The 115,343-nt window shown below is 51.9% G+C and carries 109 protein-coding genes and 1 tRNA gene (1 of these 110 cut by a window edge); 107 read left to right on the top strand and 3 right to left on the bottom strand.

Annotated elements, in window-relative coordinates; genetic code table 11:
• Positions 1-13 precede the first annotated feature (13 nt).
• The 97 genes from fliE to MYS68_RS13215 all read left to right on the top strand — a co-directional run bounded on the left by fliE (position 14) and on the right by MYS68_RS13215 (position 107,783).
• The gene (gene fliE, locus MYS68_RS13695; protein ID WP_420852219.1) at positions 14-295 is read left to right on the top strand and encodes a flagellar hook-basal body complex protein FliE; all 282 of its coding nucleotides are present in this window, start codon (positions 14-16) and stop codon (positions 293-295) included.
• 46 nt (positions 296-341) lie between these two features.
• Positions 342-1,943, top strand: a complete 1,602-nt coding sequence (gene fliF, locus MYS68_RS13690; RefSeq protein WP_248926377.1) for a flagellar basal-body MS-ring/collar protein FliF — start codon at positions 342-344, stop codon at positions 1,941-1,943.
• An 11-nt stretch (positions 1,944-1,954) separates the two neighbouring features.
• Positions 1,955-2,971, top strand: a complete 1,017-nt coding sequence (fliG, locus tag MYS68_RS13685; protein WP_248926376.1) for a flagellar motor switch protein FliG — start codon at positions 1,955-1,957, stop codon at positions 2,969-2,971.
• Entirely contained in the window at positions 2,964-3,782 is an 819-nt protein-coding gene (locus MYS68_RS13680; RefSeq protein WP_248926375.1) for a FliH/SctL family protein, read from the top strand. Before fliG ends, MYS68_RS13680 begins: the two co-directional genes overlap by 8 nt.
• Positions 3,783-3,785: 3 nt before the next feature.
• Positions 3,786-5,108: a flagellar protein export ATPase FliI gene (gene fliI / locus MYS68_RS13675; protein WP_248926374.1), complete on the top strand. Its 1,323-nt coding sequence runs from the start codon at positions 3,786-3,788 to the stop codon at positions 5,106-5,108.
• Positions 5,109-5,117: 9 nt separating this feature from the next.
• Positions 5,118-5,558: a flagellar export protein FliJ gene (gene fliJ / locus MYS68_RS13670; RefSeq protein ID WP_248926373.1), complete on the top strand. Its 441-nt coding sequence runs from the start codon at positions 5,118-5,120 to the stop codon at positions 5,556-5,558.
• Between the two features lie 33 nt (positions 5,559-5,591).
• The gene (locus MYS68_RS13665) at positions 5,592-6,509 is read left to right on the top strand and encodes a MotE family protein (RefSeq protein ID WP_248926372.1); all 918 of its coding nucleotides are present in this window, start codon (positions 5,592-5,594) and stop codon (positions 6,507-6,509) included.
• 30 nt (positions 6,510-6,539) lie between these two features.
• Positions 6,540-8,186 carry a flagellar hook-length control protein FliK gene (locus MYS68_RS13660; RefSeq protein WP_248926371.1) on the top strand — a complete coding sequence of 549 codons (1,647 nt, stop codon included), beginning with the start codon at positions 6,540-6,542 and terminating at the stop codon, positions 8,184-8,186.
• A gap of 30 nt (positions 8,187-8,216) precedes the next feature.
• Positions 8,217-8,678: a flagellar hook capping FlgD N-terminal domain-containing protein gene (locus MYS68_RS13655; RefSeq protein ID WP_420852119.1), complete on the top strand. Its 462-nt coding sequence runs from the start codon at positions 8,217-8,219 to the stop codon at positions 8,676-8,678.
• Positions 8,675-9,058 carry a TIGR02530 family flagellar biosynthesis protein gene (locus MYS68_RS13650; protein ID WP_248926369.1) on the top strand — a complete coding sequence of 128 codons (384 nt, stop codon included), beginning with the start codon at positions 8,675-8,677 and terminating at the stop codon, positions 9,056-9,058. Before MYS68_RS13655 ends, MYS68_RS13650 begins: the two co-directional genes overlap by 4 nt.
• 112 nt (positions 9,059-9,170) lie before the next feature.
• On the top strand, positions 9,171-10,019 hold the full coding sequence (locus MYS68_RS13645) for a flagellar hook-basal body complex protein (RefSeq protein ID WP_248926368.1): 849 nt from the start codon (positions 9,171-9,173) through the stop codon (positions 10,017-10,019).
• 56 nt (positions 10,020-10,075) lie between these two features.
• Positions 10,076-10,297 (top strand): flagellar FlbD family protein, encoded by a 222-nt coding sequence (locus MYS68_RS13640; protein ID WP_248926367.1) that lies wholly within the window; start codon positions 10,076-10,078, stop codon positions 10,295-10,297.
• Complete coding sequence (locus MYS68_RS13635; RefSeq protein ID WP_248926366.1) at positions 10,298-10,774, top strand: flagellar basal body-associated FliL family protein; 477 nt, start codon at positions 10,298-10,300, stop codon at positions 10,772-10,774.
• Between the two features lie 43 nt (positions 10,775-10,817).
• Positions 10,818-11,816: a flagellar motor switch protein FliM gene (gene fliM, locus MYS68_RS13630; RefSeq protein ID WP_248926365.1), complete on the top strand. Its 999-nt coding sequence runs from the start codon at positions 10,818-10,820 to the stop codon at positions 11,814-11,816.
• The gene (gene fliY, locus MYS68_RS13625) at positions 11,806-13,083 is read left to right on the top strand and encodes a flagellar motor switch phosphatase FliY (RefSeq protein ID WP_248926364.1); all 1,278 of its coding nucleotides are present in this window, start codon (positions 11,806-11,808) and stop codon (positions 13,081-13,083) included. Before fliM ends, fliY begins: the two co-directional genes overlap by 11 nt.
• A gap of 40 nt (positions 13,084-13,123) precedes the next feature.
• Positions 13,124-13,486, top strand: a complete 363-nt coding sequence (locus MYS68_RS13620) for a response regulator (RefSeq protein ID WP_248926363.1) — start codon at positions 13,124-13,126, stop codon at positions 13,484-13,486.
• A gap of 50 nt (positions 13,487-13,536) precedes the next feature.
• Complete coding sequence (locus tag MYS68_RS13615; RefSeq protein ID WP_248926362.1) at positions 13,537-14,175, top strand: flagellar biosynthetic protein FliO; 639 nt, start codon at positions 13,537-13,539, stop codon at positions 14,173-14,175.
• A gap of 5 nt (positions 14,176-14,180) precedes the next feature.
• Complete coding sequence (gene fliP, locus MYS68_RS13610) at positions 14,181-14,936, top strand: flagellar type III secretion system pore protein FliP (protein WP_420852218.1); 756 nt, start codon at positions 14,181-14,183, stop codon at positions 14,934-14,936.
• Positions 14,937-14,959: 23 nt separating this feature from the next.
• The gene (gene fliQ, locus MYS68_RS13605) at positions 14,960-15,229 is read left to right on the top strand and encodes a flagellar biosynthesis protein FliQ (protein ID WP_248926360.1); all 270 of its coding nucleotides are present in this window, start codon (positions 14,960-14,962) and stop codon (positions 15,227-15,229) included.
• A 4-nt stretch (positions 15,230-15,233) separates the two neighbouring features.
• Positions 15,234-16,031 (top strand): flagellar biosynthetic protein FliR, encoded by a 798-nt coding sequence (gene fliR, locus MYS68_RS13600; protein ID WP_248926359.1) that lies wholly within the window; start codon positions 15,234-15,236, stop codon positions 16,029-16,031.
• A gap of 21 nt (positions 16,032-16,052) precedes the next feature.
• Positions 16,053-17,144, top strand: a complete 1,092-nt coding sequence (flhB, locus tag MYS68_RS13595; RefSeq protein WP_248926358.1) for a flagellar biosynthesis protein FlhB — start codon at positions 16,053-16,055, stop codon at positions 17,142-17,144.
• A 35-nt stretch (positions 17,145-17,179) separates the two neighbouring features.
• Positions 17,180-19,213: a flagellar biosynthesis protein FlhA gene (flhA, locus tag MYS68_RS13590; protein ID WP_248926357.1), complete on the top strand. Its 2,034-nt coding sequence runs from the start codon at positions 17,180-17,182 to the stop codon at positions 19,211-19,213.
• Complete coding sequence (gene flhF / locus MYS68_RS13585) at positions 19,210-20,556, top strand: flagellar biosynthesis GTPase FlhF (RefSeq protein ID WP_248926356.1); 1,347 nt, start codon at positions 19,210-19,212, stop codon at positions 20,554-20,556. Before flhA ends, flhF begins: the two co-directional genes overlap by 4 nt.
• Positions 20,549-21,421, top strand: coding sequence for a MinD/ParA family protein (locus MYS68_RS13580; RefSeq protein ID WP_248926355.1), 873 nt, complete (start codon positions 20,549-20,551; stop codon positions 21,419-21,421). The genes flhF and MYS68_RS13580 overlap by 8 nt, the downstream gene beginning before the upstream one ends.
• A 74-nt stretch (positions 21,422-21,495) precedes the next feature.
• Positions 21,496-22,563: a protein-glutamate methylesterase/protein-glutamine glutaminase gene (locus MYS68_RS13575; protein WP_248926354.1), complete on the top strand. Its 1,068-nt coding sequence runs from the start codon at positions 21,496-21,498 to the stop codon at positions 22,561-22,563.
• Between the two features lie 67 nt (positions 22,564-22,630).
• Complete coding sequence (locus MYS68_RS13570; protein WP_248926353.1) at positions 22,631-24,688, top strand: chemotaxis protein CheA; 2,058 nt, start codon at positions 22,631-22,633, stop codon at positions 24,686-24,688.
• A gap of 53 nt (positions 24,689-24,741) precedes the next feature.
• The gene (locus tag MYS68_RS13565) at positions 24,742-25,203 is read left to right on the top strand and encodes a chemotaxis protein CheW (protein WP_248926352.1); all 462 of its coding nucleotides are present in this window, start codon (positions 24,742-24,744) and stop codon (positions 25,201-25,203) included.
• A gap of 37 nt (positions 25,204-25,240) precedes the next feature.
• The gene (locus tag MYS68_RS13560) at positions 25,241-25,828 is read left to right on the top strand and encodes a chemotaxis protein CheC (RefSeq protein WP_275983855.1); all 588 of its coding nucleotides are present in this window, start codon (positions 25,241-25,243) and stop codon (positions 25,826-25,828) included.
• Entirely contained in the window at positions 25,825-26,319 is a 495-nt protein-coding gene (locus MYS68_RS13555; protein WP_248926350.1) for a chemotaxis protein CheD, read from the top strand. The genes MYS68_RS13560 and MYS68_RS13555 overlap by 4 nt, the downstream gene beginning before the upstream one ends.
• A 3-nt stretch (positions 26,320-26,322) precedes the next feature.
• Positions 26,323-26,754, top strand: coding sequence for a hypothetical protein (locus tag MYS68_RS13550; protein WP_248926349.1), 432 nt, complete (start codon positions 26,323-26,325; stop codon positions 26,752-26,754).
• Between the two features lie 17 nt (positions 26,755-26,771).
• The gene (locus tag MYS68_RS13545) at positions 26,772-27,557 is read left to right on the top strand and encodes a FliA/WhiG family RNA polymerase sigma factor (RefSeq protein ID WP_248926348.1); all 786 of its coding nucleotides are present in this window, start codon (positions 26,772-26,774) and stop codon (positions 27,555-27,557) included.
• Positions 27,558-27,581: 24 nt separating this feature from the next.
• The gene (locus tag MYS68_RS13540; protein ID WP_248926347.1) at positions 27,582-28,991 is read left to right on the top strand and encodes a DUF342 domain-containing protein; all 1,410 of its coding nucleotides are present in this window, start codon (positions 27,582-27,584) and stop codon (positions 28,989-28,991) included.
• 35 nt (positions 28,992-29,026) lie between these two features.
• Entirely contained in the window at positions 29,027-29,350 is a 324-nt protein-coding gene (locus MYS68_RS13535; protein WP_248926346.1) for a hypothetical protein, read from the top strand.
• A gap of 28 nt (positions 29,351-29,378) precedes the next feature.
• On the top strand, positions 29,379-29,975 hold the full coding sequence (locus MYS68_RS13530; RefSeq protein WP_248926345.1) for a DUF6115 domain-containing protein: 597 nt from the start codon (positions 29,379-29,381) through the stop codon (positions 29,973-29,975).
• Positions 29,968-30,462, top strand: coding sequence for an MltG/YceG/YrrL family protein (locus tag MYS68_RS13525; protein WP_248926344.1), 495 nt, complete (start codon positions 29,968-29,970; stop codon positions 30,460-30,462). The genes MYS68_RS13530 and MYS68_RS13525 overlap by 8 nt, the downstream gene beginning before the upstream one ends.
• Before the next feature lie 228 nt (positions 30,463-30,690).
• Positions 30,691-31,389: a 30S ribosomal protein S2 gene (gene rpsB, locus MYS68_RS13520; protein ID WP_248926343.1), complete on the top strand. Its 699-nt coding sequence runs from the start codon at positions 30,691-30,693 to the stop codon at positions 31,387-31,389.
• 96 nt (positions 31,390-31,485) lie between these two features.
• Positions 31,486-32,136, top strand: coding sequence for a translation elongation factor Ts (tsf, locus tag MYS68_RS13515; protein WP_248926342.1), 651 nt, complete (start codon positions 31,486-31,488; stop codon positions 32,134-32,136).
• Positions 32,137-32,234: 98 nt separating this feature from the next.
• The gene (gene pyrH, locus MYS68_RS13510) at positions 32,235-32,954 is read left to right on the top strand and encodes a UMP kinase (RefSeq protein ID WP_248926341.1); all 720 of its coding nucleotides are present in this window, start codon (positions 32,235-32,237) and stop codon (positions 32,952-32,954) included.
• A 17-nt stretch (positions 32,955-32,971) separates the two neighbouring features.
• Entirely contained in the window at positions 32,972-33,526 is a 555-nt protein-coding gene (gene frr, locus MYS68_RS13505) for a ribosome recycling factor (protein ID WP_248926340.1), read from the top strand.
• A gap of 78 nt (positions 33,527-33,604) precedes the next feature.
• Positions 33,605-34,372 carry an isoprenyl transferase gene (locus tag MYS68_RS13500; protein ID WP_248926339.1) on the top strand — a complete coding sequence of 256 codons (768 nt, stop codon included), beginning with the start codon at positions 33,605-33,607 and terminating at the stop codon, positions 34,370-34,372.
• Between the two features lie 32 nt (positions 34,373-34,404).
• Positions 34,405-35,199 (top strand): phosphatidate cytidylyltransferase, encoded by a 795-nt coding sequence (locus MYS68_RS13495; protein WP_248926338.1) that lies wholly within the window; start codon positions 34,405-34,407, stop codon positions 35,197-35,199.
• Positions 35,200-35,218: 19 nt separating this feature from the next.
• A complete protein-coding gene (locus MYS68_RS13490; protein ID WP_248926337.1) occupies positions 35,219-36,367 on the top strand; it encodes a 1-deoxy-D-xylulose-5-phosphate reductoisomerase in 1,149 nt (382 codons plus the stop codon).
• A 133-nt stretch (positions 36,368-36,500) separates the two neighbouring features.
• Positions 36,501-37,754 (top strand): RIP metalloprotease RseP, encoded by a 1,254-nt coding sequence (gene rseP, locus MYS68_RS13485; RefSeq protein ID WP_248926336.1) that lies wholly within the window; start codon positions 36,501-36,503, stop codon positions 37,752-37,754.
• A gap of 6 nt (positions 37,755-37,760) precedes the next feature.
• A complete protein-coding gene (gene proS, locus MYS68_RS13480; protein WP_248926335.1) occupies positions 37,761-39,212 on the top strand; it encodes a proline--tRNA ligase in 1,452 nt (483 codons plus the stop codon).
• A 207-nt stretch (positions 39,213-39,419) separates the two neighbouring features.
• Positions 39,420-43,727: a PolC-type DNA polymerase III gene (locus MYS68_RS13475; protein ID WP_248926334.1), complete on the top strand. Its 4,308-nt coding sequence runs from the start codon at positions 39,420-39,422 to the stop codon at positions 43,725-43,727.
• A 473-nt stretch (positions 43,728-44,200) separates the two neighbouring features.
• Complete coding sequence (gene rimP / locus MYS68_RS13470) at positions 44,201-44,662, top strand: ribosome maturation factor RimP (RefSeq protein WP_248926333.1); 462 nt, start codon at positions 44,201-44,203, stop codon at positions 44,660-44,662.
• A 47-nt stretch (positions 44,663-44,709) separates the two neighbouring features.
• Positions 44,710-45,807, top strand: coding sequence for a transcription termination factor NusA (gene nusA / locus MYS68_RS13465; protein WP_248926332.1), 1,098 nt, complete (start codon positions 44,710-44,712; stop codon positions 45,805-45,807).
• 35 nt (positions 45,808-45,842) lie between these two features.
• Positions 45,843-46,154: an RNase P modulator RnpM gene (gene rnpM, locus MYS68_RS13460; protein WP_248926331.1), complete on the top strand. Its 312-nt coding sequence runs from the start codon at positions 45,843-45,845 to the stop codon at positions 46,152-46,154.
• Positions 46,144-46,464 (top strand): YlxQ family RNA-binding protein, encoded by a 321-nt coding sequence (locus tag MYS68_RS13455; RefSeq protein WP_248926330.1) that lies wholly within the window; start codon positions 46,144-46,146, stop codon positions 46,462-46,464. The genes rnpM and MYS68_RS13455 overlap by 11 nt, the downstream gene beginning before the upstream one ends.
• Before the next feature lie 50 nt (positions 46,465-46,514).
• Positions 46,515-49,199, top strand: a complete 2,685-nt coding sequence (gene infB / locus MYS68_RS13450; RefSeq protein WP_420852217.1) for a translation initiation factor IF-2 — start codon at positions 46,515-46,517, stop codon at positions 49,197-49,199.
• A gap of 6 nt (positions 49,200-49,205) precedes the next feature.
• Positions 49,206-49,562: a 30S ribosome-binding factor RbfA gene (gene rbfA, locus MYS68_RS13445; protein ID WP_248926328.1), complete on the top strand. Its 357-nt coding sequence runs from the start codon at positions 49,206-49,208 to the stop codon at positions 49,560-49,562.
• The gene (locus MYS68_RS13440; protein WP_248926327.1) at positions 49,559-50,548 is read left to right on the top strand and encodes a DHH family phosphoesterase; all 990 of its coding nucleotides are present in this window, start codon (positions 49,559-49,561) and stop codon (positions 50,546-50,548) included. The genes rbfA and MYS68_RS13440 overlap by 4 nt, the downstream gene beginning before the upstream one ends.
• Complete coding sequence (truB, locus tag MYS68_RS13435) at positions 50,545-51,462, top strand: tRNA pseudouridine(55) synthase TruB (protein WP_248926326.1); 918 nt, start codon at positions 50,545-50,547, stop codon at positions 51,460-51,462. The genes MYS68_RS13440 and truB overlap by 4 nt, the downstream gene beginning before the upstream one ends.
• A gap of 33 nt (positions 51,463-51,495) precedes the next feature.
• Positions 51,496-52,434 (top strand): bifunctional riboflavin kinase/FAD synthetase, encoded by a 939-nt coding sequence (locus MYS68_RS13430; RefSeq protein ID WP_248926325.1) that lies wholly within the window; start codon positions 51,496-51,498, stop codon positions 52,432-52,434.
• 158 nt (positions 52,435-52,592) lie between these two features.
• Positions 52,593-52,862, top strand: a complete 270-nt coding sequence (rpsO, locus tag MYS68_RS13425) for a 30S ribosomal protein S15 (RefSeq protein ID WP_248926324.1) — start codon at positions 52,593-52,595, stop codon at positions 52,860-52,862.
• 483 nt (positions 52,863-53,345) lie between these two features.
• On the top strand, positions 53,346-55,448 hold the full coding sequence (gene pnp, locus MYS68_RS13420) for a polyribonucleotide nucleotidyltransferase (RefSeq protein WP_248926323.1): 2,103 nt from the start codon (positions 53,346-53,348) through the stop codon (positions 55,446-55,448).
• Between the two features lie 132 nt (positions 55,449-55,580).
• On the top strand, positions 55,581-56,597 hold the full coding sequence (locus MYS68_RS13415) for a polysaccharide deacetylase family protein (protein ID WP_248926322.1): 1,017 nt from the start codon (positions 55,581-55,583) through the stop codon (positions 56,595-56,597).
• A gap of 183 nt (positions 56,598-56,780) precedes the next feature.
• Positions 56,781-58,034, top strand: coding sequence for a M16 family metallopeptidase (locus MYS68_RS13410; protein ID WP_248926321.1), 1,254 nt, complete (start codon positions 56,781-56,783; stop codon positions 58,032-58,034).
• Entirely contained in the window at positions 58,024-58,473 is a 450-nt protein-coding gene (gene dut, locus MYS68_RS13405) for a dUTP diphosphatase (RefSeq protein ID WP_248926320.1), read from the top strand. The genes MYS68_RS13410 and dut overlap by 11 nt, the downstream gene beginning before the upstream one ends.
• A gap of 563 nt (positions 58,474-59,036) precedes the next feature.
• Entirely contained in the window at positions 59,037-59,933 is an 897-nt protein-coding gene (dpsA, locus tag MYS68_RS13400) for a dipicolinate synthase subunit DpsA (protein WP_248926319.1), read from the top strand.
• Positions 59,934-60,527 carry a dipicolinate synthase subunit B gene (locus MYS68_RS13395; protein WP_248926318.1) on the top strand — a complete coding sequence of 198 codons (594 nt, stop codon included), beginning with the start codon at positions 59,934-59,936 and terminating at the stop codon, positions 60,525-60,527.
• Positions 60,528-60,571: 44 nt separating this feature from the next.
• Positions 60,572-61,612: an aspartate-semialdehyde dehydrogenase gene (locus tag MYS68_RS13390; RefSeq protein WP_248926317.1), complete on the top strand. Its 1,041-nt coding sequence runs from the start codon at positions 60,572-60,574 to the stop codon at positions 61,610-61,612.
• A gap of 123 nt (positions 61,613-61,735) precedes the next feature.
• Complete coding sequence (gene dapG / locus MYS68_RS13385) at positions 61,736-62,953, top strand: aspartate kinase (RefSeq protein ID WP_248926316.1); 1,218 nt, start codon at positions 61,736-61,738, stop codon at positions 62,951-62,953.
• 36 nt (positions 62,954-62,989) lie between these two features.
• Positions 62,990-63,853, top strand: a complete 864-nt coding sequence (gene dapA / locus MYS68_RS13380; RefSeq protein WP_248926315.1) for a 4-hydroxy-tetrahydrodipicolinate synthase — start codon at positions 62,990-62,992, stop codon at positions 63,851-63,853.
• A gap of 195 nt (positions 63,854-64,048) precedes the next feature.
• The gene (locus MYS68_RS13375; protein ID WP_248926314.1) at positions 64,049-65,725 is read left to right on the top strand and encodes a ribonuclease J; all 1,677 of its coding nucleotides are present in this window, start codon (positions 64,049-64,051) and stop codon (positions 65,723-65,725) included.
• Between the two features lie 366 nt (positions 65,726-66,091).
• The gene (locus MYS68_RS13370) at positions 66,092-66,796 is read left to right on the top strand and encodes a ClpP family protease (protein WP_420852216.1); all 705 of its coding nucleotides are present in this window, start codon (positions 66,092-66,094) and stop codon (positions 66,794-66,796) included.
• Positions 66,793-67,020 (top strand): YlzJ-like family protein, encoded by a 228-nt coding sequence (locus MYS68_RS13365; RefSeq protein WP_248926312.1) that lies wholly within the window; start codon positions 66,793-66,795, stop codon positions 67,018-67,020. The genes MYS68_RS13370 and MYS68_RS13365 overlap by 4 nt, the downstream gene beginning before the upstream one ends.
• A gap of 94 nt (positions 67,021-67,114) precedes the next feature.
• Positions 67,115-69,661 carry an FtsK/SpoIIIE family DNA translocase gene (locus MYS68_RS13360; RefSeq protein ID WP_248926311.1) on the top strand — a complete coding sequence of 849 codons (2,547 nt, stop codon included), beginning with the start codon at positions 67,115-67,117 and terminating at the stop codon, positions 69,659-69,661.
• A gap of 723 nt (positions 69,662-70,384) precedes the next feature.
• Positions 70,385-71,710: a group II intron reverse transcriptase/maturase gene (gene ltrA / locus MYS68_RS13355; RefSeq protein WP_248924450.1), complete on the top strand. Its 1,326-nt coding sequence runs from the start codon at positions 70,385-70,387 to the stop codon at positions 71,708-71,710.
• Positions 71,711-72,435: 725 nt separating this feature from the next.
• Positions 72,436-73,233: a spore cortex-lytic enzyme gene (gene sleB, locus MYS68_RS13350; protein ID WP_248926310.1), complete on the top strand. Its 798-nt coding sequence runs from the start codon at positions 72,436-72,438 to the stop codon at positions 73,231-73,233.
• A gap of 99 nt (positions 73,234-73,332) precedes the next feature.
• Positions 73,333-74,613: an EF-P 5-aminopentanol modification-associated protein YfmF gene (gene yfmF / locus MYS68_RS13345; protein ID WP_420852215.1), complete on the top strand. Its 1,281-nt coding sequence runs from the start codon at positions 73,333-73,335 to the stop codon at positions 74,611-74,613.
• 4 nt (positions 74,614-74,617) lie between these two features.
• The gene (gene yfmH / locus MYS68_RS13340; protein ID WP_248926308.1) at positions 74,618-75,910 is read left to right on the top strand and encodes an EF-P 5-aminopentanol modification-associated protein YfmH; all 1,293 of its coding nucleotides are present in this window, start codon (positions 74,618-74,620) and stop codon (positions 75,908-75,910) included.
• Positions 75,900-76,655, top strand: a complete 756-nt coding sequence (gene ymfI, locus MYS68_RS13335; RefSeq protein ID WP_248926307.1) for an elongation factor P 5-aminopentanone reductase — start codon at positions 75,900-75,902, stop codon at positions 76,653-76,655. The genes yfmH and ymfI overlap by 11 nt, the downstream gene beginning before the upstream one ends.
• Before the next feature lie 73 nt (positions 76,656-76,728).
• Positions 76,729-76,983 (top strand): DUF3243 domain-containing protein, encoded by a 255-nt coding sequence (locus MYS68_RS13330; protein WP_248926306.1) that lies wholly within the window; start codon positions 76,729-76,731, stop codon positions 76,981-76,983.
• A gap of 202 nt (positions 76,984-77,185) precedes the next feature.
• Positions 77,186-77,926 carry a hypothetical protein gene (locus tag MYS68_RS13325; protein ID WP_248926305.1) on the top strand — a complete coding sequence of 247 codons (741 nt, stop codon included), beginning with the start codon at positions 77,186-77,188 and terminating at the stop codon, positions 77,924-77,926.
• Between the two features lie 82 nt (positions 77,927-78,008).
• Complete coding sequence (locus MYS68_RS13320) at positions 78,009-78,773, top strand: DUF3388 domain-containing protein (protein ID WP_248926304.1); 765 nt, start codon at positions 78,009-78,011, stop codon at positions 78,771-78,773.
• Positions 78,774-78,818: 45 nt separating this feature from the next.
• Positions 78,819-79,679, top strand: a complete 861-nt coding sequence (locus tag MYS68_RS13315) for a helix-turn-helix domain-containing protein (protein WP_248926303.1) — start codon at positions 78,819-78,821, stop codon at positions 79,677-79,679.
• 148 nt (positions 79,680-79,827) lie between these two features.
• Entirely contained in the window at positions 79,828-80,319 is a 492-nt protein-coding gene (locus MYS68_RS13310) for a YajQ family cyclic di-GMP-binding protein (protein WP_248926302.1), read from the top strand.
• Between the two features lie 132 nt (positions 80,320-80,451).
• Entirely contained in the window at positions 80,452-81,780 is a 1,329-nt protein-coding gene (rimO, locus tag MYS68_RS13305) for a 30S ribosomal protein S12 methylthiotransferase RimO (protein WP_248926301.1), read from the top strand.
• Positions 81,777-82,364 (top strand): CDP-diacylglycerol--glycerol-3-phosphate 3-phosphatidyltransferase, encoded by a 588-nt coding sequence (gene pgsA, locus MYS68_RS13300; RefSeq protein WP_248926300.1) that lies wholly within the window; start codon positions 81,777-81,779, stop codon positions 82,362-82,364. The genes rimO and pgsA overlap by 4 nt, the downstream gene beginning before the upstream one ends.
• Before the next feature lie 14 nt (positions 82,365-82,378).
• Positions 82,379-83,626, top strand: a complete 1,248-nt coding sequence (locus MYS68_RS13295; protein ID WP_248926299.1) for a competence/damage-inducible protein A — start codon at positions 82,379-82,381, stop codon at positions 83,624-83,626.
• A gap of 180 nt (positions 83,627-83,806) precedes the next feature.
• A complete protein-coding gene (gene recA / locus MYS68_RS13290; protein WP_275983471.1) occupies positions 83,807-84,862 on the top strand; it encodes a recombinase RecA in 1,056 nt (351 codons plus the stop codon).
• A 79-nt stretch (positions 84,863-84,941) separates the two neighbouring features.
• Positions 84,942-85,643: a RecX family transcriptional regulator gene (locus MYS68_RS13285; RefSeq protein WP_248926297.1), complete on the top strand. Its 702-nt coding sequence runs from the start codon at positions 84,942-84,944 to the stop codon at positions 85,641-85,643.
• A 265-nt stretch (positions 85,644-85,908) separates the two neighbouring features.
• A complete protein-coding gene (gene rny / locus MYS68_RS13280) occupies positions 85,909-87,450 on the top strand; it encodes a ribonuclease Y (RefSeq protein WP_248926296.1) in 1,542 nt (513 codons plus the stop codon).
• Between the two features lie 160 nt (positions 87,451-87,610).
• On the top strand, positions 87,611-88,402 hold the full coding sequence (locus MYS68_RS13275; RefSeq protein ID WP_248930905.1) for a TIGR00282 family metallophosphoesterase: 792 nt from the start codon (positions 87,611-87,613) through the stop codon (positions 88,400-88,402).
• Positions 88,403-88,534: 132 nt separating this feature from the next.
• Complete coding sequence (locus MYS68_RS13270) at positions 88,535-88,795, top strand: stage V sporulation protein S (RefSeq protein ID WP_005550495.1); 261 nt, start codon at positions 88,535-88,537, stop codon at positions 88,793-88,795.
• A gap of 86 nt (positions 88,796-88,881) precedes the next feature.
• A complete protein-coding gene (locus MYS68_RS13265) occupies positions 88,882-89,823 on the top strand; it encodes a dipeptidase (protein ID WP_338043572.1) in 942 nt (313 codons plus the stop codon).
• A gap of 243 nt (positions 89,824-90,066) precedes the next feature.
• Complete coding sequence (locus MYS68_RS13260; protein ID WP_248926295.1) at positions 90,067-91,818, top strand: 2-oxoacid:acceptor oxidoreductase subunit alpha; 1,752 nt, start codon at positions 90,067-90,069, stop codon at positions 91,816-91,818.
• Positions 91,806-92,672 carry a 2-oxoacid:ferredoxin oxidoreductase subunit beta gene (locus MYS68_RS13255; RefSeq protein ID WP_248926294.1) on the top strand — a complete coding sequence of 289 codons (867 nt, stop codon included), beginning with the start codon at positions 91,806-91,808 and terminating at the stop codon, positions 92,670-92,672. The genes MYS68_RS13260 and MYS68_RS13255 overlap by 13 nt, the downstream gene beginning before the upstream one ends.
• 144 nt (positions 92,673-92,816) lie before the next feature.
• Positions 92,817-93,386 carry a phosphate propanoyltransferase gene (gene pduL / locus MYS68_RS13250; protein ID WP_248926293.1) on the top strand — a complete coding sequence of 190 codons (570 nt, stop codon included), beginning with the start codon at positions 92,817-92,819 and terminating at the stop codon, positions 93,384-93,386.
• 79 nt (positions 93,387-93,465) lie between these two features.
• The gene (gene miaB / locus MYS68_RS13245; protein WP_248926292.1) at positions 93,466-94,935 is read left to right on the top strand and encodes a tRNA (N6-isopentenyl adenosine(37)-C2)-methylthiotransferase MiaB; all 1,470 of its coding nucleotides are present in this window, start codon (positions 93,466-93,468) and stop codon (positions 94,933-94,935) included.
• 62 nt (positions 94,936-94,997) lie between these two features.
• Entirely contained in the window at positions 94,998-95,417 is a 420-nt protein-coding gene (locus tag MYS68_RS13240) for a YlbF/YmcA family competence regulator (protein ID WP_248930903.1), read from the top strand.
• A gap of 246 nt (positions 95,418-95,663) precedes the next feature.
• Positions 95,664-101,759, top strand: a complete 6,096-nt coding sequence (locus MYS68_RS13235) for a discoidin domain-containing protein (RefSeq protein WP_420852118.1) — start codon at positions 95,664-95,666, stop codon at positions 101,757-101,759.
• 145 nt (positions 101,760-101,904) lie between these two features.
• The gene (locus MYS68_RS13230) at positions 101,905-102,864 is read left to right on the top strand and encodes an ABC transporter permease (RefSeq protein ID WP_248926290.1); all 960 of its coding nucleotides are present in this window, start codon (positions 101,905-101,907) and stop codon (positions 102,862-102,864) included.
• A gap of 27 nt (positions 102,865-102,891) precedes the next feature.
• Positions 102,892-103,773 carry a carbohydrate ABC transporter permease gene (locus tag MYS68_RS13225; protein ID WP_248926289.1) on the top strand — a complete coding sequence of 294 codons (882 nt, stop codon included), beginning with the start codon at positions 102,892-102,894 and terminating at the stop codon, positions 103,771-103,773.
• A 54-nt stretch (positions 103,774-103,827) separates the two neighbouring features.
• Positions 103,828-105,339, top strand: coding sequence for an ABC transporter substrate-binding protein (locus MYS68_RS13220; RefSeq protein ID WP_248926288.1), 1,512 nt, complete (start codon positions 103,828-103,830; stop codon positions 105,337-105,339).
• A 185-nt stretch (positions 105,340-105,524) separates the two neighbouring features.
• The gene (locus tag MYS68_RS13215; protein WP_248926287.1) at positions 105,525-107,783 is read left to right on the top strand and encodes an AraC family transcriptional regulator; all 2,259 of its coding nucleotides are present in this window, start codon (positions 105,525-105,527) and stop codon (positions 107,781-107,783) included.
• A 46-nt stretch (positions 107,784-107,829) separates the two neighbouring features.
• On the opposite strand, the gene MYS68_RS13210 is transcribed toward MYS68_RS13215, so the two are convergent.
• Positions 107,830-108,693 carry a metallophosphoesterase gene (locus tag MYS68_RS13210; protein ID WP_248926286.1) on the bottom strand — a complete coding sequence of 288 codons (864 nt, stop codon included), beginning with the start codon at positions 108,691-108,693 and terminating at the stop codon, positions 107,830-107,832.
• A gap of 144 nt (positions 108,694-108,837) precedes the next feature.
• Here MYS68_RS13210 and MYS68_RS13205 point away from each other — a divergent pair, with 144 nt between their 5' ends.
• A complete protein-coding gene (locus MYS68_RS13205) occupies positions 108,838-109,329 on the top strand; it encodes a cysteine dioxygenase (protein ID WP_248926285.1) in 492 nt (163 codons plus the stop codon).
• A gap of 97 nt (positions 109,330-109,426) precedes the next feature.
• Here the strand turns inward: MYS68_RS13205 and gluQRS are convergent, their stop codons facing one another.
• Positions 109,427-110,389 (bottom strand): tRNA glutamyl-Q(34) synthetase GluQRS, encoded by a 963-nt coding sequence (gene gluQRS, locus MYS68_RS13200; RefSeq protein ID WP_248926284.1) that lies wholly within the window; start codon positions 110,387-110,389, stop codon positions 109,427-109,429.
• A gap of 225 nt (positions 110,390-110,614) precedes the next feature.
• Positions 110,615-110,691 (bottom strand) — tRNA-Asp (locus MYS68_RS13195).
• A gap of 172 nt (positions 110,692-110,863) precedes the next feature.
• On the opposite strand from MYS68_RS13195, the gene MYS68_RS13190 reads away from it, so the two are divergent.
• From MYS68_RS13190 to MYS68_RS13150, 9 genes are all read left to right on the top strand, one after another.
• Positions 110,864-111,082: a hypothetical protein gene (locus tag MYS68_RS13190; protein ID WP_248926283.1), complete on the top strand. Its 219-nt coding sequence runs from the start codon at positions 110,864-110,866 to the stop codon at positions 111,080-111,082.
• A gap of 263 nt (positions 111,083-111,345) precedes the next feature.
• A complete protein-coding gene (locus tag MYS68_RS13185) occupies positions 111,346-112,566 on the top strand; it encodes an MFS transporter (RefSeq protein WP_248926282.1) in 1,221 nt (406 codons plus the stop codon).
• A gap of 116 nt (positions 112,567-112,682) precedes the next feature.
• Positions 112,683-112,844 (top strand): hypothetical protein, encoded by a 162-nt coding sequence (locus MYS68_RS13180; protein WP_248926281.1) that lies wholly within the window; start codon positions 112,683-112,685, stop codon positions 112,842-112,844.
• A 92-nt stretch (positions 112,845-112,936) separates the two neighbouring features.
• Positions 112,937-114,103: an MFS transporter gene (locus MYS68_RS13175; protein WP_420852117.1), complete on the top strand. Its 1,167-nt coding sequence runs from the start codon at positions 112,937-112,939 to the stop codon at positions 114,101-114,103.
• 66 nt (positions 114,104-114,169) lie between these two features.
• Positions 114,170-114,364 (top strand): hypothetical protein, encoded by a 195-nt coding sequence (locus tag MYS68_RS13170; RefSeq protein WP_248926279.1) that lies wholly within the window; start codon positions 114,170-114,172, stop codon positions 114,362-114,364.
• A gap of 25 nt (positions 114,365-114,389) precedes the next feature.
• Positions 114,390-114,650, top strand: a complete 261-nt coding sequence (locus MYS68_RS13165; RefSeq protein ID WP_248930902.1) for a hypothetical protein — start codon at positions 114,390-114,392, stop codon at positions 114,648-114,650.
• A gap of 70 nt (positions 114,651-114,720) precedes the next feature.
• The gene (locus MYS68_RS13160; RefSeq protein ID WP_420852116.1) at positions 114,721-114,864 is read left to right on the top strand and encodes a DUF4023 domain-containing protein; all 144 of its coding nucleotides are present in this window, start codon (positions 114,721-114,723) and stop codon (positions 114,862-114,864) included.
• Positions 114,865-114,910: 46 nt separating this feature from the next.
• Positions 114,911-115,081: a hypothetical protein gene (locus MYS68_RS13155; RefSeq protein WP_248926278.1), complete on the top strand. Its 171-nt coding sequence runs from the start codon at positions 114,911-114,913 to the stop codon at positions 115,079-115,081.
• Positions 115,082-115,238: 157 nt separating this feature from the next.
• A protein-coding gene (locus tag MYS68_RS13150) for a Bax inhibitor-1/YccA family protein (protein ID WP_248926277.1) crosses the window boundary here: on the top strand, positions 115,239-115,343 show its 5' end (the start). 552 nt of this gene lie beyond the right edge of the window; 105 of the gene's 657 nt are visible here — the first part of the coding sequence; it begins with the start codon at positions 115,239-115,241; its stop codon lies off the right edge, out of view.

The raw sequence follows: 115,343 nt of genomic DNA, 5'->3' as shown, positions 1-115,343 counted from the left end.
TGCCGCTCTTCCCATGAAGACGGTTCCTGTTTCGGAAAGCAAGCCAAGCGAAGGGATCAGTGCCGCAGAGCTGTCGAACCGTTTCGGTCAATTTCTGAACGATGCGATTGCCAAGCTGAACGATGATCAAAGCACGGTAGATAAGCTGAATCAGCAATTCGTGAAAGGCGAGCTGTCCGATGTGCATCAGCTGATGATCGCCTCGGAAAAAGCTTCGCTCGGCCTCGAACTCACTGTCCAAGTTCGCAACAAGGCGGTAGAGGCTTACCAGGAAATCATGAGAATGCAGATTTAGCGATAGAGATGCGGCATAGCAACGGTCTTCCGGATGGGGTGAAAAAGTGAACGAGAATATTATCCAATATTGGAACAGAATTACCCAATATTGGAATCAGTTTAGCAGAACGCAAAAAATCACTTTTATTGCCACTGTAGTGTTGATTATCCTTACAGTCGGTATCATCAGTTATAATTTTTCGAAAACGGAATACGCACTGGCATACACGAATTTGCAGCCAAGCGATGCCGCCGCCATTAAAGGTTATCTGGACGGTGCCAAAATTCCATACCAACTCAGCGAAGACGGCAAAAGCATCGGCGTTCCGAGAAGCCAGGTGGCCAGCGTGAAGCTTGCCGTCGAATCGCAAGGTTTGAACAAAAACGGCAACGTCGGCTACGGGGCTTTTAACAGCAGCAGCACGTTCGGCACGACCGACAAGGAATTCAACGTCAAATATATCAACGCGGTTCAAGGAGAACTGCAGCAGTTGATCAACCAAAACAACGCGATTGCGAGCTCCAAGGTGCTTATCAATCTGCCGGAAGAATCGGTATTTCTGCCGAAAGGGAAAGAGAAGGAGAAAGCGTCCGCATCGGTCGTTCTGAACATTAAGCCGGGGTATACGCTCGATCAAAACAAGGTCGATACGATGTACAATCTGGTTTCGCACAGTGTGAAGGATTTGCCGATCGAAAACATCACGATTTCCAATCAGGACGGGGAGACGCTTCCGTACTCCAAAACCAGCAACCAATTGACGGCAAGCAATCTGGCGACGCAGCAATTTGAAATCAACAATCAATTCCGAAACGAGATTCAGCGCAACGTCCAGCAGATGCTGGGCGCCATTCTCGGCCGGGATAAAGTTATCGTCAACGTATTTTCAACCATGAATTTCGACCAGCGGAATACACGCGAGCAATTGGTAACCGCTCCGAATACGATAGATCAAAGAGGTTTGGAAATTTCCGTTCAGGAGATTCAGAAAAATTACAACAGCGATGGCGGAGCCAACAACGGTGGCGTGCCGGGAACGGGGGCAACGGACGTTCCGGGCTACCCGGGAAGCTCCAACACGGGCAATTCCAAATCGGAAGAGACGCAAAGAACCGTTAACTACGAAGTGAACCGGATTACGAACGAAATCGTCGCAACGCCATATGTCGTTAAAGATTTGACAATTAACGTCGGCATTGAACCGCCGGACCCGAATGACCCGAACTCGCTCACGCAAGAAACCAAGGATGCGGTACAAAAAATTCTTGTAAACGTCGTAAGAGCGGCTTTGGCCGATAATAAGCAGCAGTTAACTGAACAAGATCTGAACAACAAGGTAAGCGTGTTTGCCCATTCTTTTGCAAGGCCGAATACGGGCACCGGTTTAAGCTCGAACGCCATGCTGCTTTACGGCGGACTCGGCGGCATCGCTCTTGCGCTCATTGCAGCCGGCGTATATATCATGATTCGCAGAAGAAGAGCGGCGCAGCTTGCCGAAGAAGAAGAGCTTGCAGCAGCGGCGTCGCCGGCCAAAGTCGAGTTCCCGACGATCGACATTGATAATGTGAGTAACGAAAATCAGGTGCGCAAGCAGCTGGAACAGCTCGCCAAGAGAAAACCGGAAGATTTCGTCAATTTGCTTCGTACCTGGTTAGTAGATGAATAGGGGTGTACGTGTTGGCTAAAGGTCAGCAGCAGCTATTAAGCGGACGCCAAAAAGCGGCCATTTTATTGATCAGTTTAGGACCTGAAGTGTCGGCACAAATTTTCAAGCACCTTCGCGACGAAGAAATCGAGCAGCTTACTCTGGAAATTGCTAATGTCCGCAAAGTGGATAACGAAGAGAAAGAAGCTATTTTGATGGAGTTTCATCAAATTTGTTTAGCGCAGGAATTCATTTCGCAAGGCGGTATTTCTTACGCCAAGGAAATATTGGAAAAGGCGCTCGGATCGCAGAAAGCTTTCGACATCATCAATCGTTTGACGGCGACGCTGCAGGTCAGACCGTTTGATTTTGCCCGTAAGGCGGAGCCGGCCCAGATCCTGAACTTTATCCAAAACGAAAATTCTCAGACGATCGCGCTCGTGCTGGCCTACTTGCAGCCGGAGCAGGCTTCCATTATTTTATCGTCGCTGCCGCAGGATAAACAGGCGGATGTGGCCAAACGGATCGCCTTGATGGACAGCACTTCCCCGGAAGTGATCAGCCAGGTCGAAAGAGTGCTGGAACAAAAGCTATCCGCGACGGTCACTCAAGATTATACGAATGCCGGCGGCATTACCGCTATCGTACAAATTTTGAACGGCGTCGACCGCGGTACGGAACGTACGATCCTTGATTCTCTGGAGATTCAGGATCCTGAACTTGCCGAAGAGATCAAGAAGCGGATGTTCGTCTTTGAAGATATCGTTAATATCGACAACCGTTCCATCCAGAGAATCATACGCGATATCGAAAACGCCGACCTTCAGCTTGCTCTTAAAGTGGCCAGCGAGGAAGTCCGCGATGCGATCTTCAAAAATATGTCCAAGCGGATGGCCGAAACATTTAAAGAAGAAATGGAGTATATGGGTCCTGTCCGTTTGCGTGACGTGGAAGAGGCCCAGACCCGCATCGTCGCCACAATCCGCCGTCTGGAAGAAGCCGGCGAAATCATTATAGCCCGTGGCGGAGGGGATGATATTATTGTCTAATGTCATCAAATTTTTCCAGTATACTTCGTTGGATGACAAAAAGCTGGTCGAGAGCGGTCCTAAACCGTCTCTTTCCGCTTTAGAGTCGGAATCCGCCGGAGCGTCGCCGGACGAACATCCCGATGTTCTGCAGGCCCAGGCGATGAAAGAACAAATTTTGCAGGATGCCGAGGCGTTTGCCGAGCAGCAAATACGCACCGTCATGGAAGAAACGGCCGCAATGAGGGAGCAGGCGGAAGCCGAGATCCGGGCTTGGTGGGATCAACGCAGAAGCGAAGACCAGGAGCACATCGAGCTTGCCAAACAAATGGGCTTCGAACAAGGCTTCCAGCAAGGAACGCTCCAAGCGGAGCAGCAGGTGAGAGACCAGTTCCAAGAAATGATCGACCAGGCCAAAAGCGTGCTCGAGCAATCCTATCTATTAAAAGAACAATTGATCCAGGAATCCGAACCGTTTCTGATCGAGCTGAGCTGCGCTATCGCGGAAAAAATTATCGCACGGCAGCTTACGCTGGAGCAGGAATGGGTGATCGATCTGGTCCGCAGCATACTGGTTCGCCGGAAAGAACAGGGAATCATTACTTTGTGCGTGTCGCCGCAGCATTTTTCATATATCCAAGATGCCCGCGAAGAGCTTGTTTTGCACATCGACTCGCAGGCGGAGCTGCAAATTATACCCGATGCCAGCGTAGCCGACCACGGCTGTGTGGTCCGATCTTCCTTCGGCAGCATCGACGCCCGCATCGACACGCAGCTGCATGAAATCAAGAACGCGCTTCGCCAGCTGGCTATCCGAAACGAAGGGATGTAACGTATGGTTAGTGTTCCGCAAACCTCCAAGTATTTGGAACATTTACGCCAAGTCGACCCTATCCGCGTCAACGGCAAGGTCACGCAGGTCATCGGGTTAACTGTGGAATCGGAAGGGCCCGACGCGAGCGTTGGCGACGTTTGTTACATCTATCCGTTTAAGTCCCAGGAGCCGCTTAAAGCGGAAGTGGTCGGGTTCAAAAACAACAAGGTTATCTTGATGCCGCTTGGCGAGCTGCATTCGATCGGCCCCGGCTGCGACGTCGTCGGAACGGGGCGAACTTTAACGGTGCAAGTCGGACACGAGCTTCTCGGTAAAGTGCTCGACGGGCTTGGACAACCGCTGGACGGAACGTTCCTGCCGTCGCGTATGACTCATTATTCGACCAATAACACACCGAGCAATCCGCTGAAGCGCCCGCGGGTTCTGGAACCGATCAGCGTTGGCGTCCGCTGCATCGACGGGCTGCTTACGATCGGCAAAGGGCAGCGCGTCGGTATATTCGCCGGTTCCGGCGTGGGCAAAAGCACCCTGATGGGGATGATTGCCCGCAATACTTCCGCCGACGTCAACGTAATCGCGCTCATTGGCGAACGCGGGCGCGAGGTGCTTGATTTTATCGAGCGGGATCTAGGTCCCGAAGGGCTGGCTCGCTCGGTCGTCATCGTGGCGACCTCGGATCAGCCGGCGCTGATCCGCATCAAGGGGGCGCTGATCGCAACCAGCATCGCCGAATATTTTCGGGACCGCGGCCTCAATGTCATGCTGATGATGGACTCCGTCACCCGGTTTGCCATGGCGCAGCGCGAAGTCGGACTTGCCGTCGGCGAACCGCCGGCTACCCGAGGTTACACGCCTTCGGTGTTTGCGATGCTGCCGAAGCTGCTGGAGCGTTCGGGAACCGGGCCGAAAGGATCGATTACCGCGTTTTATACCGTGCTTGTGGACGGCGATGATATGAATGAACCTATAGCCGATGCCGTTCGCGGCATTTTGGACGGACACATCGTATTGAACCGCAATATCGCCCACAGAGGTCACTATCCGGCCATTGACGTACTCGCGAGCGTAAGCCGGGTGATGAAGGAGATCGTTCCTAAGGAGCAGCAGTTTGCTGCGGAAAATCTGAAGAGGCTGCTTTCCATTTACAAGGATTCGGAAGATCTCATTAATATAGGGGCGTACCAAAAAGGTTCGAATCCGGAGATCGACCTTTCTATGGAATATATCCAATCCATTTGGGATTACACCAAGCAGCGAGTAGACGAAAAGTTGACTTATACCGAAGCGGTCGAACGATTAATCGCAGAATTTTACAGGGGATGATGAAAGCCGATGCGTTTTCAGTATGCTTTTCAAAAAATCGTCGATTTGAAAAACAACGAAAGAACGCAAGCCGAATGGGTATTATCCCAAGCCATCGGCCAGCTCAATTCCGAAAAAGAATCTCTCGCGAGCCTGCATTCCGCCAAAGAGGAGATGCAGCAGGAGCTTTTTGCCGTAACTGCCGGAAAAACGACGATTTCCCAGCTTAAGCTGCTGCAGCATTACGTGGATCACATCGATCAACAAATCGTTTTGAAAAACGAGCACGTGGAGCAGGCGCAAAAGGTCGTTTTAACGAAGCAGGAGCATTTGACGGACAAAATGGTGGAAGAGAAAGTTTGGAACAAGGCGAAGGAAAAGGCTTTCCGAAATTTTACGGAGAAGCTGATGAAACAGGAACAGCAAGCCTTGGACGAAATGGCCACGAATCGATTTCAAAGGATGTTGTAGCATCACAATTGAAGTGCCCAAGAGGTGAAGAGAATGGCAAACGCGGATGTGGAAAATTCATCGTCATACAGTGCATTTGAACGTTTCTTGATATGGTTTCTCATTCCGTTTGTGTTTACGGCCGTACTGCTCGGGGTTTTGCTCACGATTTTCGGCTACGATATTAAAGGTGATGTGCTGAAGGCAGCAGAAAAAATTCCCGGACTTAGCAAAGTGCTTCCCGCACCCAAAACGAATGCCGACTCCAAGACGGCGGCAAACAGCCAGCAGCAGACGGAAGACAAGGCGCAGTCTCAGGATCAAATGTCGGCGCTGGTCAACCAGAAGCTTGCGGAGAAGGATGCGGAGCTGCAAAAGGCGGAAGAGGCGATTCGGCAGCGCGATCAAACGATCAAGGACCTGCAGGCGAAAAGTAGCTCGCTGGATGACAAAGTTAAGCAAAAGACGCAAAGCGACGATGAATATGCCACCCAAATCCAGCAGCTCGCATCCCTGTATGCGAAAATGAATCCGAGCAAATCGGCGCCGATAATTGAAAATTTGACGCCGCAGGAGCAGGTGCTTGTGCTCAGCATGATGAAACAGGACGATCGGGTGAAAATCCTCGAGAAGATGGACGCCAAAAAAGCGGCGGACGCTTCGATCATGCTGAAGGATCAGGTTTCCGTGAAGGATCGGGAAATCGCCGCATTGCAAGAGCGGTTGAAGCAGAACGAAGCGGCGAACAAATCGACGCAAAAGCTGTCCAAAGACGATCTTGGTTCCACTTTCGCGAACATGACACCGAAAAGCTCTGCAACGGTGCTGCTGGAAATGCAAAACAGCAACCCGGACAAAGTCATCTCGATTCTCAGTTCGATGGATAGTCAGGGACGTTCTAAAATCATCGCCGCCATGGCCGATATTTCCAAAGAAACCGCAGCGCTTATTTCGGCCAGACTGGCTCAATAACAACACTTGAAAGGAGGTGAACAATAAACGATGGATATTCAAATGCAAACATCAATGCCCGCAGCTCCGACAGCCGTAACCGGCGGGGGTTCCGCCGGCGGAGGCAAGCCGGCGGCGAGCGCAGCCGACATCATGAACAACGGACAAAATGGCGGTTTTTTAAGCGCACTGAACGCACTGATGGCGGGCAATGGAGATCCGCAAACGGCGCTAGGCAATTTATCGATGCCGGAACTGATTCAATTGGTCAGCGCGATTTTGCCTAATGTGAAGGATGTTTCAGCCGACCAGCAGGTAAGCATTCCGCAGATGGAAGCGGGGATAGCCAAGCTTCTGGAAGCACTCCAAGGCGATCAGGATCAGGCTGAGCAGCTTGTTTCGAGCGACGGCATGCAGCAGCTTCTTGCGCAAATTCAAATGTTTTTGCTGGTCCTGCCGCAAACTCCGTCCGCCGAGCTGCCTGACCAGGAGACGTTGAAAGATTCGGAAGATGCACCGACTTTGGTCGATCCGCTTCAAACGGGAGACTTGGCCGTGCTGCCGGAACCGCTCGACAGCGACCTGTTCGTACCTTTGCACCAGCAGCTTCCCGATGCGAAATCCGCCACGGACAAGACGATATCTGGGCAAGCGGCAGGCCAAAAGTTTCAAGTTCAGGATGCAAAAGAACTGCTGACGGTATTATCTGCGGTACTTCCCTTTACTGCCGATCGCGCAGAAGTGACGCAATTAAGCGCTGAACTACAGAAAGCAGTTGCGTCGATAAAGAATGCGGGTCAGGACGCGAAAATAACGGAGCCTTCCGGCGTTAACGGCAGCTCCGACAATGTCAAAATTTCCGCGGATCCGACGGTTTCAAGCGCAATTGCGCAAGCGAAGCCGGAAGTGGGCAAACCGGTCGTAACGGCAAGAGGACAAAGCAAGCATGCCGCACCGGTGGAGGCTCTTCTCAGCAACGATTCGGAGAATAGCGATGTGGTCGTTGAGAACGTCGTGACTGCGGCAGTCCCCAAATCGAAATTAGAGCTGCTTGCCGCTAAAGCACTTTTGTCCAACCCGATGATCAAGCATGTCATTGCTCAAGGAGATGACGAACCCCAATCTTCTTCGGCTAACGAAGAGACGGTTACTTCGACTCCTTCGGTTCAAGTGCACGATCTTTTGAAAACGTTGAATCCGAAGGATAACTCGGTTAAGCTGCCAGCTCAGCCGGTGCCCGTTCAGCGTTTCTCCGAAGAGATGACCCAGTTTGTCGTTAAAAACTTGCGGGTGACGTTGGCTAACGGTTTATCGGAAGCAAAAATTTCGCTGGCACCTGAGCATCTCGGTCATGTCGATGTGAAAATTACCGTACATAACGGGCAGGTGGTAGCCCAATTTATGGCCGATACCGTGGCAGGCAAGGAAATGCTCGAGAGCCAGCTCAGCCAGCTCAGAACGAACCTGCAAAGCCAAGGGATTGCGGTGGATAAGCTGGAAGTGAGCCAAAGCCCGAATCTGCAATCCGGCATGTTCCAGGATTCGCGCGGACAGCAATCGCAGCAGCAATCCGGTCGTCAATCCAAAGGCAATAAATCAGGCTCCGGATTTGAGGCGGCGGCTGATGAAGCTGTTCAAAGCGTGACCGGTTCCGTATCAGGGACATTGGATAACGGCACTATCGATGTAACGGCATAATAATGGTAGTAATGATTTAACCGGCAGGAGGTGAAACGATTGTCTGACGCGATCAGCACGAAAAACGTTTGGCCTTATTACTCCAAAACGAACGTCGCCAACGCAGGCACTTCAACGGAAAAAGACAAAAACTCGCTTGGTCAGGACGCTTTCTTGAAAATCCTGATTACACAGCTTAAAAATCAGGATCCGTCGCAGCCGCTCCAGGATAAGGAATTTATTGCCCAAATGGCTCAGTTCACATCCGTTGAGCAGTTGACCAATATGAGCAACGAAATGAAGCTGCTGCGTCAATCTTTAGGATTTGCCTCCAGTCTTATCGGCAAAGAGATTGCTTGGACATTAAAGGACAGCAACGGGCAGACGGTGACCAAAAGCGGTGTCGTGGAATCCATTTCGGTAAAAGACGGAGTCCAATCCGCGGAAGTGAAGGGGGAGAAAATTCCTCTGGAACAGATTACTAAAATCGCGAATGCAGGGGAAGGACAATGACCGAGCGCATATCTGTAGGACATTTATATCCCAATGCCAGACCGCCTGCTTCAACAAAACGGATTTCGGGTCAAGAAAACGCCGCGAACACGGGCAAGTCGTTCCAAAACTTACTCCAGGATTCGCTCGTCCGTTTCAGTCATCATGCCGAAGTGAGGCTGCAGCAAAGGGGAATACAGCTGAAGCCCGAGCAGCTGGCGAAAATTGAATCGGCGATCGATAAAGCTGCGGCCAAAGGCGCCAAAGATTCGCTTATGCTGCTTAATGATATGGCCCTTATCGTCAACATCAAGAACCGTACCGTCGTCACGGCGCTGGACGGTTCGTCCATGAAAGACAACGTGTTTACGCAAATCGATAGTGCGGTCATCATTTCGTAAATCGCATTATATAGGCTGGCCCGACCCGGAAAGCCTGTACCGAACTGCCGACCGACTGAAGCAGTTCATCATTTTCCATTCGTCAGCAACATTCCAAGGAGGAATTGTGTAGATGCTAAGATCCCTTTATTCGGGCGTATCCGGCATGAGAGGTTTTCAAACGAAATTGGACGTCATCGGCAATAATATCGCTAACGTCAACACGGTTGGTTTCAAAGCCGGCAGGGTTATGTTTAAAGATATTATGAGTCAGACGATTTCCGGTGTTTCAGCATCTGTTAATGGCGACAGAGGCGGAGTCAATGCGAAGCAAATCGGTCTGGGGGTTTCGGTTTCGGCGATCGATACCATTCATACTCCCGGCAGTGCGATGACCACTAACGTGCCGACGGACCTGCGCATCGACGGTGACGGATTTTTTGCAGTCAAAGGCGATGCAGCACAAACGGAGCCATATTTAACCCGCGCGGGCAATTTCATTGTCGACGCCAATAATCAGCTGGTTACCGCTGACGGCATGTTTGTATTAGACAGTGACGGCGGAACCATCGATTTGGATGATTTTGCTCCTGTCACCGCCTATTCGATCTCGAACTCCGGCGAAATCATTACGGTGGATGATCAAGGAAATTCGAATCCTACCGGGAGGTTCATTGCTGTAGTCAAAGTATCGAATCCGTCCGGTTTGGAGAAAATCGGCGGAAACCTGTATCGGACGACTCCAAACTCGATGAACAGCGATACTTTTGCAACCGTAGCTGATGGATGGGGTAACTGGACGGCTAATAACGCTACATTGGGTACAGGTGCCATCATCTCCGGCCAGCTGGAGATGTCGAACGTGGACCTGACCGCCGAATTCACTGAAATGATCGTCGCTCAGCGCGGCTTCCAGGCGAACTCGCGTATTATTACGACCTCCGACGAGGTATTGCAGGAAGTCGTTAATCTGAAGCGCTAATCCGATAGTGGGGGAGCCAGGCCTCCCCCTACTTTTTCGTAAAAGACGGAGGGTACATGATATCCGTAAGCCGCCTCAATGGCAAAAAAATCGTGATCAACGCCATATTGATAGAATCGATCGAAGAGACCCCGGATACGATGATTACGTTAACCAACGGAAAAAAAATAATTGTTCTCGAAAAGATGAGCGATGTGGTAAGCTTAGTGCACAACTACATGCAGTCGATCGGAGCCGTCAATGCAACGATCAAGAGCTTGGATTCGGAGGGGTTGTAGTTGCTTAAAAGTAAAGTATTTATTATGGTGATCGCCATATTGATTGCTATAACCTTGATTTTGACTGCTGCTTTTGTTTTATGGAACTACATGGAGAAATCTACGCAGAGCCCGCAGGAAGCGGCGCAAACTTCCGTAAAGGAAGTAAAGCCTGCCAAAAAGCTGACAGCGGACGAATCGAAGGAAAATACGGTAATCATTAAAGATATTTTGACCAATTTATCCGGAAACGACAAATTTATTAAAGCGAGCTTCGCGTTCGAACTCGAAAACAAAAAAGCGAAAGACGAATTTGAGAAGCTCGACTTTAAAATGAAAGCGATCATTATCCAGACGTTGGCTGACATGACTGTTGAACAAATTCAAGGAAGCAAAGGCGCCGATCAGTTAAACGCCGTTTTGATGAACAAGATGAACCCTTTGCTTACGCAGGGCAAGTTAGTCCAAATATGGATTACCGATAAAGTGCTGCAGTAACGGTTCCATGTTTTTCAATTGGCTTTAAAGGGGGTGACTCTATATGGTAGATGTACTTTCACAGAACGAGATAGACGCCTTGCTTGCTGCGCTTTCTTCCGGTGAAATGGATGCGGAAGAACTGAAAAAAGAAGAGACGCAGAAGAAGGTCCGTGCGTACGATTTTAAAAGAGCGGTTCGATTTTCAAAAGACCACATCCGCAGTTTAACCAGAATCCATGAAAATTTTGCCCGTTATTTAACGACGTATTTTTCGGCGCAGCTCCGCACATTCGTACAAATCAATGTCGTTCAAGTGGAACAGCTGCCTTACGACGAATTTATCCGTTCCATTCCGAAGATGACGATCTTGAATATTTTCGAGGCCGAGCCGCTTGAAGGAAGGATGGTTCTGGAGGTTCACCCGAATGTGGCTTTTGCCATGCTGGATCGGCTGCTCGGAGGTTCGGGCACGTCGCCGTCAAAGATTACCGCTCTGACTGAAATTGAAACTATCGTCATGGAGCGTATATTCAGCAGAGCTTTTGAAAGCTTGCAGGAAGCCTGGAAAACGGTCATAGACCTTTCCCCCCGGCTCGAGGCGCTGGAGACGAACCCTCAGTTCATGCAAATCGTATCGCCCAACGAAACGATTGCTCTGATTTCGCTCAGCACGAAAATCGGCGATACGACCGGCATGATCAACCTTTGTATCCCTCATGTCGTCATTGAGCCGATTATGCCCAGATTGTCGGTACACCACTGGTTCGTTTCTCAGAAAAAAACGAGAGCTCCGGAGGAAATTACCGCATTGCAATCACGGCTGCATAAAGCCAAGCTGCCGATAATCGCCGAGCTCGGCAATTCTGTCATTTCCGTGCACGAATTTTTGAATTTGTCCGTCGGAGATGTCATTTCATTAAATAAACCAGTGGATGAGCTGCTTGATATCAAATTGGGAGAAAAATTGAAGTTCAGAGGCAGCCCGGGTACTGCAAGAGGCAAAATGGCCGTGCAGATCGCCGAAATTATCCACGAAGGAGCAGAAGAACATGACGAATAATAAAGATTATTTGTCACAAGAGGAGATCGACGCCTTGCTTCGGCAGACGTCGGAGGATAGCGGTGACGGCGGCGGGCAAGGTTCGTTCGGTCTGAGCATCGACAGCTATTTGTCCTCGTTGGAGCAGGATGCTTTAGGGGAAATAGGCAACATCACATTCGGAAGCGCGGCTACGGCTTTGTCTACCTTGCTTGGCAAAAAAGTCGATATCACAACGCCGAAAGTTTCCATTATCGCTCAGGAAGAGCTGCACAAGGAGTTTCCGAAACCTCATGTCGCCGTTCATGTCAATTATGTGGACGGGTTCGACGGCATCAACCTGCTTGTAATTAAAACAAGAGATGCCCAGGTGATTGCCGATTTGATGATGGGAGGAGACGGTCATGTTCAGGAAGGAGCGGAACTGAGCGAAATTCATGTCAGCGCCGTCCAGGAAGCGATGAACCAGATGATGGGATCGTCGGCCACTTCCATGTCGACGATATTCAACCGGTTCGTCAACATTTCTCCGCCCGGCATCGATATTATGAACCTGGCTCAGGGTAAAGGGGCAGATTCACTTCCAGAGGAAGACGTATTTATCAAGATTTCATTCCGGCTGACGATCGGCGATTTGATTGATTCCACGATCATGCAGCTGCTGCCTGTTCAGTTTGCCAAAGATATGGTTTCCATCCTGATGGGCGGTGGAGACACGAGTGTTCAGGATACGGCTCCTGTACCTGCTCCCGCTGAGAAGGAACCTGTTCATACTCCGCCTCCTGCGCAGCACCAGGCTCCGCCTATGCCGGACCCTTATGCGCAGCCGGATTACGGCTACCAGCAGCCGATGTACCAGCAACCGCCGATGGCACCGCAGCAGCCGATGTATCAACAGCCATATCCGCCGCAGCAGCCGGTATATCAGCAGCAGCCGCCTCCAACATACGGCGCCATGAACCGCAATGTAAACGTGCAGCCCGCACAATTCGGAGGATTCGGTCCTCCCCCCTTCACGCAGGCAGAGGAGACGAACCTGAATCTACTGCTGGACATACCGCTCAAGGTAACGGTAGAGCTGGGAAGAACGCACAAAGTCATTAAAGATATTTTAGAGCTTTCGCAAGGATCCATCATTGAGCTGGATAAGCTTGCCGGCGAACCTGTCGACATAATGGTCAACAATAAACTGATTGCCAAGGGCGAAGTCGTCGTTATCGACGAAAACTTTGGCGTCCGCGTAACGGACATTGTAAGCCAGTGGGATCGCATTCAAAAATTACAATAAACATCATCTATCAACTATATTCCAGGAGGACTGTATACAGATGGCTAACCGAATTTTAATTGTGGACGATGCAGCGTTTATGAGAATGATGATCCGTGATATCCTTACGAAAAACGGCTACGAAGTAGTTGGGGAAGCAAACGACGGCGCCCAGGCTATTGAAAAATTCAAGGAGCTGCGCCCCGACCTGATAACGATGGATATTACGATGCCGGAAATGGATGGCATCAACGCACTTAAGGAAATCAAGAAAATTGACCCTAACGCCAAAGTGATCATGTGTTCCGCTATGGGACAGCAGGCAATGGTTATCGATGCGATTCAAGCGGGGGCAAAAGACTTCATTGTGAAGCCGTTCCAGGCAGATCGCGTTATCGAGGCTATTAAAAAGACGTTGGGATAATGGCCGGCGCAAAGGAATGAGTCTGCAAATTTTCGAAAGGGATGTAACAATTGAAAAGACTCGTTGCCAAAATCAGTTGTTGGTCTGCCGGATGGATCATCTACTTAAATGGTTTGAGCTCGAAGTGTTTCGCCGAAGCTAACCCGGGAACAACCGGATCCGTAAACAGCGGGGCCCCGGATTTGTATCCTGGGGTTAGCTCCTTCGATACGTTTAAGATGATCGTTCAAGTTATTTTTTTTCTTATCGTTATTATCGGATTATTTTTCTTAATTATTAAGTTTTTATCGCAAAAAAATAAATTTTTTGGCTTCGGCCGATCGTTCCGTTCCTTAGGCGGGGTACCGCTCGGTACGAATAAATCGATTCAGGTCATCGAGCTTGGGAAATCCCTTTATGTCGTAGGAGTGGGAGACAACATTCAGCTCCTCGAAAAGATCGATGATCAGGACGAGGTGGAGTTTATCAAAGAGATGCTGTCCAGCCCGGCGAACACGGGACAAAGCTTGGATGTATTCGCAACCTGGCTGAACAAATGGAGAGGCCGGAAGCAAGAGGAAGATTTGGAAGAAGTGAATTCGTCATTTCAGCAAGTATTTATGAGCAAAATGCAAAACGTAACCAATCGCAAAAAGATGGTCGAACAATTAATGGATGAACAAAAAGCAGATCGGTTGAATGATAAGTAATGAAAATAAATACCGCACTCAAAGTTACCCTGCTGCTTTTCATTGTTTTTTCGCTGTGGAGCCAATCTGCGTTTGCGGCCGACCCTATTCCGGGCGTCAGTGTCAATATTGGCAATGCCGATTCCGCAACGGGCGCTTCGAGCACGGTCTCCATTCTTTTGCTGATCACTGTACTGAGCATTGCTCCGGGCATACTCGTACTTATGACCAGCTTTACGCGCATCGTCATCGTTTTGGGCTTCGTCAGAACTTCGCTTGGGACGCAGCAGATGCCGCCAAACCAGGTACTTGTCGGATTGGCTTTGTTTTTGACCTTCTTCATTATGGCTCCGACTTTGGGCGAGATTAACCAAAATGCGCTGCAGCCTTATTTAAACGGGCAAATCAACCAAACGACCGCACTCGAAAGAGCTGCGCTGCCGATCAAGCAATTTATGTTCGAGCATACCCGGCAAAAGGACCTGAAGTTGTTTTTGGATTATACAAAGGCTGACCCGCCAAGCGGAGTGGAAGATACGCCGATAACGGCTTTGATCCCGGCTTATGCGATCAGTGAGCTGAAGACGGCGTTCCAAATGGGCTTCATGATTTTTATCCCTTTTCTTGTCATCGACATGGTGGTGGCTAGTACGCTGATGGCGATGGGCATGATGATGCTGCCGCCCGTCATGATTTCGCTGCCTTTTAAAATTTTGCTGTTCATACTGGTTGACGGCTGGTATCTCGTCGTCAAGTCGCTGCTGCTCAGCTACAACTCATGACGATGCGGTAGGAGGAATAAGATGTGAGCTCGGAGTTTATTATTCGTCTGGCCGGCGAAGCGGTGTATACCACGCTGAAGGCAAGCGCCCCAATGCTTGTTCTTGCTTTGGTGGTCGGACTGGTCATAAGTATTTTCCAGGCGACTACGCAAATTCAAGAGCAAACCTTGGCCTTCGTTCCTAAAATCGTAGTCGTGCTGTTGTCCATTCTTATATTCGGACCGTGGATCTTGACTACGCTTGTAGAGTTTACGTTTAATCTGTTAAACAATTTGTACAAGTTCATAGGTTGACGTTATGGAGTTTATCACTCAATATTTTCCCGGACTTCTGCTCGTTTTTTGTCGGATTTCATCGTTCTTTGTCGTGGCGCCGGTGTTTTCTTCGCGAAACGTGCCGGCACCCTTTAAAATCGGGTTCATATGTTTTATCACGTTTATCACCTTCAGCATGGTGGGATTTTCGAGCAGCGTGACCTTCGACTCGCTCTACTGGCTTTCGATCGTAAGAGAACTGCTGATCGGCATCATCTTGGGATTTATTGCCTATATGTTTTTTACCGCAGTACAAATCGCCGGTTCCTTTATCGACATTCAGATGGGATTCGGCATTGCGAACGTCATCGATCCCATGACCGGAGCTTCGAGTCCGATGCTCGGCAACTTCAAGTACATGATCGCCATGCTGCTGTTTTTATCGTTAAACGGCCACCATTTTTTGCTCAAAGCGATTATGGAAAGCTATCAGTGGGTTCCGCTGAATAACGAGACGTTTGCGAAGGTGTACGGCGGGCAAATTTCCGAGTTTATGCTGCGGACGTTTGCTATGGTGTTCGCTCTGAGCCTGCAGATGGCGGCTCCGCTGATCGTCGCTTTTTTCTTGACGGATGTAGGACTTGGTTTTTTGGCCAGGGTGGCGCCGCAGTTTAACATCTTTGCGTTAGGGATGCCGCTCAAAATTTTTATCGGATTTGTTTTGCTCATCCTGTTATTTCCGGGTTTTCTCCTGATATTTCAGGATTTGTTTGCCTCCATGTTCGACTCGCTGCAAAAATTGACGAATGTTCTCGGAAACTCGGCGACCACACCCAGATAACTTGGAGAGGAGGAGCGCGAGGTGCAGCGGTTTGCTTTGCAGGTGGATCTTCAGTTATTTGCTGGTGAAAAAACGGAACCCGCGACTCCCAAGAAGAGGCAGGATGCCAGGCAAAAGGGCCAGGTTGCGAAAAGCATGGAGCTGCCGGCCGCATTTATTCTGTTTTTTTCTTTTTTAGGTTTTTATATGTTTGGCGGATATATGAAGCAGCAAATCGTTCATATGTTCAGATCGATATTCAACGATTATTTGAATTGGGATATTACCGCGGGCAATACGGAAGTTTTGTTTTATCAGCTGACAATGCAGACGCTTATAATTCTGGCCCCGATTTTTATACTGACCGTCGTAATTGCAGTGCTCGGAAACTATTTGCAATTCGGTTTCCTGATGACGACAGATCCGCTTATTCCGAAGTTTGAAAAGCTGAATCCGATCGAAGGGGCGAAAAAATTTTTTTCGATCCGGACCACCATTGAATTATTGAAGTCGGTATTCAAATTGACCATCATCGGTGTGGTTGTGTTTACGACATTGTGGAAAGAAAAATCGAGCCTGATGGACCTCGCGCGTATACCGCTCGAGAACATATTTACGTTTACGGCGTCGCTCACCTTGAATTTAGGTGTAAAAATCGGATTGATTTTGATTATAATGTCGGTCTTCGACCTGATCTATCAAAAGTTCGAATACGAAAAAAGCTTGCGCATGTCGAAGCAGGACATTAAGGATGAATTTAAGAAATCGGAAGGCGATCCGCTGATCAAGGGCAAGATCCGCGAGCGACAAAGAAAAATGGCCATGCAGCGGATGATGCAGGAGGTGCCGAAAGCGGATGTGGTCATCACAAACCCGACGCACTTTGCCGTGGCTTTGCAATATGACGCTAAGCAAATGCAAGCGCCGACCGTGATCGCCAAAGGGACCGACTACGTAGCGCTGAAAATTCGCGAGCTTGCCGAGCAAGAAGGCATTATTATCATGGAAAATAAACCGCTGGCACGGGCGCTGTATGCACAGGTGGAAATCGGGGAATCGATACCCGCCGATTTGTTTCAAGCGGTCGCCGAGGTGCTGGCATACGTATACAAAATCAAAGGCAAAGCCAATTAACGGCTTAATTTATTCTGGAAAGGAGGACATCTGCAATGAGAGCGAAAGATCTTGTTGTATTGATCGGCATTATCGGCATCGTATTGATGATGGTATTGCCGCTGCCCATCTGGTTGCTGGATGTCCTGCTCATCATCAACATCTCAGTCGCTTTGCTGATCATTCTCGTCGGGATGAATACGCAGGATGCGCTTCAGTTTTCAATTTTTCCTTCCCTGTTGTTAATCACAACTTTATTTCGCTTGGCGCTCAACGTATCGACAACAAGAAACATACTGGCTCACGCCGAAGCGGGCAGTGTGGTCAGAACCTTTGGTTCTTTCGTCGCCCAGGGAAATATTATTGTGGGCTTTGTCGTATTTATCATTTTGGTTCTGGTGCAGTTTATCGTTATAACCAAAGGTTCTGAGCGCGTTGCCGAGGTGGCCGCACGTTTTACGCTCGATGCGATGCCCGGCAAGCAAATGAGTATCGATGCCGACCTGAATGCAGGGATGATTAACGAGCAGCAGGCCAAGGAGCGCAGGGAAAGAATTTCCAAGGAAGCGGATTTTTACGGCGCCATGGACGGTGCGAGCAAATTCGTAAAAGGGGATGCCATTGCCGGCATTATTATCCTGATAATAAACCTGTTGGGCGGCCTCATTATCGGCATGTCGATGAAAGGCATGTCGATTTCCGAAGCCGGACAAATATATTCGATTCTGACGATCGGCGACGGTCTTGTCAGCCAAATCCCGGCGCTGCTTATTTCGACGGCTGCAGGACTTATCGTTACCCGCGCAACGTCGGACGGCAATTTGGCTCAAGACTTGACTTCGCAAATTTTATCTTATCCGAAGCTGCTGTACATCGTCGCAGGGACGATTGCCGTACTCGGCATCTTTACTCCGATCCACTGGTATATTGCGATTCCGATCGCCGTGCTTCTCGGGTTTGCCGCTCATAAAATGCAGCAAACGCAGGCCCGCAAGCAGGTGGAGGTGGAGCAGATGGAAGAAGAGCAGCAAATCGAGGAAGTGCGAAGCCCGGAAAGCGTCATCGGGCTGCTTCAGGTGGATCCAATCGAATTCGAATTCGGCTATGGGCTCATTCCGCTCGCCGATACGCAGCAAGGCGGCGATTTACTCGACCGAATTATCCTGATCCGGAGACAGTGCGCTCTCGAACTGGGAATCGTCGTTCCGGTCATACGGATTCGCGACAATATTCAACTAAAACCGAACGAATATGTTATCAAAATTAAAGGAAATATGGTCGCTCGCGGTGAATTATTACTTAATCACTACTTGGCAATGAGTCCGGGGATAGATGACGATTCCGTAACCGGGATAGAGACCACAGAACCGGCCTTCGGACTTCCGGCCCTGTGGATAGACGAAAATACGAAGGAAAGAGCGGAACTTTCCGGGTATACGGTCGTCGACCCGCCTTCGGTCGTCGCCACCCATTTGACCGAAGTGATCAAGAAACACGCACACGAGCTGATCGGACGCCAGGAAACGAAAGCGCTCGTGGAAAACGTCAAGGAAAATTACCCGGCACTTGTCGACGATCTTATCCCGAGCGTGTTATCCATCGGAGATGTGCAAAAAGTGCTTGCGAAGCTGCTCAAGGAAAAAATATCGGTCCGCGATCTGGTCACCATACTGGAAACTTTGGCCGATTACGGTTCCTACACGAAGGATCCGGAAATTTTGACTGAGTATGTCAGACAAGCTTTATCGAGGCAAATCACCCAGCAGTTTGCGGCGGCGGGCGATACGCTCAAAGTGATCACAATCGGTCCGCAGCTCGAGAAAAAAATTGCGGAATCGGTGCAGCAAAGCGATCAGGGAAGTTATCTTGCGCTGGATCCGACTTCATCGCAGATCATATACCAGCGGTTGAGCGAGCAAGTAAACAAGCTGCTTCAATCCGGTCAACAGCCGATCGTTCTTACATCCCCGACCATTCGCATGTACCTGCGCCAATTGCTGGAGAGGACGATGCAGGAAATTCCGGTTCTGTCCTACAGCGAACTTGAGCCGAGCGTTGAAATTCAAAGCATGGGGGTTGTCAACTTATGAGGGTAAAGCGCTACGTAGTTGATTCAATGCCGGATGCGCTCCAGAAAATCAGAACGGATCTCGGAAAAGACGCGGTTATTTTAAATACGAAAGAAGTGCGCTCGGGGGGATTTCTCGGTTTTTTCGCAAAGAAAAAGATTGAAGTGATTGCCGCTACGGACAGTTCCGTGTCATCGCCCACGGGAGGAGCCTCCGCTTCGACGGCCTCATCCAAAGCGAGCGCTGCGCCCAGGCCGGCCATACCGCAAGGGATGAATCCGTATGCGGCGGCGATGAAAAAATCGCAAACGGCTCCGGCTTCAGCTCAGGTTGCATTGCTTGACGAAGATCTGCCCAAGACCGGAGAGGATAAACACGAAACGTTCGTACAAGCTGCTCCCAAGCAGGCTCCGCCGGAGACGCTTGCCGCCGCTCCCATAACGTCATCTCCTGCGCCGGCCGTGTCCGCGGGCATGCCCCGGGAGGATGCTCTGCTCGAAGAAATCAAGCAAATGAAGGAAATGATGTTCAAGCTGTCTCATCAGCAAAAAGTGGTGTCCAAGCTGCCCCCGGCCTTGCAGACTCTGGAGGAAAGACTTCTTGCGCAAGAAGTGGAACCGATGATCGTGCAGCAATTGATCGAGCGGGTGCAAGCGGAAGCCGAGGAGCAGGGCGGAGCGGAAATCACGGAGACGTTTGCAGTTGACTCCGTCCGTCGCCAGCTCATGGACCTGTTAAAGTCCAGCCGAAGCAAACATATCGCTCCGGAAACGAAGGTGGCCCATTTCGTCGGTCCTACCGGTGTAGGAAAAACGACGACAATCGCCAAGCTGGCCGCAGAGCAGGTGCTCAAATATCAACGTAAAGTCGGGTTTATTACTTCGGACACCTATCGGATTGCCGCCGTGGACCAACTTAGGACGTATGCGACGATTTTGAACGTTCCGCTGGAGGTCGTATTTTCTCCGCAGGATTTGACCAAAGCGTTCAAGCAGCTTGAGGATCGGGACATCATTTTCATGGACACGGCCGGTCGCAATTTTCGCAATGAAATGTATGTATCCGAGCTCAACGCCCTCCTGCAGAGCAAAGGGGCCAGCGAAACGTTTCTTGCGCTCAGCTTGACGACGAAATACAAGGACATGAAAGCCATAGCGGGCAATTTCTCGAAGTTTAAACTCGACAAAGTCTTGTTCACCAAAATGGACGAAACGGACTCTTACGGGGCTATTGTAAATATTGTGAAAGATTTCGGTTTGCAGCTTTCCTATGTGACCAATGGGCAAAGCGTGCCGGATGACATCATCGAAGTGGACGAAATGCAAATCATTGATCAGCTATTGGAGGAACACAGCAATGAATGATCAGGCACAAGGTCTGCGGAACCTCGTTCAATCGCTGGGTGAAACACCTGCCAAGACAACCAGAATCATCACGGTAACAAGCGGGAAAGGCGGTGTGGGCAAGTCGAACTTTACGCTTAACTTTGCCCTGACGCTGCAAGCCAGAGGTTATAAGGTGCTCGTCTTTGATGCCGATATCGGTCTTGCCAACATTGATGTGCTGATGGGGATATCCCCTAAATACAATTTGTACCATTTGCTGAAAAAAGAAAAGACGATTTGGGAAATCGTGCAAACCGGCTACAACGACCTGTTGTTTATTGCCGGCGGCTCAGGCTTTAACGATCTGATCCGGCTCAGTGAAGATGACATCAATTACTTTGCGGATCAGGTAAACCAGTTAAACGGTCATGTCGATTTTATCATATTCGATACCGGAGCGGGTTTGTCCAAGGAAACGCTGAAATTCATTTTGGCCGCAGAGGAAGCGATCGTCGTCACGACGCCGGAACCAACCTCCATTACGGACGCTTATGCAATCATCAAGATGGTCAATTCGATGGACTATAAAGTGAATTTCAAGCTTGTCGTCAATCGGGTGGCCGATTACAAGGAAGGCAAGCAAACGGCAGATAAAATCAGCCTGGTGGCCAAGCAATTTCTGCAGCTGGATATACCTACACTCGGCTTCGTCGAGGATGACAGCAGCGTCTCCAAAGCGGTAAAAAAGCAAGTTCCTTTTACGATAGCCTTTCCGAACTCGCCGGCCGCCAAAGGGATTCAAGAGCTCGTCGATACATTTATTGCCAAGCAGCAGGTGTCGGAACCGAATACGGGAGCCGTTAAAGGGTTTATAAACAAGATGATGCGACTTTTGAAGCAATAACACCAAAATTTGACGGTCAGTCCGATCTGACCCGATCAGATCTGTGGGTACGACACCGCAAAGGAGTTGAGCCAATGTCACAATATAATGTTCTAGTCGTGGACGATTCCGTGTTTATGCGCAAAATGATTTCCGATCTGATCTCGCAAGATCCTGAATTTCGCGTGGTCGATACGGCCAAAAACGGCAAAGAAGCGGTCGAGAAAACGAAGCTGCTGAATCCGCATGTGATCACCATGGATGTGGAAATGCCGGAGATGAACGGGCTGGAAGCGCTTCGCAGCATCATGGCGAACCATCCGACGCCGGTCATCATGCTGAGCAGCTTGACTCAGGAAGGTGCAGTGGAAACGATTCGCGCTCTGGAATGGGGGGCCGTCGATTTTATCACTAAACCTTCCGGATCGGTTTCGCTGGATATTTACAAGGTTCGCGATTCGCTCCTTGAGAAGCTGAGAATGGCCGTGAAAACGAATGCGAGGAAAATGTCCGCTCCGATCGCGACGCATGCGGCGGCCGCCGCCCCGATATTTAAAAAAGCGGAAGCGGGTGCGGCCGCAACGTTTTCACACCTCGTTGCGATCGGAACATCGACCGGAGGACCGCGCGCGCTTCATCAGGTGCTCTCACAAATACCGGCAAATTTTCCGGCACCGATCGTGGTCGTCCAGCATATGCCTCCCAATTTTACAAAATCGTTGTCACAGAGGCTTGATTCGATCTCCCCGATTCATGTAATGGAAGCGGAAGATGGGCTGCCTTTAAGAAGCGGGTGGGCTTACGTAGCTCCCGGCGGCATGCATATGGTCGTTGTCCGCGAGCATGGTAAGGGCTACAAGATCCGTCTTACTAAGGACGAGCCGAGATCGGGCCATCGCCCGTCCGTCGACATGCTGTTCGAATCTTTGCTTCCTCTAAAAGAGCTGCAGCGTCACATTGTACTGATGACCGGCATGGGCAGCGACGGAGCGAAGGGGATGGAGGCGTTAAAACGGGCAGGGGCCGTAACGACGATTGCCGAGTCCGAAGAAACCTGCGTGGTGTACGGGATGCCCCGCGCCGCAGTAGAGCTGGGCTGCGTGACCGACATACTGCCTCAGCAAGGTATCGCACCTCGTCTGGTCAAGGCGGTTATGAACTAAGTTAGGGGAGAGCCGCCGTCCGCAGCTCTCGGGCATACATATTTGCATAATTATGGAGGTGTACGTTTTGGAATTGAATCAATACCTTTCGATGTTTATCGACGAATCCAGAGACCATCTTCAAGCGATGAACGAAAACCTGCTCAGCTTGGAAAGCAGTCCGCAGGATATTTCTATCGTCCAAAACATTTTCCGTTCGGCCCACACGTTAAAAGGAATGTCGGCTACGATGGGCTTCGAGGATCTCGCTTCGCTTACCCACGAGATGGAAAACGTGCTAGATCTGGTGCGGAATCATAAGACGGAGATGAACCCGTTTATTTTCGATTGCTTGTTCAAAAGCTTGGACTCGCTGGAATCCATGGTTGATGACATCATTCAGGGCGGTACGGGTAAAGCCGATGTGCGGGACATTGTAGCCGCTCTGAAATCGATCGTGACCGGCGATTATGCAAAGGGCGGCGCAGCGGCCGCTGCGCCTGCGGCCCAAGCTGCGGCCGGGAAAACGGCGGATCTGGACGAATTTCAAATTTCGGTCATCAGCCAGTCCATCGAAGGCGGGCACATGGTATTTCACGTGGACGTGGCGGTGCGCGACGATTGCGTCTTAAAGGCGGCTCGAGCGTACATGGTGTTTGACGTGCTGGAACGGAACGGCGAAGTGATTAAAGCGACTCCGCCTGTCGAAGACATCGAACAGGAAAAATTTGAGAAATCATTTTCCGTTTACTACATCTCCCAACTGAATCAAGCCGATCTCGAAAAGCAAATCGGCAGCGTTTCGGAGATTGAAACGGTCAAAGTCGTTCCGATCACGGAGCAATATTTGGCCGACATGCAAAAAGCGCAGGCTCCCGCTGCCGCAGAAACTGCCGCCGCATCGGCAGCTGCTCCGGCAACCTCCGAACCGGCCGCCGCCAAAAAAGACGCGGCTCCGGCAAAAGCCGCAGGTCAAGGAGCGCCTGTGGCAAACCGCACGATCCGCGTCGATATTGAGCGTCTCGATGCGCTGATGAACTTGTTCAGTGAACTGCTCATCGACAGAGTTCGGCTGGAACAGCTCGCAAGCGAGATTCGCCGAAACGATTTGATAGAAACGGTCGAGCATATGACGCGCGTAAGCAGCGACCTGCAGAGCATCGTCATGAAGCTGCGGATGGTTCCGGTCGATACGGTATTCAACCGTTTCCCGAGAATGGTTCGCGACGTCGCCAAGACGCTCGACAAAAAAATAGATTTGGTCATCACCGGCGCCGATACGGAGCTTGACCGGACGGTCGTCGATGAAATCGGCGATCCGCTCGTCCATTTGCTGCGCAACTCCGTGGATCACGGCGTAGAGCCGCCGGCTGACCGCATTGCCGCCGGCAAACCGGAAACCGGTTCCGTATGGCTGCGTGCCTTCCATAGCGGGAACCACGTTTTCATTGAGATTGAGGACGACGGACGGGGCATCAACCGCGAGAAGGTATTGAAAACGGCGGTGAAAAACGGCGTTGTTACTCAGGATCAGGCTCCGAAACTAGCGGATGAAGAAGTGTACCAGCTGCTGTTTGCATCCGGCTTCAGCACGGCCGATAAAATTTCCGATATTTCCGGCCGGGGAGTAGGGCTCGATGTCGTGAAAACGAAAATCGAAAGCTTGGGCGGCCGCGTGCACGTACAATCCCAGTTGGGGCGCGGCACGAAGTTTTCCGTGCAGCTGCCGCTGACCTTATCGATCATCTCGGCGATGCTCGTGCGGCTCGGACCCGAGAAATATGCGATCCCGCTTTCCTCCATTGTGGAGACGGCGGCGGTCAAGCAAGATCAAATCCGTCAAGTGCACGGCAACAAGATGGTCAATTTCCGCAGCAGCGTGATTCCGCTTGTCGATACGGCACAAGTGTTCGACGTTCCGCAATCGGCGGAAGCCCGCGAATCGTCCGCGGAAATGCAGATGGTGGTGATCCGCAAGGGGGAAAAGCTTGCCGCACTGACCGTCGACGAGTTCATCGGCCAGCAGGAAATTGTTTTGAAGTCGCTGGGCAAATATTTGACGAACTTGTTTGCCATTTCCGGCGCGACGATTTTAGGAGACGGGCAAGTGGCGCTGATTGTCGATACGAACGCTTTGATTAAGTAATACACGAAGCCAGCTTTTTTGCTGGCGCAAAAAAGCTCTTAGGAGGTCCGACCATGGGAGAAGAATTAAAAGTCATCGTATTTGCTCTGGCTCATGAGGAATATGGGATTGAGGTGGAGAAAGTACGCACGATCGAAAGAATGATGCCGATGACCCGCGTGCCGAAAACGCCGGAGTTTATCAAAGGGGTTATCAATCTGCGCGGTGTCGTCGTTCCCGTGATCGATTTGCGCGGACGGTTCGGGTTTGCCGAAGCCGAGTACACGGATAATACGCGTATTATTATCGTTGCGGTAGGGGATATCGAGGTCGGTATGATCGTCGATTCGGCCAATGACGTCATCGATGTCGATTCCGACGCGATCGAAAATCCGCCGGAGATCGTCGGCGGCATCAAGGCCAAATATTTGCGCGGCATTGCGAAGATTGCGGACGATCGTCTGCTCATTCTGCTCAATTTGTCAGAGGTACTGAACAAAAGCGAAATCATCCAATTAGAACATTTAGAGGAGTAGAGACGTGGAGCCGTTTAATCAATTTGCCGAATTTCAAATGGACGTCCTGAAGGAAGTCGGAAACATCGGAGCCGGGCATGCTGCAACGGCCTTGTCCAAGCTGCTGGACAAACCGGTGGACATGCTCGTTCCCAAGGTGAGGATGGTCCCATTCGAAGAGATTGCCGATAGCGTCGGGGGAAGCGAGCAGATCGTCATAGCGATTTTTCTGCGTGTTGTAGGGGAAACTCCGGGCAACCTGTTTTTTATCCTTACCCAGGATTCCGCCAAACGATTATTGAAAAATCTGGTCGGGCTCGATGTAGTCGATGAGGAAAATTACTCGGAAATGGAACTTTCGGCGCTAAGCGAAATCGGCAATATTTTGGCCGGCTCCTACCTAACATCGCTAGCGGATTTTACAAATTTGAACATGTCTCCCACGGTGCCGTCCCTCGCTATCGACATGGCCGGCGCCATTCTCAGCTATGGATTGCTCCAATTCGGTCAAATGGGGGATCAGGCATTGCTGATCGACACGAAATTTCTCGAGGGCAACGACGCGGTGGAAGGACACTTTTTCCTGATTCCGGATCCGGAGTCGTTTGAGAAAATATTTATAGCCTTGGGAGTACACACTCCATGATTCAAGACAATCTCATCAAAGTGGGAATGGCCGACCTCAATGTCGCACACATGACCGGTGTGCTTAAAACGACAGGACTCGGATCATGTGTAGGCTTAACGCTTTACGACGCGAGGGCAAAAGTGGCGGGAATGGCTCATGTTATGCTGCCGAGCTCCGACATCGCAAGGGAGGGAACGCTGAATATCGCCAAATATGCCGATACCGCGATTCCCGAACTGATCCGCCGCATGGTGGGGCTCGGTGCCGTCAAGTCACGGATGGAGGCCAAAATGGCAGGGGGAGCACAAATGTTCGCCTTTGCCGGAAACAACGACACCATGAGAATCGGACCGAGAAACGTCGAATCGTGCAAAGATCAGCTGAAGGCTTATTCTATTCCTCTTATTGCAGAAGATACGGGCGCAAATTACGGAAGAACGATAGAATTTGATTGTGAAACCGGCATTCTGGTCATACGCAGCGTACAACAAGGGGTAAAGGAATTGTAGAAGATGATAGGATCGATTCGGTTAAATCTAGTAATAGCTTTTATTACATTCATATGCACGTTTTTGTTCTCCTTCTCCAGCAATATTTGGACGACGACGCTGCTCCGAAGCTTGTACGGCTTTGTGACGGTATTCGTGCTTGTATTTTTATTCCGCTGGGTGCTTGGTACCGTCGTTGGTTTAAATAAATTCCAATCGGGAGACGAATCCGGGGAAGGTGTCCCGGACGAAGCCGGCAAAGGCGTTAATTTGGATGTTGTAACCCCGGAGGAACAAGATTCGATTCATCAAATGCTGAAGGACAATCTTTCGCCCAAGCCGGAGCAGGAGGAGGACCCGGGATTTTCTCCGCTGAGCCCTCCCAAACTTAAGAAAAATGTAGACCTGGAACCAGAGGATTTGGCTAAGGCCTTACGTCAAATGTCTGAAGAGTAAGGATGGTGATTTCAGTCATGATTTCGAATAAATCGCATTTAGCTAACATAGACGTTTGGCGGCAATGGAAGGAGCACGGCTTGCTTGAAGCCAAACAAGCGTTGATTGAAAACTATCTGCCTCTTGTGGATTACGTATCCGGCCGGCTCGCTATCGGGCTGCCGAAAAATGTTTCCAGGGATGATTTGACCAGTTATGGTATAATGGGATTAATCGATGCGATCGAAAAGTTCGACTACGAGCGGGGACTTCAGTTCGAGACTTATGCCTCGTGGCGGATACGCGGCGCGATTATCGACGGGCTTCGTCAAGGAGACTGGGTTCCGCGCTCGGTAAGGGAGAAGGCGAAAAAAATCGAAGACGCCTATCAAAAGCTGGAGCAGCAATATTTGCGTTCCGTCACCGATGCGGAAATCAGCGCGTACCTTCAAGTGAGCGAGAACGAGTTTCAGCAGATGGTGCAGGATATCGCGGTGACGACGATCTGCTCGATCGACGACCCGATCAAAGATGAGGAGTCGGAAACAAGACTTTCATTATTGGTCGATGAAAAGGCGAAAAACCCCGAATATAAAGTCAACGAATTTTTTCTGAAGGAGACGTTGGCCAAGGCGATCGATCGTTTGACGGAAAAAGAGCGAACGGTTGTTTCGCTGTTTTATTACGAGGAGCTTTCTTTAAGTGAAATTGCCGAAGTGATGAATTTATCGCCATCGAGAATATCCCAGCTTCATTCCAAAGCGATTTTGCGTTTGAGAGGTTCCCTTGGAAGAATGAAGGTTCAATTGTTTCAAGATACATGAGCCCAAAGGGAAGGTGGCCTCAAGGTGAGCGATAACGCGTTGCCACTGCATTATTATATTTCGATATCGACATCGGACGATAAGTTGACCGCTTATTTGACCTTTAACCATCCGGACGATGATGTGAAGGTTACGGCAGACCAGTTGGAGGATTTGCTGAAAGCCAGCCGAGTTATACACGGTATCGATTACGATAAGCTGCAGCAAATAGCGAACGATCCGAAGGCATTTTGTTTTATGCAGGTGGTTGTGGCCAAAGGAGACCCTCCGATTGACGGCCAAAACGGCTACATCAAACATTTATACGATCTTGAAAATGACAACCGAAAGCCGCTTGAGCTGGAAGACGGCAAAGTGGATTTCAAAGAAGTTTCCACCATCAATAACGTGCTGAAGGGCCAATTGATCGCACAGCGGATTCCCGCCACGGAAGGAATACAAGGGCGGGCGGTAACCGGGGAAGTGATGTTCCCGAAAGCGGGCAAGGAAGCCCGGTTCAAAATCGGCAAAAACGTTGTCGTGGACAACGAACAAACGAACATGTATGCGGCGATCGACGGGATCGTGACCAAAACGGAACGGGATAAGGTCAACGTGTTTCCAATTTACGAGGTGAACGGCGATGTCGACTACGCGATCGGAAACATCGACTTTGTCGGCAATGTCGTCATCCGCGGCAGCGTTCTTCCCGGGTTTAAAATCAAGGCGGGCGGAGACATCCGCATTACGGGAGGCGTGGAAGCGGCAGAGCTGGAAGCGGGCGGCTCCATCGAAATCAGCGCCGGCATCCTGGGGCAAAACAAAGGGCTCATCAAAGCCGGCAAAAACGTGAAAAGCTCCTTTATTCAGGATGCCACCGTTGAGGCCGGCGATGAGATTGTCGTATCGCAGAGCATTATGCATTCTCATATCCGTGCCGGCAAAAATGTCATTTGCCGCGGCACGAAAGGACTCATCGTCGGCGGCGTCGTGCAGGCCGGCGAACGCGTCGTTTCACGGACTATCGGCAATTCGATGTCAACGGCTACCGTCATCGAAGTCGGCGTGCTGCCGGAGCTCAGAAACGAGCTGCAGCAGCTGCGTCTCCAGCTTAAAGCGCTGAACGAAAACTTGGAAAAAACCGAAAAAGCGCTTTCCTTGCTGGATCAATTGGCTGCCGGCGGGCAGCTTGGCCCGGATAAAATATCGATGAGAATCAAGCTGAACCATACGAAGAAGCAGGCGTTCGAGGAACAGACGGCGGCGCGGGAACGCGTGCTGGAAATCGAGAAGACGTTGGAAGACACCGAGTTGGCAAAAGTGGAAGTGAGCGGCATGATCTACGGCGGCGCCAAAATTGTGATCGGACGTTACACCAAGTTTGTAAAAGATGCGGCTCAGCGCGTCGTTTACAAACTGGTCGAAGGGGAAATTGCCACGCTTCCGATGGGATAACCAAACGGGGACTTAACCCGGCAAGGGGTGAGCGTATGAGCCTAAAGTCCATTGAAATGCAGTTTGTGCTTCATAAAAATGACGAGGTCGGGCAGATGCAAAACCAGCTGTCTCATAAACCGGTGCACGACCAAGCCGCTTTGGCGGATCAAGCTGTGAAGCAAACCGAAAAAGAACGGCAGGTCAGCGCCAAGCTGAGCGAAACATCAGGATCGACGATACACGAAGGGCTGCCTCACGATTCCGCGAGAAAGAGCAGAACCGGCGTCAAAGGCAGCAAACGGAAAGATGGGCAAGCAGCGGACAAGGAAACCGGCAAACATCCGTTTAAAGGCCATTATATCGACTTATCTCTGTAAAAATTGAAGTTGAAAAAGGTGAACTGCATTGGACCAGCCATGGATGTATATCGTGCTGATTGGACTCGTGCTCGTCGTGTACGCGAAAATATTGCCGAAATCAGCTTCGTCCTCCTCGCGGCAGAGTGCAAGCGTCAAAGAAATCGAGGAAACGATGGAGCATTTCGCGGCCGAACTGGATGAGCAAAACCAGGCAGTCATTCAGCTGTTTAACGAAACGAAGCAAAATTACGAATCGCATTTGGCCAAGCTCGCCGGCCGGCTCGAATGGCTGGAGAAGCAAAATGCCGGAATGTCGCAGGAGATCGCAAAGCTGCAAATCGCTCACGCCCAGCTCGAAAAGCAATGGCTCGCGGCATCCGCTTCCGTTTCGGCTGACCGGTTTCAGCCGGCTTCGCCGGAGATCAAGGGCGTCCCCGTTCCGCATATCGAGGATAAGCCAACCGTGAAGGAGCCGGAGCCTCCGGCCAATCTGATGAACATCCAAGAGCGCTACGCCGAATTGTTTCAGCTGTACCGCCAAGGCAAATCCGCCGATTACATTGCCAAAAAGCTGGGGATGAATAAAGGGGAAATCAGCCTAATCATTCAGCTCGCCAAACAGGAGGAGAGCTTGCGTGCTTAAAAACAAAACGCTTCTTTACGGACTGGGCAGCGGATTGGTTTTGGGGGCGATGCTCGTTCAGATGATGAACGCCGTTACGCAGGCCGCTCCAAAGGGGCCTATCGCTCCCGTTACCCCAGCCATCGACCAGCTGGATGCGAAGCAAATTAAAGAAATTGCCGCCAAATATTATCAGGTGTTCCCGAAAGAGGAGCGGGTCTATAACCAGTCCCAAGCCGATGCGCTCGTCCAGAAGCGGGTGGAGGAAGAAAAAGCGAAGCTTCCTGCTTCGCCACCGTCCCAAAAAATTTATATCTACGTGCCCAGCGGCTTCAATTCGACCCAGGTGGCGGACATGCTTTATCAGAGCGGAGTCATCACCGACCGCAAATCGTTTGAGGACGAAATAAGCAAACAAAAGCTGACCAGCAAAATCCAGGCCGGCATTCACGTATTCGAAGGGCAAACGGACATCGCTCAGGTGCTCTCCAATTTGACGTCCAAATAGCGACGGATTCCTTTGATTAAGAGGGATCCGCCGTTATTTTTTTGCGAACATCTTCTAAATGAGGCGGCTGTTGCATACAAAAGTGAGTTATGGTATAGTTATTGACGGTGTTAAACCACACACGCCGATCAATTCCAATAACGGTGCTTTCCGGTTACGGGAAGTTTTATTGCGAAGATGCGATCAGCGGCGGAAAACAAAAAACCAAATTTGAGGAGGTGTGTGAGGATGGCAGTTATCTCCATGAAACAGCTTTTGGAAGCTGGGGTACACTTCGGTCATCAGACCCGTCGTTGGAACCCGAAAATGGATCGATACATCTTCACGGAAAGAAACGGTATTTACATTATCGACCTGCAAAAAACAGTGAAAAAGGTCGAAGAAGCGTACAACTTCGTTAAATCGGTTGCCGAAGAGAACGGAACGATTTTGTTCGTAGGTACAAAGAAGCAGGCGCAAGATTCCGTTAAGGAAGAAGCTGAGCGCTGCGGCATGTACTACATCAACCAACGCTGGTTGGGTGGTACGCTGACTAACTTCGCAACGATTCAAAAGCGGATCGATCGTCTCCGTACTTTGGAGAAGTGGGAAGAGGACGGCACGTTCGAAGTGCTGCCTAAGAAAGAAGTCATTATTCTTCGCAAAGAAAAAGAACGCCTCGAGAAATTCCTCGGCGGCATCAAAGGCATGAAAGGTCTTCCGAGCGCACTGTTCGTCATCGATCCCCGCAAAGAGCGCATCGCTGTTGCCGAAGCCCGCAAGCTCGGCATCCCGATCGTCGGCATCGTTGACACCAACTGCGATCCGGACGAAATCGATTATGTCATTCCGGGCAACGACGACGCAATTCGCGCCGTTAAGCTGCTGACAGCGAAAATCGCAGATGCCGTGATCGAAGCTCATCAAGGCGAGCAAACAACGGCTTAATAAATAGGAAAAGGGTGGTCGGAAGGTGAAAAACCTGTCACCGCCCTTTTTTTAAAGTACATATAATAAAGCACAAAATATCAGGAGGTCCATACCATGGCAATTTCCCCAGCAGCGGTAAAAGAACTGCGCGAAAAAACCGGCGCAGGTATGCTTGATTGTAAAAAAGCGTTAGAAGAAGCAAACGGCGACATCACGAAAGCTTCCGAAATTTTGCGTGAAAAAGGACTTGCTGCGGCAGCTAAAAAGTCCGGCCGTATCGCCACCGAAGGTTTGGTCGAATCTTATATCCACGGCTCCGGCCGCATCGGCGTTTTGGTTGAAGTTAACTGCGAAACCGACTTCGTGGCCAAGACCGACCAGTTCAAGGAGTTTGTCAGAGACATCGCGATGCAAATCGCCGCGGCGAGCCCGCTGTATGTTCGCCGTGAGGAAGTTCCGGCCGAAGCTCTTGACAAAGAACGCGAAATCTTGAAAGCTCAAGCTTTGAACGAAGGCAAGCCGGCACACATCGTTGACAAAATGGTGGAAGGCCGGATCGGTAAATACTACGAAGAATACTGCTTGCTTGAGCAATCGTTCATCAAGGATCCGGACAAAACGATTCAAACGCTGCTGAACGAGAAAATCGCTACAATCGGCGAAAACATCTCAATTCGCCGCTTCGTTCGTTTCGAACTCGGAGAAGGCCTTGAGAAGAAGCAAGAAAACTTCGCGGAAGAAGTTATGTCGCAAGTGAACCTGTAATAGGATGACCAAAAGAGGGAACACCTGAGTGTTCCTTCTTTTTTAGAAGCGTGTAAGAACGAGCAGGCGTCTTTTTTGGCGAAACGGAGGTAGACAGAGTGGAACGTCCAATATATAAACGCATCGTACTGAAACTGAGCGGAGAAGCGCTCGCCGGGCAGCTTGGCTACGGTATCGATTCCGAGATGATTACCACGACGGCTCAGCAGGTGAAGCAAGTCGTTGATATGAACGTGGAAGTGGCCGTCGTCGTTGGCGGAGGCAACATTTGGAGAGGCATCGCCGGCAGCAAGAAAGGAATGGACCGGGCGACGGCCGATTACATGGGCATGCTCGCCACTGTCATGAACGCTCTGGCTCTGCAGGATGCACTCGAAGCCATCGACGTGCCGACACGGGTGATGACCTCGATCTCGATGCAGCAGGTGGCCGAGCCGTACATTCGCCGGCGCGCGATTCGCCACTTGGAGAAAGGGCGAGTCGTCATTTTTGCCGCGGGTACGGGCAATCCGTTTTTCTCGACGGATACGACTGCGGCTCTGCGCGCGGCGGAAATCGAAGCGGAAGTCATTTTGATGGCGAAAAACAAGGTGGACGGCGTATACTCGGCAGATCCTTTCAAGGACGCATCGGCGGAAAAATTCGAAACGCTTACCTATATGGAAGTGCTCAGCCGGAATTTGGGCGTGATGGACTCGACCGCTTCGTCGCTTTGTATGGATAACAACATTCCGCTCATTGTGTTCTCGATTACGGAAAACGGGAACATTAAACGTGTGGTGCAAGGTGAAAAAATCGGAACGATCGTGAAAGCATAAAAGGGGAGTGTATCGTCATGCCGCAATCGATCAAAAAAAATGCGGAAGAACGTATGGATAAAGCTTTGAACGCGCTGAAAAAAGAGCTGGCGAGCCTGAGGGCCGGCCGCGCGACCCCGGCGCTGCTCGACCGGGTGCAGGTGGAATATTACGGCGCAATGACGCCGGTCAACCAGCTCGCCAACATCAACACGCCGGACTCCCGCACGCTGATGATTCAGCCGTGGGATAAATCGTCGGTAGCCGCGATCGAAAAGGCGATCTTGAAATCCGACCTCGGTCTGACCCCGTCGAATGACGGCACATCCATCCGGATTACGATTCCGGCGCTGACCGAAGAACGCCGCGCCGAGCTCGTCAAAATGACGAAAAAGTTCGGTGAAGAGGCCAAAGTGGCGATCCGCAACATCCGCCGCGACGCCAACGACGAGATCAAAAAGCTGGAGAAAAACGGCATTTCGGAAGACGAGTCCCGGCGTCATCAAGATGACGTGCAGAAATTTACGGACAAGTTCGTCGCGGAAGTCGATAAAATTTTGGCGGCTAAAGAAAAGGAAATTATGGAAGTTTAACGATAAGGTCCCCCTTGAGCTTAAGGGGGTTTTTAGTCTTTCAGGTTTTTGAGTCTTTCCTTACTGGGGGCAAGCACGATGAATCCATGGAAAAAATGGTTTGGAAGCAAAGAACCGTTGGAGAACACGGTTCCGGAGCTTGATACTGATAACATTCCAAACCATGTCGCCGTCATTATGGACGGCAACGGCCGCTGGGCCCAGAAACGGGGCCTGCCCCGCGTAGCGGGTCATCACTCCGGGATGAAAAACGTCAAAAAAATTACGATGGCGGCGAACGAAATCGGGGTCAAGGTGCTGACCTTGTATGCTTTTTCGACGGAAAACTGGAAACGGCCGCGGGAAGAAGTCGATTATTTGATGAAGCTGCCGCTCGAATTTTTTCCGAAGGAAATCGACGAGCTCATTCAAAACAACGTGCAAATCCGCATGACCGGCTGGGAGGAAGGTTTGCCCGAATACACGCTCAAGGCCGTTCGCGACGCGATTGAGCTGACGAGAAACAATACCGGACTTATTTTGAATTTCGCATTAAATTACGGCAGCCGAAAGGAAATGCTGCTCGGCATGAAAAAGATGATGGAAGACATCGGGCAAGGACGTTTGTCCATGAACGATGTGGATGATCAGGCTTTCTCCCGATACCTGCTGACCTCCGATTTGCCGGATCCGGATTTGATGATTCGCACGAGCGGCGAGCTGAGAATCAGCAATTTCATGTTATGGCAGCTCGCTTATTCCGAGCTTTGGTTTACCGACGCATTTTGGCCGGAATTTACCGAAAATCATTTTTTTGAAGCGATCAAAGAGTACCAGCGACGGGCTCGGCGATACGGCGGTTTATAAGACAATAGGCAATAAAACTTGGAGGAATCGCATTGAAACAGCGTATCGTAACGGGCGTTATGGCCGGAGCGTTGTTTATCGCCTTATTGGTGCTGGGCAGTTATTGGTTTGCCGGGCTAATCATGCTGATGGCGGCGATCGGCTATCAAGAATTTATAAAAATGAACGGCCTTCATTCGTTCCGGCTTACCGGCGGGATCGGAATGTTGGGCGTCATCGCTCTTGTCGTGCCCTGGAACGCCTGGGGGCTCGATCCGGAACAGGTAATGTCGGGCATTGCCTGGTGGATTTTATTCCTTGTACTTGCGATAACCGTCCTGTCGAAAAACAAAGTGACGATCGATCACGCTGCCATGTATTTTATCGGCATCGTGTATGTCGGCTTCGGCTTTCACTATATGATTGCGACGAGAATGCTGGCGGACGGGCTTTTTTGGACGTTCCTCGTATTTCTGTGCATTTGGGCTACCGACTCCGGGGCCTATTTCACGGGAAGTGCGATTGGCAAACATCCGCTTTGGCCGACGATCAGCCCGAAAAAATCGATCGAGGGAGCTTTGGGCGGCATTGTATTATCCGTTCTTGTGGCACTCGTTTTCGCTTATGCGAAGCCGCAGCTGCTTTCGATGGGACAAGCGGTCGTTCTCGGGGGCGTTATCTCCGTTGTCGGCCAACTCGGGGATCTGATGCAATCGGCTTATAAAAGGGTAAAAGGAATTAAGGATACCGGAGCGATTTTACCGGGGCACGGCGGGATACTGGATCGGACGGACAGTTGGCTGATCGTATTTCCGGCCGTACATCTGCTGTCGCTGATTCCTCAATAAAAAAGGTCCGAGGTGAACGATGAAACGGGTATCGATATTAGGCTCAACCGGTTCAATCGGCACGCAGACGCTCGACGTCATCTCGCATCATCCCGGGCGTTTTGCGGTTGAAGCGCTGGCCGGAGGACAAAACGTTCCACTTTTGGTGGAGCAAGCGAAGCGGTTTCGGCCGAAAAAAGTATCGGTGGCGTCAAAGGAGCTTGCCGCTGAAATCAAAGGCCAGCTGCCTTCCGGCACGGAGGTGCTGTACGGGGAGGAAGGGCTGATCGAAGCCGCCGCGGGAACCGAAGCGGATTATGTCGTAACCGCTATCGTGGGCAGCCTCGGTCTCCGTCCGACGCTGGCCGCCATCGAGGCGGGCAAGGCGATCGGGCTCGCCAATAAGGAAACGCTGGTCAGCGCCGGGCATCTTGTCACAGAGCTCGCGCAAAAACGCGGCGTCAAGCTGCTGCCGATCGATAGCGAACACTCCGCGATTTTTCAATGTTTGAACGGCGAAGATTTATCGCGCATTCGGAAAATCACGTTAACGGCATCCGGAGGTTCGTTCCGCGACCGCACGCGCGCCGAACTTACGCATGTGACGGTGGAGGATGCATTGAAGCATCCCAACTGGTCGATGGGCGCCAAAATCACGATCGATTCGGCCACGATGGTCAACAAAGGCCTCGAAGTCATTGAAGCGCACTGGCTGTTCGGCGCGTCGTACGACGATATCGAGGTGATCATTCATCCGGAAAGCATCGTCCATTCGTTCGTCGAGTTCGTCGACCACAGCATCATCGCGCAGCTTGGCAACCCCGATATGAGGGTGCCTATCCAATATGCGCTTACATATCCGGATCGGCTGCACACGCCGACAAAACCGCTCGATTTGACCGAACTGGGCAAACTGCATTTTCGCAAAATGGATTTCAGCCGTTTTCCATGCTTGAAGATGGCGTTTGACAGCGGACGCAGCGGCGGGACGGCGACGACCGTATTCAACGCGGCCAACGAAGTGGCGGTTGCCCGCTTTTTGCAAGGAGAAATCCGCTTTCTGCAAATCGAGGAAATCATTTATGAAACCCTCGCCGCACATCAGGCGACGGCAAATCCGTCGCTGGATGAAATTATTGAGGCGGACGCGTGGGCAAGGCAGCGCGCCGAGGCGTGGAAATCCCTCTAATACAAGCATCTTTTTCGCCGGTTTGTAATAAGTTCTTAACAACGGTTTGCTTGTATTATATTCGTAAATAATGTTAATCTAAGAACATGCTCGCAGCATGAGGATACTTACGAATTGAAGGAGGACCTGCCGCTTGTCGACGATACAAATCGCCTTTCAGATTGTACTGATGTTTTTTGTGCTGGTATCGATTCACGAATGGGGACACTTTTATTTCGCCAAACGCGCCGGCATATTGGTCCGCGAATTTGCGATCGGTTTTGGGCCGAAGCTGTTTTCCTTTAAAAAAGGAGAAACGCGTTATACGCTGCGGCTGCTGCCGATCGGAGGATTTGTACGGATGGCGGGCGAGGACCCGGAAATCATTCAGATTCATCCCGGTCAGACGATCGGAGTTCGTCTCATGAATAGGGAAATTACGCATATTTACGTCGATCAGCTGGACCGGCTTACGGATGCTCTGATCGGCACCGTGGAACAAATCGATCTGGAGAGAGATTTGTTCATCAAACTGAACGTTAATGAGGAAATCAGCCGCCTGCCTGTGCATCCGCAGGCGATGATGATCAGCAAGGGACGGGAGACGCAGATTGCTCCGTGGAACAGGCAGTTCGGCAGCAAAACGGTCGGCCAACGCGCTTTGTCGATCGTGGCCGGGCCGGTAATGAACTTTTTGCTTGCCTTTGTGCTGTTTATTACGGTTGTGTTTATGACGGGCATTCCCGCGAGCGTAAAGGTCAGCAGCGTTAACCCGGGGTCACCGGCGGAAAAAGCCGGCTTGCAGGCAGGGGATATCATCGTTTCGGTCAACCACGAGCCGATCGGAACGGATAGCTCCAAGCTGACTTCTTTAATCAAACAATCGGTGAACAAGCCGATGGTATGGGTTATCGAACGCAATCAGGAACAACTGCGCAAGGACATCACGCCGGAGGACAAGGGCGGCGGTCTCGTCGGAGTAGTTTTGATGCACGGTTACCGGAGTGCAAGTCCGATGGAAGGGCTGCGCTACGGCGGAGTTAACATGGTAAACGCGACGGTTTCGATTCTGGACAGCTTTGCCAAGCTGGCCACGTTGCAGTTCAAGATGGAAGATCTCGGCGGGCCTGTACGGATCGTCGAATTTACGAGCGAGCAGGCGGAAGCCGGATTTGCTCAGTACATCTTTTGGGCCGGGCTGCTCAGCCTTTACCTTGGCCTCTTTAACCTGCTGCCGTTTCCGGCGCTGGACGGAAGCCGCCTCGTTTTTCTCGGGTTTGAGGCGATCCGGGGCAAGCCGGTCGATCCGAGCCGCGAAAGCATGGTGCATTTTGTCGGATTCGCCATGCTGATGCTGCTGATGATTGCAGTGACGTATAACGATATTTTACGGTTGATGAAAGGGTAGTTGCGGATGGCAAGCGAAAAGGATAAGCAGTTTGTAAAGGAAATTACGCCGCAGAGCGAAGACTTTTCCCGCTGGTATATCGATGTGATCAAAAAAGCCGACCTGATGAGTTACTCCCCGGTTCGAGGCTGTATCGTGTTCAAGCCGGACGGTTACGAAATTTGGGAATTGATCCAAAAGGAATTGGATGCTAGATTTAAAGAGACGGGACACCGCAACGCCTATTTCCCGATGTTTATTCCGGAGAGCTTCTTCCAGAAGGAGAAGGAGCATGTGGAAGGCTTTAATCCCGAGCTGCCTTGGGTAACCGAGGCGGGCGGGGAGAAGCTTGAGGAGCGCCTGGCGATCCGCCCGACATCGGAAACGATGATCGGTCATATGTATTCCGAATGGATCAATTCGTACCGCGATTTGCCGGTGCTTATCAACCAGTGGGCCAATGTGGTGCGTTGGGAAAAGAGGACCCAGCCGTTTTTGCGGACAAGCGAATTTTTGTGGCAGGAAGGCCACACGGCGCACGAGGACGAGGCGGATGCGCGCCGCGAAACGATGCAAATGCTGGAGATTTACCGCGATTTTGCCGAGAACTATTTAGCGATTCCGGTCATCATGGGGCAAAAGACGCCGTCGGAAAAATTCGCCGGCGCCGTCGATACATACTCGATCGAAGCGATGATGAAGGACGGTAAGGCGGTGCAGGCGGGAACGTCGCATTATTTGGGAACGAATTTCGCCGTAGCGTTCGATATCAAGTATCTTGATCGCGAAAATCAGCATCAATACTGCCATACGACCTCTTGGGGGGTCAGCACACGCCTGATCGGCGCACTCATCATGGTGCACGGCGACGACCGCGGTCTCGCATTGCCGCCGAAGGTGGCGCCGACGCAAGTGGTGATCATCCCGATCGGCCCTCCGAAGACGAGGGAGCAGGTGCTGGCCAAAACGGACGAGCTGTTCTTTCAGCTCAAAAAAGCCGGCATCCGCGTCAAAGTGGACGACCGCGATCAGAGCCCGGGATGGAAGTTCAACGAATACGAGATGCGCGGCGTACCGGTTCGCGTCGAGCTCGGGCCGCGCGATATGGAAAACGGACAAGTCGTGCTTGTTTCCCGAATCAGCGGGGAAAAACGCGTCGTCGCTCAAGCTGATTTCGTATCCGAAGTCCAAAAGATGCTGGAGGAGATTCATCAGCAAATGTTCGAGCGGGCGAAGCAGTTCCGCGACGAACACTTCGGCTCCGTCGATTCGCTCGACGAGATGAAGCAATTCCTTGACGAAAAGCGCGGCTTCCTGCTTGCCGGTTGGTGCGGTTCCGCAGCCTGCGAAGCGCAGGTGAAGGAAGAAACCGGTGCTACGAGCCGGAATATACCTTTCGAGCCGGCGGAGCATAAATCAAAATGTTTGGTCTGCGGGGAACAGGCCGAGCACACGGTCGTTTTTGGCCGGGCGTATTAAAAGGGCTTAAAGTCCGGTGAAAACGGATCGCTGCAGGTGCGGATCGTTCCTCTTCAATCAAAGAACGATTCGCCCTCGGTTTTCGTCGATCGCCGGGTCTTCAGCCCTTTTTGTTTTTAATACGGGGGCTCCCTCGAAAGTACCCGGACTACGCTGCAAAGGCTGGCGTCACTTTTGGGGGATTGTTTAAAAGGGGAGAGGACATGCATGAGCAACTTGGCTGTCAAACGGGAGCGTTTCGAGATGCTGATGAAGCACTCGCAGGTTCCTTCCGAAGTGATCGATTCATTTTTCTCGGACGGTTATATCGATAAGGTGGAAGTCAGCCGGAAAAACAAAGATTGGACGTTTTACATCGTTAAAAACACAATTGTTCCTCAAGACGTGTACCTCAGCTTTTGCCGAATGATCCGCGACAAGTTCACTCATATCGCGAAAATTCATTTTATTTTGCAGTTTACCGAAGAGGTGGACCGCGCGGCGGTCGCCGAGCAGTATTGGGGTTTGTTTCTCGAATGGATTCAGCGCGAGCCGGTTTCCGTCAACGGCTGGCTCATGAAGGCGAAAATCGAGGCGCAGGGGAACGTCATCACGCTGCTGCTGCTCGACCAGATCGGCCTTGAGCTCGCGAAGAAGAAAAACATTCAGCAATTCATTCATACATTTTATAGCAAATATTTTTCGCTTGATTACCAGATTCGTTTGGCGGTGAACACGTCGACCGAAGAGGTGTTCGAGCAGTTCGCCAAGCAGATCGAAGAAGAAGAGAAAGAAGTTTCGCAGGTCATCATGACATCGAGCTTCAGCGAGCCGGAGGAGGAGAGTTTGCCGGAGGCCGACCTGAAACTGATGATCGGCTATGAAATCAAAGATCCGCCTGTGCCGCTGCAAGAAATCAAGGACGAGGAGAAGAAGGTCGTCCTGCAGGGTATGGTGTTCGGCCTGGAATCGAAAGAGCTGAGAAACGGCAGCACGCTGTTTACTTTTAACATAACGGATTTTACCGATTCATTGATGATGAAATGCTTCGCTAAAACAAAGGAAGATTTGAAGATTTTAAGCTTGCTGGCCAACGGCAAGTGGGTTAAGGTGCGCGGCCGCGTCGAGTACGACCGGTTCATGCAGGTGCCTGAGCTTGTGATGATCCCGTCCGATCTCAATGAGGTGGTAGCCCCGCCGGACCGTAAAGACGATGCCGAGGAAAAACGCGTCGAATTTCATCTGCATACGACAATGAGCACGATGGACGCGGTTACGCCGGTCGATCAGTACATCAAAACCGCTGCCAAATGGGGGCATAAAGCGATCGCGATCACCGACCACGGCGGCGTTCAGTCGTTCCCGGAGGCCAACCATGCTGCGCATAAATACGGCATCAAAGTGATTTACGGCGTGGAAGCGAATGTGGTCAATGACGCGGTCCCGATCGTGCTGAACCCGGTCGATATGGACATCCGCGAAGGGACGTACGTCATTTTCGACATCGAGACGACCGGTTTGTCGGTGACCAGCAACAAGATCATCGAGCTCGCCGGCGTTAAAATGCAGGACGGCAAAGAAATCGACCGCTTCGCGACGTTTATCGATCCGCATGAAAAAATACCTTACAACATTCAGCAGCTGACGAACATTACCGACGATATGGTGCGCGGCGCGCCCGAGCTCAAAGACAAGCTGCCCGAATTTATCGAGTTTGTCGGCGATGCGGTGCTTGTGGCGCACAATGCCCGTTTCGACATCGGCTTTATTCAAGCCAACCTGAAGCAGCTCGGGCTGCCGGAGGTCACCAATCCGGTGCTCGATACGCTGGAGCTGGCGCGTTTCCTGTTTCCGTCGATGAAAAACCACCGTCTGAACACGCTCACCGATAAATTCAAGGTCAGCCTGGATAACCACCACCGAGCCATCGACGACTCGATTGCGCTCGGCCACGTGTTGTTCCATCTGATCAAGGAAGCGGCGGACCGCGGCATCGTCAATCTAAACCGCCTTAACGATAACGTCGGCAAAGATTTGACCAACCAGCGTCCGTTCCACTGCTGCATTTATGCAAAAAACGCGATCGGCAAGAAAAACCTGTTCAAGCTCATCTCGCTTTCACATACCCAATATTTCCACCGAGTCGCTTGTATTCCGAAAAGCAAGCTGCAGGAGATGCGCGAAGGGCTACTCATCGCATCGGGCTGCGAGAAAGGCGAATTTTATGAGACGGTGTTGAACAAATCGGTCGAGGAAGCCGAGCAGGTGGCGGAGTTTTATGATGTGCTGGAAATACAGCCCGTTTGCGTCAACATGCATCTTGTGGAAAAAGGGCTCGTCGGCAGCAAGGAGCAGCTGGAGGAAACGAACCGCCGCATCTGCGAGATCGGCTACAAGCTGAACAAGCGGGTGATCGCTACCGGCAACGTGCATTACCTGCATCCGCGGGAAAAAATATTCCGCGACATCACGATCCACGGCATCACCGGCTTCAGCCCGCTGAAGGAAATTCGCAAGCCGGACGTGCATTTTCGCACGACGAAGGAGATGCTGGAGGAATTCGCGCACCTGGGCAAAGACAAAGCCTATGAAGTCGTCGTGAAAAACACGAGCGAGCTGGCGGATGAGTTCGAGGAAATCGAGCTGTTCCCTTCCAAGCTGTTTACGCCGATTATCGAGGGTGCCGAAGAGGAAATCCGCACGAAGTGCTACGATACCGCCAAGCGGATGTACGGCGAGGAGCTGCCGGAGGTTGTGACCGCCCGGCTGGAAAAAGAACTCGTGCCGATTATCAAATACGGCTTCTCGGCGAACTATTTGATTTCCGAGCGGCTTGTGAAAAAGTCCAATGAGGACGGTTATCTCGTCGGCTCGCGGGGATCGGTCGGCTCGTCCGTCGTCGCAATGTTCCTCGGCATCTCCGAGGTTAACCCGCTGCCGCCGCATTATTTATGCAAAGATTGCCAATATGCCGAATGGTTTCTCGACGGGTCGGTTCCTTCCGGCTTCGACCTGCCGGATAAAGATTGTCCGAAGTGCGGCAGCAGGCTGAAAGGCGACGGGCAGGACATTCCGTTCGAGACGTTCCTGGGCTTTAAGGGCGACAAGGTGCCCGATATCGACCTTAACTTTTCCGGCGAATACCAGCCTCATGCGCATAACTATACGAAGGTGCTGTTCGGCGAAAAAAGCGTATTCCGCGCCGGTACGATCGGTACGGTGGCGGAAAAGACGGCGTTTGGCTTCGTGAAAAAATACGAGGAAGACCAAGGCAAGAAGTGGCGCGGGGCGGAGCTGAACCGGCTCGCCTTGGGATGCACCGGCGTCAAGCGGAGCACGGGTCAGCACCCGGGAGGGATCGTCGTCGTGCCGGATTACATCGAGGTGGACGACATCACGCCGGTCCAGTATCCGGCGGACGATACGAGCGCCGATTGGAAGACGACGCATTTCGATTACCACGCGTTTGATGCGAACCTGCTCAAGCTCGATATACTCGGTCACGATGATCCGACGATGATGCGGATGCTGCAGGATTTGACAGGGGTCGATCCGACGACGATCCCGATGAACGACCCGAAGGTTATGAGCATGTTTAACTCGGTAGAGGCTCTCGGAGTCACGCCGGAGCAGATCCGCACTCCTGTGGCGACATACGGCGTGCCGGAGATGGGTACGAAGTTCGTGCGGCAAATGCTTGAAGAGGCGCAGCCGTCCAGCTTTGCCGACCTGCTGCAAATATCGGGTCTGTCCCATGGTACCGGTGTTTGGCTCGATAACGCTCAAGAGCTGATCAAGAAAGGCATCTGTACGATCAAAACGGTTATCGGCTGCCGCGACGACATCATGCTGTATTTGATCTATAAAGCGGGAATGGACGCCGCGCTGGCGTTTAAAATTACGGAAAGCGTACGTAAGGGTAAAGGTCTCACCGACGAGTGGAAGGAAGAAATGAAGAAGTGCAAAGTGCCGCAATGGTACATCGATTCGTGTGAGAAAATCCAGTACATGTTCCCGAAGGCGCACGCCGCCGCTTACGTCATATCCGCGGTGCGCACCGCCTACTTCAAGCTGTATCATCCGATTGAATTTTACGCGACCTACTTCAGCGTGCGGGCGACCGATTTCGAGCTCGAGACGCTGTGCCAAGGCTATGACGCCATCTTGAAGCGGCTGCTTGAGATCGAGGAAAAGGCATTCCAGGCGACTCCGAAAGAAAAAGCGATGGTGTCGATCCTCGAGATGGCGCTTGAGATGACCGCCCGCGGTTTCAGCTTCAAGCCGCTCGATCTGTACAAATCGCATGCGACGAAATTTCTCGTCGACGGCGACTCGCTTATCCCGCCGTTTTCGGCGGTCGCCGGCATCGGCGAAAACGCGGCGAAAAGCATCGCCGCCGCCAAAGACGATGGCCCGTTCCTGTCGATCGAAGATTTCCAGCAGCGCAGTAAAGCTTCGAAAACGATCGTCGAGCTGCTTACCCAAATGGGCTGCTTCCGCGGTTTACCGGAGTCGAATCAATTGTCGTTGTTTTAGACCCCCTAAACAAGATGACCGAGCGTCACAATGGGGAATGAAAATGGGCGCCATCGTCTATTTTCCCATCAAATCCCCCTGACAGGGGGACCCCAGGCGCTTGCGCCCTGGACCCGCCCTTATGGAGGGAGTGCTCGCTACTAGGTCGCGTTTGTCCGGCATGGATTTTTTGCTTTCACGCAAAAAATCCTATACCGGACACGCTTAACTTTGGGAGCGTAGAATCTATGAGATAATTCGTGCCTCTGGCTCGCGTATGTCTGCCGTGGTTTTGCTGTCGCAAAACCTACGGCGGACACGCTTTACAGATCAGGGAGGATTCCATGCAATTTCCCTATTGTATGCCAACAATTGTTATGGTATAATTTTTTTTGGTAATAATGATTAATATCACGCTGACGTCAGAGAGTGGGGAAACCCACTCTTTACATTTTGTATACACATAAACACCTATTACAGGAGGTCATTTGCGTTTGAGCACAGAACAAATCAAATCGATCGTCGAGTCGCTCGTGCAGCCGTATTTGGACCAGCACGGGTTTGAGCTCGTCGATATCGAATACGTCAAGGAAGGCGGCAACTGGTTTCTGCGAGTATTCGTGGATAAGGAAGGAGGCATCGACATCGATGACTGCGGACGCATCAGCGAATATTTGAGCGAGAAGCTGGACGAGAAAGATCCGATCGAAAGCGCCTATTTCCTTGAAGTGTCTTCGCCCGGAGCGGAGCGCCCGCTCAAAAAGCCGCAGGATTTTCAAAAAGCGGTCGGCCACCATGTGTTTGTTACAACCTATGAACCGGTGGGCGGTCTGAAAGAATTTGAGGGCGTGCTGGCCGAATATAACGAGCAGGAGCTTGTGGTGGAAATCGGCAAGAAAAAGCACGCGATTCCCGTCGGCAAAGTAGCCGGTGCAAGACTTGCGATCGTTTTTTAATGACGGCACCGAAGCCGCATTTTTTGAAAGGGGGACTTGAATTCCACATGAACATGGATTTTATTGAAGCACTGTCGGAAATCGAAAGAGAGAAAGGGATCGCCAAGGATATATTGATCGACGCGATCGAAGCGGCCCTCATCTCCAGCTACAAGCGCAACTTCAACACCGCGCAAAACGTGCGCGTCGATATCAACCGTCAAACCGGGCTTATTAAAGTATACGCCCGCAAAACCGTCGTCGAAGACGTGCTCGATCCAAGAATGGAAATTTCCGTTCAGGCCGCGCGCGAAATCAACCAAAACTACCAACTGAACGATATCGTCGAAATCGAAGTGACGCCTCGCGATTTCGGCCGCATTGCGGCGCAAACCGCCAAGCAGGTCGTTACGCAGCGCATTCGCGAAGCCGAGCGCGGACTTATTTATAACGCTTTTGTCGATAAGGAAGAAGATATCGTCAACGGGATCGTACAAAGGCAGGATCAGCGCAACCTGTACATCGATCTCGGCAAAATCGAGGCGGCGCTTCCGCTGACCGAGCTGATGCCGACCGATAAGTTCAAGCAAGGGGACCGCGTCAAGGCCTACATCACCAAGGTTGAAAATACGACCAAAGGTCCGCAGATCATCTTGTCCCGGACACATCCCGGTTTGCTGAAAAGGCTGTTTGAGCTCGAAGTGCCGGAAATTTACGACGGCGTCGTGGAAATCCGCTCCGTGGCGCGCGAGGCCGGCTTCCGCTCGAAAATCGCCGTTCATTCCCGCAATACAGAGGTGGATCCGGTCGGCTCCTGCGTAGGCCCGAAAGGCGTGCGCGTGCAGACGATCGTAAACGAGCTGAAAGGCGAGAAAATCGATATCGTCCGGTGGATGGAAAACGTCGAGGAGTATGTCGCCAACGCACTCAGCCCGTCCAAGGTGCTTGAGGTGCAGGTGTTTGAAAACGAAAAAATGGCCCGCGTCATCGTTCCGGATTACCAGCTGTCGCTTGCGATCGGCATTAAAGGACAGAACGCCCGCCTCGCCGCAAAGCTGACCGGCTGGAAAATCGATATTAAGAGCGAAACGCAAGCCGAGCAGGAATACGGCCGTCCGAAGACGTACGGCGAAGAAATGCACCAGGATTCGGTCAGCATCGACTGACCTTGAAGTTTTGGCTGCTTAGGCAGGTGAAAACGATGAAACCACGAAAAATACCGCTCCGCAAATGCGTGGCGTGTCAGGAAATGATGCCGAAAAAAGAACTGATTCGCGTGGTTAAAACGCCCACGGACGAAATCATGATCGATCTTACGGGGAAAAAATCGGGACGCGGCGCTTATCTGTGCGGTAAGCAATCATGCTTCAAGCTGGCGAAAAAAAGCAAAGCGTTCGACCGTGCTCTTAAAGCGGCGGTCAGCTCTGAAATATATGACAGGTTAGAGCAGGACTTTATCCGGGTCGAAGATGAATTCATTGCCCAAAAAGAAACGGTGAACGATGAAGACTAAATTTTTATCGAATTTGGGGCTGGCTATGCGTGCCGGCAAACTTGTAACCGGGGATGAAGGCGTCATGGCTGCAGTAAAATCGGGCGATGCGAAACTGGTGATCGTAGCGGAGGACGCGTCGGACAATACGCGCAAAAAGATGAACGACAAGTGCAGGTCTTATCGGGTGCCGATCATGGAATTCGGCTCAAGGGACGAACTCGGTCAGAGCATCGGCAAGGCGGAACGCGTCGTCATCGCTGTCACCGATAAAGGTTTCGCGCAAATGTTGGAAAAGTGTCGGGAAACTACCGGAGGTGTACGCGATTGAATAAACAAGACAACAAACTGCGAGTTTACGAATATGCGAAAAACTTGAATATGAGCAGCAAGGAGATCATTACGATTTTAAAACGATTAAACATTCCAGTGAACAACCATATGAGCGTCATGGAAAATGAAGCGGTGGATGCGGTCGAAAAATTTTTCCGCGATATTAAGGCGGGAGCGGCAGCGAAGCAGGGCGGGGGGGCTCCGAAACCGGCCGCTCCGCAGGGGCAAAGACCGGAAGGGCAAAGGCCGGCGGCATCCGTCCAGGCGGCTTCGGCGTCGGGCACCCAGCAGGCCAGACCGCAGCACCAGCAAGGAGGCCAAGGCCGGCCGCAGCAGCAGGGCCAGCAAAACCGCCAAGGCGGAGGCCAGTACGGCAATCAGCAGCGCGATAATCGCGGCGGGCAGCAAAACCGTCCGGCAGGCCAAGGCCAACAGGGCAATCAGCACCGCGACAACCGCGGCGGCGGTCAGCAGCAAAACCGTCCAGGCGGTCAAGGCCAGCAAGGCAATCAGTACCGCGATAACCGCGGCGGCCAGCAGCAGCGTCCACAAGGCGGCCAGCAGCAAGGACAAGGCGGCGGCCGTCCGAACGAACAGCGCGGCGGAGGGCAGCAGCAGGGCAACTTCCAGCAAAGCGGCAATGGAAACCAAAATCAGAACCGGAACCGCGGCTTCGAGCAGCGGCAGAACAATAACAACGCCGGAGGTCCGCGCAAACATCACGAGCCGAAAGCTCAGTTTGTCGCGCAAAAAGCGGTTGCGTCCAGCCCGCAAAATGCGAAAGACGTAATCGAGCTTGATCTGGACGATACGAACGTATCGACCGGCAAAACGACGAAAAAGACAAAACCGGCGCAGAAACGTTTCGACGATAACAAGCAAAGCAACCTGAGGAGCGGGGGCAACCGACCTGGAGGCAACCGTTTCAACAATAATAGAGGCCGTACGCCAGAACCTCCGCGCAGAGAAAAAATTGATAACACACCGAAGAAAATCATCGTCCGCGGCAATATGACGGTCGGCGAGGCCGCCAAACTGCTGCATAAGGATGCTTCGGAGGTCATCAAGAAACTGTTGTTCCTCGGCGTGATGGCGACTATCAACCAGGAACTCGAGATCGACGCGATTCTACTGCTTGCCGCCGAGTTCGGCGTGGAAGTGGAAGTGAAAATTCCGGTTGAGGAAGACAAATTCGAACTTGTCGAGGAAAAAGACGACGAAGCGGATTTACTTGAACGCCCGCCGGTCGTTACGATCATGGGCCACGTCGACCACGGGAAAACAACCTTGCTCGACTCGATCCGCAAAACGAACGTCACCGAAGGCGAAGCTGGCGGCATTACTCAGCATATCGGCGCATATCAAGTTGAGATTCACGGCAAGAAAATTACCTTCCTTGATACGCCGGGTCACGAAGCGTTTACTTCGATGCGTGCCCGCGGCGCTCAGGTAACGGATATTACGATCTTGGTCGTAGCTGCGGACGACGGCGTCATGCCGCAAACGATCGAGGCGATCAACCATGCGAAGGCGGCCAAAGTGCCGATCATCGTAGCGGTAAACAAAATCGACAAGCCGGATGCGAATGCCGATCGCATCATGCAGGAGCTGACCGAATACGAGCTCGTTCCAGAAGCATGGGGCGGCGATACGATTTTCTGCAACGTCTCGGCGAAGCAGCGCATCGGTTTGGAAAACCTGCTCGACATGATTTTGCTCGTTGCCGAAGTACAGGAGCTGAAGGCGAACCCGAACAAACGTGCCCGCGGCACGGTCATCGAGGCCGAGCTCGACAAAGGAAAAGGCCCGGTTGCCCGCGTTCTTATCCAGCACGGTACGCTTAAAATCGGCGACAGCTTCGTAGCCGGCAACTGCTTTGGCCGCGTGCGCGCGATGGTCAACGATAAAGGCAAGAAGCTGAAGGAAGCTGGTCCATCTACACCGGTGGAGATTACCGGCCTCACCGAAGTGCCGCAAGCGGGCGATCCGTTTATGGCGTTCGAGGATGAACGCAAGGCGAGAGCGATCGCGGAGAAACGCGCGGTGACCCAGCGTCAGGCGGAAATGGGCGCCAACGCTCGCGTTACGCTGGACGATCTGTACAAGCACATCAAGGACGGCGAGATCAAAGACCTTAATGTCATCATCAAAGGCGATGTCCAGGGCTCCGTCGAGGCGCTCAAAGGTTCGCTGGCGAAAATCGACATCGAAGGAGTGCGCGTTAAAATTTTGCATAACGGCGTAGGTGCTATCACCGAATCCGACGTTATCCTCGCTTCCGCGTCCAATGCGATCGTCATTGGCTTCAACGTACGACCGGAGCCGCAAGCGAAATTGACGGCTGAGCAGGAAAAGGTGGACATCCGTCTGCACAACGTCATTTACAACGTGATCGACGAAATCGAAGCGGCAATGAAAGGAATGCTCGATCCCGTATACAAAGAAAACGTCATTGGGCATGCTGAGGTTAGAAATGTGTTTAAGGTGTCCAAGGTCGGTACGATCGCAGGATGTATGGTCACCTCGGGCAAAATTTCCCGCAACGCCGAAGCCCGTCTCATTCGCAACGGCATCGTAGTTTACGAGGGCAAGATCGACTCGCTCAAGCGGTTTAAGGACGATGCCCGGGAAGTGGCGCAAGGCTACGAGTGCGGAATTTCTCTCGAAAGATTCAACGATATTAAAGAGGGAGATACGATCGAAGCGTTCGTAATGGAAACCGTGGAGAGGTGATAGGTCATGGCTAAAGTTCGCGTAGGCAGAGTCGGCGAGCAGATCAAGAAAGAGATCAGCCAAATCATTCAAGCCGAGCTCAAAGACCCTAGAATCGGCTTCATTACCGTAACGGGCGTCGAAGTCACGAACGATTTTTCCCAGGCTAAAGTTTTTTTGAGCGTCATGGGCTCCGATGAGCAAAAGGAAGAGACGTTAAAGGCGTTGTCCCGCAGCTCCGGCTTTATCCGCTCCGAACTGGGCAAACGGATCCGGCTGCGCAAAATTCCGGAGCTTCTATTCAAATTCGATGCGTCGATCGATTACGGAAGCCGGATCGAGCAGCTGCTGGACCGCATCAACACGGGGAACGTAAACTCATGATGGACGGGCAGCAGGGTTACGAGGCTCAGCTTGAAGCGGCAGCCCGGTTCATCTCGGACCGCGACGACTTTCTCGTCGTTTCCCACGTACAGCCGGACGGAGATGCGGCCGGCTCTACGTTTGCGGTCGGATGGATGCTCCGCCAACTGGGCAAAACGTATACGCTCATCAACGAAGGCAGGATGCCTGGGAAATTTTTGTATATGGCCGGGAATCAGACGATAACAAGCTGCGACGATTCGTCCATGCAGCGGACTTACCGCCATATCATCAGCGTGGATTGCGCCGATTTCGCAAGGATCGGCGCCGTTCACACATGGTTTGCCCCTCAGGCCGAGCTGCTGAATATCGACCATCACGCCACGAACGACCGTTTCGGCCATACGAATCTGGTCCGCGATGACGCCGCGGCGACGGTGGAAGTGCTTTATGACCTTGCCGTACATATGAAGCTGAACATGACCGAACCGCTCAATATTTGCATTTATTCCGGATTGCTCACCGATACCGGCGGATTTCGTTACGCGAACACGTCGCCGAAGGTGATGCATATCGCTGCGGAGATGCTCCGGCTTGGCGTGAAAGGGTACGAGCTGGCCGAGAGGCTGCTCGAAACAATCACGGTTCCGCAAATCAGCCTGCTCAAGCAGGCGCTGCAAACTCTTTCTTTCGCCCATGATCAAAAGGTTGCCTGGCTTCATGTAACGATGGACGAGGTGCAGCAATTCGGTGCCGCCAGCGAAGACATGGACGGGCTTGTCAACTACCCGAGAAACGTGGAAGGCGTCGAGGTCGGCATATTGTTCAAGGAACGCGAAGGAGATCAGGTCAAAGTCAGCTTCCGCTCCGCGGGACGCGTCGACGTGGCTCAGCTCGCCAAGCGCTTCGGCGGAGGCGGTCACGTTCGCGCCGCCGGCTGCACGGTACACGGAAAGCTGAGCGAGGTCATCAAGCGAGTGGTGGACGAAGTGGGGAAAACGTTATGACGACGACGGAAACGGCTTTGGAAGGCATTTTGCCGATTTTGAAGCCTGCGGGATGGACCTCGCACGATGTTGTTGCAAAGGTGCGGCGAATCACGAGGGAAAAACGTATCGGCCATACCGGCACGCTGGACCCTCAAGTCACCGGGGTGCTTCCGCTTTGCATAGGCCGGGCAACCCGGCTTGTCGAATACATTCAGGAGCTTCCGAAGGAGTATGAAGCGGCCTTGACGATCGGTTTCGCTACCGATACGGAAGATGCTTCCGGAACCGTAACCTCGAGAGCGGATTCGGTTTCTCTCACGCGACAGCAGGTTGAACAGGTGCTGCAGACGTTTGTGGGCGAAATCGAGCAGGTGCCGCCGATGTTTTCGGCGGTGAAAGTGGACGGCAAACGTTTGTACGAATTGGCGCGCGAAGGCAAGGAAATCGAACGTAAATCGCGTAAAGTGACGATTTATGAAATCGAAATGCTTTCCGCCGAGATGGACCGGCCTTATCCGGAAATTCGTTTCCGCGTTCGCTGCTCGAAGGGCACGTATATCCGGACGTTGTGTGTCGATATTGGCAAAGATTTGGGTTATCCTGCCGTCATGTCACATTTGGTGAGGACGAGCACGGGCAACATCGGGATCGGCCAGTGCGTCACGTTGGAGCAGGTGGAGGAGCATCAAAAGGAAGGGACGCTGCACACGCTGCTTCTCGCGGCGGACCGTGCCATTGCATTTTTACCGAAGCTCGAGTTGAATGAAACGCAGACGAAGCAGGCGCTTCAAGGGCAAAAAATACGGCTGCCCGTGTTTGAGGCCGAAGCGAATACGACGGTTAGAGCGTATTCCCCGCAAAACGAGTTTATCGGCATTTTTGAGTGGGAAGCGGCGGACCGGAAGCTGAAGCCGGTCAAAGTGTTTTCTTAACCAGTCAGGTGCGGAATTGAAGGTGGAACGATTTTGCAGACGATACAATTGACTTACCCATTAAATGAGACGGAGCCAATTCGCCGCCAGGTGCTGGCCATCGGGGAATTCGACGGGGTCCATCTGGGGCATGCCGAAGTGATCCGGCGGGCGGTGACGCTGGCGGAAAAGCTTCATTTGCCCTGCTCGATCATGACGTTTCATCCGCATCCGAGGCAGGTGCTGGGTCAGGCGAAATATGTGAAGCTGCTCACCCCGCTTGAGGAGAAATTGAAGCAGTTTGAGCGGCTCGGCGTACAGTATACTTATATGGTTGCGTTTGACACCGATTTTATGCGTGTATCCCCGGAGCAGTTTGTCGAGCAGGTGCTGATCCCGATGAAGGTCGATACCGTGATCGTCGGTTTCGATTTTACATTCGGCTATAAAGGGCTCGGCACCCCCGACACGCTTTGCGAGCTGGCCAAAGGGCGATTTGCCGTCGAAGTGGTGCGCCCCTTTCATCAGGGCGGCAGCAAAGTAAGCAGCACGCTCATTCGGGAGCACCTCGCGGAAGGCAAGGTGGAGCAAGCAGCCCGGCTGCTCGGACGCCCTTACCGTCTGGAAGGCGACGTCGTGCACGGCCACAAACGAGGAAGGACGATCGGTTTTCCGACCGCCAACATTGCCGTTTCTTCCTCTTACGTGCTCCCGATGAACGGCGTGTACGCCGTTCGGGTTTTTACCGAGGGCACCGTCTTCAACGGAGTGATGAACATCGGCGTCAAGCCTACGTTTGCGGACGATGAAAGCAAGCCGACGGTCGAAGCTCATCTGTTTGATTTTTCCGGCGACCTGTACGGGAAGAAGGCTGCCGTTGAACTTATTTCTTTCATTCGTGCGGAGCAAAAATTCGCATCCGTGGAGCAGCTCATTGCGCAAATTCAGAGAGACGCCGATCTGGCAAGATCGCTTTTCGCCGAAAAAGCGTAATTCGCATTTTACTTTTGCTTCCCCGGTATGTTATACTGTAAATCGTTGCCCAGCCGATTGCGGCTCAGGCACCAAATGCGAACCTTGGCTTGGAAGTTCGAGCACTCCGACGACTTCTGGGCTAACGGGGATATTACGAAGAATTGGAGGTGATTGGGATGGCATTGACGCAAGAGCGCAAAACGCAGCTGATTCAGACTCACAAAACGCATGAAAGCGATACGGGGTCTCCTGAAGTGCAAATCGCTATCCTGACGGAAAACATCGTTAACTTGACGAACCACTTGAAGACTCACAAGAAGGATCATCATTCCCGCCGTGGTCTTTTGAAAATGGTTGGTCAGCGCCGGAAGCTGTTGACGTACTTGAAAAACAAAGACGTTAACCGTTACAGCGCCCTGATTGAAAAACTCGGATTGCGCAGATAATTGTTTTGTCTTCGGAAAGCAACCATGCCGCGCCGCCAAGTCACATGCCCTTCGGGCGTGCAAGGCGGTGCGAGCCGGTTGCTTTTTGCTATTGGGTGAGAAAAATATTTGCTAGCAGCGCAGTAAAGCGTGACGACATACAGTTTTGCGACAGCAAAACCTATGCCGTCAAACGCGAGCCCGAGGCACTCAGTAACTTCAAAAGTATCGCGTCAAAAGTACAGCGTGTCCGGCATAGGATTTATTGCCTAATAGCAATAAATCCATGCCGGACAAACGCGAACTAGCAGCGAGTAGTCACGCATATCGGGCGGGTCCAGGGCGCCTGAGCGCCTGGGGTCCCCCCGGTGGGGGGATTTAGGGGGGAAACCACCCTCCATTTTATTTTAATAAAAAGAAGGAAATACTGGACAATATGCAGAATTGGTAAGACATCACGCTGGCGCAAAACCGGCTTGTTCATTTAGCTCGAAGGAGGCAAACATGGAAAAACGAATTCAAATGGATTTGGGCGGAAGGCCCTTAATCCTCGAAACCGGACGCTTGGCGAAGCAAGCGAACGGCGCCGTGATGGCACGGTACGGTGAAACGTCCGTGTTATGTACGGTCACCGCATCTCCGGGTCCGAAGGACCTCGATTTCTTTCCGCTGACGGTGAATTACGAGGAACGGCTGTACTCGGTGGGTAAAATTCCGGGAGGTTTTATTAAAAGAGAAGGACGTCCGAGCGAAAAAGCAATTTTGGCCGGCCGCTTGACCGACCGACCGATTCGTCCGCTCTTCCCCGAAGGATTCCGCAACGACGTGCAGGTTGTAGCTATGGTGATGAGCGTCGATCAGGACTGCTCGCCGGAAATTGCCGCGATGATCGGCGTATCGGCAGCACTCAGCATCTCCGACGTGCCTTTTAACGGACCGATCGGCGGCGTTATCGTCGGTCGTGTTGACGGTCAATTCATTATCAACCCGACGCTGGAGCAGGCGGACAAAAGCGACGTGCATCTGGTCGTTGCCGGCACGAAAGACGCGATCATGATGGTCGAGGCGGGAGCGGACGAAGTGCCGGAGGAAGTCATGCTCGAAGCGATTATGTTCGGCCATGATGAAATTCGCAAAATCGTTGCGATGCAGGAGCAGTTTACGGCTGAAAACGGCAAACCGAAAATGGAAGTGATTTTACATAGCGTGGAGCCGTCGGTCAGCGAGGAAGTTAGAGCTTTCGCGCAGGCGCGGCTCGTCGAAGCGATCAAGATCCCGGAAAAGCATGCCCGCCAGGAAGCGATCGACGCGATCAATGCCGAAGCGGTCGAGCACTTTACCGCGGTGTATGCCGAAACGCCTGAGAAGATGGCCGACGTGAAGGAAACGCTGTATGATATCGTTAAGGAAGAAGTGCGCCGCCTGATTACACATGATAAAGTAAGACCGGACGGCCGCGCGCTCGATGAAATTCGTCCGATCGAATGCGATATCAGCTTGCTGCCTCGCACGCACGGCTCGGGACTGTTTACCCGCGGCCAAACGCAGGCGCTTAGCGTATGTACGCTCGGAGCGCTCGGCGACGTGCAAATTTTGGACGGCATCGATCTGGAAGAAAGCAAGCGGTTCATGCATCATTACAACTTCCCGCCGTTCAGCGTAGGGGAAGCGAGACCGCTCCGCCCGCCGGGCCGCCGCGAAATCGGTCATGGAGCGCTTGGCGAACGCGCGCTGGAGCCGATAATTCCATCGGAAGTGGAATTTCCGTATACGATCCGTCTCGTCTCTGAAGTTCTCGAATCGAACGGTTCGACATCGCAGGCGAGCATTTGCGCCAGCACCTTGGCGCTGATGGATGCGGGCGTACCGATTAAAGCGCCGGTAGCCGGGGTTGCGATGGGATTGATCAAGGACGGAGAGCATTTCTCCATTTTGACGGACATCCAAGGGATGGAAGACCATCTGGGCGATATGGACTTCAAAGTTGCCGGCACCGCCAAAGGGGTTACCGCACTGCAGATGGACATCAAGATCGACGGGATCGATCGGACGATTTTGGAGCAAGCTTTGGAGCAGGCGAAGAAGGGCAGAATGTTCATTTTGAACAAAATGCTGGAGCGCATCTCCGAGCCGAAAACGAATCTTTCGCCGTACGCGCCGAAAATCCTTACGATGCAGATCAACCCGGATAAAATCCGCGATGTCATCGGGGCAGGCGGTAAAGTCATCAACAAGATCATCGAAGAAACCGGCGTAAAAATCGATATCGAGCAGGATGGCCGCGTGTTTATCGCATCGTCCAATGAGGAGATGAATGAGAAAGCACGTTCCATCATCGAGGGCATCGTCCGCGAAGTCATCGTCGGCGAAACGTATCTCGGCACCGTCAAACGCGTGGAGAAATTCGGCGCTTTCGTTGAGATTTTGCCGGGCAAAGAAGGGCTTGTCCATATCTCGCAATTGTCAACCGAACGCGTCGCCAAAACGGAAGACGTCGTGAAGATCGGAGACAAAATTACCGTCAAGGTAACGGAAATCGATCAGCAAGGCCGCATCAATTTGTCGAGAAAAGCCGTGCTTACAGCCGAAGTTTCCGCACAATCCTAATAGAGGTGCCAAGGCTACGAGAAAGAGTCAGATTCATCTGTCTCTTTTTTTGCTTTTATGGGCTTTTTGAGGGTATAAACTTGTCCGGCTCTGCATACGTATGGGGGTAAAAGCTGGAATGGGAGTTCGGTTATGGTCAATGTAAAGCTGCTTGTCGCTTCGGGGTTGTTCGTCATTGTGTTATTCGGTTTAAGCGGAATGCGCGATGTGAATACGTTTATCGATCAGGTGAAAAGCCATACCGATCACATGGTGTTGTCCGACCCTTATGCCATTGCGCTGCCGGCTGTCGCTACGGTCGAAATGACGGGCGATGAACGCGACCTTCTCCTCACGAGGATCAAGGAGGGGGCGGAACAGTTAAGAAAGCCCGCGATTAACGCCAAGCTGGATCATGTTTGGAAAGCGATACCGGGTCTGAACGGGGTGGAAGTGGATGTGGAGAAAACGTTTTTGCTCGCGCAAAAACATGCCGTTCCCGGAGAAATTCCTTACGTGTTCAAGGAGGTTTCGCCGCAAATCGGACTCGATGACCTGGGGGCGCAGCCGATTTATAAAGGCAACCCGCAAAAGCCGATGGTTGCCCTTATGATCAACGTTGCCTGGGGCAACGAATATTTGCCGAAAATGCTCGAGGTGCTGGACAAGGAAAACGTGCATGCGACGTTTTTTTTCGACGGGACTTGGCTGAAAAGCAACATTGACGTGGCCAAAGATATTATGGCGCGGGGCCATGAGGTATCCAATCACGCCTACTCCCACAAAAACATGAGCCAGCTCAGCCGCCAAAAAGCGACCGAGGAAATCGTGAAGACGCAAAACCTTCTCAGCAAGGAGCTCGGGGCCAAAAACGTGCTGTTTGCACCGCCTTCCGGCGATTACGATCAGGAAACGGTGAACATCGCCCACAGCCTGGGGCTGCGAACGATTTTGTGGACGTTGGATACGGTCGACTGGAGGAAGCCGGAGCCGTGGACGATTGTTAATAAAATTCGCGCACGAGTCGAGCCGGGCAGCCTTATCCTGATGCATCCGACGTCGTCGTCCAGCGAGGCGCTCGCCGAAATGATCTCCATCATCAAAGAAAAAAAATTGCGGCTTGGTACGGTCAGCGACGTCATTTCGCCGAAGCGTGTTCCGGAAAGTTGAGTCCGGGTAGCCTTTTTGCTATCATAGTTGAATGATTGGTTTAGGCTTACACTTACGATGCCAGTTTTTGCTGGCGCAAAAACTCAGCTTATGCTTACGAAGCAAGTTTTGCTTCGCAAAACTCAGCCTACACTTACGATGCCAGTTTTTGCTGGCGCAAAAACTCTTAGGAGGCGCACTTTATTGAATAAACATACGCTGTCCAACGGACTCAGGGTGGTCATCGAGAAAATTCCGACCTGCCGCTCGGTATCCTTCGGCATTTGGGTCAAAACGGGCTCGCGCAACGAAAACGAGCAAAATAACGGAATTTCCCATTTTATCGAACATATGCTGTTCAAAGGAACAGATACATATTCGGCGAAAGATATCGCGGAAATTTTCGACGGGATCGGCGGCAACGTCAACGCGTTTACGTCGAAGGAGTACACTTGCTACTATGCCAAGGTGCTCGATCAGCATCTGCCGATTGCCGTAGACGTTTTGGCGGGCATGTTTTTCCGGTCCGCTTTTGACCCCGCCGAACTCGAGAAAGAAAAAAACGTCATCTACGAAGAAATTTCGATGTATGAGGACACGCCGGACGACCTGGTGCACGATCTCGTATCCAAAGCGGCTTACGGCGATCATCCGCTCGGGTTCACGATTATCGGGACCGAAAGCAATTTGTCGGCAATGAGCTCGGACGACCTGCGCCAATATATGAAGCGGCATTACAATTTGGAAAATACGGTGATCAGCGTTGCCGGCAATATAGACGACAGCGTGCTGGAGCTGCTCGAAAAGCATTTTGGCAGCTTTAACAGCTCGGGGGCCGAAACGGTTTTTGAAGCTCCTCAGTTTAAGGGTGAAGCGATTTTTCACGATAAAAAGACGGAGCAGAACCACATCTGCATGTCGTTCCCGGGACTTTCGATCAAAGACGATCAGCTGTATTCGATGGTGCTGCTGAACAATGCGATCGGCGGCGGCATGAGCTCCCGGCTCTTCCAGGAAATCCGCGAAAAACGCGGACTTGCCTACTCGGTATATTCGTATCATTCCGCCCATATCGACAGCGGGTTGTTTACGATCTATACCGGCACGGCGCCCAAACAAACGAATGAAGTCGTGAAAATCACCATGGAGCTGCTGGGCGATATCAAGCAAAACGGGATTACGGCGGCCGAACTGAGAAAAGGCAAGGAGCAGCTCAAAGGCAGCCTCATCTTGAGCCTCGAAAGCACAAGCAGCCGGATGAACCGGATAGGTAAAAACGAGCTGCTGCTCGGCAAACATTATAGCCTCGATGAGCTGATTGAGCGGATTGAGGCGGTAGAGCTCGAACATATCGAACGTTTGATCGCACAGGTTTTTGCACATCCGTTTACGATGGCAACGGTTGGAAAAGTTGAACCTGCTGTGCAAAATATCAGGAGGGATCAGCTTGTTACATAAAGTACAAATTCAACGTCTACCGGGAAACGAAGATATCAAACTCCCGCAAAAAATGTCCGAGCTCGCCAGCGGCTTCGATTTGTACGCGGCTCTGCCCGAGCAGGTCGTACTCGCGCCCGGACAACGGGCACTGATCCCGACCGGGTTCGCTATGGCGATGCCGGCCCAGCTCGAAGCTCAAATCCGGCCGCGCAGCGGCCTTGCCTTAAAGCACGGCATCACGTGCCTCAATTCTCCCGGCACGATCGATGCCGATTACCGGGGCGAAGTCAAGGTACTGCTCATCAATCTCGGGCAGGAGCCGTTTACCATCCAGCGAAACGAACGCATCGCGCAGATGGTGTTTCAGCTCGTACCGGCCGTCCTGCTCGAAGAGGTTTCGGAGCTTTCCGAAACCGAACGCGGTGCCGGCGGCTTCGGCCACACCGGCCGAACCTGATCTTATATATTCAACTGCACTCTGACAATGTCAGGGTGCTTTTTTAGTTTGTTCGGGTTTTGCGGTTTGTGAATTTGCTGGTGGTGAAATTGTGATTTCGTCCGAGTCACATAACTCCAAGGGTGACAGTTAAGCGCGGCGGCATGAGATTTTGCACCGGCAAAATCCATGCCAACAGGCGCGGGCGTGAGGCACGCATTCACTCCTAAAGCATCGTATCAAAAGTAAAGCGTGTCCGGCATAGGATTTATTGCCTAGCAGCAATAAATCCATGCCGGACAAACGCGAATTAGAAGCGAGCAGCGTCGCAAACCAGGCGGGTCCAGGGCGCCCGAGCGCCTTAAGGGCTTTGCGGAGCAAAGCCGGCTACGGAAGCCTGGGGTCCCCCCGGTGGGGGGATTTAGGGGGGCGGATATCCGAAAGGGAAGGCAAGGGGTGAACGGGGAAAATCAAATTTTTTGAGGAAAAAGAGGGATTACTGGGGGACGCCCCCACACTGTAACCCATTTCTGGGCGCAAGCATAAGATAACCTATCGAAAGGAAAGAGAGGAGTGAGGAAGGAGTGTTGACCGGTATTCAAATTTCCGTCATCGGCGGAGATGCCCGCCAACTGGAAGTGATCCAAAGGTTTTCCGAGCTGGACGCCACGGTAACGCTGTTCGGATTCGACAATCTGCAAAACCAATTCAGCGGCATCACGAAAGCGTCTCTTGTTCCCGAGGCGCTGCAAACAACGGACGCCGTCATCCTTCCCGTCGTAGGAACCGACGACCATGGGAACATCGAGTCGATATTTTCTTCGAGCGAACTTCGGCTGCTGGCGGAACATCTCGAAGCGCTGCCGAGGCACGCCAAAATCTACACCGGCATGGCCAAAATGTACTTGAAAAAGCTGTGCGCCGCCTGTTCTATAGGACTTGTCGAACTGTTGGAGCGGGACGATGTCGCCATTTACAACTCCATTCCTACGGCAGAAGGCGCCGTGATGATGGCGATTCAGAACACGGATATTACGATTCACGGATCGCAGTGCATGGTGCTCGGCTTCGGCAGAACCGGCGTGACGCTCGCGCGGACGCTGCAGGGGCTTGGGGCGAACGTAAAGGTCGGCGTCAACCGCCCGGAGTATTTCGCACGCGCTTGGGAGATGGGTTTTAAGCCTTTTTACACCAAGGATTTGTACGAACAAGTAGCCAATATCGACTTGCTTTTTAATACAATTCCGTCTATGATAGTCACAGCGCAAATTATAGCCAATATTCCTCATCGTGCGGTCATTATTGACCTTGCGTCGAAGCCGGGCGGAACCGATTTCCGCTTTGCCGAGAAACGCGGGATCAAAGCGATGCTCGCACCTGGCTTACCCGGAATCGTAGCACCCAAAACGGCAGGGCGGATTATGGCCGAGACGTTAAGCACGCTCATTCTGGAGGATGCCAGCACGAGGAGGAATGTATAAATGGCTTGGCAAGGAAAAACGGTTGGATTTGCCCTGACAGGCTCTCATTGCACACTGGAAGAGATCATGCCGCAGATACAGAGATTTGTAGACGCCGGGGCGAAGGTTATCCCGATCGCGTCTTATTCCGTACAGACGACGGACACCCGCTTCGGCACGTCCGACAGCTGGCGGAAGCAGCTGAAGGAAATTACCGGCAACGACATCATTTCAACAATCGTGGAGGCCGAACCGCTCGGCCCGTCGAAGCTGCTTGATGTGATGGTCATTGCGCCCTGCACGGGGAATACGACCAGCAAGCTGGCCAACGCGATGACGGAAAGTCCGGTGCTCATGGCCGCCAAGGCGCAGATGAGAAACCAGCGGCCGCTTGTGCTTGCGATTTCGACCAACGATGGTCTCGGACTCAACGCGATGAACATCAGCAAGCTGCTTATTACGAAAAATATATATTTCGTGCCGTTCGGCCAGGATAATCCGACCGGAAAGCCGAATTCGCTTGTCGCGCGCATGGATTTAATCATGGAGACGTGCGAAGCGGCCCTTCAAGGGAAGCAATACCAGCCGCTCATCATCGAAAGGTTTAATTATTAACCTGTTCACTTCATATATATAAGAGCAAGGGGAGAGACATCCGGATGTCGAACCAAAAATTATTCAATGTCGCCGTTGTCGGGGCAACGGGCGCCGTAGGAGAACAAATTATCCGTTTGCTGGATGAGCGCAATTTCCCCATTGATCAGCTCAAGCTGCTCTCCTCCGAAAGATCGGCAGGCACGGCTATCCGTTTCAAAGACCGAGAAATTACCGTGGAAGCCGCAAAGCCGGAAAGCTTTGAGGGCGTCGAAATCGCTCTGTTCAGCGCCGGTGGCGACGTAAGCAGGGTTCTGGTTCCGGAAGCGGTTAAGCGCGGTGCGGTATGCATCGACAATACAAGCGCATTCCGCATGGATCCGGAAACGCCGCTTGTCGTGCCGGAAGTGAATATCGACAAAATTAACGAACATAAAGGTGTTATCGCCAACCCGAACTGCTCGACGATTCAGATGGTTGCCGCATTAAAGCCGCTGTATGACAGGTACGGCATTTCGCGCGTCATCGTTTCGACGTATCAGGCGGTATCCGGAGCGGGTGCTCGTGCAATTGACGAGATGCTGAGACAATCCCGGGAGATTTTGGCCGGCAATGACGTCGAGCCGCAAATTTTGCCGGTATCTTCGCTGCCGGTGAAGCACCAAATCGCATTTAACGCCATTCCGCAAATCGACAAATTTGTCGACAACGGATTTACTTACGAAGAAATGAAAATGATTAATGAAACAAAAAAGATTCTGGGTGACGAGTCACTCGAAGTCACCGCCACTTGTGTACGCATTCCGGTCGTTTACGGCCACTCCGAGTCGGTTTATGTCGAGTTGAAATCCGATTTCGAGATGGAGGAAGTTCGCAAACTCATCGCGGATGCGCCGGGCATCGTGCTTCAGGACGACCCGTCCGGACAGGAATACCCGATGGCGACGAATGCGGCCGGAAAACTGGATACGTATGTCGGACGTCTTCGCCGCGATTTGAGCAATCCCCGCGCACTCAACATGTGGATCGTTTCCGACAACCTGTTGAAAGGCGCGGCGTGGAATGCGGTGCAAATCGCGGAATATATCGCGATTGAAACGGATTAAATCCAACGGATAATGCTTTCCCTAAGCAGGAAAGCGGCCTTTCGATAACCGTGGATTTTTTCATGAAGGGAGCTTTCCTCGCCGGAGAGCTCCCCGATCATGTATACGGCGAGGTGGAAGATCATGAAGATCTTGGTGCAGAAATTTGGCGGCACTTCCCTTTCCACCCCTGAAGCTAGAGATCATGTTATCGGTCACATCCGGGACGCACTCAATGAAAACTACAAACTTGTCGTAGTCGTTTCCGCTATGGGAAGAAAAGGTGAGCCGTACGCGACGGACACCTTGCTGGACTTGATCCGGCAAAACGGCAATCGCTTGCCGAAGCGCGAACGCGATCTGCTTTTGTGCTGCGGAGAAATCATCTCTGCGTCTGTTCTTTGCAGCTTGCTGAACGCCGCCACGATTCCGGCCGTCGTTCTCACGGGCGGCCAAGCCGGCTTTTTGACGAATGACGATTACAGCAATGCACAAATTTTGTCGATTACGCCGACACGAATTATCGAGCATCTTGAGCAGGACAAGGTGGTGATCGTCACCGGCTTTCAAGGAGAAACCGAGAGGCGGGATTTTACGACGCTCGGAAGAGGCGGCAGCGACACGTCGGCGACCGCACTCGGAGGTGCACTGAAAGCGGAAGTCGTCGATATTTTTACCGATGTAAACGGTATTTTAACCGCCGATCCGCGGATAGTGAAGGATGCAAAACCGCTCAGGGTCGTCTCTTACGCGGAAATTTGCAACATGGCGCACAGCGGAGCTAAGGTCATTCATCCGCGCTCCGTGGAGGTGGCTATGCACGCGAACATCCCGGTGCGGGTACGCTCGACCTTCAGCAAGGAAGAGGGCACCCTCGTAACGAACGCAGAAGCGGCCAAATCGGCAGGCAGCAAAATCCGCGACCGTTTCGTAACGGGGATTGCGAGCTTTTCGGACATTACGCAGATTCAAGTATTGGCCGAGGACGGACAATACGACTTGCACCTTAGAGTGTTCAAGGCAATGGCGCAAAATCAGATCAGCGTGGATTTCATCAACGTCAACCCGTCAGGCGTCGTCTATACGGTATTCGATCATGAAGCCGGGCGGGCCACCGATATTTTAACTTCGCTCGGGCATAAGCCTAAATGTCTGTCCGGCTGCGCCAAGGTGTCGATCATCGGCGGCGGCATGAACGGGGTTCCGGGCGTCATGGCGCTTATTGTCGAAGCGCTGACGGATCAGGACATTCCGATTTTGCAATCGGCCGACTCCAATGCTACCATATGGGTATTGGTGAGAGGTGAAGATATGGAGCGTGCGGTCAGGGCGCTTCATCGGAAATTTGAGCTTCATAAATAATCTTAGTAACTTTTACCGGTCAGGAGGAAGATGTACGTGGAATTCGGAAGATTAATTACAGCAATGGTGACACCATTCGACAATCAGCTGCAAATCGATTGGAAGCAGGTGGAGAAATTAATCGATTACCTGGTTGACGAGCAAAAAAGCGATGCGCTGGTCGTCAGCGGGACAACCGGCGAATCCCCGACTTTGGAGGACGAGGAGAAGCTGGAGCTGTTCCGGTTTTGCCTGAATTATGCGAAAGGCCGCTGCAAAATTATCGCAGGCACGGGAAGCAACGATACGAAGCATTCGATCCATCTGTCGAAAGAAGCCGAGAAAATCGGCGTGGACGGACTGCTTTTGGTGGCTCCTTATTATAATCGGCCTTCCCAGGAGGGGTTGTATCAGCATTTTAAAACGGTTGCCGAATCCGTCAGCATTCCCGTCATCCTGTACAACGTTCCTGGCCGTACGGGCGTCAATGTAAGCGCGGAAACGACGATCCGCTTGTCCCATATCCCGAACATCGTGGCGACGAAAGATTGCGCCGATACGAATCAGCTGACCCAGATCGTTCGTGATGCGGCTCCGGATTTCCGGGTATACACCGGCGAGGACAGCAATACGCTGCCCACCCTGTGCGTCGGAGGTTACGGTGTCGTCAGTGTGGCCAGCCACGTCGTCGGCAAGGAAATGAAAGAAATGATCGAGGCTTATTTGGCCGGGAACGTCCGGCACGCAGCCAAACTGCACGGACAGCTGCTGCCGGTGCTTCAGGGGCTGTTCTGCGCGCCGAATCCGGTGCCGGTCAAATATGCGCTGAATCAAAGAGGCATCGAAGTCGGCGGCGTTCGTTTGCCGCTGGTCGACGTGACGGAAGATCAAGCGAAATTCATCCAATCCCTTTTTGCATAATACGTAAACCATATGATAAAACCGGTGCTGCGTAAGCATCGGTTTTATTTTTTTGGAGAGCATATACCGTAAACGGGAGCAAACTTGTAATTGATGTTTTTTATCATGTATAATGATGGCAAGTGACTGGTGCGGTAATCTTTGGTTTGCAACTCATACGGGAATCGTCGTCAATTACATTAAGGAGGTATATTCTTGTCAAAGAAAAATACGGATAAGCTAACGATCTTCGCTCTGGGCGGCGTGGGCGAAATCGGTAAAAATATGTATGTGGTGCAGTATGCAAACGATATTGTAGTCATTGATAGTGGACTTAAATTTCCGGAGGAGGATATGCTCGGTATCGACATCGTCATTCCGGACATCTCCTACCTGACGGAGAATCGAGATAAGGTCAGAGGCATTTTAATCACTCACGGGCATGAGGATCATATCGGCGGTTTGCCTTACGTGCTTAAGCAGCTGAATGTCCCGGTGTACGGAACGAAGCTGACGCTCGGTTTGATCGAAACGAAGCTGAAGGAAGCCGGTTTGCTCGGCGAAACGAAACGGATACTCATTAATGCGGATTCGGAGCTTAAGCTTGGCACTATGACTGCCACTTTCTTCAAGACGAATCATAGTATTCCGGATTCGGTCGGCGTGTGCCTGGCCACACCGGAAGGCAATGTGGTCCATACCGGCGACTTTAAGTTCGATCATACTCCGGTCAACGGCCAGTATGCGGATCTTCAGCGCATGGCGGAAATCGGCGCAAGCGGCGTTTTGGCGCTTTTGTCCGATAGCACGAACGCCGAGCGCCCGGGATTCACTCCTTCGGAGAAAAGCGTAGGCTCGGAGCTGGAGGAGATTTTCCGCAAAGCCCGGCAGCGCGTCGTTGTCGCCACGTTCGCTTCCAATATTCACCGGATTCAGCAGGTAATCGATGCGGCGGTTGCGACCCGCAGAAAACTGACGGTCATCGGCCGCAGCATGGTAAACGTTGTTACCATCGCCAGCGAACTCGGCTATCTTCACATTCCGGACGGCATGCTGATCGAACCGGAAGAGATCAATAAGCTGGCCGCAGACCGTGTCGTCATTTTGTCTACCGGAAGCCAGGGGGAGCCGATGTCGGCACTGACGCGAATGGCTAGATCCTCACACCGGAAGGTCGATATTTTACCGGGTGACACCGTCATTATTGCTGCGACTCCAATTCCGGGCAATGAGCGGTATGTGGGCCGTACGGTTGACGAGTTGATGCGCATCGGCGCGCATGTCATCTACGGTCCGGGTTCGGTAACCGGGGTTCACGTTTCGGGACACGGAAGCCAGGAGGAGCTGAAGCTGATGCTTAACCTGATGCGGCCGAAATATTTTATTCCGATTCACGGTGAGTATCGTATGCTTCGTCAGCATGGGCAGCTGGCAGAATCCGTCGGAATCGAGAAGGAAAATATTTTCATCCTCGATAACGGAGATACGGTGGAAATCCAGGACGGTGCGGCGAGGAAAGGCCACAAAGTACCGGCAGGCAATACGCTGATTGACGGGCTTGGCGTAGGCGACGTAGGCAACATCGTGCTGCGGGACCGCAAGCTGTTGTCACAAGACGGCATTTTGGTCGTTGTCGTAACGCTCAGCAAACAGGACGGCTCGATTATGTCCGGTCCGGATATCATTTCCCGCGGTTTCGTTTATGTTCGCGAATCCGAAGGTTTGCTGGACGAAGCGAACCGCATCGTAACAAGCACACTCAATCGCTTGATGGGCGAAAACGTCAATGAGTGGGCGTCTCTAAAAACTAACGTAAAAGATGCGTTGGGACGATTTTTATATGAACAAACCAGAAGAAGACCGATGATCCTGCCGATCATCATGGAAGTCTAACATTCCACGTCAAGTCACTTACCGTTTATAAAACATTCAAAAGCTTTTCCGAATCAGCCAATGGCTCCTCGGGAAAGCTTTTTTAGTGTTGGAAAAGTATGGTTTAGGAAAGTATAGAGACTATAAGCAGTACAGTTTAGCGTGTCCTGCACCAATTCGGCGTCAGCCGAATCGTGCCGGACAACCGCGGGCACGAGGGCACGCACGTCCGCCAACGGCCTGGGGTCCCCCGATGGGGGGATTTAGGGGGGCGGACATCCGTCAAACAAAGAATAAATTTCACTCGCCAATCCATACTATGGGAGTGACCAAGGACGGGAGGATGACACCATGACAGATTTGACAACAAAACAGCAAGACCCGCAAATGCCTCAGCAGGATGATAAGCGCAGTACGACCGTAGATACGATTCAGCAGCTGGGCCAGACGAATACGCCGACTTCCGGCGAATCGAACATTTACTGCATGTCGATTATCGGGCAAGTCGAAGGCCATTTGATTTTACCCCCTCAAAATAAAACAACCAAATACGAGCATCTGATTCCGCAGCTCGTTGCCGCCGAGCAAAACCCCAAAATAGAAGGGGTGCTCGTCGTGTTAAATACGGTCGGCGGAGATGTGGAAGCGGGACTCGCCATCGCCGAAATGATCGCTTCGCTGTCCAAGCCGACGGTTGCGCTCGTGCTCGGAGGAGGGCATAGCATCGGTGTGCCGATTGCCGTATCGGCCAACTATTCCCTCATAGCCGAAACGGCGACGATGACGATACACCCGATTCGATTGAACGGGCTTGTCATCGGCGTTCCGCAAACGTTCGAATATTTGGACAAAATGCAGGAACGCGTTATCCGTTTTGTAACGCGCCATTCGAGGGTGGCGGAAGAGAAGTTTAAAGAGCTGATGTTCAAAACGGGGGAGCTTACCCGGGATATCGGAACGACTGTCATCGGCTCGGATGCCGTACGGTACGGCCTGATCGACGGCATTGGAGGACTCGGCGACGCGATGAAGGAATTGAACCGCCGCATCGAGGAAAGAAGATCGATGAAAAGCGGGGGGATGGTGCAATGATTTTTTACACGCCGATGCCGATGGACATCGTCATGGAAGGTTTTGATAAGCAGGAGGAACCGTCTTACTTCGAAATTACGCTGAACGGCGTACATATGCAGGTTCAAGCCATCAATGAACGCCAAGCCTCGATTGTTCGAATATTAAGCTGTGAATTGCAGGATTATTTGAACCCTCAATACGCTCCGGGCAAGCTGATCGAATTTCAGCCGGTTTTGCGGTAAGCACCGTGGAACTTTCGAAACTTTCGGACCTTTTGGGAATTGTTTAAGCTTCACCCCCAGGTGTGATATAATCAACACTTGGGGGTGGATTGTTTTGGCAAAGGCGAGGAAGAAGAGCAATGCCCTGAAAGCGACTTTAAAATATGAGCTTTACGGAATCCTCATCTTGATTTTTTCGGTCATCGCGCTGTCGCGGGAAGGCTCCGTGGCCAGGTCGCTGACATACTTGTTCCGTTTTCTGATCGGCACGTGGGATTTTGTCATCCCGCTTATTTTTATATTCGTAGGCTTGTATGTCATGATGAAAAGAGAGTGGCCGACTTGGCGGTCTACGAGGAAATTCGGCGTGCTGCTGTTTGTATGCGGTCTTTTGATCATGAGCCATATCAACCTTTTCGGGATGCTGTATCCGAAGGGAGACTACACGGCCGGACGCATTATCAGCGATACGTGGAGCAGCATGGTGAACGGATTTAATTCGTCGGACAAGGCCCGCGACATTTTAACCCACGAAGTCGGCGGCGGCATGATCGGGGCGCTGCTTTACAGCGTGCTTTATTTTTTGTTCGACAATTGGGGGGCAAGGCTGCTTCAATATACGTTATTTATCGTCGGATTTACGCTTGTGACCGGGATTTCGTATATCGAACTGGGAAGCAAGCTGCGGGGACGATTGTCCTGGTCCGACTCTTCGCTGGCCAAGCTCATTAAGAGCTGGAAGCAGCAGCCGAAAAAGGCGCCGGCTCCCGTCAAAAAACCGAAGCCTGCGGCTGCGGAAAATTACATATTCGAAGATGAAGAATTCGACGAAGAAAGCTACAAACCGGAACCGAAGCGGACGGGCAAAAAGAAACCGCTTTTTCTCGAGCTGCTGAACCCGACCCAGGAAAAGCTGAACAAGAAAAAGTCGTCACGTAAAAATGTGGAAAGCGAAGAAGAGCAAATCGGGATGAAGGAACAGGCTGAGCCGGCTGCGGATGAATCGGTTAAGGTTTACGACGCATACGATGATGAGCCGCTGAACGATGGGAAAGAAGACCCGCATATCCCTGTAATTCGAGACTTTCAGGAACAAGTTAAGCAGGAGGAGAAGACGGTGGTTGCTTCATCCGCACCACCCGCACCTTCGCCCGTATCCGCTCCAACTCCTGCAAAGAAGGACAGCGCAGAGGAGCAGGTTCATGTTGAATTTGCGATGTCGGACAAACCGGCTGATATTCCTTACGAGCTGCCTCCGCTCAGCTTGCTGGCCCGGCCCGCAAACGGGAAAGGTTCCGAATCGCTTGATTATAAGGCGGTAGCGCGCAAGCTGGAGGCTACGCTCGAAAGCTTCGGCGTCCGCGCGAAAGTGCTTGAAGTTGTCAGAGGCCCGGCGGTGACGCGCTTTGAGATCCAGCCGGACGTCGGCGTGAAGGTGAGCCGGATCGTCAGCCTGACGGACGACATTGCGCTTGCGCTTGCCGCAAAGGACATTCGAATGGAGGCGCCGATTCCGGGCAAATCCGCAATCGGCATCGAAGTGCCGAACTCCGAGGTATCCGTCGTCACGATGCGCGAGGTGATGGAAAGTCCGGCTTTCCAGGATGCCGGCTCGAAGCTGTCGATCTCGTTCGGCCGCGACATTTCCGGTCAGGTGATCGTCGGCAACCTGGCGAGAATGCCGCATATGCTCGTAGCCGGCGCGACCGGTTCCGGCAAATCCGTATGCATCAACGGGATCATCACGAGCATTTTGTTCAAGGCCCGGCCGGATGAAGTCAAGTTTCTGATGATCGACCCTAAAATGGTCGAGCTTAACGTGTACAACGGCATACCGCATTTGCTTGCTCCTGTCGTTACCGACCCGCGCAGAGCATCGCTCGCCTTGAAAAAAGTTGTCGTCGAGATGGAGAAACGGTACGAGCTGTTTTCCAAAAGCGGCACGCGTAACATTGAAGGCTACAACACGATGCTAAAGGAAACGGGCTCCGGAGAGCCGCTTCCGTTCATCGTCGTCATCGTGGACGAGCTCGCCGACCTGATGATGGTCGCTGCCGGCGATGTTGAGGATTCCATTTGCCGCCTGGCACAAATGGCTCGTGCTGCAGGCATTCACTTGATCATTGCGACTCAGCGACCGTCCGTCGACGTCATCACGGGTGTGATCAAAGCGAACATCCCGTCGCGAATCGCATTCGGCGTATCGTCGCAGGTCGACTCGCGAACGATTCTCGATATGGTCGGTGCGGAAAAACTGCTTGGCCGCGGGGACATGCTGTACCTGCCGATGGGGGCTTCCAAGCCGATTCGCGTGCAAGGGGCGTTTTTGTCCGACCAAGAGGTTGAGACCGTGGTGAATTATTGGAAAAACCAAGGTCAAGCCACCTACGTGGAAGATATGGTTCCGCAGGTGGAAGAGCAATCCGCGGAAACGGAGCAATTCGAAGACGAATTGTACGACCAGGCGGTCCAAATCATTTTGGAAGCGAAGCAGGCGTCCGTCTCGCTTCTCCAGCGGCGCATGCGCGTGGGCTACACCCGAGCGGCCCGCTTGATCGATACGATGGAAGCCAGAGGCATCGTCGGCCCTTACGAGGGCAGCAAACCGCGCGAGGTGCTCGTCACCCTCGAGCAGTATCAGCAGAACCGTTTAAGCTCATAGTCATTGAGGGACCGAAGTACGAAACAGCTCAATATGAAGAACACTTTCCGTTAAAGGGCGGAGAAGTGTTCTTGTGCGCTTGGCAGCGCATCGTACTAACGGGTGAAAGTCCCGAGCGCACCGCGGGGTGGCGGAAGCGCATAGCCGACTGGTAGTGCTCTGGCCGTAAGGGAGGGTGCGGAGGATCAGAAGGCAAAACCCGGAACAGGCGGCATGAACCATGTTGGCTGGCGAAGCCGGATAACCCTGCAAGAGAAGGGGACGTCCTATACCACCATAGGCTTCGAAAGTTAGGAGGACTGGATTCGGGGGAAAGACGATGACGTGACCCAAGGAGGGCTTATCGTCTTCCGCATAGCGGTAAACTCTTTTCAAGGCTTATAGGGCTAAGACAGAATGATGGATGGTGAGCAGTCATACGAAGGGATAGTAGTGAGAAAGCTTGCCGGAAAAGCCGCAATGGCAAGTGAACCGACACCAACGTTGTCGGTGCAAGCTTAGACCCAAAAGGCAAAGACTTGGTGCGAAGCCCGGAACCGTGGAAGAAAAGCATAACCACCTAGGAAGCCGTCATGTGCCAGACAGAAGCCGGGGAGCCAAGAAGAGCGAAGAGCCGGGGCTGAACAAAAGGGTAGGCCGTCTGGGGCGGAGTACCGAAGGGGAACCGGAAAGGCTGAAAGATTAGCTATACGTCCGGAAACTGAAAGGGAAGGAACACGAGACATGAAGGAAGGAAAAGGAGAGGTAGGCTTTCGTGAGGGAGTAGAAGTCCCGAGAAAACGCAGATGGCACAGCCTCATCGACAAGATATGGGCGATGCCGAACCTTGAGGAGGCATTCCGGGAGGTCAAGCGCAACCGGGGAGCAGCGGGAGTAGACGGAGTGACCATAAAGGTATTCGAGAGTGAACTGGAGCGTAACTTAAGAACGCTTCAGCAGGAGCTGCGGGCGAAGGCATACAAGCCGATGCCGGTCAGGCGCATGTACATTTCCAAGGAAAATGGGGGTCAAAGGCCGCTCGGGATACCCGCAATTCGCGATCGCGTAGTACAGGCGGCGACCCGCCGAATCCTCGAACCGATTTACGAGGCGACATTTATGGAGTGTAGTTTTGGGTTTCGCCCGGGACGCAGTGCACACATGGCGCTGGAGAACATTCGGAAAGATCTCATGGATGGATACGTTTATGTGATCGACGCCGACCTGAAATCGTATTTCGATCTCATTCCACATGACAAGTTGCTTAAGGCCGTCAAGGAAGAAGTGGTGGATGGTAGTGTCCTAAAGCTCATAGAAAGCTTCTTAAAGTCCGGAGTCATGGAGAACGGAAGTTTTCACCTGAACGAGCAAGGAAGTCCACAGGGTGGGGTTATTAGTCCGCTTTTGGCGAATATCTACCTAAACCCGCTGGATAAGCTCATGACTGAACGGAAGCACCGTATAACACGGTACGCCGATGATTTTGTGATCTGCTGCAAATCCCAAAAGGGGGCAGAGAGGGTACTCCAAGGTGTTATTCGTCTACTGGAACAAGAGCTTGGGCTCAAAGTACACCCGGAGAAAACCAAGATCGTGAACAACTTGGAACAGTCCTTTATGTTCCTAGGTCATGAGTTTAAACCGGGATTTTGGGTTACTCCATCCTCGAAAGCCAAACAGAAATTTAAAGAACGCGTGAAAGCAATTACGCGGCGGAACCAAACGGTGAATGTGGAACAGCTGATCCGAAAGAAGTTGAATCCATATTTACGTGGATGGGGTAGCTATTTTGGCTGGGGCAACGTAGGAAGTCTGATGAGAGAGTACGATGCATGGATAAGGAGAAGGCTCCGGATGGTACAGTTGCGGAGCTGGAAAAAGCCGAAGAACTTCTACAGGGCACTAAGAAAGAATAAGTGGAGGGGAGAGCTTCCCAAGATGCGTATGTTCGCATGGAGAAGCTCGCTATCCAAGCCAGCCAGTGTTGCAATGCCAAACGATTGGTTCAGAGAAAGAGGTCTCGTTTTTCTCGTAGACATCTATAATGAACATCATCCCCAGCGGGGATAAGCGCGGAGGAGCCGGATGCGATGACCCGCACGTCCGGTTCTGTGAGAGGCCCATGAATTCATTCATGGGCCTACTCGATTTTCTGTACAGGTGCAGCCTGCAATGGTCATTGCCGTATCCCGGACCCAGACGAACCGGGTTATTAGATACACCCGCAAAAGTCATGCGTGTCCTGCGAGCGGTTTGCGTCAGCAAAACGATGGCAGGACGAACGCGACCTAGCAGCGCGCACCCCCGCTAACGGGCGGGGCCAGGGCGCCTTAGCACAATGTTGTCAAGTTAACTCGTTTTCTTGGAATCTTGGATTCAACCGACCTGTTATGCGGCGTATATAGTTGCACTAACATAGAGGATCTCACATTCGTTATTCTCGGGAAAATAAGCAAATCTGAAAAATAGAGGAACTGAGATGCGTTAAATATACGGAAAATTGCTTAATATATGGAAAAAAGGAAAATAACGCATCTGAGTTCCTTTATTCTTGGCGAATCAGTCGAAATGGCCATTAAAGCGCATTGTAGTTCCTTTATGACCCTGGGCCAGATTTGGACCTAACCTGATAACATTGCACCTGAGCGTATGGGTCCCCCCGCTGGGGGACTTAGGAGGGAAGAAGCCCCCTAAAGAGGGCAGGGGGTGACCTCTGTGCATAGAACTGCTCAACCTTTCTCATAATAACCTTAAATAGGTTAGGTTGATAACAAGGGGAAAGGTGAATGCACTTGATGAACAAACGATTGATCATTATCACGTTTTGCGTGGTCACCTTGCTTTTCGGCGGCTATCAGCTCAAGCAAAGCATGAACTCGAAGATGACCTTCGAGAACTGGGATATCCGATATGGCGCCGTAGGCAAAGACGTATATGAGCTTCAAGGGCGACTTAAACATTTGGGTTTCTATACCGGGGATGTGGACGGCGATTTCGGATATAGAACACTAAGATCCGTGAAATGGTTTCAATCCGAATTCGGACTGCCCGTAGACGGCGTTGTCGGAGACAAAACGAAGCTAAAGCTGTGGGAGGCTACCAAAGATTGGAAGCCGACAGCGGCGGACCTGCCTCCATCTGTCGTAGGCGGTGGCGGTGGCGGAGGAGGAGGCGGAGCAGGGAATGCCGCAGGGGCAGAAGCTCCGACCAATGTGACCCCTGTCAATCAAATGGGCTTATCCGAACAGGATTTAAATTTGATGGCCAATGCCGTACACGGAGAAGCCCGTGGCGAGCCATATATCGGTCAAGTAGCGGTGGCGGCGGTTATTTTGAACAGGGTGCAATCCCCGAGCTTTCCGAACACGGTTTCCGGCGTTATTTTCCAGCCGGGCGCATTTACAGCGGTGGCCGACGGACAAATTTGGCTGACGCCGAACGAAACTTCGAAGAAAGCGGTCAGAGACGCATTAAACGGATGGGACCCGACGGGAGAAGCGCTGTATTACTTTAACCCGGATACGGCCACATCGAAATGGATTTGGTCCCGACCGCAAATCAAACGAATCGGCAAACACATTTTCTGCAAATAATACGAAAAATTGAAGAAGTAACCCGTCTGCGGTTGCTTCTTCTCTTTTAGGAGGAATATAATGGTATCATCCTTTGTAAAGGAAGGGAGCTACACGCCATTGAAAACGATTCAATTTGAGCGCGGCACCGTCCGTCAAATGCGCATTCACGTTTTGCCGACCGATCAGTTTAAAACTTTCGCCATTTCCGTATATCTCGGGCTTCCGCTGGCGGAGCAAGCGGTGACGCCGACAGCGTTAATTCCTTTCGTACTCCGCCGCGGCACGCAGGCCTACCCCGAAACCAAGCAGTTCCGCGAGCGTCTCGACGATATGTACGGAGCGGGACTCGGCTTCGATATTTACAAACGCGGGGATTACCAGATCGTCCAATTCCGGATGGACGTCATTCAGGACCGGTTCGTCTCATCCAACGAACCGCTTTTGAAGCAGGCGCTGCAATTTTTGGGACAGACGCTCACCGAACCCGTCCTGGAAAAAGGACAATTTCGCAGCAAATACGTGGATTCGGAAAAAACGACGCTTCAGAAACGGCTGGAAGCGATTATCAATGACAAAATTCGCTACGCGGCGGAACGCTGCATTGAAGAAATGTGCAAAAACGAGCCTTATCGGCTTCATCCACTCGGCAAAATCGAAGCGCTGCAGGAAATTGACGCAAAGTCGCTCTACGAGCATTATCAGTCGTGGTTAAAAACGGCGCCAATCGATATTTACATCGTCGGAAGCACGACGCTGGAAGAAGTAACGCCGCTCATCGAGCAATATTTCCGGACGGATCGCAGCACGGCGGCCACTTATGCGCTGAGGTCGACCAATCCGGAAGTGAGCGAAGTGAAAGAGGTTGTCGAGCGGCTCGATGTGAATCAGGGCAAGCTCAATATGGGCCTGCGCTCCTACATAACGTATGCGGACGAGGAGTATCCGGTAGCTCTGATGTATAACGGCATTCTCGGAGGATATCCGCACGCCAAGCTGTTCACCAACGTCCGGGAAAAAGCAAGTCTTGCTTACTATGCGTCTTCCCGGTTGGACGGTCATAAAGGCATCATGACGATTCAATCCGGCATTGAAATCGGCAATTATGAGAAAGCCGTATCGATCATCAAGCAGCAGCTTGTGTCCATGGAGCAGGGCGACATATCCGATACGGAGCTCAATCAAACGAAAGCGATGATCACGAACCAATTGTACGAAATTCAGGATTCCGCGTTCGAAACGATCGGGTTCGATTTTAACAATGTGCTGTCCGGAGCTTCCCGAACGGTACCGACGCTGATCGAAGCCGTGGAACGCGTGGGCAAGCAGGAAATCCGGCAAATGGCCGGCCGCGTCAAGCTGGATACGATCTATTTTTTACGGGATCGGAAGGGGGAATAGAACGATGCAAGTGCTGCCATATACTCATGTAGACGAAACGTTATACTACGAGCAAATGCCGAACGGGCTAAAGGTATACGTCCTGCCGAAGGAAGGCTTTCGCAAAACGTATGCGACGTTTTCGACCAAATACGGCTCCATCGACAACCATTTTCGGGTGGGAGGCGGTCAAGATATCCGGGTTCCGGACGGCATCGCCCATTTTCTTGAGCATAAAATGTTCGAGGAGCCGACAGGCGACGTATTTGCCACGTTCGCTTCGCAGGGCGCTTCGGCCAATGCGTTTACGAGCTTTGACCGCACGACGTATTTGTTTTCCGCCACCGGCTCGATCATGGAAAACCTGGAAACGCTCGTCAACTTCGTGCAAAATCCTTATTTTACCGATGAAAATGTGGAAAAAGAAAAAGGCATCATCGGCCAGGAGATCAATATGTACCGCGATAACCCGGACTGGCGTTCCTATTTCGGGCTGATCGAAGCGATGTATCAGGTGCATCCCGTGCATATCGACATCGCCGGTACGATCGAGTCGATCTCTCAAATCACCAAGGAGACGCTGTACGATTGCTATAACACGTTTTACCATCCAAGCAATATGAGCCTTTTTGTCGTCGGCGGCGTCGAGCCGGAGCGCATTTTCCAGTTCATCCGGGACAATCAGGCGAAAAAAAATTACGGGCCGCAAGGCCGAATCGAACGGTACTTCGATCCGGAGCCTACGGCCGTCGGCGAGAAGAAGCGGGTATCCACGCTTCCGGTATCGCTGCCCAAATGTTTGTTCGGCTGCAAGGAGCCGGAGCATGGATTGGCCGGAGCGGCTCTGCTCAAGCGGGAGCTGGCCACCAAGCTGATGATGGATATTATGCTGAGCGCCAGCTCGTCGCTCTACCAGTCGCTGTATGACGACAATCTGATCTCCGACAACTTCGGCCACGAGTACAATATCAGCGAGCAATATGCGTTTTCGATCATCGGGGGGGATACGAAAGATCCGGACCAAATGATCGATCGGATCCGCCAAGCCATCGACCGGGCGAAGGAGAAAGGGATCGACGCATCGGATTTCGAACGCAGCCGCCGCAAGCGAATCGGCAGCTTTTTGCGCCAGCTCAACTCGCCGGAAGCGATCGCCAACGAATTTACGAAATACCAATTTAAAGGTATTGAACTGTTCGATATTTTGCCGGTTTATGAGCAGATGACGCTGGATGATGTGAATGAAAGGCTGCGGCAGCATTTCGACTGGAACCAGTTGGCGATCTCGATTGTGAAAAGTGAGCGGCATGACGTTTAATAAACCGTTCACCGAACAGACGGTGCTCATTACCGGGGGCAGCCGCGGCATCGGAGCGGCTATTGCGGAGCGCTTCGCATCGATCGGCATGAACGTGATCATTCATTATTTGCAGTCCCACGAATCGGCGAACGCGGTGGCGCGAAACTGCATGAAACATGGAGCAAACGTCCTGACGGTCACGGCGGACCTTCGTTCGAAGGAGCAAATTTTGCGCATGCAGGATAAAATTATCCACCACGGCTTCGCTCCCGATGTCGTCGTCAACAATGCGGGAATATCCCATTACGGGCTTTTATCCGATGTGAGCGAGCAGGACTGGGACGAGGTGATGGGAGTCAATTTGAAAGGCGTATTTCTCGTCACCCAGGCGTTTATGCCGCATATGATCCGGCAAAAATACGGACGGTTTATCAATGTCTCTTCCATTTGGGGCATTTCCGGCGCATCGTGCGAAGTCGTTTATTCGACGGCCAAAGGGGGCATCAATGCCTTCACCAAAGCGCTTGCCAAAGAGCTTGCCCCGTCGAACATTACCGTCAATGCGGTGGCTCCGGGAGCCGTCGACACGATGATGATGTCCGGCTTCAATGCAGATGAGAAAGCGGCGCTGCAAAACGAAATTCCTGCAGGCCGCTTCGGCTCTCCCGAGGAAATCGCTTCGCTCGTCTATTTTTTGGCGCTGCCTGAATCCGGCTACATTACCGGGCAAATCATCAGTCCGAACGGCGGATGGCACACGTAGCTTCGAATAAAAACCGCCTTCTTTGAGAACATTACTAATCGTAATGACAACTTTTCAAAAGGAGGCTGCTATCATGGCAACTGTGCTGAAAGTGTTCGAGCGTTGGAAAGAATTCCTCGGTCAGCGCGTCACTCAAGCGGAACAAGCCGGTATGACGGAAGAAACGATCTCCAAGTTGGCATTCCAAATCGGTGAGTTTCTTTCCGATAAAGTCGATCCGGAAAACAAGGAAGAGCGCGTATTGAAGGAGCTTTGGGACGTCGGCGACGAGCAGGAGCGCAAATGTCTCGCCAAAATGATGGTCAAACTGGCAAAAACGAACGCATAAATGTGAAAGCCTCCATAACGGAGGCTTTTCTCTGCTTTTCATGGTATACTGGAAGTCGAATCGGTTTTTTTGGGGAATTGGCAACTTTAGAGAGGAATGAATCGTCTTAATGAAAGGAAAGGCTTCCGTTTTTTGCATGATGGTTGTGGCTTTGTTGTTAAGTGGCTGCGGTAAAAATCTCCCTGCCATATCCCAAGAGGAAATGGACAAGAAACCTGCGATTTTGATGGTGACCGGAGCGAATTTATCGCCTGAGGCGCAAGCTTCCGTACAAAAGGCACTCCCTGTTTGGCGGCAAACGCAAAACATATCATACGAATGGATAAGCGGCGCTCAAAATCTTCAGGAGATTACCGGTAAAATTCAAACGGTCCCTTATGACTACGTTATCACAGTCGGCAACGGCTTATCCGAACAAGCACTGCCGCTGTCCGCACAAATGCCGGATAAAAAGTGGGTGCTGCTCGACGATGATTTTCCGGGCAGCGTCGTGCAATCGGTATACGGGCACGTCACCTATAAACGTGCCGACCCGGCGCTTCGGCAAAACGTATGGGACGATTGGGTGAAGCAGCAGCAGAACTTGGGACTCCCGATCGAATGGATTACGGAAACCTCCAAGCCGATCCCTTCCGCATGGGCTCCTTCCGAGGAGGCGGATCACATCGTTTACACAGACGGCGGCAATCCGTGGTTCAATCAGCTGAGCCTGCAAACCCGCCAGCACGGGGCAAGATGGATCGTGACCTATACGCCGATTGAAGGAGCATCCCTTCAGCGCTTGAAGTCGCTCAATATTCCTGTCGTGAATATGGCCCAAGACAAGCTGGAATTGAATTGGGATGTTATTTTGAGCGGAATATTGGATAATATCGTCAAAAATAGCGATCCGTCCGGAATTCAGTACTATTCTAACTCCGAAGCTTCAGTTACTAAGAAATAAATTTATAGGACTTCGGAAGGAATTTGACGAACATTGTAGAATATTTTTGTAGAAATGTGACTGAAAATGAGGTGCCTTCGAATTGGAAACGAAACAATGGTACATGGAATATAAAATACATAAAAACCGTCCCGGGTTGCTCGGGGACATCGCTTCCCTGATGGGGATGCTGGATATCAATATCGTGACGATCAACGGGGTGGAGGACCGCACCCGCGGCATGCTGCTGCAAACCAACGATGATGAAAAAATTGAAATTATGGGTAAAATGTTGAAAAAAGTAGATAATATTACTGTGAACGCTTTGCGCACGCCGAAACTTGTCGATATACTCGCGGTCAGACACGGCCGTTACATCGAACGTGATTCCGACGATCGCAAGACGTTCCGGTTTACCCGGGAAGAGCTGGGGCTTTTGGTCGATTTTCTCGGCGAAATTTTCAAACGCGAAGGCAACCAGGTGATCGGGCTTCGCGGGATGCCGCGCGTCGGCAAAACCGAATCGATCATTGCCGGCAGCGTTTGCGCCAAAAAACGGTGGACGTTCGTTTCCTCCACGCTGCTGCGGCAAACGGTTCGCAGCCAAATGTCGGAAGACGAGCTTAACCCGAACAATGTTTTCATAATCGACGGCATCGTTTCGACGATCCGCTCCAACGAAAAACATTACGGTCTGCTTCAGGAAGTGATGGCGATGCCGTCCACCAAAGTGATTGAGCATCCGGATATTTTTATCCGCGAATCGGAATATACTTATGATACGTTTGACTATATCGTAGAGCTGCGCAATACGCCGGACGAAGAAATTTCGTACGAAACCTTTACGAGCGGCTTCGACGAATATTAATGGCCAAGCTAAGCGGGGATTATTGGAAAGCCGGGAGGTGAACTTGTGTCCGAGCTCGGACTGTTACTGAAAAAAGCAAGAGTGGAGCGGAAAATTTCGCTGGACGATCTGCAGGAAGTGACGAAAATCCGCAAAGCTTATTTGGAAGCGATTGAAGAAGGCAATTACAAGGTGCTTCCCGGCAACTTTTATGTGCGGGCGTTCATTAAAAGTTATGCGGAAGCCGTCGGTCTCGACCCGAACGAAGTCGTGCGGATGTACCAGAATGTCATTCCGGCGCCCGCCCCGGAAGCGAACATCGAGACGATGACCAAGCCGAGGGTCAGCTCGCGGAATACGGAAAGATTCAGCAAATGGGCGTCCAATATTATGATGATCTCCTTCGTCATTCTGATCCTCGGGATTATTTATTATTACGTGAACGCCAACTACGAAAATTCGACCAAAGGCCAGCCCGCCGGCGGTACCCAGCGCATCACCGATAAGACGGAAGGAGCGGCTCCGGCTCCAAGTGCGGCGGGCAGCTCGATAGCGCTCTCCGAGCCCAAGAAGGCACCGGTTCCCACGCCGACTCCCACGCCCGTCACCAAACCGGAGGTGAAGCTGGTCAGCAGCGAACGCGGCGTCGATTACTATGCGGTGACAAACTCCGGCAAACTTACGATCGAACTGAAAGTAACCGGCGATGCTTGTTGGGCCGAGGTGGACTCGGTGGCAGGCGAGAAGAAGCTGATCGAGCAGGGCACCTTTACGAACGGCCAAGCCAAATCGTGGGAGGTTGACGGTTCCGCGTATATGATTTTGGGCAAAGCTAATGCAGTGGAGGTCAAAGTGAACGGGACGTCCATCAACGTAGGCGATGCGCCCAACGTCAAACGGTTTCAGTTCGATCTGCAAAAATCGTAACGTTTAAAAATGAATAGGGCGGGAACAATGGACGATATATCGTCCCGGCCGGCATAGCTCCACTTAAGACACTCACGCTTGTTTACGGGTGTCTTTTTCGTTGGTATAATGCCAATTAAGGATATTTAAGGGAAGAGGAGATCTTGAAATGAGCAGTGAAAATTCATTTGACATCGTATCCCAGCTCGATATGCAGGAGCTGAACAACGCAGTGAACCAGGCTCTGAAGGAAATCGAAACACGGTTTGATTTTAAAGGCAGCAAGAGCAGCATCGCGATCGAAAAGAACGAACTTGTACTCGTCTCGGACGACGAGTTCAAGCTGCAAAACGTCATTGATATTTTGCACTCGAAGATGGCAAAACGGGGTATCTCGCTGAAAAACCTCGAATACAGCAAAGTGGAGCCTGCCGCATCCAGTACGGTAAGACAGCGGGTGAAGCTCAAGCAGGGTATCGATCAGGATAACGCGAAGAAAATCAACGTGCTCATTCGCGATTCGAAGCTGAAGGTGAAGAGTCAAATTCAAGGAGACCAGATTCGCGTTTCCGGCAAAAACAAAGACGACCTGCAGCAGGTGATGCAGCTTTTGCGCAAGGCGGATTTGCCTCTCGAGCTGCAATTTGTCAATTTCCGTTAATAGATTCATAACCTGCGTATTTCCCTTGTGTAACGGCTTGCCGGGCAAGGGATTCTTTTTTGACACCCTAGCTCGCGGTATATTATACTTGTATCCAGTATAGACAGGCTTGAACAGGTGGAGGAACTTTACATGACAGAGAAAGTGAAAGTGGTTACGCTCGGCTGTGAAAAAAACTTGGTCGATTCCGAGATTATGTCCGGTTTGGTAGATCAGCGGGGATATACGCTCGTGGCCGATAAAGAAGAAGCGACCGTAATCATTGTCAATACATGCGGTTTTATTGATGCGGCCAAGGAAGAATCGGTCAATACGATTCTCGACATGGCGGAACTGAAGCAAACTGGAAACCTAAAGGCGCTGATCGTTTCCGGCTGCTTGACCCAGCGCTACAAGGAAGAGCTAATGAAAGAGATGCCTGAAATCGACGGTATCGTCGGCACCGGGGATTTTCATAAAATCAACGACATTATCGACGAAGCGCTCGCCGGCAAGAAGCCGATCCTGGTCGGCAATCCGGTGTTCAACTACGATCAGCCGCTGCCGCGGCGCGTGACGACTCCACGTTACACCGCTTATGTGAAAATCGCCGAAGGCTGTGACAACGCATGTACGTTTTGCAGCATTCCGATCATGCGCGGCAAATTCCGCAGCCGCACGATGGAAGCGGTGATTGAGGAAGCCCGGCAGCTTGCTTCGCAAGGCGTCAAAGAAATCAGCCTGATCGCCCAGGATTCGACGAATTACGGAACGGATCTGTACGATCGCTTTATGCTGCCGACGCTGATGAATAAAGTGAGCGAAGTGCCGGGCATCGAGTGGGTGCGTCTGCATTATGCGTACCCGGGCTTTTTCTCCGATGAATTGATCGAAACGATCGCGGCGAATCCGAAAATTTGCAAGTACGTCGATATGCCTCTGCAGCACAGCTCGGATGCGATTTTAAAGCGGATGAGAAGGCCGGGCAGACAGCGCGATTCCAAAGAGCTGATTCAAAAAATCCGCGAGCGTATCCCTGGGGTTTCCCTTCGCACGTCCATTATCGTCGGATTTCCGGGCGAAACGGAGCAGGATTTTGAAGAGCTTAAGCAGTTTATACAGGATGTACAGTTCGACCGTCTCGGCGTTTTCGCTTATTCGCAGGAAGAAGATACGCCGGCATCGCGTTTGCCGGATCAGATCCCGGACGACGTGAAGGAGTTCCGCGCCAATACGCTGATGGAGATTCAGCGGGAAATCGCCAAAGAGCGCAACGGACAGCGGATCGGCGAGGTCGTTGACGTACTGATCGAACGTTATGACGGGCGAAACGACGTGTACGTAGGACGGACGCAATACGACGCGCCGGAAATCGACGGGGAAGTCTTCGTTACGGGGGCAAAACTTGACATCGGACAATTGGCCAAGGTACGCATCACTCACTCGTTTGAGTTTGACCTATCCGGGGAGGTTGTGGCATGAACCTGGCCAACCGGATCACTTTGGCGAGGATTTTTTTGGTGCCGATCATCATGTTTTTTTTGCTGGTCAAGGTGAAATTTCCTCATATCAGAGTGGAGCAGTTCAGCATCACCTACAATCAAATCATCGCCGCGCTTATTTTTATTATCGCTGCCAGCACGGACAGCCTCGACGGATACATCGCGCGGAAGCGAAAGCTCGTTACCAATCTGGGGAAGCTGCTTGATCCCCTGGCGGATAAGCTTCTCGTTTCCGCCGTTTTGGTATCTTTGGTCGAAATGGGCAAGCTGGACGCATGGATCGCCATCGTGATCATCAGCAGGGAATTCGCGATTACGGGGCTTAGGCAAATCGCTCTGTTGGAGGGGCTTGTCATGGCTGCGAGCAAATGGGGAAAATGGAAGACGGCGGCGCAAATTACCGCCATCATATCGCTATTGATTAACAATTTCCCGTTTGCTTTCATCAATTTCCGCTTTGACCTATTTGCCAGCTGGGTTGCCGTAATCATCACGATTTACTCGGGAATCGACTACTTCGTGAAAAACAAACATGTGATCAATTTTAGCGACGAGCAAAAGTAGGGGGCGGTACATACGTGAAAGCGGAAATCATTGCGGTCGGAACCGAGCTTTTGCTCGGACAAATCGTCAACACGAACGCGCAATATTTGGCTTCGGCCTGCGCGGATATCGGAGTAAACGTTTACTTTCAAACCGTTGTCGGCGACAACCCGAGTCGGATCAAAGAGGCGCTAAGCATCGCCAAAAATCGCGCCGAGCTTATTATTTGCACCGGCGGCCTCGGCCCGACGCAGGACGATTTGACGAAAGATGTGCTGGCCGAATTTGTCGGCGATCGGCTCGTCATGCACCGGCCGTCCATGGACAAGATAGAGGAGCTGTTTCGCTCGCGCGGCATCCCGATGGTAGAAAGCAATGCGAGACAAGCGCTGATGCTGGAAGGCGGCGATCCTCTGCTGAACGACAACGGCCTTGCCGTCGGCGTCGGGGTTACTCACGAAGGCACTCATTACATACTGCTGCCGGGTCCTCCCCGGGAAATGAAAGTGATGTTCGACAATTACGCCAATCCATGGATACGGCAAAAGATGGGCGGCGTAAATCCGCTGTTCTCGAAAGTGCTGCGGTTTATCGGCATTGGAGAATCGAACCTGGAGCACGAGCTGATTGATTTGATCGAAACGCAGTCGGATCCTTCAATCGCTCCTTATGCCAAAGAAGGAGAAGTGATGATCCGGCTGACGACCCGCGCAGCGGGCGAAGCGCAAGCCGACGAGAAGATCGCTCCCGTGGAACGGGAAATTCGCAGCAGGCTCGGGCAGTATATCTATGCGGATGAGGACATTCCGATCGAGCGAGCGGTGCTTCGGCTTTTGCAGGAGAAAGGGCAGACGCTGTCCGTCGCGGAAAGCTGCACCGGCGGGCTGCTGGGCGATCTGATCACGGCCATACCGGGAAGCTCGCAAGCTTTTGTCGGAGGAATCATCTGCTACTCCAACGGGCTCAAAAACAAGCTGCTGGGCGTCCCTATGGAGCTGATGGAAGGTCCGGACGCTCCCGGCGCGGTGAGCGCGGAGACGGCCGTTTTGCTGGCGCAAAACGTTCGCCTTACGACGGGCTCCGATTTCGGGGTGGCGATTACCGGCGTAGCGGGACCGGGAGAGTCGGAACGCAAACCGGCCGGAACGGTATATGTCGCCGTAGCCCACAGCGGCGGTACGAACGTGGAATTGCTCAAACTTTCCGGCAACCGGGAAACGAATAAACTGAGGTCGGCTAAAAACGCGCTTTATCAATTATGGAAAGTGCTGAAGCAAGTTTGAGCGTTGCAAAAAAACGGAAATTGTGGTATATTTGATGAAACGGAAGAACCGTAACGAGTCGCTAACTTGGTTACGGTTTTTATTTTGCCAAAAAAAGCGAATGTATGTTCGAAAAAATACTTGGCAATGTCCGAAAAAGAAGGTATTATATACTTATAAATGAAAAAGGAAGTGAGTGTTTTGACAGACCGTCGCGCAGCACTGGAAATGGCCCTTCGGCAAATTGAGAAGCAATTCGGCAAAGGGTCGATCATGAAACTCGGCGAATCCACCCATATGCAAGTTGAAACGATTCCGAGCGGCTCGCTCGCCCTCGATATCGCGCTTGGCATCGGCGGTTTCCCGCGTGGCAGAATTATTGAGATTTACGGACCGGAATCTTCGGGTAAAACAACGGTTGCGCTCCATGCGATTGCCGAAGTGCAAAAAGCCGGCGGACAAGCCGCTTTCATCGATGCGGAACACGCGCTTGACCCGGTTTACGCGAAAAATCTGGGCATCAACATAGATGAGCTTCTGCTGTCCCAACCGGATACCGGCGAGCAGGCGCTCGAAATCGCCGAAGCACTCGTACGCAGCGGAGCCGTCGATATTATCGTCATCGACTCCGTAGCCGCCCTCGTGCCGAAAGCCGAAATCGAAGGGGAGATGGGCGACTCTCACGTCGGCCTGCAGGCCCGCCTGATGTCGCAGGCGCTCCGCAAATTGTCCGGTGCGATCAATAAGTCCAAAGTTATCGCAATTTTCATTAACCAACTGCGTGAAAAAGTCGGCGTCATGTTCGGTAACCCGGAAACGACTCCGGGCGGACGCGCGCTCAAGTTTTACTCTTCGGTCCGTTTGGATGTGCGCCGCGTTGAAACAATCAAACAAGGCAACGATATGGTCGGTAACCGGACGAGAATCAAGGTCGTCAAAAACAAGGTGGCGCCTCCTTTCAAACAAGCGGATATCGACATCATGTACGGGGAAGGCATCTCTCGCGAAGGCAGCATCGTAGACATCGCCACCGAGATGGACGTTATCGTGAAGAGTGGAGCTTGGTATTCTTACAATAACGAAAGACTCGGCCAAGGCCGCGAAAATGCGAAGCAGTTTTTGAAGGAGAATCCGCATATCGCCGACGCGATCGAGAAGAAGATCCGCGAGAACAGCAATTTGATCACGACCGTGGGTCCGAATCAAGATGAAGAGGAAGAAGAGAACGAAGACGATTTGTTGGCTGCATTTGAATAAACGTAATTTACAATCTAAGTAAACGTGAAGCACCTTTAAGATATGTTAAAGGTGCTTTTCACTATTGGAGAGGTTTTTAATGAATCAGGATCAGCAAGTGGACAAGCCAAGCGGAGTGATTTCCAAGGTCGAGAAGCAAGAAAAGCAGCAGGAAAGGTACAATATTTACATTGAAGATAAATATGCTTTTTCAGTTTATGAGGATACATTAATCAAATATAAGCTGTTTAAAGGCACGGCTGTGGATATCGGGCAGATCGAACAAATATTAAAGGCGGATGAGCTTCAGCGGGCGTACCGAACCGCCATCCTTGCGTTATCGAGACGGCTGCGGACGGAGCAGGAGCTGCAATCGCGCCTTGCAGGCAAAGGTTACGATCCTGAAATTTCTCGAGAAATCATTCGGCGTCTCAAGGCAGAGGGGTATATTAACGATTACGAATATGCCGTTTCCTTAACGAAGCAACGGGTGATGTCGCAAAAAAAAGGGAGATTGTATGTTCGTCAGGAGCTGCTGCACAAAGGGATCCCGAAGGAACTGGCGACGGAAGCGCTGCAAAAGATCGATCCTGAAACCGAATATGAGCAAGCGCTCGAGCTGGCTTTGAAAAGATGGAACCGCAGCAGCGACCAGTCGCGTGAAGCGAAGAGGAAGATCGCGGCGTTCCTTCTGCGAAGAGGGTACCCGGGCAGTGTTGTTTCGCAAGTGGTAAAAAACCTGCATGCGAATAAACAGCATTCGGACGAAGATGAGCATGCAGATGAAATTGAATTTGATTAATCAGATTAATTATTAATGACATGAATAAACAGAGGCAAAAGGCGACTGGAATTTTGAAGCGCTTGACAATGTTCTCAAGCAAAATATAAAATAATATTGTATATTTTTATACACGAATCCCTACCCATTTTATAGGATTCGGAAAGTAAAATCGCCAATTTTTACTTTATTTTCGTGAAATGTAATGTAAGCGTAATGGAAACGGATTAAAAAACCGATTTATCCCAAGCTTACCCCTTGGAGAATCAACGAGGAGGTGAACTGGATGACACTTGGCATCTGGGTCGTAATCATTCTCGTTGTTGGTGTACTATGCTTAGGGATTGGTTATTTTATCCGCAAATCTCTTGCAGAGGCGAAAATTTCCAGCGCTGAGCACGCAGCCGAGCAAATTAAGGAAGCGGCCAAGAAAGAAGCCGAAGCGCTGAAGAAAGAATCGGTTCTTGAAGCGAAAGACGAAATTCACAAGCTCCGGACCGAAGCTGAAAAAGACATTCGTGAGCGTCGGAATGAAATTCAACGACAAGAGAGACGATTGTTGCAAAAAGAGGAATCGCTGGATAAAAAATTAGAATCTCTTGAGAAAAAAGAAGAGCAGGTCGCCAACAAAGAGAAACGTATCGAAGAAACCCAAGCTCAAATCGATCAGTTGTACAAAGCTCAGGTTGCCGAACTTGAGCGGATTTCCGGTTTAACGACGGAGGAAGCGAAGCAAATTATTTTGACGAACGTCGAGCAGGAAGTGCGCCATGAAACGGCACAGCTGATCAAGGAGCTGGAGCAGCAAGCTAAAGAAGAAGGCGACAAAAAGGCAAGAGATATTATCACGTTGGCCATTCAAAGATGCGCTGCGGATCATGTGGCGGAAACGACGGTTTCCGTCGTTGCGCTGCCGAACGAAGAGATGAAAGGCCGAATTATCGGTCGTGAAGGCCGTAATATCCGCGCGCTGGAGACGTTGACAGGCATCGACCTGATTATCGACGACACGCCGGAAGCGGTTATTTTATCCGGGTTTGACCCGATCCGACGTGAAATTGCCCGTACGTCTTTGGAAAAGCTCGTTGCGGACGGTCGGATTCATCCGGCCCGTATCGAAGAGATGGTAGAGAAATCCCGCAAGGAAGTGGACGAGCGTATTCGCGAATACGGAGAGCAGGCCACTTTCGAAACAGGGGTTCACGGTTTGCACCCGGATCTGATCAAGATTTTGGGCAGACTGAAGTTCAGAACAAGCTACGGCCAAAACGTGCTGAAGCATTCCATGGAAGTTGCTTATTTAACCGGTTTGATGGCCGGAGAGCTTGGAGAAGACGTGACATTGGCGAAACGTGCCGGGCTCCTGCATGATATCGGTAAAGCACTGGACCATGAGGTGGAAGGATCGCACGTGGAAATCGGCGTAGAGATCGCCAAGAAATACAAGGAACACCCGGTCGTTGTCAACAGCATCGCATCGCATCACGGCGATGTCGAAGCAACTTCCGTCATCGCGATGCTGGTCGGAGCCGCCGACGCTTTATCTGCGGCAAGACCGGGGGCAAGAAGAGAGACGCTCGAAACGTATATCAAACGTTTGGAGAAACTCGAGGACATTTCGGAATCGTTCGAAGGCGTCGAGAAATCGTACGCGATTCAGGCAGGACGCGAAGTCCGCGTCATGGTGCAGCCTGACAAGATCGACGATACGGAAGCGTTCCGCCTTGCACGCGACATTACGAAGAAGATCGAAAGCGAACTTGACTATCCCGGTCATATTAAAGTGACGGTCATTCGCGAAACAAGAGCGGTTGAATACGCTAAATAACAAGTGTATGATGAAAAAGTGGCTGATTCGGCCACTTTTTCACGTTGTATGAATGTTTTTGAATTAACGGAACTAATATCGGGGGCTCCCCCAAAAGTAACAGGAGTAAGCTTCGGAGGAGCGCTTCACTTTTGGGGGACACTTTAGGAGGAGAAGAGTTATTAAGGTTTTATTTATTGGAGACATAGTCGGCGCGGTCGGCCGTAATGCGCTTAAACAGATGCTGCCGAAATTGAAGGCGAAATATTCGCCTCATATGGTGATCGTGAATGGAGAAAACGCCGCCGGCGGCCGCGGCATCAATTCCAGCATCGTCAAGGAGTTTTTCGATTCGGGCGTTCACGGGATTACGATGGGAAACCATACGTGGGACCAAAAGGAAATTTTCGATTTCATCGACAGCGAAGATAGGCTCATTCGTCCGGCGAACTTTCCGAAAGGGACACCGGGCCGAGGCTGTACGGTGATCAAAAACAAGGATGGAGAGCTGGCACTTATCAATTTGCAGGGCCGGACATTTTTGCCGCCGCTCGACTGTCCTTTCCAGAAAGCGGACGACATTTTAAATGAATGGAAGAAAAAATACAAATATATACTCGTCGATTTTCATGCGGAGGCGACAAGCGAGAAGCTGGCGATGGGCTGGCATTTGGATGGCCGCGTTTCGGCGGTCGTCGGCACCCATACGCATGTACAGACGCATGACGAGCGCATACTGCCGCAAGGCACCGCATATATTACCGATGTCGGGATGGTCGGTCCGAGAGACGGCATTTTGGGAATGGAGAGGCAAAGCGTCCTTCAGAAATTCCGCACGGGACTGCCGGTCCGATTCGTTGTCGACGAAGGAAAATGGCATTTTCATGCCGTATTTATCGAACTCGACGCTTCGGGACTGGCCAAAAAAATGGAAACGATCCGGATTTACGAAGAGGACGTGCTGTTTGATTAAAGAACAGCCGACAAATTGACGCATCATTCTAAATTTTTAGAAAATACCTTCTCGGGAAGAAGGAATTAATAATTGGGCTCTAGAATATGATTAGTACTGGAATTCATCAACATTCCCGAGGAGGTACTTTACATGGAAGTATTAAAAGTATCAGCAAAGTCCAATCCGAACTCCGTTGCGGGCGCATTAGCAGGGGTGCTGCGTGAACGCGGAGCAGCCGAACTCCAGGCAATCGGCGCGGGTGCTCTCAACCAGGCAATCAAAGCGGTAGCGATTGCACGAGGATTTGTAGCTCCAAGCGGGGTTGATTTGATTTGTGTTCCAGCATTTACGGATATCGTCATCGACGGAGAAGACCGTACGGCAATAAAGCTCATCGTGGAGCCCAGGTAACGGTTATATGCAACTTTATAGATACTTAAGGCCTGTTTACCCTGTAGACAGGTTTTTTTATGCCTAAACAGCGGGAGGGGATTCCAGTGCCAACCATCATCGATGCGCATTGCGACGCTCTGATGAAAATGTTCGTGAATAGAAAGCTCGATTTTTATCAAGATGAGCCCGATTTGGACGTCAATTACGAACGGATGGCCGAAGCAGGGGTGAAGGTGCAGTTTTTTGCGTTATTTTTGCCGGAAGCTTTGGAGCGCCCCGGTTTCGAACATTTGCTCGAATATATAGATATTTTTTATCGCAAGGTACAAAGAAAAGGGATGGTTTCGCTGATCAAAAACCAATCCGATCTGAGAACGGTATTCACCAAGGAACGGCATGGTGCGATTTTATCCTTGGAAGGCGTGGATGTGCTTGCGGGGAATGAAATGTATGCGCGCATTGTATATCAGCTTGGAGTCAGGTTCGCCGGAATCACGTGGAATTATGCGAATTGGGCGGCGGATGGGGTTATGGAACCTCGCAAAGGCGGCTTTACGCTCCGGGGGAAAAAGTTTATTAAGGAATGCAATGATTTGGGCATCATATTGGATGTATCGCACTTGTCCGTCAAAGGATTTTGGGAACTCGCCGAACTGTCGCAAAAACCGTTCATCGCTTCCCATTCCAACGCGCTGGCCGTATGCCCGCACCCGCGAAATCTGAACGATGAGCAAATTAAGGCGATCATTAAAGCGGACGGCACAATCGGCATCACTTTTGTTCCGTATTTTGTCCGCAGCGAAGGGCCGGCCCGGATAACGGATATTTTGCGGCATATCGATCATGTTTGCTCGCTCGGCGGCGCGGATCATCTTGGCTTCGGGTCCGATTTTGACGGAATTAAGGAATGGGTTCATGGATTGGAGCATGCGGGGAGGTACGGGAACCTGGTTGATGAGCTGTGCAAGCATTACAAAGCTTCGGAAATCGAAGCGTTTTTATGGGGGAACTGGTACCGCTTTCTGGAAAAAAACCTTCCGGAGTAAACTTGACCAACGATTCTGAAAATGAGATTTTTCTTTCAAAAAACGATCTCAATTCGATATCGATTTCATCTAAAAATACTATGTTTTGGAATAGACGAAAATACTTGCTTTTTGATCGGCAAAGTCATAAAATTTGTGTGACAACTGAAAGAAATTTTTTATTATAAGTTTTTATGAAGCGCATGCAGGGCATACTTAACAGTTGTTTAATGTGAGTGCACATGTCAAAAGGAGTGGACAACGGTGATTAGCCAATTATCTTGGAAGATCGGTGGACAGCAAGGGGAAGGCGTGGAAAGTACCGACAAAATTTTCTCCACCGCATTGAATCGTCTGGGTTATTATTTGTACGGCTACCGTCATTTCTCGTCCCGGATCAAGGGCGGCCATACGAATAACAAAATCCGAATCAGCACAAAGCCGATTCGCGCAATTTCCGACGATCTGGACATCCTTGTTGCTTTCGACCAGGAAACCATCGATCTGAACGCACACGAGCTTCGTGAAAACGGGGTTATCGTCGCCGACGCAAAATTTAACCCGGTTATACCTGAAGGCATTAAAGCGCGTCTGTTCCCGGTGCCGATTACGGCAATCGCGGAAGAGCTCGGAACATCCTTGTTTAAAAATATGGCTGCTTCGGGCGCATCTTGGGCATTGCTCGGTTTGCCGCTGGAAGTATTCAATAAAGCGGTGGAAGAAGAATTTGGACGCAAAGGTCCTGCTGTCGTTGAGAAGAACATCGAAGCGGTACGCAAAGCGGCAGAATTCGTGCTTGAGCTGAATGGCGGTCCATTGCCGGAATTCCAATTGGAGCCTGCGGACGGCAAGCAAAAGCTGTTCATCATCGGCAACGATGCGATCGGACTTGGCGCAGTGGCGGCTGGTTGCCGTTTCATGCCTGCATACCCGATTACACCGGCTTCCGAGATTATGGAATATTTGATTAAAGTGCTGCCGAAGTTCGGCGGAACGGTCATTCAAACCGAAGACGAAATCGCAGCCGTTACGATGGCTATCGGCGGTAATTACGGCGGCGTGCGTACGATGACGGCTTCTGCAGGTCCTGGTCTTTCCTTGATGATGGAAGCGATCGGCCTGGCGGGTATGACCGAAACGCCTGTTGTTATCGTAGATACGCAGCGCGGCGGTCCAAGTACGGGTCTTCCGACGAAGCAAGAACAGTCCGACGTAAATGCGATGATTTACGGTACGCACGGCGAAATCCCGAAAATCGTACTCTCTCCTTCAACTATTGAAGAATGCTTCTACGACACGATTGAAGCGTTCAACCTGGCTGAGAAATACCAATGCCCGGTCATTTTGCTCACTGACTTGCAGCTGTCGCTCGGTAAACAATCCAGCGAGCTGCTTGACTATAATAAAATCGTCATCGACCGCGGCGCACTGCAAACCGGCGAACTTCCTGCGCTGGAAGAGAACAAGCTGTTCAAGCGCTATGAATTCACGGCTGACGGCGTTTCCAAGCGCGTTATTCCGGGCCAAAAATACGGCATCCACCATGTAACCGGCGTTGAGCACGACCAGGAAGGCCGTCCGTCCGAAAGCACGGAGAACCGCAAGAAGATGATGGATAAGCGGATGGAAAAGCTGAAGCACGTGAAGGTGAACAATCCGATCTTGGTAGACGCTCCTCACGAGCAGCCGGACATTTTGATCATCGGCATGGGCTCCACAGGCGGTACGATCGACGAAGCAAGAGGCCGCTTGGAGAAGCAGGGCGTGAAAACAAATCACATTACCGTACGTTTGCTGCATCCGTTCCCGGCTGCGGAGTTGAAGCCTTATTTGGAAAAAGCGAAGCAAATCGTCGTTGTCGAAAACAACGCGACCGCACAGCTGGCAAACTTGATCAAGCTGAACGTCGGCTATGGCGACAAAATCAAAAACTTGCTGAAATACAACGGCAATCCGTTCCTGCCGGCTGAAATCACTAAATATTGTCAGGAGTTGAGTCCAGTATGGCAACATTAAAAGACTTCCGTAATAATATTAAACCAAACTGGTGCCCGGGCTGCGGTGACTTTTCGGTACAAGCCGCCATTCAAAGAGCCGCTGCGAACGTGGGTCTCGAACCTGAACAATTAGCTGTCGTATCGGGTATCGGCTGCTCCGGACGTATTTCCGGCTACATCAATGCATACGGCTTCCACGGCGTACACGGCCGCTCTCTTCCGATCGCACAAGGCCTGAAAATGGCTAACCGCGAGCTGACCGTTCTCGCTGCAGGCGGTGACGGAGACGGCTTTGCCATAGGTATGGGTCATACGGTTCACGCAATTCGCCGCAACATCGACATCACGTATATCGTAATGGACAACCAAATTTACGGTTTGACCAAAGGGCAAACTTCGCCGCGAAGCGCTGAAGGCTTCAAGACGAAGAGCACGCCGGCCGGTTCTATCGAATCGGCATTGTCTCCGCTGGAAATGGCGTTGGCCGCAGGCGCGACCTTCGTGGCGCAATCGTTCTCCAGCAACCTGAAGCAGCTGACGACGCTGATCGAAGAAGGCATGAAACACAAAGGCTTCTCCTTCATCAACGTATTCAGCCCTTGCGTCACGTTCAACAAGATCAATACGTACGACTGGTTCAAAGAAAACATCGTCGATCTGGAAGAAATGCCGGATTACGACCCGTCGAACCGTGTTATGGCAATGACGAAGATCATGGAAACGAACGGATTGCTCACAGGCCTTATTTATCAAGATAAGAGCAAAAAGAGCTACGAAGATCTTGTTGTTGGGTTCAAAGAGGAAGCGCTGGCTAAGCAAAACATTAAAATTACCGAAGCCGAGTTCGAAAAATTGGTTGCGGAATTTAAATAAATCTCCGATGGAGAGGGCATACGGGCGACCGTGTGCCTTTTTTCACTGTCAAATGGTTTATTTGATCTTATAATAGAAACAATAATACGGTTAGTACATAATTTTCCATATTCTTTTTTTGAATGCAGAGGGAGGGCTTTTTTTATGAAAGAGGTGCCTATCGGCGTTTCGGCGCGTCATATTCATTTGTCGGAGGAACATATCGCGATTTTATTCGGGGCAGGATATCAGCTTCAGGTGCTTAAGGATTTATCCCAGCCCGGGCAATTTGCCGCCAAGGAAACGGTCGCTGTCGTCGGGCCGAAGGGCAAATTCGATACGGTGCGCATCCTGGGGCCGGCCCGCGGCAGAAGCCAGCTTGAAGTTTCGCGAACGGATACGTTCGTGCTGGGCGTGAATGCACCGGTCCGCGAATCCGGGAACATTGCCGGCACACTGGGAATCAAGGTGATCGGTCCCGCTGGCGAGGTGGAGCTTCAGGAAGGCGTCATCGTCGCGGCGCGCCATATTCATTTTCATACAAGCGATGCGGCCAAATGGGGCATACAGGACAAGGCGAGGCTGCGGGTAAAAGTAAACGGTGAGCGGCCGCTTATTTTCGAAGATGTGATTGCCCGGGTTTCCGACCAGTTCGCTCTCGATATGCACATCGATACGGACGAAGCCAATGCCGCGGGAACGAAAACCGGGGATATTGCGGTTATTTTGGAGTGAATTCTCTCTTTGAAAAGAAAGCTGCAAACGTGTTATAATTAAATATTGAATTTGCAGTTTTCTAGGAGGAATTTCATCGATGACGAAACAACCTGAAAAGGATTATTCGATATATTTCCAGCCTCCTTCTCTGACAGACGCCAAAAAACGGGGGAAAGAGGACATCACGGTTCACTATGATTTTGATATACCCGAAGAGCTGCGGGAGCTCGGGAAAGATAAGTTTTATTTGATCCAAACCTATGGCTGCCAGATGAACGAGCACGATACGGAAACGATTATGGGCTTGCTCGAGCAGATGGGCTACCGGCCTACGGATGACCGGAAGCGGGCGGATATCATTTTGCTGAATACGTGCGCGGTTCGTGAAAATGCCGAGGATAAAGTGTTCGGCGAGCTCGGCCACCTGAAGCATCTGAAAACCGCAAAGCCGTCGCTGCTTCTCGGCGTGTGCGGCTGCATGTCGCAGGAAGAAGCGGTTGTGAACCGCATCACGACGAAACATCCGTTTGTCGACCTGATTTTCGGCACGCACAACATTCATCGTCTGCCGCATCTGATCAAAGAAGCGTATTTCAGCAAAGAGATGGTTGTTGAAGTATGGTCAAAGGAAGGCGACATCATTGAGAATTTGCCGAAGAAGCGGGAAGGCATCAAGGCATGGGTCAATATTATGTACGGCTGCGACAAGTTTTGCACGTACTGCATTGTCCCGTATACCCGGGGCAAGGAGCGCAGCCGCAGACCGGAAGACGTCATCGCCGAGGTGCGCGATCTGGCCCGTCAAGGGTTCAAGGAGATCATGCTGCTTGGGCAAAACGTCAATGCTTATGGCAAAGACTTCGAGGATATCAATTACCGCTTCGGCGATTTGATGGATGATATCCGCAAGATCGATATTCCGCGTGTGCGCTTTACGACGTCGCATCCGCGCGATTTCGACGATCATTTGATCGAAGTGCTGGCGAAAAAAGGCAACCTGATGGAACATATCCACCTGCCTGTGCAGTCCGGCAACAACGAGATTTTGAAGCGGATGTCGCGCAAATACACACGCGAGCATTATCTGGAGCTGGTAGCTAAAATCAAAAAGGCGATTCCGGATGTAGTGCTCACGACGGATATTATCGTAGGATTTCCGGGAGAGACGGAGGAGCAGTTCGAGGATACCGTTTCGCTCGTCAAAGAGGTCGGCTACGACAGCGCCTTTACATTCATTTATTCCCCGCGGGAAGGAACGCCTGCTGCCGAGATGGAGGATAATATTCCTTACGAGGTGAAGGTGGCCCGCCTGCAGCGGCTCAATGACACGCTCAACGTATTTAGCAAGAAAAGCAACGAAAAGCTGCTCGGACAAACCGTAGAGGTGCTTGTCGAAGGCGAAAGCAAAAACAATCCCGAAGTATTGGCGGGAAGGACGCGTACGAACAAACTGGTTCATTTTGTCGGCGGTAAAGAGCTGGTCGGCGAATTCGTTCATGTGAAAATCGTCGAAGCTCCGACGTTTTATATCAAAGGCGAGCTTGTAAAGGCGCCGGTAAAAAGTTAATAAACCAAGTCAGGTGTAGGAGAGTGACCGCGGTGTCAGATCATCAGCATGCATGTGCTTCCATGGAGCACTATACAAATACGGAATTAATCGTAAGGGAAGATATTTTAGCGAAGGCCAAAGAACTGGCGGAGTTGATTTCCACTTCGAACGAAGTGCAGTTTTTCCGCAAAGCGGAGCAGCAAATCGCCGGCAACGACCATATTCAGAAGCTGATCAGCGCCATTAAGAAGAAGCAAAAGGAAATTGTCGCTTTCGAGACGACGTTTAAAAACAAGCAGATGGTCGAGAAAATCGAGAAGGAAATCGAAGAGCTGCAGGATCAGCTCGACGAAATTCCGATCGTGAACGAATTCCGTCAATCGCAGGAAGATATCAATTATTTGCTGCAGCTCGTCATGTCCGTCATTCGCGATACCGTATCGGAAAAAATTACGGTCGAAGAAGGCAAAGCGGAAAGCCTGCCGATGTACAGCGAGTGAACGTGATTTCACAATGAAGAAAAAGCGCCGGAAAATACGGTTTATCCGTAGTTCCCCGGCGCTTTTTTGCGTCGGAGTTGCTCGGTAACAATTTATAGCATAATGAATATGACCGGCATTCCTTAATTGATAAGGAGTTCCGGTCTATTTTTTTTATTATCATTGAAACAATCAGTTCCCGTCTCGGAAGTATGGGCGAAGCAAATGTATGCCTGAAACAGTTGCAGTCGAATCCAGAAGTATACAATGGGGGTAGATGTATGTTTCATTGGAGCGGAAGTGATGAAAAAAAAGGAGGTTGTTGTATTGTTGAAGAGTCGAAGGTATTCAAATGGAAGCCGTTTCCTGAACGGGGCATTAGCCTTACTCTTGACGACTTCACTTCTCCCTTGGACAGTGAACCCTGCATGGGCGGCAGAGCCGGCTGGCCAGCAAGCTTTTTATGTTTCACCGTCAGGAAGCGACATGAACCCGGGGACGGAAGCGGCGCCATTCGCCACACTTGATAAGGCGAAAGAGGTCGTTCGGGACAAGACGGCTTCTGCATCGGGTGACATCCGTGTCTACCTCCGAGAGGGAACGTATTCCCTCTATGAACCGTTTACGCTCACGGAAGCGGATTCAGGTAAAAACGGACACAAGGTGATTTACGAGGCTTACCCGGGCGAGAAACCCATTTTGGATGGCGGCGTCCGGGTTGAAGACGGGTGGGAGCTCTACCAGCAAGGGATTTATCGTACTAAACTTCCTGCCTTGAGCGATGCCCGCGAGCTGTATGTCAACGGCCTGAAGCAGCAGCGTTCCCGATCGGCCAATATACAATCCGCCGCCATAGAGGGTACCCAGCGCAGCTTTATGCTGGACACCGAGGATCTCCCGGCACAGGGCATCGCACACCCGGAGGATCTCTTATACATTCAGAATGTCAATTGGCGGACCTACATGCTGCCTGTCGAGAAGATGGAGATCGACCTCCCGTGGACGAAGGCCACGCTTCGCGAGCCTTATATTACGAACTACTTGACGAAGTTTAACTTTGAGATGAGCTACAATGCATGGGCGCATTTGGAGAATGCGCTCGAATTCATCGATGAGCCCGGCGAATTTTATTTTGACAAGCGGTCGAAGTATTTGTACTATCTCCCGCAGGAAGGCATCAATCTTCAACAGGCCGAGGTGGTGGTGCCGAAGGCGGAGAAGCTGCTGAATCTCTCCGGCTCGTCCGCGGCGAATAAAATTCAAAACGTAGAGATTCGCGGCCTTACATTCCGCTACGCTGCCTGGCATGCCGTGAATACGGAGGGTTATGCACATACGCAGGCTACGCTCAGAGTGACGGAGAAAGGGGCATACGCGGAAATGCTGCCGGCCGCCCTGAACATCAATTATGCTGACAATGTCGTGCTGGAGCGGAACGTTATCGAGCATATCGGTGCCAGCGCCCTTAACGCCGAGAATGGACTGCGCAATTTGACGGTGCGCGGCAATGTGTTTCAGGATATCGCCGGCGGTGCGGTGAATGTGGGGAACACAGCCAACAATGAGATTGACCAACCGGGGGAGGAGCTGCCCACCCTCATTACAATCTCGAATAACGTGCTTAGGGAAATCGGGGTCGATTACACGGGCTCTCCGGGCATCACAACCCTGTACGGCGACACGATCAACATCGAACACAACGACATAGACGGCGTCAACTATTCGGGGATTTCCATCGGTTGGGGCTGGAATAAGAATGCGACGACATTGAAGAATACCACCGTTGGATACAATAAGATCATGAATTTTTCCCGTAAGTCACTGGACGGGGCGGCCATCTATTCCCTGAGCCGTCATGAGAATTCCGCGTTTAAGAACAATTATGTAAAAAACGTGTTCTCTCCCTTCAATACGGCTGCTCTGTATCATGATGAGGGCAGCCGTGGATTTGTCGATACCGATAATGTGCTCGACATCGAGCGCGGCGACTATTTGGCCTACAATCTGAACAATGTGGATGACGTACTGATTCGCAACCTGTATACCACGACCGGCAACGTGGTGAAATACAAACCGGGGCCAAATGTCAAGGTGGAGCAGGTACATATTCATCCGACAGCGGATTGGCCTGCGGAGGCGAAGCAGATCATTGCACAAGCGGGCATCGAGCCGGAGTATCAAGATCTGTTGGCCCATGTGAAAACGTTTCCGCAAGAGCCTCGTCCGAATGTGAGAAGCTCGGGTATCAACTATGTGCAGTCCCTCAGCTTTGAGCCGAGGTCAACGATTATTCGGGAAGATGACCTGAAGGCACCTTTTCTGGAGGAGAACGGCCGTGTAGTCTTTGATGCGAAGGACTATACCGGATATAAGGGCTTAGAGGCAGCGGATTTCTCCTTTATCGGCGTGTTGGGCTGGTTCGGCGGATTTGCCTCCAAGTTTACCTTGATGACCAAGGTCAAGGAGATTGAGCGGACCGAGACGTACCCTCAGGGGAAGCCAACGGTATCGTACCGTATTCAATTTCAATCACCGGGTACTTACCATTTGCTGATCAGGGGCAAGTCAGCCAGCGTGGACGGGAAGATCGTCGCTTCCTTCGGTCCATCGTTGCTTGGGGCCGTGAGCTTGCCGATAGAATTTGCCTTTGTACAGAAAACGGATGCGGGGTCTCCGCTGACGGTACAAGTTGATACGCCCGGTGAATATACGCTGACATTGCAAGGTGTTCGAGGAGATATCGAGACATTCCTTGATAAAATCGCCCTTGTGAAAGAGCTCACGGAAGAACTGAAAGACGGCAGCACGGCTCCAGGCCCTCAGAACAGCAAGCGTGCGGGTGTGCCCGAGGTGCTGGTGCCGCTCCGCAAGGTTTTTCCTTCGTTCACTGCGGCAAGTGGGGTGGTGAATTCAGCGGCGGGCAGGGCAGCCTCATCCTCCAGCAACGCAGGGGAAGCGTATACCCCCGGTAAAGCCAACGACCTTTCGGTGCTTAGCTTCTGGCGCTCTGCTGCAGGAGAAGCAGGAAGCTGGTGGCAGGTGGACTTCGGGCAGGGGATTCGGGTGAGTGAGCTGGAGCTGACGTTCCCAATCGACAACGATACGCCAAGCGAACGAAGAAGCTTCGAGGTGAGAGGCTCCAACGATCCTACCTTTGCCACATATCAGGTGCTTGGCGTTCGCGGAGCGGATGCAGTGCCTTACAAGGAGAAGCTTGTGTTGAAGCCAAGTGCTGCCCAAAGCTTCAGATATCTCCGCATCGCGAAGACCGCGGCAGGGGAAGGGCTGGGCATTGCGGAGATGAAGGCTGCTGCGTGGAACCCGGAGCTGCGCAATTTCGCGTTGAATAGACCCGTGAGCGCCTCCTCCAACCCGGATGCGGCACCTAGAGCGGTAGACGGCAATGCCGCCCAGAGCGACAGTACGCATTGGTACAGCACGTGGGGCCAAAATCCGGCATGGTTCCAAGTGGATTTGGGGACATCCGTTCAAGTGACGGAGATTCGAATGAAAGCACGTTATAATACCACCGCCTACGAGTCGGCGAACGTAACGGTTTACGGCTCCGATACGGAGGATTTCAGTACGAAGGCGAAGCTGGCGGAGCATCTTACGACCAACCAGCTGTATGAGCTGGTGCTGCCCGTCAGTGTGCAGGAGAAATTCCAGTATATTCGAGTAGAGAAGCAGGTGGCAAACAGCAGTCTTGGCTTCTCTGAATTTGAGGTGTGGGGCATCGTTCCTCAGCCGACGGATGCCTTGTATGCTGCGATTTCCGATCGCAAGCCCGTCAAAGCTTCCAGTTATCTCAACAACAATCCGCAATATGCGCCGCAGAACGGCAATGACGGCAATACCGGCTCCGTATGGGTATCCGAATGGCGCAACGGGGAATACTGGCAAGTGGATTTAGGCAGCTCCCGGCGGATCGATAAGCTGCAGATCGTTCCAAGAGACGGTGCTTCTCCGGGAACGACCCTCGATTTTGAAACACGCAATTATAAAATTTTCGGCTCGAATACGGAAGACTTCGCCGCTGCCGCTCTACTTGCAACGATTGGGTCCACACCGTTTGCGGGTCCTCTTTGGAGCTATGCGGTCACGGATCCGGGCACGTACCGTTATGTCCGCATTCAGAAAACGGCAGCGGAGTCGGGCGGCTTCAAGGAGTTCCGCGTGCTGTCTGCAGATCGGGAGCAGACGATGAATGTGACCGATCGGATGCAGCTGGCTGCGAGGATCGATGGCGAAGACATACCTGCAGCCAGAGTGACATGGAATTCTACGAATCAAGGTACGGCGGCTGTAGCGACCAATGGTCAAGCATCGGCCTTGCGCAGCGGCAAGATTACGGTTACCGGATCGTATAACGGAAAATCCGTCGCGATGGATTTGACGATCACGGATACCATGCCTATAACACCTCCCGCCACTCCGGATATCTTCCAACCGTTTTTGATGGGAACGGCGCCTGTGATTACCCAGGTGCTAAGTGAAACAACAGCGGAGTCGGGAGCCGTTAAGGTCACGAAGGTGCTCTATCAGTCGGACGTTGACGCGGCAAGATCGAATCAGGTGTATGCAGTGATTGCGGCTCCTGCCGCCGCCGGCAGCTATCCCGGTGTACTCATCCTGCATGGAGGCACGGAATGCACCCAGGATGCGCTCGCTATCGATTACGCCAAGCGCGGTTATGTCGCGGTTACGCCGGAGCTGCCGGGCATCACCGATCCCAAGACATGCGTAACGCCGTCCACCGGCTTGTGGAAAAATGAACCGTATGGTGCGAAGCAGCTAACGGCACTTCCGAACGCTGGGATCAGCTCCATCTTCGAAGGGGAGGTCGCGGCGCTGCAGGGCTTCTATCTGCTGCAGGCGCAGCCTGGGGTGAAGCAGGACCGGCTGGGTATCCGCGGTTTGTCTTGGGGAGGGTATTCGGCAACCTTGCTCAGCTCGCTTCTGGGTGATCAAGTGAAGGCGGCGTATTCCATCTATGGAAGCGGATTCTACGACCGCGGCTCCTACTTCGCCGGTCTTCTTGATAACAAGGGCTCCGTTGAGAAAGCCAATTGGCTTCGCGATCTGGACGCGGGAAGACGGGCCGATCATATCAAAGCGGACTTTTATTTGGCGGCAGCGTCGAATGATACCTACTTCTGGCCGACCGCTGTGATGAAGACGCTGGATCGGATCCCGGGCGCGAAAAATCAAGTATTCGCTCCGAACGCGAATCATTCCTTAAGCTCGCTGCCGAATGCTGCGGCACAAGAGAGGCTCTTCTTCGATTATCATCTGAAGGGCGCCGGAGCCCCTTTACCGAAGGTCAACGTCATCTCAACGGAGCGCCTGGCTAATCAGGATGTGAAGATCACATTCCAAGCGAGTGGGGCAGCAGCGATAACTCAAGCGAAACTGGTCTACAGCGGCGGGGATAAACCTTGGGTGAACCGCAGCTGGGTTGCCGTCGATGCGGTTCGTCTGGCCAACGGCCGTTATGAGGCGCTCCTGCCGGCCGCTGCGGTACAGAAGCATGCCGATTGGTACGTCCTGATTAGCGATGATCGTCAAGCATCGGCCAGCAGCTGCATCTACAATGCGGCGGATACCGTTGTGAAGCCCGCTGATATGACAGCTCCTGTGACAGCGGCTGTGTATGATTCTCCGCTGTCAGGAAGTAACGGTTGGCTGACCGGTCCCGTCATACTCGCGCTTACAGCGGCGGACGAGGAGAGCAGCGTGACAAATACCGTCTACCGTCACAACGGCGGTAGCTGGACAACGTACGCTCAACCGCTGAATTTGACTGACGGTACGCATCAACTGGAGTTTTACAGCATCGATGAATTCGGGAATCAAGAAGAAGCGAAGACCTTCTCCCTTCGCATTGATTCGAAAGCGCCTGTCATTGGAATCTCATCGCCGATGGCAACCGGCTACGGCATACATCAGGATCTGACGATTGACTTCACGCTTACCGACGATCTATCCGGAGTGGACCCGGCACAAACCTCCGCTCTATTGAACGGCAAGCCGGTAATCAACGGTGCGGTGATCCCTCTGTATACGATAGGTGCGGGAGAACATCAACTGGTCATTACCGGATCGGACCTGGCCGGTAATCAGGCCACTTCGGCAAGCAGCTTCCAAGTCAGCGTATCGAGTACGACGCTGAAACAACTGGTTCGTCGATTCCATACGGAAGGCCGAATTGACAACGCGGGTATCGCTGACAGCCTGATCAACAAGCTGGAGCATGGCCAACTTCAACCGTTCAAGCAAGAGGTGCAAGCGCAGCGCGGCAAGCACATCTCCGAGCAGGCGGCAGACATCTTGCTTCGACTGACATCGCAAGTATCATCTTAAATAGGCAGCACCCTAAAGTCCCGCAGCGATGCGGGACTTCTTTTTAGGTCCAAAGTATTTTTTCAACACTTATGTTCGAATTGAGAAATAGCCGGATGACGCAATATCCGTTAGGATGGGCTCAGAAAGAAAGGAGTGAGGCCATTTGGATCAAACAATCAAATCTTCCGTAACAAAAACGATACGACAAGGAAGGAGACGGAGCTACAATGCCCGGACTCAATGGGAGCTAACGGTGCTCAGCCTGCCTGTGCTTGTGCTCGTACTGCTGTTCAACTACGTTCCTATGTTCGGCATTATTCTGGCGTTTAAGAACTACCGTTTCGACCTGGGGATTTTGGGAAGCGAATGGGTCGGCTTGAAGAACTTTGCCTTCTTCTTTACCTCCAATCAGGCATGGGTCATTACGCGCAATACGCTCGGTTACAACCTGATGTTTATCATCAGCGTTCTCGCGGCATCGGTCCTGTTCGCCATTTTGCTTAACGAGGTCCGGCAGCGCTTTTTGCTGAAGTGGTATCAGACGGCCATGTTTTTCCCTTATTACTTATCCTGGGTCGTCGTCGGATTTATCTTTTATGCGTTTCTGGAGAATGACATGGGTCTCATCAATTCGTTTTTGAAGAGCATCGGTCAGAAGCCTGTAGCCTGGTATACGGAAACCAAGTATTGGCCTTATATTTTATTGTTATCCAATATTTGGAAGCAAGCAGGCTACTCCACCTTGATCTACTACGCCGGGATCATTGCCATTGACAAGGAGTATTACGAAGCGGCCGCCATAGACGGCGCTACCAAGCTGCAGATCATTCGCCGAATCGTATTGCCCTTGCTTTCGCCGCTGATCATCATTATGGTGCTGCTTCAAATCGGACGTATTTTTTATGCGGACTTCGGCATGTTTTACTTCGTCCCCCGGGATATCGGGCTTCTCTACAATGTGACGGAGGTTATCGACACGTACGTCTTCCGTTCGCTGCGGTTTACCGGGGATATCGGACTGTCCGCAGCCGCCGGCTTATACCAATCGCTCGTCGGTTTCGTCCTGATCCTGCTTGCCAACGGCCTGGTCAAGAGATACAGCAAGGATAATGCCTTGTTCTAAACCGTAAGGAAGGAGTATCACCCTGCTATGAATATCACACCGCGATGGTTTACATTCGTTGGTCATTCGGTTCTTATGGCGATAGCACTTGTATGCGTCGTTCCTTATGTATCGCTCATCTCCATATCGCTCTCCAAGCAGACCGACTTGGCGGAATTCGGTTACGCCTTGATACCCAGAACATTGGACTTCTCAGCGTACCGGCTTCTTTTTGCCAACCCCGGGGAGATTTTGAATGCTTATACCGTCTCGATTGGAGTGGCTGTCGTAGGGACCTTCCTAAGCCTGGCGGTTATTGCCATGGTGGCCTATCCGTTGTCCCGTTCGGATTATCGTTGGCGCAGCCCTATGGCGTTCTATCTGTTCTTCACCATGCTGTTTCATGGCGGCCTTGTGCCTTGGTATATCCTGATAAAAAAGCTGCTTCAGCTCGGCGACACGTTCTGGGTGCTGATTTTACCGTATTTGGCGAATGTATGGTTTATTTTTCTGATGCGAACCTTCATGCAGCAAATTCCGTCATCCCTGATTGAGGCGGCCAAAATCGACGGTGCCAGCGAGTTCCGAGTTTTCGCAGGCATCATCCTGCCCTTATGCAAGCCGGCCTTAACCACAGTGGGGCTGTTCATACTTCTGCAGTATTGGAACGACTGGTGGCTTGCCATGCTGTTTATCGATAATGAGAAGCTCGTCCCTCTGCAGTATCTGCTAGCCCGCATGATGAACAATGTGATGTTCCTCAGCAGCGGGATTAGTACGATGCCAAGCGGTATTGAGGCGGGGCAGCTGCCGACGGAAAGTCTCCGTATGGCCATGACCGTCGTTGCGGTCGGGCCGATGGTATTGATATTTCCCTTCTTTCAAAAGCATTTCGTCCGAGGCTTGACGGTAGGTGCGGTCAAAGGATAAGGTTAATCCCGGAAATGACCGGATTAATATACATCAATTGGGAGGTAATGAGGTATGATCACGGGGGGCAATTACTTGAAATTGAAAACGATTCTGCTGTTATCGATGACAGCGGCCGTAGGGCTCGCGGGGTGCACCGCTGCGAAGCCTGTCGAACAAGGCAAGCCTGCTCAGCCTGCGGATAACGGCAAGCCGTACGTTGAGCTGAGCATGTATTTTGTCGGACCTTATCCTCAGAAGGAACAAGACGAAGTATACGCGGCGGCAAATAAGATCATCAAGGAGAAGATCAACGCAACCGTGAAGTTCAATGGCATCAACTGGGGCGACTATGACAAGAAGATGCAGGTGCTGATGGCAAGCGGTGAGCCTTACGATATCGCTTTTACCTCCAACTGGATCAACAACTACCGCCAGAACACGGCCAAAGGCGGATTCCTGCCGCTTGACGAGCTGCTGCCCAAGCACGCACCAAAGCTGTATGCCAGCGTGGACAAGCGATATTGGGATGCTGTGCGAATCAATGGGAAGATCTATGGAGTGATCAACGAGCAAATTTTTGCCCGATCCTCCCATATCACCGTCCCGAAGGAATACGCAGATAAATATCAAATCGATTTGGCCGGAGCGAAGTTCAATCTGCGCAAGCTGGAGCCGGTGCTTGAGCGGATGAAAGAGGATAAGATCCCGGTTCCGTTCACCTCCTCGTGGATACATTTGAGCGAATACCACAAGCAGGAATTTCTGGCCGGGGACAAGGTGCCTGGCGCGATCCGTCTCGATAGCACGCCTGAGAACCTGAAGGTGTTCAATCAATATGAATCCGACGAATTCAAATCCTATATAGAGCTAAAGCGGGATTGGCAGATGAAGGGGTATTTGGGCGGAGACAAAATGCTGGCTATTACCGATGCCACAAGTTTGCTCAATGAGAAGAAAATTGCGATTTCGACGGGCGGCACCTATAAGCCGGGCGGCGATGCCGAATATGAACTGGTCAGGGGCTTCCCTGGAGTCAGTGCGGCGCTTTCCGATTTCCATATCGCCACTTCGGGCGTGACCTCTACACTATTCGGAATCAACCGAAGCTCGAAAAACCCCGAGCGTGCCCTGGAATTTCTGGAGCTGCTGTATACGGATAAACAGCTGTACAATTTGCTCAACTTCGGTATGGAAGGCAAGCATTATACGAAGCAATCCGGTGATTATATCGAGCCGGTGAAGGGCAGCAATTACAACCCGGGGACGCCGTGGGAGCTCGGCACCACCTTCAATGCCTATTTGTTAAAAGGTCAGCCGGCGGATGTATGGGAGCAAACCAAAAAGCTGAATGCGAGTGCTGCCGCTTCTCCTGTGATGGGCTTCTCTGCCGACCTCGAGCCGATTAAGACGGAAATCGCACAGGTAACGGCCGTAACCGAAAAATACATGAAGGCGCTGGATTTGGGACTGATGGATCTCGGCAAGGATTACCCGCAGTTCATCGCTCAGCTCAAATCGGCCGGTGCCGACAAAATCGTAGCCGAACTTCAGAAGCAAGTCGACGAGTGGAAAAAAATGAAGTAGTTCAGCCTAACCATGGAGCCGATTCGCAGTGCGGGTCGGCCCTGCTAGTTGTTCGCAATTGTTCGATTACATGAATAGTGTATCAAATAAGAAGCGAAGCGGGAACGATTTTTCATTGTCAGGAACAATAATAGTTCCTAAAATAGAAATGAAATTCTGACGTCGGAAAGCGGTGAGGAGAGGGCATGTTCCCGTTTAAAAACCAAGGCAAGCTCTATTCTCGTTTATTCCTTACCATGACCATGACGGTGACGATTACGATCGCTGCGGTATCCAGCTTGCTGTATATCAACTTTGAGAGGCTTGCGCTTGGGCTGGTTCATAACTATGACAAGGACAGCTTGCTTCAGGTGAGCTACAGCGCGACGCTGATGAATGATTCGGTGAAGGTGCTTGCCCTGCAGGCATACTTCGATCCCTTGATTGCCAAGCTTTTGTACCGCAAGGCCGCTCCGGATGAACTGACGGAAGCGCTCGCCAGACTGACCGCCTACCGCAACACTTCGCCTTTTATAGATTCCATTTATATTTACAACGCTTCCCGGGACGTATTCTACTCCACCTTGGTTGACTACGGCGAGCAGCGGGCGCAGGACTTCTTCGACAGCGGAATTGTGCAAACGTACCGTGCCCGAGTGCAGGGCACCACGTCCATCAAACCGTTCCTGCCCATTCCCAGACTCATGCCTAACCCTTATAAGCCTTATACGGAGGGGGAAAGCCGATCCGTTTATTCCTATCTGTTCAGCGATTCCGATTGGAGCAGCGGCATTCCCCAGGAAGCGATCGTTATCAACGTTTCGGCCGAACGTATGAACAGCATCATAGCCGCCCTGGAGTCGGGCGGTCAAAAGAATACATTCATTATTGATAAAGAAGGCCATACCGTCACCGCACAGGCAGGTTCACCCGTCGGTACTGACCGCCGAAACGACAGTGTCATTGAAAGAATACTCGGCAGCAGGATGACCTCGGGTTTTTTCGTGGAGCAGGCTCGTGGAGAGAAAGCGCTTGTCAGCTATATTTCACATGAACCTAACGGATGGATATTTGTTCGAGTTACCCCCTATGGGCAGGTGTTGGCCCAGCTCACCCAATGGAAGCAATGGACGTTCGGCTTGGCCGCACTGATCCTCTTGCTTGGGGTGGCGGGAGCCTTTCTGTTATCGAGGAAGCTGTTTCAGCCGATCGGACGTATGATGACGGAGCTGTCCGGACTGAAGACAGAGAAGCGCTCGATGCATGCCTTGCGGCTGCAGGAGCTTATGAAAAGTCTGCTGCTTGGGGAACAAGTGATTCCCGCGGAAACTCTGCGTAAGAAGCTGGCGGAATTGGATCACCCCTTCACGGATCAGGGAAGCTTCTGTTTGCTGCTCATGAAGCTGGATCATCATGCTGCGTTCTGCGAGAGCTATCCTCCCCGAGACCGCCAATTGCTCAAATTCGGGATCGGGAATATTGCTAGGGAACTAAGTAAGCCCTACGCCCGCTCCAACGTAGTGGAGCTGGAGGAGGACTCCCTTGTGCTCATCCTGCAGCTCCGGCCTGTGGGGCCCGGTGAGGCGAACTGCGACCTCGTGCCGCTGAGCCGCTCTATTCAAGAAGCGGTTCGGACTTACATTCGTCAATCGACCAGCATCGTGATTAGTCCCCCCGTTTCCTCGCTGCAGCAGATCGATCTGCTCTACCAAGAGGTGCAGGAAGGTGCAGCCTACCGGGTGTATGCCGGGCACGAGTGTGTCATTGACGTACAATCCGAAGTGCGCAGCCGCAAAGAGGCGGAGACGTATGAATATCCCCAGCATTTGGAGAAACGGTTGACGGATGCCATGATGTTGGGGAAACCTGATGCTGTGATGGAAGGCTATCGGGCGATGGTAGAGGACGCCGCTTCTTACGAACCAAGAGTGCTGCGAATGATGCTCACACGGCTGCTGCTTGCGTTGGAGGACACAAGTCGTGCGAGAGGGAACGGGCCTGAGCCGTTTCATTTTCCTACCTGCATGTCGGAAATGGCGAAGCTGGAGACGTTGACGGACATCCATGCCTATTTCACAACGCGATTGGAGCGGTGTATGCTTCAAAGCCGAACGAGGCAGCAGGATAAATACGAGGAGCTGCTGCAGCAAATTCAAGCGTATGTTGGGGTCCATTACTCCAACCCGGCATTATCCATTGAGCAAATCGCCGAGCAGGTGAATATGTCTCCGGTGTATCTCGGCAGGCTTTATAAGAAGCTAACCTCGCAATCCTTCTCGGATTATGTCAATGAGGTCAGGCTGAATGAAGTAAAGAAACTGCTTGCGGAAACGGATGAGCCGATCGTGCTGATCATGGAGAAGGCCGGCTTTGTGAGTCAAGGCTACTTCTTCACTCTGTTTAAGAAAATGAACGGCCTCACTCCCGGGGAGTACCGGGAAAGGAATCGAAAGTGCTTCGTTTAAGATCAGAGGGCTGCCCTCGGTAGATTGTATCTACTCAATCTAAAAGCTATTGGCGCCTTAAAGTCAAGACCGTCAGCTCCGGCCTGCAGCAAAAACGAACCGGGTACACGGAAACTCCGATCCCGCGGTTCACGTACAGCTGAAGCTTACTATCGCCGAGGCGGTAAAGCCCGTCCACATACTTACGGGAATATGGCGGCGTGAAAATGTGCCCGTAAAGCGGCAGCCGAACCTGTCCGCCATGGCTGTGACCGGACAGCTGCAAATCGACAGGTGAAGCCAAAGCTTCGTCTGCAAAATCGGGCGCGTGTGAAAGCAGCAGGGTAAACGTTTCGGAGCCGCCTTGTTTAAGAGCTTTGGCGAGATCGGGTTTGCCTTCCCACATATCTTCGACGCCGGCGATACGAATGGCCGAGCTGCCGCGCTTTTGCAGGACGCCTTCATTGCGCAGCACGCGCAAACCACCCTCGGCGAGCACTTTGGCCGCTTTGCCCGCATCGTCATAATAATCGTGATTGCCAAGCACCGCATATACGCCCAGCGGTGCTTTTAGCTTCGATAAGGCATCGATGCATGCGGACGGATCGGCGTCCACGACCGAGTCGTACAAATCGCCGGTGAAAGCGATCAAATCGGGTTTAAGCTCCGCAATGCGATCCGCTAACCTGCTCAAATCGCCGGCCGAATAATGATACCCCATATGTACGTCGCTGAATTGAACGACTCGCAGCCCGTCGAAAGGGGAGGGCAGCCGTTCGAACGACAAGGTCAACTCCTTGACCGCAAGCCACCCGGGTTCGATGTAACGGGCATATCCGAACGAAGCGGGAGGAGCCGCAAACGCTGCCGCGAGCAGCGTGACTCCTTTTTTCATAAAAGTCCGTCGCGTTATATTAGGTTGCTGCTCCAAAAAAGTATCTCCTCCGTCTTTGTCATTCACCTTGCGGGAAAAACCGGAATATATTAGTGCTATGGAGCTAAAAAAATGCGTCTAATTTATAAGAAAAATTTATGAAAATTCAAATGAAATATAATAAATTAGGGAGGAATCCATATGGATTTGATTACCTCGATTCGTCAAACGTTTCAGCGCGTGAAAAAACCGTCGCTTCGCGAGCTGCAGTGGGCGATTCAAAGCCTGGAGCTAACCGCGGAGCAAGTACAGCCGTTTATTCAAAACCCGACCTATTTGCCGTACGGCAGAACGATTATGTTCAAAAGCGAAGAGGTGGAGGCCGTACTCATTCATTTGCCGGGAAAAGCCGAGACCGCGATTCACGATCACGGGGACAGCATCGGCTGCGGAATCGTGCTGGAGGGCGAGCTGGAAAACGCAATATACCGGCTTGATGCGTACTGTTATCCGATTGAGGCCGCCTCTTTTGTTGTCGGGACAAACGAATTTTTTACAGCGCCCAAAGGGCAGGTTCATCAAATGCGGAATGCAAGAGAAGAGCGGCTGATTACATTTCACGTTTACACGCCGGCGTTGGCAGGCGCGGTCAATTATTTGCCGTATGAGCAGGTGCTTGATTTTGTCATATAAGGATTGGCTGTCGGATCCCCTTAACATAATACATGACTTGCGGCGGCAGCACTAAGTTGGGCAGAGGTTAGGTGAACTACCGAGCCGAACAGACGGCTTAACTTCGTGACAAACGATCCAGCGTATTGGAATCGATCAAAATATCGCCAGTGGGAATTTTCGCCGCATCGAACAGCGGAACGAGGTCGCTTGCTTTGACCGGCTCCGGACAGCTGATGAGACCGCTCCAATAGGCGAGGCAGCCGATCACCTTTTCCGGGGAAGTTCCCGCCGCACGCATGCCTGTGACGGATACGGCGCCATGACGTTTGGAAAGCCGCTTCCCATCGGGGCCGTAAAGCAGCGGCACGTGGGCGAACCGCGGCGCGTCCAGCCCAAGCGCTTCGTATAACGCCAGCTGGCGCGGTGTGGAATCGAGCAGATCGACCCCGCGCAATACGTCGGTGATGCGCATCGCCGCATCGTCTACAACGACAGCAAGCTGATAAGCGAAAATGCCGTCGGCTCGTTTGACAACGAAGTCTCCTCCGGCGCCGGCGGGAAAACGCTGCTTTCCCGCAACCAGATCGTCGAAGACCATTTCCTTGTCGGGCATCGCGAAGCGCAGCGAAGGTGTTTTAACCGCCTGCTTGACGGCGCGCTGCTCCGAAGTCAGGGAGCGGCATGTGCCCGGGTAAACGGGACCTTCGGAGGAAAGACCGTGCGGCGCGCTCGCAATGCCGACCAGTTCGGCCCGGCTGCAGTAACACGGATACAGCAAACCTTGCCGCATCAATTTATCCAGCGCTTCGCCGTACAAAAATTCGCGTTCGCTTTGCACATAAGGACCATAATCGCCGCCGGCTCCCGGGCCTTCGTCCCAATCAAGCCCCAGCCAGAGCAAATCGTCTACTATTTGCCTGGCCAATTCCGGCTTGGAGCGCGGCTTGTCGATATCCTCCATGCGCAGCACAAAGCGGCCTTGGGCCGAGCGGATTTGCAGCCAGGCGAGCAGCGCGGTCCGTGCGTTGCCGATATGCAATTGTCCCGATGGGGTAGGGGCGAAGCGTCCCCGTTTCATGGCGACCGTCACCTTTTCGTTGGGATGTAATGCAAAAAAGAGCAGGGGGATCACCCTGCTCGGTCGGTTATGGTGTTGGAGGATGTTCCCATCCCTGCAAAAGAAGTATATCAATGGCGGAGCTGACGGGATGCTCTCCGTTTCACTCCGAGACTGCGAAGTAACGCTAACGAAGCGAAGCTCCGACGAACCTCATGGTTCTCATCCCTGCAAGAAGTAAATCAATGGCGGAGCTGACGGGATTCGAACCCGCGGTCTCCTGCGTGACAGGCAGGCATGTTAGGCCTCTACACCACAGCTCCACTTGCAGCGGCTTGGACAGGTTTTCCAAGACACAAACAGTATATTAGCACGATTCGGCAGGCGCCGCAATAGCGAATTTTCGAATCCGGACCACTTCCGGCAAAAAAGCAACGGCAAATTTACCGGAATGAATGGATATCTCCCGGCATACGCTGTATCGAGGTGGGACAAGTGGTCGATAAGCGTACGGATTGGCGCCAAGGCGAAGTGCTCTTTCTAATTGACGGAAGGCGGTATTGGGTTGTGCGGCATACGGCAGGACTATGCCTGGTCGATATGTCGACGGCGGAGACGATCGAACTGCAGGAGGAGGACCAGGTAACGCTCGTGCTTCCGGCGGATAAGGTGCGGATTTGTTGCGAGCATACGGACGACGAGCTGTATTTATAACAGCGCAACGGCCAGATTGCAACATTGATGGTGCGATAACGTCCGGCAGCTCGCCTGCAAGCCGTAGTCCCGCCGGGGACGATCGTTTGCATTCCGACCAAGTTACTTCAAGGTAACTAGCGTACCTTTTTTTTCATGCTTGCCGGGCTATACGAATGTTTCCTATAATGGGATCAGGATGTATGCGCGTACAATTTGAGTTCAGCCATCCGTAAAACGGGTGGCTTTTTCCTTGTCCGACATCGCCGAAGGAGGAGCCCTCAATGTCCGAATCAAGCCGATCTTACCGCATTCCTTTGTTTTGTACAGTCACTTTGCTTTTCTGGTTTTCGATGTATACGTGCGTCCCGATTTTGGCGGCTTATGTGGAATATTTGGGCGCATCGCACAAAATGGCGGGGATGATCGTCGGCATGTACGGCTTAAGCCAGATGCTGCTGCGCATCCCCGTCGGCATCGTTTCCGACCGTTTTCATAAAAGAAGGCTGTTCATTTCGTTCGGATTGCTGTTCTCCGTGCTGGCCGGCGCCGGCATCCTCATCTCGCAGGAAGTGACCTGGATTTTGCTGCTTCGAGCGCTCGCCGGAGCGGCCGCCGCCACCTGGGTCGACTTTACGATATTGTTTGCGAGCTACTACAAGCAGGAAGAAACGACAAAAGCGATGGGGACGATATCCTTCTACAACTCGCTCGGGCAAATGACCGGGATCCTGTCGGGAGGCTGGTTCGCCGACCATTTCAGCTGGGAGGCTTCGTTTCTGATCGGCGCGGTCGTCGGAACGATCGGTTTTGCCGCTTCATTTTTCCTGGTGGAAAAATTCGACGATAACGCGCAAAAGATTACTTACAGCGGCGTTGTGGAAGTGGCGAAAGACCGGACGCTGCTGACCGTTTCCTTTCTGTCCATCCTGTTCCAGGTGCTGACGTTCGCGACCGTATTCGGCTTTACGCCGGTGTTTGCCCAGTCGCTTGGGGCGACGAAGCTGGATATGGGGCTGCTTACGTTTTTTTCGACATTTCCGACCGCACTCGCTTCGTGGATCGGCGGATCGTACTTGTCCCGCAAAATCGGCGAAAAAAACGTCGTCATCGCCGGATTTGTACTGAGCGGCGTGTTCACCGTGCTGATTCCGGTGTTGCCGAGCTTCGGCATGCTTCTGTTTACTCAGGCGCTGGCCGGTTTGGGGCGAGGTTTCGCTTCCCCGGTGCTGATGTCGCTCAGCATCAAACATATGGAATCCGGCAAGCGCGCGACGGCGATGGGATTTTACCAGGCGATCTACGGTCTAGGCATGTTCCTCGGGCCTTTGTTCATGGGGGCCGCGGGCGATTGGCTGACGCTCGGTCAAGGTTTTATGATCGTCGGGGCGCTTGGCTGCGTCACTGCATGGCTGGCCCACCTGATGCTGCGGATCGTGCCGGCCGGAAAGGCTGCCGCCCGAGAGACGGCTCCCGCTTCAAACGCCACAAACGCTCGCGGGTAATCGGCTGCCCGGGGCTGCTCAAGCGGACCTCAACTGCGGAAACGGGCGAATCACCGGAACCGGTTCGGGGGACACTATCCGGAGCATTTCATTTTGCATGCCAAGGAGTGTTTTCCATGCCTGCCGAACATAACGACGACCCGAAGCTGATTCATCCGAAAGAGGATACGGCTGCACACGAGCGACTAGGATTTAGAATAGACGACAGCAAATCCGATGTGGATCTGAAGGAAAACGGCGCAATCGGTCATAACGGCCAAGACAGCGATTGGTCCTGAAAGAAATCCCTGCACCCCGCAGGGATTTTCTTTTTGAACGACTCGTGAGATAATGGTCATCGGACTCTCGTATATTTTCGCGAAAGAAGACGATGGTATTGAATTTGCTTGTGACTTTCACGCTTTTTTACGCATTTATTTACATGGTGAACGCCGTGTACGGCACATTCATTCCGGTTTATTTTAACGATATCGGCTTGTCCAAGTCGCAAATCGGCGTGCTGCTCAGCCTCGGACCGCTTGTGGCAATTCTCGCCCAGCCCGTCTGGGGAGCGGTCGGGGACAGGGCGCCGACGAAAAACCGCGTGCTGCAAACCTTGATCGTCGGGACAGGGATTTCCGCTTTATTTTTTCCAATATCGGACCGGTTCGGTTATTTGCTGCTTGTCATATGCATCTTCACGTTTTTCCAGACGTCGATTTTCGCGATCAGCGATGCGATCGCCCTGGAAGAGGTGGAGAAACGGCGCACCTGGTCGTTCGGGATGATCCGCATGGGAGGGACGATCGGCTTTGCCGTCATGTCGCTTGTTTTCGGCATCGTCGCGAAAACTCATCTCGGCCTGATGTTCTGGGTGCTTGCTCTCGTGATGGCGGTTTCTTTTGCGCTAATGCTGAGATTTCCGAAAATCGCCGGCTACCAGTCGGTCGGCCCCAAAATGCAGGTATGGGTGCTGTTCAAGCACAAGCAGCTGATGCTCTATATGTCGATCAGCTTCGGGCTGCAGGTGACGCTCGGCTTTTTTTATTCGTTTTTTCCGGTATACTTTAAGGAGCTTGGAGCGGACAGCGTGCTGCTCGGCTGGTCGATGGTCATCTCGTCGCTGAGCGAAATTCCTTTTTTGCTGTATTCGAAAAAGCTGTTCGAACGCGTGCCGATCCGCACGATATTTCTGGTTGCGGGAGCTGCGACGTTTTTCCGGTGGCTGCTTTATTATTTCGTCCACGATCCGCTTGTCGTGCTGCCGGTTCAGCTGCTTCACGGGCTCATCCTTATAGTGATTACCGTGACGATGGCGACGTATATCAGCAAGGAGGTGCCGAAGGAGCTGCGGGCGAGCGGACAAACGCTGAACGGTCTGCTCAACCTCGGAGTGGCGCGGATTATCGGGAGCTTTCTGGGCGGCGTGGCGAGCGATTGGGTCGGGATGCGGACGGTGTTTCTGTACAATTCGTTTATCGCACTCGCTTGCGTCGTCGTATTCGCCATCGTCAGCCGCGGGATGGAGCGTTCGGCAGCGGCGGACCGTACCGTTTGAAATTTCGGCCGAACAATGGTACGTTAGATGAGGTTTTACATTTTTTGCACATAGGGGATCGTTCGAATGGCTACCATTATTATTCTCATTGCCTTACTGATTATGGGTTCGTTCATCAGCTTTGCATTTGTCCGCTTTTTTCAAAGAAAGCCGGTGCAGGGAGCCGTTTTTCTCGTGATCGGGCTCATCACGATCGTGTTGTTTTATTACGGGGTCGGCCAGGGTTGGATTCCGCTGCCCGAGACGCCCCCCAGCGCATAAAAAGGAGTGACATTCAAAAGTGAGTATGCGAATTATTAATGTCAAAGCAAGCCACAGCAAGGATAAAGGCTACCTCGGCCACGTGGAAGTCGGAATGGACGGCCATAAATCGACGTATGAAGTGACTTTGCAGAGCGACGATTCGCGAAATTGGAACTACAGCTTGAATTTCGCCAAGGAATCGGGCTCCGAGGAAGAGATCGAACAGCTTGAGGATCTGATCGAAGAGGACGACGACGTGTTCAACGCGCTGGTCGATGCCGTGCTGGACAAGGTGTCGAAGTAACATATTTGCCGTTTTCTCCGGGCATACTACCGATTGGTTCCATTACCGGCGGAAGGAGGGGACGGCCAGGATGCCAAACACGAACAACATGAACAATATGGATACGTCCGGCTTCGTAGAGAAGCTGCACGATACGCAGCGCAAGGATGATAAAAACCGGAGAACGCACGGCAACAATCATCCGGAGGAAAAGCTGCCTAACCATAAGCACTGACGGTCCGCGGGAGTAAAGAAAACCTTCGCAGCAAAGGAGCGTTCAAATGGACAACTCTCAAGCAGGAAATTACCGGCCTCTCAATCTGGATAATAAAAAAACGGTTCTGGAGCGCATCCGCAAGTTCGAGCAGGAGTTGTCCGGCGAGCTGGATCAGCCGGTTTCGGTCGTCGCTTACACGCCGCAAACCGAAGTTGAAGATCTCGGCCACTCCTGACCTTATCAAGCGACCCGCGAATGAACGATCTGCGCGGGTTTTTCTCTTGTTTGCGGCGCGGCCGGGCTTGTGCAGCAATATGCATTTCCGTTGACGTAAAATGGAAAATCCCACATAATATAAACCAAAAGGATTGTTCAAGAAGGAGGCGGTTTATATGCAACAAAGAACAGTGTCTTACGCGCATTCCGGTTCTTTCGCCCACGTACTGCAGACATTCGCTTTATCGCTGCTGTTATCCTTCGTAGGCACGCTGCTTGGC

The organism is Paenibacillus hamazuiensis (assembly GCF_023276405.1).
Lineage (GTDB): Bacteria > Bacillota > Bacilli > Paenibacillales > NBRC-103111 > Paenibacillus_AF > Paenibacillus_AF hamazuiensis.
This window is presented reverse-complemented; position numbering and strand designations above follow the sequence as displayed.

Excerpts from the sequence above, each read along its gene's own strand:
- MYS68_RS13560 (WP_275983855.1), top strand. The coding sequence starts at position 25,241 with ATGGACGTCCTGAAGGAAGTCGGAAACATCGGAGCCGGGCATGCTGCA.
- rpsO (WP_248926324.1), top strand. The coding sequence starts at position 52,593 with ATGGCATTGACGCAAGAGCGCAAAACGCAGCTGATTCAGACTCACAAA.
- rnpM (WP_248926331.1), top strand. The coding sequence starts at position 45,843 with ATGAAACCACGAAAAATACCGCTCCGCAAATGCGTGGCGTGTCAGGAA.
- tsf (WP_248926342.1), top strand. The coding sequence starts at position 31,486 with ATGGCAATTTCCCCAGCAGCGGTAAAAGAACTGCGCGAAAAAACCGGC.
- MYS68_RS13215 (WP_248926287.1), top strand. The coding sequence starts at position 105,525 with ATGTTCCCGTTTAAAAACCAAGGCAAGCTCTATTCTCGTTTATTCCTT.
- MYS68_RS13325 (WP_248926305.1), top strand. The coding sequence starts at position 77,186 with ATGGACAAGAAACCTGCGATTTTGATGGTGACCGGAGCGAATTTATCG.
- MYS68_RS13580 (WP_248926355.1), top strand. The coding sequence starts at position 20,549 with ATGAATGATCAGGCACAAGGTCTGCGGAACCTCGTTCAATCGCTGGGT.
- MYS68_RS13255 (WP_248926294.1), top strand. The coding sequence starts at position 91,806 with ATGGCAACATTAAAAGACTTCCGTAATAATATTAAACCAAACTGGTGC.
- MYS68_RS13565 (WP_248926352.1), top strand. The coding sequence starts at position 24,742 with ATGGGAGAAGAATTAAAAGTCATCGTATTTGCTCTGGCTCATGAGGAA.
- MYS68_RS13365 (WP_248926312.1), top strand. The coding sequence starts at position 66,793 with ATGATTTTTTACACGCCGATGCCGATGGACATCGTCATGGAAGGTTTT.
- MYS68_RS13330 (WP_248926306.1), top strand. The coding sequence starts at position 76,729 with ATGGCAACTGTGCTGAAAGTGTTCGAGCGTTGGAAAGAATTCCTCGGT.
- infB (WP_420852217.1), top strand. The coding sequence starts at position 46,515 with ATGAGCAGCAAGGAGATCATTACGATTTTAAAACGATTAAACATTCCA.
- MYS68_RS13440 (WP_248926327.1), top strand. The coding sequence starts at position 49,559 with ATGATGGACGGGCAGCAGGGTTACGAGGCTCAGCTTGAAGCGGCAGCC.
- gluQRS (WP_248926284.1), bottom strand. The coding sequence starts at position 110,389 with ATGAAACGGGGACGCTTCGCCCCTACCCCATCGGGACAATTGCATATC.
- MYS68_RS13650 (WP_248926369.1), top strand. The coding sequence starts at position 8,675 with ATGACCGAGCGCATATCTGTAGGACATTTATATCCCAATGCCAGACCG.
- MYS68_RS13160 (WP_420852116.1), top strand. The coding sequence starts at position 114,721 with ATGCCAAACACGAACAACATGAACAATATGGATACGTCCGGCTTCGTA.
- pgsA (WP_248926300.1), top strand. The coding sequence starts at position 81,777 with ATGAACCTGGCCAACCGGATCACTTTGGCGAGGATTTTTTTGGTGCCG.
- fliJ (WP_248926373.1), top strand. The coding sequence starts at position 5,118 with ATGCGTTTTCAGTATGCTTTTCAAAAAATCGTCGATTTGAAAAACAAC.
- MYS68_RS13175 (WP_420852117.1), top strand. The coding sequence starts at position 112,937 with ATGGTATTGAATTTGCTTGTGACTTTCACGCTTTTTTACGCATTTATT.
- MYS68_RS13220 (WP_248926288.1), top strand. The coding sequence starts at position 103,828 with ATGATCACGGGGGGCAATTACTTGAAATTGAAAACGATTCTGCTGTTA.
- truB (WP_248926326.1), top strand. The coding sequence starts at position 50,545 with ATGACGACGACGGAAACGGCTTTGGAAGGCATTTTGCCGATTTTGAAG.
- MYS68_RS13225 (WP_248926289.1), top strand. The coding sequence starts at position 102,892 with ATGAATATCACACCGCGATGGTTTACATTCGTTGGTCATTCGGTTCTT.
- dapG (WP_248926316.1), top strand. The coding sequence starts at position 61,736 with ATGAAGATCTTGGTGCAGAAATTTGGCGGCACTTCCCTTTCCACCCCT.
- sleB (WP_248926310.1), top strand. The coding sequence starts at position 72,436 with ATGAACAAACGATTGATCATTATCACGTTTTGCGTGGTCACCTTGCTT.
- fliI (WP_248926374.1), top strand. The coding sequence starts at position 3,786 with ATGGTTAGTGTTCCGCAAACCTCCAAGTATTTGGAACATTTACGCCAA.
- yfmH (WP_248926308.1), top strand. The coding sequence starts at position 74,618 with ATGCAAGTGCTGCCATATACTCATGTAGACGAAACGTTATACTACGAG.
- MYS68_RS13390 (WP_248926317.1), top strand. The coding sequence starts at position 60,572 with ATGTCGAACCAAAAATTATTCAATGTCGCCGTTGTCGGGGCAACGGGC.
- MYS68_RS13270 (WP_005550495.1), top strand. The coding sequence starts at position 88,535 with ATGGAAGTATTAAAAGTATCAGCAAAGTCCAATCCGAACTCCGTTGCG.
- MYS68_RS13185 (WP_248926282.1), top strand. The coding sequence starts at position 111,346 with ATGTCCGAATCAAGCCGATCTTACCGCATTCCTTTGTTTTGTACAGTC.
- MYS68_RS13660 (WP_248926371.1), top strand. The coding sequence starts at position 6,540 with ATGGATATTCAAATGCAAACATCAATGCCCGCAGCTCCGACAGCCGTA.
- fliR (WP_248926359.1), top strand. The coding sequence starts at position 15,234 with ATGGAGTTTATCACTCAATATTTTCCCGGACTTCTGCTCGTTTTTTGT.
- MYS68_RS13535 (WP_248926346.1), top strand. The coding sequence starts at position 29,027 with ATGAGCCTAAAGTCCATTGAAATGCAGTTTGTGCTTCATAAAAATGAC.
- pduL (WP_248926293.1), top strand. The coding sequence starts at position 92,817 with ATGAAAGAGGTGCCTATCGGCGTTTCGGCGCGTCATATTCATTTGTCG.
- MYS68_RS13475 (WP_248926334.1), top strand. The coding sequence starts at position 39,420 with ATGAGCAACTTGGCTGTCAAACGGGAGCGTTTCGAGATGCTGATGAAG.
- MYS68_RS13665 (WP_248926372.1), top strand. The coding sequence starts at position 5,592 with ATGGCAAACGCGGATGTGGAAAATTCATCGTCATACAGTGCATTTGAA.
- rbfA (WP_248926328.1), top strand. The coding sequence starts at position 49,206 with ATGGCTAAAGTTCGCGTAGGCAGAGTCGGCGAGCAGATCAAGAAAGAG.
- MYS68_RS13235 (WP_420852118.1), top strand. The coding sequence starts at position 95,664 with ATGGGGGTAGATGTATGTTTCATTGGAGCGGAAGTGATGAAAAAAAAG.
- fliY (WP_248926364.1), top strand. The coding sequence starts at position 11,806 with ATGACGAATAATAAAGATTATTTGTCACAAGAGGAGATCGACGCCTTG.
- MYS68_RS13170 (WP_248926279.1), top strand. The coding sequence starts at position 114,170 with ATGGCTACCATTATTATTCTCATTGCCTTACTGATTATGGGTTCGTTC.
- ltrA (WP_248924450.1), top strand. The coding sequence starts at position 70,385 with ATGAAGGAAGGAAAAGGAGAGGTAGGCTTTCGTGAGGGAGTAGAAGTC.
- MYS68_RS13620 (WP_248926363.1), top strand. The coding sequence starts at position 13,124 with ATGGCTAACCGAATTTTAATTGTGGACGATGCAGCGTTTATGAGAATG.
- frr (WP_248926340.1), top strand. The coding sequence starts at position 32,972 with ATGCCGCAATCGATCAAAAAAAATGCGGAAGAACGTATGGATAAAGCT.
- MYS68_RS13545 (WP_248926348.1), top strand. The coding sequence starts at position 26,772 with ATGATTTCGAATAAATCGCATTTAGCTAACATAGACGTTTGGCGGCAA.
- miaB (WP_248926292.1), top strand. The coding sequence starts at position 93,466 with ATGACGAAACAACCTGAAAAGGATTATTCGATATATTTCCAGCCTCCT.
- pnp (WP_248926323.1), top strand. The coding sequence starts at position 53,346 with ATGGAAAAACGAATTCAAATGGATTTGGGCGGAAGGCCCTTAATCCTC.
- proS (WP_248926335.1), top strand. The coding sequence starts at position 37,761 with ATGGCAAGCGAAAAGGATAAGCAGTTTGTAAAGGAAATTACGCCGCAG.
- MYS68_RS13395 (WP_248926318.1), top strand. The coding sequence starts at position 59,934 with ATGGCTTGGCAAGGAAAAACGGTTGGATTTGCCCTGACAGGCTCTCAT.
- MYS68_RS13240 (WP_248930903.1), top strand. The coding sequence starts at position 94,998 with ATGGAGCACTATACAAATACGGAATTAATCGTAAGGGAAGATATTTTA.
- rny (WP_248926296.1), top strand. The coding sequence starts at position 85,909 with ATGACACTTGGCATCTGGGTCGTAATCATTCTCGTTGTTGGTGTACTA.
- nusA (WP_248926332.1), top strand. The coding sequence starts at position 44,710 with ATGAACATGGATTTTATTGAAGCACTGTCGGAAATCGAAAGAGAGAAA.
- MYS68_RS13490 (WP_248926337.1), top strand. The coding sequence starts at position 35,219 with ATGAAACGGGTATCGATATTAGGCTCAACCGGTTCAATCGGCACGCAG.
- MYS68_RS13550 (WP_248926349.1), top strand. The coding sequence starts at position 26,323 with ATGATAGGATCGATTCGGTTAAATCTAGTAATAGCTTTTATTACATTC.
- MYS68_RS13165 (WP_248930902.1), top strand. The coding sequence starts at position 114,390 with ATGCGAATTATTAATGTCAAAGCAAGCCACAGCAAGGATAAAGGCTAC.
- MYS68_RS13415 (WP_248926322.1), top strand. The coding sequence starts at position 55,581 with ATGGTCAATGTAAAGCTGCTTGTCGCTTCGGGGTTGTTCGTCATTGTG.
- fliM (WP_248926365.1), top strand. The coding sequence starts at position 10,818 with ATGGTAGATGTACTTTCACAGAACGAGATAGACGCCTTGCTTGCTGCG.
- fliE (WP_420852219.1), top strand. The coding sequence starts at position 14 with ATGAAGACGGTTCCTGTTTCGGAAAGCAAGCCAAGCGAAGGGATCAGT.
- MYS68_RS13645 (WP_248926368.1), top strand. The coding sequence starts at position 9,171 with ATGCTAAGATCCCTTTATTCGGGCGTATCCGGCATGAGAGGTTTTCAA.
- rimO (WP_248926301.1), top strand. The coding sequence starts at position 80,452 with ATGACAGAGAAAGTGAAAGTGGTTACGCTCGGCTGTGAAAAAAACTTG.
- MYS68_RS13310 (WP_248926302.1), top strand. The coding sequence starts at position 79,828 with ATGAGCAGTGAAAATTCATTTGACATCGTATCCCAGCTCGATATGCAG.
- MYS68_RS13640 (WP_248926367.1), top strand. The coding sequence starts at position 10,076 with ATGATATCCGTAAGCCGCCTCAATGGCAAAAAAATCGTGATCAACGCC.
- MYS68_RS13180 (WP_248926281.1), top strand. The coding sequence starts at position 112,683 with ATGCCTGCCGAACATAACGACGACCCGAAGCTGATTCATCCGAAAGAG.
- MYS68_RS13455 (WP_248926330.1), top strand. The coding sequence starts at position 46,144 with ATGAAGACTAAATTTTTATCGAATTTGGGGCTGGCTATGCGTGCCGGC.
- MYS68_RS13370 (WP_420852216.1), top strand. The coding sequence starts at position 66,092 with ATGCCTCAGCAGGATGATAAGCGCAGTACGACCGTAGATACGATTCAG.
- flhF (WP_248926356.1), top strand. The coding sequence starts at position 19,210 with ATGAGGGTAAAGCGCTACGTAGTTGATTCAATGCCGGATGCGCTCCAG.
- MYS68_RS13155 (WP_248926278.1), top strand. The coding sequence starts at position 114,911 with ATGGACAACTCTCAAGCAGGAAATTACCGGCCTCTCAATCTGGATAAT.
- flhA (WP_248926357.1), top strand. The coding sequence starts at position 17,180 with ATGAGAGCGAAAGATCTTGTTGTATTGATCGGCATTATCGGCATCGTA.
- ymfI (WP_248926307.1), top strand. The coding sequence starts at position 75,900 with ATGACGTTTAATAAACCGTTCACCGAACAGACGGTGCTCATTACCGGG.
- MYS68_RS13555 (WP_248926350.1), top strand. The coding sequence starts at position 25,825 with ATGATTCAAGACAATCTCATCAAAGTGGGAATGGCCGACCTCAATGTC.
- rpsB (WP_248926343.1), top strand. The coding sequence starts at position 30,691 with ATGGCAGTTATCTCCATGAAACAGCTTTTGGAAGCTGGGGTACACTTC.
- MYS68_RS13500 (WP_248926339.1), top strand. The coding sequence starts at position 33,605 with ATGAATCCATGGAAAAAATGGTTTGGAAGCAAAGAACCGTTGGAGAAC.
- MYS68_RS13205 (WP_248926285.1), top strand. The coding sequence starts at position 108,838 with ATGGATTTGATTACCTCGATTCGTCAAACGTTTCAGCGCGTGAAAAAA.
- MYS68_RS13575 (WP_248926354.1), top strand. The coding sequence starts at position 21,496 with ATGTCACAATATAATGTTCTAGTCGTGGACGATTCCGTGTTTATGCGC.
- MYS68_RS13285 (WP_248926297.1), top strand. The coding sequence starts at position 84,942 with ATGAATCAGGATCAGCAAGTGGACAAGCCAAGCGGAGTGATTTCCAAG.